The organism is Micromonospora sp. NPDC049114, assembly GCF_040648635.1.
Lineage (GTDB): Bacteria > Actinomycetota > Actinomycetes > Mycobacteriales > Micromonosporaceae > Micromonospora.
The window spans coordinates 1318638-1430957 of record NZ_JBEZEA010000001.1 but is presented as its reverse complement, the minus strand read 5'-3'; the positions used below and the strand labels follow the sequence as shown (position 1 = coordinate 1430957).

111 protein-coding genes, 2 tRNA genes and 1 riboswitch (2 of these 114 running past the window's edge) are annotated in these 112320 nt (G+C 71.0%); of the genes, 56 read left to right on the top strand and 57 right to left on the bottom strand.

Features of this window, described 5'->3' with window-relative positions:
* From AB0B39_RS06855 to AB0B39_RS06845, 3 genes are all read right to left on the bottom strand, one after another.
* A protein-coding gene (locus tag AB0B39_RS06855; RefSeq protein WP_234584501.1) for a WecB/TagA/CpsF family glycosyltransferase crosses the window boundary here: on the bottom strand, positions 1-186 show its start. Its footprint begins 636 nt before the window's first position; the window shows 186 of its 822 coding nt (coding positions 1-186); its start codon is at positions 184-186; its stop codon lies off the left edge, out of view.
* On the bottom strand, positions 168-1283 hold the full coding sequence (locus AB0B39_RS06850) for an NAD-dependent epimerase/dehydratase family protein (RefSeq protein ID WP_357491616.1): 1116 nt from the start codon (positions 1281-1283) through the stop codon (positions 168-170). The genes AB0B39_RS06855 and AB0B39_RS06850 overlap by 19 nt, the downstream gene beginning before the upstream one ends.
* A gap of 65 nt (positions 1284-1348) precedes the next feature.
* Positions 1349-1434 (bottom strand) — tRNA-Leu (locus AB0B39_RS06845).
* Positions 1435-1641: 207 nt separating this feature from the next.
* On the opposite strand from AB0B39_RS06845, the gene AB0B39_RS06840 reads away from it, so the two are divergent.
* The 8 genes from AB0B39_RS06840 (at position 1642) to AB0B39_RS06805 (ending at position 11367) form a co-directional block, all read left to right on the top strand.
* On the top strand, positions 1642-2430 hold the full coding sequence (locus AB0B39_RS06840; RefSeq protein WP_007454122.1) for a DUF3662 and FHA domain-containing protein: 789 nt from the start codon (positions 1642-1644) through the stop codon (positions 2428-2430).
* Between the two features lie 6 nt (positions 2431-2436).
* A complete protein-coding gene (locus AB0B39_RS06835) occupies positions 2437-2922 on the top strand; it encodes an FHA domain-containing protein (RefSeq protein ID WP_007454124.1) in 486 nt (161 codons plus the stop codon).
* Positions 2919-4385, top strand: coding sequence for a protein phosphatase 2C domain-containing protein (locus AB0B39_RS06830; protein WP_357573684.1), 1467 nt, complete (start codon positions 2919-2921; stop codon positions 4383-4385). Before AB0B39_RS06835 ends, AB0B39_RS06830 begins: the two co-directional genes overlap by 4 nt.
* Positions 4386-4415: 30 nt before the next feature.
* Positions 4416-5906 carry an FtsW/RodA/SpoVE family cell cycle protein gene (locus tag AB0B39_RS06825; RefSeq protein WP_234584504.1) on the top strand — a complete coding sequence of 497 codons (1491 nt, stop codon included), beginning with the start codon at positions 4416-4418 and terminating at the stop codon, positions 5904-5906.
* Positions 5903-7408 carry a penicillin-binding transpeptidase domain-containing protein gene (locus AB0B39_RS06820; protein WP_357573683.1) on the top strand — a complete coding sequence of 502 codons (1506 nt, stop codon included), beginning with the start codon at positions 5903-5905 and terminating at the stop codon, positions 7406-7408. The genes AB0B39_RS06825 and AB0B39_RS06820 overlap by 4 nt, the downstream gene beginning before the upstream one ends.
* A 1-nt stretch (position 7409) precedes the next feature.
* Positions 7410-8825: a protein kinase gene (locus AB0B39_RS06815; protein WP_357491609.1), complete on the top strand. Its 1416-nt coding sequence runs from the start codon at positions 7410-7412 to the stop codon at positions 8823-8825.
* The gene (gene pknB, locus AB0B39_RS06810; RefSeq protein WP_357491607.1) at positions 8822-10645 is read left to right on the top strand and encodes a Stk1 family PASTA domain-containing Ser/Thr kinase; all 1824 of its coding nucleotides are present in this window, start codon (positions 8822-8824) and stop codon (positions 10643-10645) included. The genes AB0B39_RS06815 and pknB overlap by 4 nt, the downstream gene beginning before the upstream one ends.
* A 101-nt stretch (positions 10646-10746) precedes the next feature.
* The gene (locus AB0B39_RS06805) at positions 10747-11367 is read left to right on the top strand and encodes an ElyC/SanA/YdcF family protein (RefSeq protein ID WP_357573682.1); all 621 of its coding nucleotides are present in this window, start codon (positions 10747-10749) and stop codon (positions 11365-11367) included.
* A 15-nt stretch (positions 11368-11382) separates the two neighbouring features.
* Here AB0B39_RS06805 and AB0B39_RS06800 read toward each other — a convergent pair whose 3' ends face one another.
* The 4 genes from AB0B39_RS06800 to AB0B39_RS06785 are packed head-to-tail and all read right to left on the bottom strand — an operon-like array spanning position 11383 to position 14750.
* Positions 11383-12033, bottom strand: a complete 651-nt coding sequence (locus tag AB0B39_RS06800) for an aminodeoxychorismate/anthranilate synthase component II (RefSeq protein WP_357573681.1) — start codon at positions 12031-12033, stop codon at positions 11383-11385.
* A gap of 2 nt (positions 12034-12035) precedes the next feature.
* Positions 12036-12329, bottom strand: a complete 294-nt coding sequence (locus tag AB0B39_RS06795; RefSeq protein WP_234591570.1) for a hypothetical protein — start codon at positions 12327-12329, stop codon at positions 12036-12038.
* A gap of 4 nt (positions 12330-12333) precedes the next feature.
* On the bottom strand, positions 12334-13950 hold the full coding sequence (locus AB0B39_RS06790; protein ID WP_357573680.1) for a class E sortase: 1617 nt from the start codon (positions 13948-13950) through the stop codon (positions 12334-12336).
* On the bottom strand, positions 13947-14750 hold the full coding sequence (locus AB0B39_RS06785; protein WP_354854958.1) for a DUF881 domain-containing protein: 804 nt from the start codon (positions 14748-14750) through the stop codon (positions 13947-13949). The genes AB0B39_RS06790 and AB0B39_RS06785 overlap by 4 nt, the downstream gene beginning before the upstream one ends.
* 222 nt (positions 14751-14972) lie before the next feature.
* Here AB0B39_RS06785 and AB0B39_RS06780 point away from each other — a divergent pair, with 222 nt between their 5' ends.
* The 5 genes from AB0B39_RS06780 to AB0B39_RS06760 all read left to right on the top strand — a co-directional run bounded on the left by AB0B39_RS06780 (position 14973) and on the right by AB0B39_RS06760 (position 21351).
* The gene (locus AB0B39_RS06780) at positions 14973-15236 is read left to right on the top strand and encodes a cell division protein CrgA (RefSeq protein WP_007454145.1); all 264 of its coding nucleotides are present in this window, start codon (positions 14973-14975) and stop codon (positions 15234-15236) included.
* A gap of 310 nt (positions 15237-15546) precedes the next feature.
* Complete coding sequence (locus tag AB0B39_RS06775) at positions 15547-17745, top strand: (Fe-S)-binding protein (protein ID WP_357573679.1); 2199 nt, start codon at positions 15547-15549, stop codon at positions 17743-17745.
* Between the two features lie 108 nt (positions 17746-17853).
* A complete protein-coding gene (locus AB0B39_RS06770; protein ID WP_357491597.1) occupies positions 17854-19176 on the top strand; it encodes a hemolysin family protein in 1323 nt (440 codons plus the stop codon).
* Positions 19169-20170 (top strand): hemolysin family protein, encoded by a 1002-nt coding sequence (locus AB0B39_RS06765; RefSeq protein WP_357491595.1) that lies wholly within the window; start codon positions 19169-19171, stop codon positions 20168-20170. The genes AB0B39_RS06770 and AB0B39_RS06765 overlap by 8 nt, the downstream gene beginning before the upstream one ends.
* Positions 20171-20337: 167 nt before the next feature.
* Positions 20338-21351, top strand: a complete 1014-nt coding sequence (locus tag AB0B39_RS06760; protein ID WP_357491593.1) for an NlpC/P60 family protein — start codon at positions 20338-20340, stop codon at positions 21349-21351.
* Between the two features lie 61 nt (positions 21352-21412).
* Here AB0B39_RS06760 and AB0B39_RS06755 read toward each other — a convergent pair whose 3' ends face one another.
* Positions 21413-23389: a peptidoglycan recognition family protein gene (locus AB0B39_RS06755; RefSeq protein ID WP_357573678.1), complete on the bottom strand. Its 1977-nt coding sequence runs from the start codon at positions 23387-23389 to the stop codon at positions 21413-21415.
* A gap of 234 nt (positions 23390-23623) precedes the next feature.
* Positions 23624-23760, top strand: a riboswitch (cyclic di-AMP (ydaO/yuaA leader).
* A gap of 13 nt (positions 23761-23773) precedes the next feature.
* On the opposite strand from AB0B39_RS06755, the gene AB0B39_RS06750 reads away from it, so the two are divergent.
* Positions 23774-24814, top strand: a complete 1041-nt coding sequence (locus AB0B39_RS06750) for an NlpC/P60 family protein (RefSeq protein WP_357491589.1) — start codon at positions 23774-23776, stop codon at positions 24812-24814.
* Positions 24815-24874: 60 nt separating this feature from the next.
* On the opposite strand, the gene dcd is transcribed toward AB0B39_RS06750, so the two are convergent.
* Entirely contained in the window at positions 24875-25453 is a 579-nt protein-coding gene (gene dcd / locus AB0B39_RS06745; RefSeq protein WP_234588933.1) for a dCTP deaminase, read from the bottom strand.
* A 99-nt stretch (positions 25454-25552) separates the two neighbouring features.
* On the opposite strand from dcd, the gene AB0B39_RS06740 reads away from it, so the two are divergent.
* Positions 25553-26110, top strand: a complete 558-nt coding sequence (locus tag AB0B39_RS06740) for a pyridoxamine 5'-phosphate oxidase family protein (RefSeq protein WP_357491587.1) — start codon at positions 25553-25555, stop codon at positions 26108-26110.
* Between the two features lie 78 nt (positions 26111-26188).
* Here AB0B39_RS06740 and AB0B39_RS06735 read toward each other — a convergent pair whose 3' ends face one another.
* Positions 26189-27172: a zinc metalloprotease gene (locus AB0B39_RS06735; protein ID WP_357491585.1), complete on the bottom strand. Its 984-nt coding sequence runs from the start codon at positions 27170-27172 to the stop codon at positions 26189-26191.
* A gap of 553 nt (positions 27173-27725) precedes the next feature.
* Complete coding sequence (locus AB0B39_RS06730) at positions 27726-28718, bottom strand: hypothetical protein (protein WP_357573677.1); 993 nt, start codon at positions 28716-28718, stop codon at positions 27726-27728.
* A 1317-nt stretch (positions 28719-30035) separates the two neighbouring features.
* Between AB0B39_RS06730 and AB0B39_RS06725 the strand changes: the two genes are divergently transcribed.
* Entirely contained in the window at positions 30036-30317 is a 282-nt protein-coding gene (locus AB0B39_RS06725; RefSeq protein WP_357573676.1) for a hypothetical protein, read from the top strand.
* Positions 30314-31282: a helix-turn-helix transcriptional regulator gene (locus AB0B39_RS06720; protein WP_357573675.1), complete on the top strand. Its 969-nt coding sequence runs from the start codon at positions 30314-30316 to the stop codon at positions 31280-31282. The genes AB0B39_RS06725 and AB0B39_RS06720 overlap by 4 nt, the downstream gene beginning before the upstream one ends.
* Positions 31283-31720: 438 nt before the next feature.
* On the opposite strand, the gene AB0B39_RS06715 is transcribed toward AB0B39_RS06720, so the two are convergent.
* Entirely contained in the window at positions 31721-32428 is a 708-nt protein-coding gene (locus tag AB0B39_RS06715; protein WP_357573674.1) for an AbiV family abortive infection protein, read from the bottom strand.
* Positions 32429-32503: 75 nt separating this feature from the next.
* Positions 32504-33151 carry a protein phosphatase 2C domain-containing protein gene (locus AB0B39_RS06710; RefSeq protein WP_357573789.1) on the bottom strand — a complete coding sequence of 216 codons (648 nt, stop codon included), beginning with the start codon at positions 33149-33151 and terminating at the stop codon, positions 32504-32506.
* 33 nt (positions 33152-33184) lie between these two features.
* Here AB0B39_RS06710 and AB0B39_RS06705 point away from each other — a divergent pair.
* Positions 33185-33258 (top strand) — tRNA-Gly (locus AB0B39_RS06705).
* Positions 33259-33347: 89 nt separating this feature from the next.
* Here the strand turns inward: AB0B39_RS06705 and AB0B39_RS06700 are convergent.
* The 10 genes from AB0B39_RS06700 to AB0B39_RS06655 form a co-directional block, all read right to left on the bottom strand.
* Positions 33348-34535, bottom strand: a complete 1188-nt coding sequence (locus AB0B39_RS06700) for a tyrosine-type recombinase/integrase (RefSeq protein ID WP_357573672.1) — start codon at positions 34533-34535, stop codon at positions 33348-33350.
* A gap of 2 nt (positions 34536-34537) precedes the next feature.
* Positions 34538-34795 carry an excisionase family DNA-binding protein gene (locus AB0B39_RS06695; protein WP_124857467.1) on the bottom strand — a complete coding sequence of 86 codons (258 nt, stop codon included), beginning with the start codon at positions 34793-34795 and terminating at the stop codon, positions 34538-34540.
* A gap of 242 nt (positions 34796-35037) precedes the next feature.
* On the bottom strand, positions 35038-36138 hold the full coding sequence (locus AB0B39_RS06690) for an AAA family ATPase (protein ID WP_357573671.1): 1101 nt from the start codon (positions 36136-36138) through the stop codon (positions 35038-35040).
* On the bottom strand, positions 36135-37310 hold the full coding sequence (locus AB0B39_RS06685; RefSeq protein ID WP_357573670.1) for a bifunctional DNA primase/polymerase: 1176 nt from the start codon (positions 37308-37310) through the stop codon (positions 36135-36137). The genes AB0B39_RS06690 and AB0B39_RS06685 overlap by 4 nt, the downstream gene beginning before the upstream one ends.
* A complete protein-coding gene (locus AB0B39_RS06680) occupies positions 37307-37678 on the bottom strand; it encodes an RRQRL motif-containing zinc-binding protein (RefSeq protein ID WP_357491575.1) in 372 nt (123 codons plus the stop codon). The genes AB0B39_RS06685 and AB0B39_RS06680 overlap by 4 nt, the downstream gene beginning before the upstream one ends.
* Complete coding sequence (locus AB0B39_RS06675; RefSeq protein ID WP_357491573.1) at positions 37678-38025, bottom strand: hypothetical protein; 348 nt, start codon at positions 38023-38025, stop codon at positions 37678-37680. Before AB0B39_RS06675 ends, AB0B39_RS06680 begins: the two co-directional genes overlap by 1 nt.
* The gene (locus AB0B39_RS06670; RefSeq protein WP_357491571.1) at positions 38025-38258 is read right to left on the bottom strand and encodes a hypothetical protein; all 234 of its coding nucleotides are present in this window, start codon (positions 38256-38258) and stop codon (positions 38025-38027) included. The genes AB0B39_RS06675 and AB0B39_RS06670 overlap by 1 nt, the downstream gene beginning before the upstream one ends.
* A 174-nt stretch (positions 38259-38432) precedes the next feature.
* Complete coding sequence (locus AB0B39_RS06665; RefSeq protein ID WP_357491569.1) at positions 38433-40565, bottom strand: cell division protein FtsK; 2133 nt, start codon at positions 40563-40565, stop codon at positions 38433-38435.
* A gap of 90 nt (positions 40566-40655) precedes the next feature.
* Complete coding sequence (locus tag AB0B39_RS06660; RefSeq protein WP_357491567.1) at positions 40656-41432, bottom strand: DUF2637 domain-containing protein; 777 nt, start codon at positions 41430-41432, stop codon at positions 40656-40658.
* Positions 41432-41677, bottom strand: a complete 246-nt coding sequence (locus tag AB0B39_RS06655) for a DUF6284 family protein (RefSeq protein ID WP_357491565.1) — start codon at positions 41675-41677, stop codon at positions 41432-41434. Before AB0B39_RS06655 ends, AB0B39_RS06660 begins: the two co-directional genes overlap by 1 nt.
* 131 nt (positions 41678-41808) lie before the next feature.
* Between AB0B39_RS06655 and AB0B39_RS06650 the strand changes: the two genes are divergently transcribed.
* The 3 genes from AB0B39_RS06650 to AB0B39_RS06640 all read left to right on the top strand — a co-directional run bounded on the left by AB0B39_RS06650 (position 41809) and on the right by AB0B39_RS06640 (position 43946).
* Positions 41809-42675 (top strand): GntR family transcriptional regulator, encoded by an 867-nt coding sequence (locus tag AB0B39_RS06650; RefSeq protein ID WP_357491563.1) that lies wholly within the window; start codon positions 41809-41811, stop codon positions 42673-42675.
* Complete coding sequence (locus AB0B39_RS06645; protein WP_357491561.1) at positions 42672-43367, top strand: HAD-IA family hydrolase; 696 nt, start codon at positions 42672-42674, stop codon at positions 43365-43367. Before AB0B39_RS06650 ends, AB0B39_RS06645 begins: the two co-directional genes overlap by 4 nt.
* Positions 43368-43556: 189 nt before the next feature.
* Positions 43557-43946, top strand: coding sequence for a DUF4265 domain-containing protein (locus AB0B39_RS06640; protein WP_357491559.1), 390 nt, complete (start codon positions 43557-43559; stop codon positions 43944-43946).
* A gap of 18 nt (positions 43947-43964) precedes the next feature.
* Here AB0B39_RS06640 and AB0B39_RS06635 read toward each other — a convergent pair whose 3' ends face one another.
* The 3 genes from AB0B39_RS06635 to AB0B39_RS06625 form a co-directional block, all read right to left on the bottom strand.
* Entirely contained in the window at positions 43965-45101 is a 1137-nt protein-coding gene (locus tag AB0B39_RS06635; protein WP_357491557.1) for a pentapeptide repeat-containing protein, read from the bottom strand.
* Between the two features lie 205 nt (positions 45102-45306).
* Positions 45307-45951 carry a hypothetical protein gene (locus AB0B39_RS06630; RefSeq protein ID WP_357491555.1) on the bottom strand — a complete coding sequence of 215 codons (645 nt, stop codon included), beginning with the start codon at positions 45949-45951 and terminating at the stop codon, positions 45307-45309.
* Positions 45951-46334 (bottom strand): hypothetical protein, encoded by a 384-nt coding sequence (locus AB0B39_RS06625; protein WP_357491553.1) that lies wholly within the window; start codon positions 46332-46334, stop codon positions 45951-45953. Before AB0B39_RS06625 ends, AB0B39_RS06630 begins: the two co-directional genes overlap by 1 nt.
* Positions 46335-46913: 579 nt before the next feature.
* Between AB0B39_RS06625 and AB0B39_RS06620 the strand changes: the two genes are divergently transcribed.
* Together AB0B39_RS06620 and AB0B39_RS06615 are read left to right on the top strand one after the other, a co-directional pair.
* Positions 46914-47249, top strand: a complete 336-nt coding sequence (locus AB0B39_RS06620; RefSeq protein ID WP_357573669.1) for a hypothetical protein — start codon at positions 46914-46916, stop codon at positions 47247-47249.
* A 184-nt stretch (positions 47250-47433) separates the two neighbouring features.
* Complete coding sequence (locus tag AB0B39_RS06615; protein WP_234588941.1) at positions 47434-47799, top strand: VOC family protein; 366 nt, start codon at positions 47434-47436, stop codon at positions 47797-47799.
* A 38-nt stretch (positions 47800-47837) separates the two neighbouring features.
* Here AB0B39_RS06615 and AB0B39_RS06610 read toward each other — a convergent pair whose 3' ends face one another.
* The 3 genes from AB0B39_RS06610 to AB0B39_RS06600 all read right to left on the bottom strand — a co-directional run bounded on the left by AB0B39_RS06610 (position 47838) and on the right by AB0B39_RS06600 (position 49813).
* Positions 47838-48482: a dihydrofolate reductase family protein gene (locus AB0B39_RS06610; RefSeq protein WP_234588943.1), complete on the bottom strand. Its 645-nt coding sequence runs from the start codon at positions 48480-48482 to the stop codon at positions 47838-47840.
* Positions 48483-48516: 34 nt separating this feature from the next.
* Positions 48517-49221: a dihydrofolate reductase family protein gene (locus tag AB0B39_RS06605; RefSeq protein ID WP_357573668.1), complete on the bottom strand. Its 705-nt coding sequence runs from the start codon at positions 49219-49221 to the stop codon at positions 48517-48519.
* Between the two features lie 76 nt (positions 49222-49297).
* Positions 49298-49813, bottom strand: coding sequence for a GNAT family N-acetyltransferase (locus tag AB0B39_RS06600; RefSeq protein WP_357491547.1), 516 nt, complete (start codon positions 49811-49813; stop codon positions 49298-49300).
* Between the two features lie 48 nt (positions 49814-49861).
* On the opposite strand from AB0B39_RS06600, the gene AB0B39_RS06595 reads away from it, so the two are divergent.
* Complete coding sequence (locus tag AB0B39_RS06595; protein WP_357491545.1) at positions 49862-50740, top strand: LLM class flavin-dependent oxidoreductase; 879 nt, start codon at positions 49862-49864, stop codon at positions 50738-50740.
* A gap of 7 nt (positions 50741-50747) precedes the next feature.
* Here the strand turns inward: AB0B39_RS06595 and AB0B39_RS06590 are convergent, their stop codons facing one another.
* From AB0B39_RS06590 to AB0B39_RS06580, 3 genes are read right to left on the bottom strand one after another with little or no spacing between them, the layout of a single operon-like run.
* The gene (locus tag AB0B39_RS06590) at positions 50748-51179 is read right to left on the bottom strand and encodes an ASCH domain-containing protein (RefSeq protein WP_357491543.1); all 432 of its coding nucleotides are present in this window, start codon (positions 51177-51179) and stop codon (positions 50748-50750) included.
* 57 nt (positions 51180-51236) lie between these two features.
* A complete protein-coding gene (locus tag AB0B39_RS06585) occupies positions 51237-52298 on the bottom strand; it encodes a hypothetical protein (protein ID WP_357573666.1) in 1062 nt (353 codons plus the stop codon).
* 33 nt (positions 52299-52331) lie between these two features.
* Positions 52332-52883: a phosphoribosyltransferase family protein gene (locus AB0B39_RS06580; protein ID WP_357573665.1), complete on the bottom strand. Its 552-nt coding sequence runs from the start codon at positions 52881-52883 to the stop codon at positions 52332-52334.
* Between the two features lie 187 nt (positions 52884-53070).
* On the opposite strand from AB0B39_RS06580, the gene AB0B39_RS06575 reads away from it, so the two are divergent.
* From AB0B39_RS06575 to AB0B39_RS06560, 4 genes are all read left to right on the top strand, one after another.
* Positions 53071-53709, top strand: a complete 639-nt coding sequence (locus AB0B39_RS06575; protein ID WP_357573664.1) for a septal ring lytic transglycosylase RlpA family protein — start codon at positions 53071-53073, stop codon at positions 53707-53709.
* Positions 53710-53810: 101 nt separating this feature from the next.
* Positions 53811-54938, top strand: a complete 1128-nt coding sequence (locus AB0B39_RS06570; RefSeq protein ID WP_234588960.1) for a PP2C family protein-serine/threonine phosphatase — start codon at positions 53811-53813, stop codon at positions 54936-54938.
* Positions 54939-55066: 128 nt separating this feature from the next.
* Positions 55067-56923 (top strand): acyl-CoA dehydrogenase, encoded by a 1857-nt coding sequence (locus tag AB0B39_RS06565; protein WP_357573663.1) that lies wholly within the window; start codon positions 55067-55069, stop codon positions 56921-56923.
* Between the two features lie 207 nt (positions 56924-57130).
* The gene (locus AB0B39_RS06560) at positions 57131-57400 is read left to right on the top strand and encodes a DUF6458 family protein (protein ID WP_007454197.1); all 270 of its coding nucleotides are present in this window, start codon (positions 57131-57133) and stop codon (positions 57398-57400) included.
* A gap of 55 nt (positions 57401-57455) precedes the next feature.
* Here AB0B39_RS06560 and AB0B39_RS06555 read toward each other — a convergent pair whose 3' ends face one another.
* Positions 57456-57995, bottom strand: coding sequence for a histidine phosphatase family protein (locus AB0B39_RS06555; protein WP_357491532.1), 540 nt, complete (start codon positions 57993-57995; stop codon positions 57456-57458).
* A 112-nt stretch (positions 57996-58107) separates the two neighbouring features.
* Between AB0B39_RS06555 and AB0B39_RS06550 the strand changes: the two genes are divergently transcribed.
* On the top strand, positions 58108-58395 hold the full coding sequence (locus tag AB0B39_RS06550) for a DUF6458 family protein (protein WP_357491530.1): 288 nt from the start codon (positions 58108-58110) through the stop codon (positions 58393-58395).
* 104 nt (positions 58396-58499) lie between these two features.
* Here the strand turns inward: AB0B39_RS06550 and AB0B39_RS06545 are convergent, their stop codons facing one another.
* Positions 58500-59177, bottom strand: coding sequence for a hemolysin III family protein (locus tag AB0B39_RS06545; protein WP_357491528.1), 678 nt, complete (start codon positions 59175-59177; stop codon positions 58500-58502).
* A gap of 107 nt (positions 59178-59284) precedes the next feature.
* Between AB0B39_RS06545 and AB0B39_RS06540 the strand changes: the two genes are divergently transcribed.
* Genes AB0B39_RS06540 through AB0B39_RS06530 form a run of 3 tightly spaced genes read left to right on the top strand, consistent with a single transcriptional unit; the run spans position 59285 to position 61567 of the window.
* A complete protein-coding gene (locus tag AB0B39_RS06540) occupies positions 59285-59971 on the top strand; it encodes an allophanate hydrolase subunit 1 (RefSeq protein ID WP_357573662.1) in 687 nt (228 codons plus the stop codon).
* The gene (locus AB0B39_RS06535) at positions 59968-60831 is read left to right on the top strand and encodes a biotin-dependent carboxyltransferase family protein (RefSeq protein WP_357491524.1); all 864 of its coding nucleotides are present in this window, start codon (positions 59968-59970) and stop codon (positions 60829-60831) included. The genes AB0B39_RS06540 and AB0B39_RS06535 overlap by 4 nt, the downstream gene beginning before the upstream one ends.
* Entirely contained in the window at positions 60815-61567 is a 753-nt protein-coding gene (locus tag AB0B39_RS06530) for a 5-oxoprolinase subunit PxpA (protein WP_234588971.1), read from the top strand. The genes AB0B39_RS06535 and AB0B39_RS06530 overlap by 17 nt, the downstream gene beginning before the upstream one ends.
* On the opposite strand, the gene AB0B39_RS06525 is transcribed toward AB0B39_RS06530, so the two are convergent.
* The 8 genes from AB0B39_RS06525 to AB0B39_RS06490 form a co-directional block, all read right to left on the bottom strand.
* The gene (locus AB0B39_RS06525) at positions 61564-63402 is read right to left on the bottom strand and encodes an NHL domain-containing thioredoxin family protein (RefSeq protein WP_357573661.1); all 1839 of its coding nucleotides are present in this window, start codon (positions 63400-63402) and stop codon (positions 61564-61566) included. The two genes, AB0B39_RS06530 and AB0B39_RS06525, sit on opposite strands and share 4 nt — an antisense overlap.
* A gap of 358 nt (positions 63403-63760) precedes the next feature.
* Positions 63761-66340 (bottom strand): hypothetical protein, encoded by a 2580-nt coding sequence (locus AB0B39_RS06520; protein ID WP_357573660.1) that lies wholly within the window; start codon positions 66338-66340, stop codon positions 63761-63763.
* Between the two features lie 344 nt (positions 66341-66684).
* Positions 66685-66822, bottom strand: coding sequence for a hypothetical protein (locus tag AB0B39_RS06515; protein WP_007454215.1), 138 nt, complete (start codon positions 66820-66822; stop codon positions 66685-66687).
* Positions 66823-67041: 219 nt separating this feature from the next.
* Complete coding sequence (locus AB0B39_RS06510) at positions 67042-68529, bottom strand: dihydrolipoamide acetyltransferase family protein (protein WP_357573788.1); 1488 nt, start codon at positions 68527-68529, stop codon at positions 67042-67044.
* 5 nt (positions 68530-68534) lie between these two features.
* Positions 68535-69524 carry an alpha-ketoacid dehydrogenase subunit beta gene (locus AB0B39_RS06505; protein ID WP_234583103.1) on the bottom strand — a complete coding sequence of 330 codons (990 nt, stop codon included), beginning with the start codon at positions 69522-69524 and terminating at the stop codon, positions 68535-68537.
* On the bottom strand, positions 69524-70699 hold the full coding sequence (gene pdhA, locus AB0B39_RS06500; RefSeq protein ID WP_357573659.1) for a pyruvate dehydrogenase (acetyl-transferring) E1 component subunit alpha: 1176 nt from the start codon (positions 70697-70699) through the stop codon (positions 69524-69526). The genes AB0B39_RS06505 and pdhA overlap by 1 nt, the downstream gene beginning before the upstream one ends.
* A gap of 639 nt (positions 70700-71338) precedes the next feature.
* Positions 71339-71488 (bottom strand): hypothetical protein, encoded by a 150-nt coding sequence (locus AB0B39_RS06495; protein ID WP_357491515.1) that lies wholly within the window; start codon positions 71486-71488, stop codon positions 71339-71341.
* A gap of 18 nt (positions 71489-71506) precedes the next feature.
* Positions 71507-71989, bottom strand: coding sequence for a hypothetical protein (locus AB0B39_RS06490; RefSeq protein WP_357573658.1), 483 nt, complete (start codon positions 71987-71989; stop codon positions 71507-71509).
* 222 nt (positions 71990-72211) lie between these two features.
* On the opposite strand from AB0B39_RS06490, the gene AB0B39_RS06485 reads away from it, so the two are divergent.
* Positions 72212-72835, top strand: coding sequence for a phosphoesterase PA-phosphatase (locus AB0B39_RS06485; protein ID WP_357491511.1), 624 nt, complete (start codon positions 72212-72214; stop codon positions 72833-72835).
* 47 nt (positions 72836-72882) lie between these two features.
* Here the strand turns inward: AB0B39_RS06485 and AB0B39_RS06480 are convergent, their stop codons facing one another.
* Genes AB0B39_RS06480 through AB0B39_RS06470 form a run of 3 tightly spaced genes read right to left on the bottom strand, consistent with a single transcriptional unit; the run spans position 72883 to position 77668 of the window.
* Positions 72883-74106, bottom strand: coding sequence for a hypothetical protein (locus AB0B39_RS06480; RefSeq protein ID WP_234583107.1), 1224 nt, complete (start codon positions 74104-74106; stop codon positions 72883-72885).
* A gap of 38 nt (positions 74107-74144) precedes the next feature.
* Entirely contained in the window at positions 74145-75830 is a 1686-nt protein-coding gene (locus AB0B39_RS06475) for a GTPase (protein ID WP_357573657.1), read from the bottom strand.
* Positions 75827-77668 carry a GTPase domain-containing protein gene (locus tag AB0B39_RS06470; RefSeq protein ID WP_357573656.1) on the bottom strand — a complete coding sequence of 614 codons (1842 nt, stop codon included), beginning with the start codon at positions 77666-77668 and terminating at the stop codon, positions 75827-75829. The genes AB0B39_RS06475 and AB0B39_RS06470 overlap by 4 nt, the downstream gene beginning before the upstream one ends.
* A 220-nt stretch (positions 77669-77888) precedes the next feature.
* On the opposite strand from AB0B39_RS06470, the gene dnaK reads away from it, so the two are divergent.
* The 5 genes from dnaK (at position 77889) to AB0B39_RS06445 (ending at position 82618) form a co-directional block, all read left to right on the top strand.
* Positions 77889-79757, top strand: a complete 1869-nt coding sequence (gene dnaK / locus AB0B39_RS06465) for a molecular chaperone DnaK (protein ID WP_234583110.1) — start codon at positions 77889-77891, stop codon at positions 79755-79757.
* Positions 79758-79804: 47 nt separating this feature from the next.
* Complete coding sequence (grpE, locus tag AB0B39_RS06460; RefSeq protein ID WP_357573655.1) at positions 79805-80563, top strand: nucleotide exchange factor GrpE; 759 nt, start codon at positions 79805-79807, stop codon at positions 80561-80563.
* Between the two features lie 88 nt (positions 80564-80651).
* Positions 80652-81839, top strand: a complete 1188-nt coding sequence (gene dnaJ / locus AB0B39_RS06455) for a molecular chaperone DnaJ (protein ID WP_234583112.1) — start codon at positions 80652-80654, stop codon at positions 81837-81839.
* A gap of 30 nt (positions 81840-81869) precedes the next feature.
* Positions 81870-82310, top strand: a complete 441-nt coding sequence (locus tag AB0B39_RS06450; RefSeq protein WP_234583207.1) for a helix-turn-helix transcriptional regulator — start codon at positions 81870-81872, stop codon at positions 82308-82310.
* 119 nt (positions 82311-82429) lie between these two features.
* Positions 82430-82618 carry a hypothetical protein gene (locus tag AB0B39_RS06445; RefSeq protein WP_357491502.1) on the top strand — a complete coding sequence of 63 codons (189 nt, stop codon included), beginning with the start codon at positions 82430-82432 and terminating at the stop codon, positions 82616-82618.
* 83 nt (positions 82619-82701) lie between these two features.
* Here the strand turns inward: AB0B39_RS06445 and AB0B39_RS06440 are convergent, their stop codons facing one another.
* The 4 genes from AB0B39_RS06440 to AB0B39_RS06425 form a co-directional block, all read right to left on the bottom strand.
* On the bottom strand, positions 82702-83133 hold the full coding sequence (locus AB0B39_RS06440; protein ID WP_234583114.1) for a hypothetical protein: 432 nt from the start codon (positions 83131-83133) through the stop codon (positions 82702-82704).
* Between the two features lie 210 nt (positions 83134-83343).
* Positions 83344-84549, bottom strand: a complete 1206-nt coding sequence (locus AB0B39_RS06435) for a cation:proton antiporter (RefSeq protein ID WP_234583115.1) — start codon at positions 84547-84549, stop codon at positions 83344-83346.
* Positions 84550-84554: 5 nt separating this feature from the next.
* Entirely contained in the window at positions 84555-85055 is a 501-nt protein-coding gene (locus AB0B39_RS06430) for a TrkA C-terminal domain-containing protein (RefSeq protein ID WP_234583116.1), read from the bottom strand.
* A gap of 136 nt (positions 85056-85191) precedes the next feature.
* Entirely contained in the window at positions 85192-85413 is a 222-nt protein-coding gene (locus tag AB0B39_RS06425) for a winged helix-turn-helix domain-containing protein (protein ID WP_357491499.1), read from the bottom strand.
* 277 nt (positions 85414-85690) lie between these two features.
* Here AB0B39_RS06425 and AB0B39_RS06420 point away from each other — a divergent pair, with 277 nt between their 5' ends.
* A complete protein-coding gene (locus tag AB0B39_RS06420) occupies positions 85691-85954 on the top strand; it encodes a hypothetical protein (protein ID WP_357573654.1) in 264 nt (87 codons plus the stop codon).
* A 158-nt stretch (positions 85955-86112) separates the two neighbouring features.
* Here the strand turns inward: AB0B39_RS06420 and AB0B39_RS06415 are convergent, their stop codons facing one another.
* A complete protein-coding gene (locus AB0B39_RS06415; RefSeq protein WP_357573652.1) occupies positions 86113-87249 on the bottom strand; it encodes an epoxide hydrolase in 1137 nt (378 codons plus the stop codon).
* An 84-nt stretch (positions 87250-87333) separates the two neighbouring features.
* Between AB0B39_RS06415 and AB0B39_RS06410 the strand changes: the two genes are divergently transcribed.
* The 9 genes from AB0B39_RS06410 (at position 87334) to AB0B39_RS06370 (ending at position 95584) form a co-directional block, all read left to right on the top strand.
* Positions 87334-87978 carry a helix-turn-helix domain-containing protein gene (locus tag AB0B39_RS06410; RefSeq protein ID WP_357573651.1) on the top strand — a complete coding sequence of 215 codons (645 nt, stop codon included), beginning with the start codon at positions 87334-87336 and terminating at the stop codon, positions 87976-87978.
* A gap of 86 nt (positions 87979-88064) precedes the next feature.
* Positions 88065-90656, top strand: a complete 2592-nt coding sequence (gene clpB, locus AB0B39_RS06405) for an ATP-dependent chaperone ClpB (RefSeq protein WP_357573650.1) — start codon at positions 88065-88067, stop codon at positions 90654-90656.
* A 112-nt stretch (positions 90657-90768) separates the two neighbouring features.
* Positions 90769-91149, top strand: coding sequence for a hypothetical protein (locus AB0B39_RS06400; protein ID WP_357491489.1), 381 nt, complete (start codon positions 90769-90771; stop codon positions 91147-91149).
* Positions 91150-91333: 184 nt separating this feature from the next.
* Positions 91334-91936: a DUF4178 domain-containing protein gene (locus AB0B39_RS06395; protein WP_234583122.1), complete on the top strand. Its 603-nt coding sequence runs from the start codon at positions 91334-91336 to the stop codon at positions 91934-91936.
* Between the two features lie 89 nt (positions 91937-92025).
* Positions 92026-92883, top strand: a complete 858-nt coding sequence (locus AB0B39_RS06390) for a hypothetical protein (protein WP_357573649.1) — start codon at positions 92026-92028, stop codon at positions 92881-92883.
* A gap of 72 nt (positions 92884-92955) precedes the next feature.
* On the top strand, positions 92956-93621 hold the full coding sequence (locus AB0B39_RS06385) for a hypothetical protein (RefSeq protein ID WP_357573648.1): 666 nt from the start codon (positions 92956-92958) through the stop codon (positions 93619-93621).
* Between the two features lie 10 nt (positions 93622-93631).
* On the top strand, positions 93632-94441 hold the full coding sequence (locus AB0B39_RS06380; RefSeq protein WP_357573647.1) for an SDR family oxidoreductase: 810 nt from the start codon (positions 93632-93634) through the stop codon (positions 94439-94441).
* A gap of 168 nt (positions 94442-94609) precedes the next feature.
* Positions 94610-95149: an orotate phosphoribosyltransferase gene (pyrE, locus tag AB0B39_RS06375; RefSeq protein WP_007454251.1), complete on the top strand. Its 540-nt coding sequence runs from the start codon at positions 94610-94612 to the stop codon at positions 95147-95149.
* A 57-nt stretch (positions 95150-95206) separates the two neighbouring features.
* Entirely contained in the window at positions 95207-95584 is a 378-nt protein-coding gene (locus tag AB0B39_RS06370) for a metalloregulator ArsR/SmtB family transcription factor (protein WP_007454255.1), read from the top strand.
* A 169-nt stretch (positions 95585-95753) separates the two neighbouring features.
* Here the strand turns inward: AB0B39_RS06370 and AB0B39_RS06365 are convergent, their stop codons facing one another.
* Entirely contained in the window at positions 95754-96575 is an 822-nt protein-coding gene (locus AB0B39_RS06365) for a VTT domain-containing protein (RefSeq protein WP_234583127.1), read from the bottom strand.
* A gap of 138 nt (positions 96576-96713) precedes the next feature.
* Positions 96714-98270, bottom strand: a complete 1557-nt coding sequence (locus AB0B39_RS06360; protein WP_357491478.1) for an LPXTG cell wall anchor domain-containing protein — start codon at positions 98268-98270, stop codon at positions 96714-96716.
* A gap of 181 nt (positions 98271-98451) precedes the next feature.
* On the opposite strand from AB0B39_RS06360, the gene AB0B39_RS06355 reads away from it, so the two are divergent.
* A complete protein-coding gene (locus AB0B39_RS06355; RefSeq protein WP_357491476.1) occupies positions 98452-98937 on the top strand; it encodes a SigE family RNA polymerase sigma factor in 486 nt (161 codons plus the stop codon).
* Positions 98934-99998 carry an LCP family protein gene (locus tag AB0B39_RS06350; RefSeq protein ID WP_357491474.1) on the top strand — a complete coding sequence of 355 codons (1065 nt, stop codon included), beginning with the start codon at positions 98934-98936 and terminating at the stop codon, positions 99996-99998. Before AB0B39_RS06355 ends, AB0B39_RS06350 begins: the two co-directional genes overlap by 4 nt.
* A 4-nt stretch (positions 99999-100002) precedes the next feature.
* Here AB0B39_RS06350 and AB0B39_RS06345 read toward each other — a convergent pair whose 3' ends face one another.
* Positions 100003-100215, bottom strand: a complete 213-nt coding sequence (locus AB0B39_RS06345) for a hypothetical protein (RefSeq protein WP_234583131.1) — start codon at positions 100213-100215, stop codon at positions 100003-100005.
* Positions 100216-100337: 122 nt separating this feature from the next.
* Between AB0B39_RS06345 and AB0B39_RS06340 the strand changes: the two genes are divergently transcribed.
* Positions 100338-100721: a phage holin family protein gene (locus AB0B39_RS06340; RefSeq protein WP_357491471.1), complete on the top strand. Its 384-nt coding sequence runs from the start codon at positions 100338-100340 to the stop codon at positions 100719-100721.
* 136 nt (positions 100722-100857) lie between these two features.
* The gene (gene fbaA, locus AB0B39_RS06335) at positions 100858-101883 is read left to right on the top strand and encodes a class II fructose-bisphosphate aldolase (protein WP_234583133.1); all 1026 of its coding nucleotides are present in this window, start codon (positions 100858-100860) and stop codon (positions 101881-101883) included.
* Between the two features lie 50 nt (positions 101884-101933).
* Here fbaA and AB0B39_RS06330 read toward each other — a convergent pair whose 3' ends face one another.
* Positions 101934-103127, bottom strand: a complete 1194-nt coding sequence (locus AB0B39_RS06330) for a hypothetical protein (protein WP_357573646.1) — start codon at positions 103125-103127, stop codon at positions 101934-101936.
* Between the two features lie 247 nt (positions 103128-103374).
* Between AB0B39_RS06330 and AB0B39_RS06325 the strand changes: the two genes are divergently transcribed.
* The gene (locus AB0B39_RS06325) at positions 103375-103803 is read left to right on the top strand and encodes a DUF3151 domain-containing protein (RefSeq protein ID WP_234583135.1); all 429 of its coding nucleotides are present in this window, start codon (positions 103375-103377) and stop codon (positions 103801-103803) included.
* Between the two features lie 46 nt (positions 103804-103849).
* Here AB0B39_RS06325 and AB0B39_RS06320 read toward each other — a convergent pair whose 3' ends face one another.
* Positions 103850-106225, bottom strand: a complete 2376-nt coding sequence (locus tag AB0B39_RS06320) for a chromosome partitioning protein (RefSeq protein ID WP_357573645.1) — start codon at positions 106223-106225, stop codon at positions 103850-103852.
* 71 nt (positions 106226-106296) lie between these two features.
* Positions 106297-107367 carry a hypothetical protein gene (locus tag AB0B39_RS06315; RefSeq protein WP_357573643.1) on the bottom strand — a complete coding sequence of 357 codons (1071 nt, stop codon included), beginning with the start codon at positions 107365-107367 and terminating at the stop codon, positions 106297-106299.
* A 124-nt stretch (positions 107368-107491) separates the two neighbouring features.
* Between AB0B39_RS06315 and AB0B39_RS06310 the strand changes: the two genes are divergently transcribed.
* The 3 genes from AB0B39_RS06310 (at position 107492) to purD (ending at position 111269) form a co-directional block, all read left to right on the top strand.
* Positions 107492-108781 (top strand): adenylosuccinate synthase, encoded by a 1290-nt coding sequence (locus tag AB0B39_RS06310; protein ID WP_234583138.1) that lies wholly within the window; start codon positions 107492-107494, stop codon positions 108779-108781.
* A gap of 206 nt (positions 108782-108987) precedes the next feature.
* A complete protein-coding gene (locus AB0B39_RS06305) occupies positions 108988-109917 on the top strand; it encodes a type IV toxin-antitoxin system AbiEi family antitoxin domain-containing protein (protein ID WP_357573642.1) in 930 nt (309 codons plus the stop codon).
* Between the two features lie 101 nt (positions 109918-110018).
* Positions 110019-111269, top strand: coding sequence for a phosphoribosylamine--glycine ligase (gene purD / locus AB0B39_RS06300; RefSeq protein WP_357573641.1), 1251 nt, complete (start codon positions 110019-110021; stop codon positions 111267-111269).
* Between the two features lie 10 nt (positions 111270-111279).
* Here the strand turns inward: purD and AB0B39_RS06295 are convergent, their stop codons facing one another.
* A protein-coding gene (locus AB0B39_RS06295; RefSeq protein ID WP_357573787.1) for an AMP-binding protein crosses the window boundary here: on the bottom strand, positions 111280-112320 show its 3' portion. Its footprint extends 522 nt past the window's final position; only the last 1041 of its 1563 coding nucleotides appear in the window; its start codon lies off the right edge, out of view; the stop codon is at positions 111280-111282.

Genomic DNA, 112320 nt, shown 5'->3' with positions numbered 1-112320 from the left:
GGCATTGTGCGCGGGGTCCAGCACACCTGTCATCACGCCGTGCACGGCCAGCGCGGTGAGCGCGAGTGGCCGACGCTCGTGCGCCGCGGTCACCACCGCGTCGGTGGCCGTGGCGTAGTCGGTGGCGTCGACGAGGACGCCGAGCACGTTGCGCTTGGTCCTGGCCGTCACGACTGTGGCACCCACTTGTCCACGTTGGCCTCGTAGATCTCCCGCAGGATCATCGGCACGTCGTACGTGATCTTCCACTCCGGGTACTGCTCCTCGAACCGGGCCATGCTGCTCACGTACCACTGGTGGTCGCCGGTGCGGTTCTGCTCGACGTAGTTGATCTGCGCCTCGCGGCCGGTGATCTCCTGGGCGATCGCGAACGCCTCGATGTGCGAGGTGTTCGAGTGCCGGCCGCCGCCGAGGTTGTAGACCTCGGCGGAGCGGGGCGACCGGAAGAACGCCTCGAACGCGGTCAGCACGTCGTGCGAGTGGATCGCGTCGCGGACCATCTTGCCCTTGTAGCCGAACAGGTTGTACGTCCGGCCCTCCATGACGCAGCGCATCAGGTAGGCCAGGAACCCGTGCAGCTCGGCGGCCGAGTGGGCGGGGCCGGTCAGGGTGCCGCCCCGGAAACAGGCGGTCTTCATGTCGAAGTAGCGGCCGTACTCCTGCACCATCACGTCCGCGGCGACCTTGGAGGCGCCGAAGACCGAGTGCAGCGAGTGGTCGATCGACATCTCCTCGGTGATGCCCTGGTACCAGCGGTGGTCCTCGGGCAGCTCGTACCGGGTCTCCAGCTCGATCAGCGGCAGGCTGTTGGGCCGGTCGCCGTAGACCTTGTTGGTCGAGCAGTGGATGAACGGCGCGTCGATCGCGTGACGGCGGGTGTTCTCCAGGATGTTGAGCGTGCCACCGGCGTTCACGTCGAAGTCCGTGTACGGCTCCTTGGCCGCCCAGTCGTGGCTCGGCTGGGCCGCGCTGTGGATCACCACGGCGATGTCCGACCCGTACTTCTTGAACACCTGCTCCAGGCCGTCCCGGTCCCGGATGTCCACCGCGAAGTGGGTGTAGGAGTTACCCAGGTCACGGGCGAGCCGTTCCAGGCTCCACGAGGTGGAGCCGTCCTCGCCGAAGAAGTACCGACGCATGTCGTTGTCGATGCCGACGACGTCCAGACCGAGGCCGGCGAAGTGCCGGACCGCCTCGGAGCCGATCAGACCACCCGACCCGGTCACCAACGCGACACTCACACGCCACTCCTGGTCCATCGGAGGCAGAAACCATCGGAGCATAGCGTGACGTCCGGCCCGCCCCGATATGACGGAAGGGCCCCGCATTTCGCGGAGCCCTCGTCTTTTGGTGGGGATGGGGGGAGTTGAACCCCCACGCCCTTTCGGGCACACGGACCTGAACCGTGCGCGTCTGCCATTCCGCCACATCCCCGTGGCACGACCCGGGACACTGTAACCGCCCCGGACCCGCTGTCTCCAACAGGCCCCGGGAATACTACGCTGTCCCAGACGCTCGCCACGAGCGGTTACCGTTCGTGGCGGACGAAAGATTAGCACGGCGGTCCCGGTCCTTCCGAACGGGCCGGGAGCAGCCGGCCGAGCGGCGTGTGAGCTGCGCGCGCGCCGGCCGGATACCATCATGTCCTCGGGACCCGAGGAGGAGCCGGTGAGCGTGCTGCAACGCTTCGAGAAGCGTCTGGAAGGCCTGGTCGAGGGGGCCTTCGCCAAGGTCTTCAAAGGGGTGGTCCACCCCGTGGAGATCCTCAACGCCATGCAGCGGGAGGCCGAGGCGCACAAGGCGATCCTGGCCGGTGGGCGCACGTTGGTGCCCAACCGCTACGTGATCGATCTCTCGCCGTTCGACCACAGTCGTCTGGCGCCGTACGCCGCCGCGCTGGCCCAGGAGCTGGCCCAGTCGCAGGCGGAGTTCATCGGCGAGCAGGCCTGGACGGTCTACGGCGACGTGATCGTCGAGATCGAGCGGGGCGAGGGCCTGGACACGGGGATGTTCCGGGTCACCGCCGAGGTCTACACCGGCGGCGAGGTCGCCCCCGTGTCGGCGCCCGGCTACGACGCCGGCCCGCCCGCCTACCCCGCGTACGACCAGGGTGGCGGCTACGGCCCGCCGCCCGGCCACGGTGGCGGCCGCAACGTGCGGCTGGTCTCCGGTGACGGCCGCACCTACCCGCTCCAGATGGGGTCGACGGTGATCGGTCGCGGTGACCAGGCGAACCTGCGCCTGCCCGACGTCGGCATCTCCCGGCGACACGCCCGGCTGGATTTCGATGGCGGCCAGGTTGTGCTGACCGATCTGGGGTCCACCAACGGCACCATGGTCAACGGGCAGCGGGTCTCCGCCGTCGCCCTCAACCCGGGTGACATGGTCCAGCTCGGCACCACGACGCTGACCTTCCGCGTGGACGGCTGAGCCGCCTTGCCGGCACTGGTCATCACCGTTGCCCGGTTCGGGTTCCTGATCCTGCTGTGGATCTTCGTGTTCACGGTGGTCGGCGTGATCCGTCGGGATCTCTTCGCGGGGGCCCGGTCCGGTCGCCTGGTGGCGGCACCACGCGCGGTTGGCGCCTCGACGGGGCAGGCGGCCAAACCGGCGAAGGTGAAGCGGGGCAGGGCGGCCCACCAGTTGGTGGTCACCGCAGGTCAACTGGCCGGCACCCGCATCACCCTCGGTGAAGCGCAGATCACCATCGGTCGGGCCGAGGACTCCACCCTGGTCATCACCGACGACTACGCCTCGGCGCGGCACGCGAGACTCGTGCCGCGCGAGGGCCAGTGGTTCGTCGAGGACCTCGGCTCGACTAACGGCACGTACCTAGATCGCGCTAAGGTCACCGGACCAACCCCCGTACCCCTCGGCGTGCCGATCCGGATCGGCCGCACTTCCCTCGAATTACGGCCATGACTCTGACCCTGCGCTATGCGGCCCACAGCGACCGCGGTCTGATCCGTGACGGCAATCAAGACTCCGTCTACGCCGGGCCGCGGCTACTCGCCGTTGCCGACGGCATGGGCGGCATGGCCGCCGGTGACGTCGCCAGCAACATCGTCATCGGTGCCATGGCGCCGCTCGACGAGGACGTCCCAGGGGACGCTCTCGTCGACGCGTTGCGTTCGGCCGTGGGCACCGCCAACCAACAGCTCCGCGACACGGTGGACGCCAACCCGCAGTTGGAGGGGATGGGCACCACGCTGACGGCGACCCTCTTCTCCGGCAGCAAGCTGGGGATGGTCCACATCGGCGACTCGCGGGCCTATCTGCTGCGCAATGGTGAGTTCGCCCAGATCACCAAGGACGACACGTACGTCCAGATGCTCGTCGACGAGGGCCGGATCAGCGCCGAGGAGGCCAGCAGCCACCCGCAGCGGTCGCTGCTGACCCGGGCCCTGGACGGCCGGGACATCGACCCGGAGTACTCGGTGCGCCAGGTGCTGCCCGGCGACCGTTACCTGATCTGCAGCGACGGCCTCTCCGGCGTGGTGAGCGCCGAGACCATCGGCGAGACCCTGCGGGAGTACACCGATCCGCAGCAGTGCGTCGAGCGGCTGGTGCAGCTCGCGCTGCGCGGCGGCGGTCCGGACAACATCACCGTGATCATCGCCGACGCCACCGACCACGACATCGTCGAGGCCACCCCGATCGTCGGCGGTGCCGCCGCCCGGGACCGGGGCATGGCCACCTCCGCCGACGACTCGACCCCGGCCGCCCGGGCCTCGGCGCTCTCCGCGCCGCGTCCCGCCGCTCCGGAGGAGCCCAACGCGTCGGACGACGAGCCGGAGCGGCCGAAGCGCCGGCCGGTGCGGACCGCCGCGATGGCGCTGGCCCTGTTGGTCATCGTCGGTGGCGCGGCCTTCGGCGGCTGGACGTACACCCAACGCCAGTACTACGTGGGCGCCACCGACGAGGGGCAGGTCGCCGTCTTCCGTGGCATCCAGGGGCAGATCGCCGGGATGGACCTCTCGACGGTGCACCGCACCAGCGGCACCCGGTTGGACGACCTCACCGTCGCCGCTCAGGACACGGTCAAGGTGGGCATCCGGGCCAAGAACGAGCCGGACGCCGAGCGTCAGCTCGCCGAGCTGACCAGCGACACCCCGACCAATCCCAACCTGAAGCCGATCTGCCCGTCCGACACGGCCGCGGTGACCGGCACGCCGACGCCCACTCCGCCCCCGACCCCTCCCGCGACGTCGCCGACGCCGAACACCAGCCCCAGCCCCGGCGCGTCGGTGAACGGGGTCGTCAGCGCGAGCCCGACCAACGCGGCCACCGCCGGCGGCACCGATCCGACCACCGCACCCGACGCCACGCCCTCGGACTCGGCCACGCCGGCGCTCGACCCGGCCGGCTGCCGGTCTCCCGAGTGAGCGTCGGCTGAGATCCCAAGGACTCCACCCGTGACCGTAGCGGCCACACCGGCACCCTCGCCCGCCACCACGGGCGGGGATTCCGGCGTACGCCTGGCCCGGTCCCGACGCAACGCCGAGCTGTCCCTGCTGCTGCTGGCCATGGTGCTGGTGGCCGCGTACATGGCGACCGTCGAGGCGAACCTTCTGGACACGGTCACCCCGGACTTCTGGATGCCCGCCGCCGCCCTCGGCGCGGTCTTCCTCGGCCTGCACCTGGTCATCCGGTTCCTCGCCCCGTTCGCCGACCCGGCTCTGCTGCCGGCGGTGGCCCTGCTCAACGGTCTCGGGGTGGGCTTCCTGCGCCGGATCGACCTGGGCGAGGCCGCCCCGGTCGACCGGGAGGACCTGGCCACGTTCGCCGGCATCGGCGGCCGGCAGCTCGCGTGGACGCTCGCCTCGGTGATCCTCGCCGCGGGGCTGCTCGCCATCATGCGCGACCACCGTTCGGTCTCGCGGTACGCGTACACCCTGGGGCTTGCTGGCATCGTGCTGGTGATGCTCCCGGCGGTGCTGCCGAGCAGCATCTCCGAGATCAACGGCGCAAAGTTGTGGATCCGGGTCGGCGGCTTCTCGCTCCAGCCGGGTGAGTTCGCCAAGCTGGCGCTGCTGGTCTTCTTCGCCTACTACCTGGTGCGCAAGCGTGAGGTGCTCTCGCTGGCCAGCCGGCGGTTCCTCGGCATCGACTTCCCGCGTGGTCGGGATCTCGGGCCGGTGGTCGTGGTCTGGCTGATCAGCCTCCTGGTGCTGGTCTTCGAGAAGGACCTGGGCACCTCGCTGCTCTACTTCGGCATGTTCGTGGTGACGCTCTACATCGCCACCGAGCGGGTCAGTTGGCTGCTGATCGGCCTCATTCTCTTCTTCGGCGGCGCCTACCTCGCGTACGTCCTCGGGTCGACGGTCGGCGGGCCGTTCGCCAACTTCTACCTGCGGGCCGAGATCTGGCTGGACCCGTTCGCCGATCCGCACGTCAAGGGCTACCAGCTCGTCCAGGGTCTGCTGGCCCTCGGTACGGGCGGGCTCTTCGGCGCCGGGCCGGGCGGCGGTCAGCCGGACATCCTGCCCGAGGTGCAGAACGACTTCATCTTCGCCGGCATCGGTGAGGAGATCGGCCTGTTCGGCCTCTCCGCGCTGCTGGTGGTCTACCTGCTGATCGTGGAGCGGGGCCTGCGCGCCGCGCTCGCCGTGCGTGACTCGTTCGGCAAGCTGCTCGCCGGTGGCCTCGCCTTCACCCTGGGCCTGCAGGTCTTCGTGATCGTCGGCGGCATCAGCAAGCTCATCCCGCTGACCGGCCAGACCACCCCGTTCCTGTCCGCCGGTGGGTCGTCGCTGATGGCGAACTGGCTGCTCATCGCGGTTCTGTTGCGGGTCTCCGACGGGGCCCGGCGACCGGTGACGGGCGGCGCCGGCAAGGCGAGCCGGCCCGCGGGCGGCCCGCCCGAGCAGTTGCACGGTGCTCCCACGGAGGTGATCAAGCCGTGAACGCACCCCTGCGCCGTGTCGGCATCGTCGTCATGGTCCTGTTCGGTCTGCTCTTCGCGAACCTCAACTGGATCCAGGCGTACAAGGCCGACGAGTACCGCACCAGTGACTACAACGGCCGGGTCCAGGTCGCCGACTACAAGCGCAAGCGCGGCAACATCGAGGCCGGCGGAACGGCGGTGGCCACCAGCAAGGAGACCACCGGCAAGCTGAAGTTCCAGCGCACCTACCCGGGTGGGGCCAAGTACGCGCACGTGCTCGGCTACAAGCCGGTCAACCTGGCCGACACCGGCATCGAGCAGGTGGAGAACGACTTCCTGGCCGGCACCAGCGACCAGTTGATCGGCGACCGGTTCAAGGACATGTTCACCGGCGACGAGACCGGTGGCGGCAACGTGCTCCTCACGCTGTCGAAGCGGGCGCAGGACGTGGCGTACGACCAGATGCGCAACAACCAGGTGGACGCCAAGCGCGGCGCGGCGATCGCCATCGACCCGCGGACCGGTGCGGTGCAGGCCCTGGTATCCATGCCCAGCTTCGACCCGAACCCGCTGGTCAGCCACAACACGAACGAAGCCGCAGCGGAGATCAACAAGCTGGAGCAGAACCCGGACGGCCCGCTGAAGAACCGGGCCCTCTCCGAGACGCTCCCCCCGGGCTCCACCTTCAAGATCGTGGTCGCCGCGGCGGCGCTGGAGAACGGGGTCACCAAGTCGACCCCGATCCCGGCCGGCTCCAGCTACACCCCGCCCACCTCCGGCAGCCCGATCCGCAACGCCGCCGCGTCGATCTGCCCCAAGCCGCAGGTCACCCTGCTGGAGGCGGTCACCAAGTCGTGCAACACCGGCTTCGCGCAGCTCGGTGTGCGGCTCGGCGCCGACAAGGTCAAGGAGAAGGCCCGGCAGTTCGGCTTCGAGCAGGAGGACCTCACGGTCGGGCAGCTCGGCGAGGGCGGTCTGCGGACGGCGGCCAGCCGAACCGGCGACATGCTGAACCCGGACGGCAGCACCGACCCGGCCGCGCTGGCTCAATCGTCGATCGGCCAGAACAACGTCCGGATGACGCCGCTGCAGGGCGCGATGATCGCCGGGTCGGTCGCCAACGGTGGCAGCCAGATGCGGCCGTACCTGGTCCGGCAGCTCCTCGCCCCGGACCGGACCACCAGCTACTACACCGCGAAGCCGCGGGAGCTGCGTCAGCCGGTCAGTGGCCCGGTCGCCAGCGACCTGCGCGAGATGATGGTCAGCGTGGTGCAGAAGGGCACCGGCCAGAAGGCGGCGATCAGCGGCTACACCGTCGGTGGCAAGACGGGCACGGCGCAGTCCGCCCCGGACCGCCCCGACCACGGTTGGTTCATCGGCTTCGCGCTGGACAAGAACGGCAACCCGGTCTCCGCGGTGTGTGTCGTGCTGGAGCAGGCCGGCAGCGGCGGCAGCGCCGAGGCGGCCCGGATCGGCGGCCAGATCATGAAGGCCGCCATCAACGACCCCGGGGGCCGCTGACATGCTCAGCCCCGGCGTCCAGCTCGGCAACCGCTACCGCCTCGACGAGCGGATCGCCAGCGGCGGCATGGGTGACGTCTGGCGCGGCACCGACCAGGTGCTCGGCCGGACGGTAGCGGTCAAGAGCCTGCTCCCCGCGCTGCTCGACGACCCCGACTTCGCCGAGCGGTTCCGGGGCGAGGCCCGGACCATGGCGACCATCAACCACCCCGGCGTGGTGGACGTCTACGACTTCGGCAACGACCAGCAGATCGCCTTCCTGGTCATGGAGTACGTCGAGGGCGACGCCCTGTCGTCCACGCTGAGCCGGGTCGGTCGACTCACCCCGGCCCGGACGATGGCGCTTGTCGCGCAGGCCGCCGACGCGCTGCACGCCGCGCACGAGAAGGGCATCGTGCACCGCGACGTGAAGCCGGGCAACCTGCTGGTCCGGCCGAACGGCACGCTGGTGCTGACCGACTTCGGCATCGCCCGCTCCGACATCGTCGGCCAGCTCACCGCCGCCGGCTCGGTGCTCGGCACCGCCTCGTACATCTCACCGGAGCAGGCCACCGGTCAGGTGGCCACTCCGGCGTCCGACGTGTACGCGCTCGGCGTGGTCGCCTACCAGTGCCTCGCCGGGCGGCGACCGTTCGAGGGCGACAACCCGCTCGACATCGCCATGCGGCACGTGCGGGAAACACCCCGGCCGCTGCCGTCCGACATCCCACCGCAGGTCCGGGCCGTCGTCGAGCGGGCGTTGGCCAAGGACCCGGCCGCCCGCTGGCCGAGCGCCGCCGCTCTCGCCGGGGTGGCCCGTCAGCTCAAGGCCGCGCTGTCCCAGCAGGCCCGGGCCGGCGGTCACACCGGCCCGGTCTCCGGTGCGCCGTCCTCACCCGCGGCTCCCGGTCGGGCCCAGGTGCCGCAGGCGCAGCAGCTCCGCCCGCCGAACGCCCCGCACCGGCAGCCTCCCGTCGGGCAGCGGCCCACCACTGTCGCGCCGGCCCAGCAGCCCCGTCCCACAGCTGTCGCACCGGCCGTACCGCACGCGCGCCCGCCGGTCGCCGCTGCCGGCTACCCGCGCGGCGCCGCGGCGGTGCCGCCGACACCGACCCGGCAGGAACACCCACCGGCGTACGCCCGGCAGGCCGGCTCGGGGCTGCCGGCGTCCGAGCCCCGCCGGTCCCGACCCGGGATGGTGCTCCTCGCCGTCCTGCTGGCCTTACTGGTCCTGCTCTGCTCCGGCGTGATTTCCTACAACCTGCGGAAGCAGTCGCAGAACGGTGCCACCGGGACGCCAGCTTCACAGACCGTGACGTCCGGCGCGCTGCGGCTCGACGAACGCGACGATGCGACCCGGACGTCGTACCGTCGTGAGGTACGACTCCGGCCGGGTGACGGCGGGACGACGACGAGCGAAGGACGACAGACGCGATGACAGCGCAGGCCCGCCTGCTCGGTGGCAGGTACCAGGTCGGCGAGCTGCTCGGCTATGGCGGCATGGCCGAGGTGCACCGCGGTCGCGACCTCCGGCTCGGTCGGGACGTCGCGATCAAGATGCTCCGCACCGACCTCGCCCGGGACGCGACGTTCCAGATGCGCTTCCGCCGGGAGGCGCAGAACGCCGCATCGCTCAACCACCCGGCGATCGTGGCGGTCTACGACACCGGCGAGGAGACCGCGCCGACCGGCGAGACGCTGCCCTTCATCGTCATGGAGTTCGTCAACGGACGGACGTTGAAGGAGGTCCTCGGGGCCGAGGGTCGCCTGCAGCCGCGCCGTGCGTTGGAGATCTGCGCCGACATGTGCGCGGCGCTGGAGTTCAGTCACCGGCACGGCATCATCCACCGGGACATCAAGCCGGGCAACGTCATGCTCACCCAGACCGGCCAGGTCAAGGTGATGGACTTCGGCATCGCCCGGGCGCTGGCCAGCGGCGCGACCACCATGACGCAGACCAGCGCGGTGATCGGCACTGCCCAGTACCTGTCGCCCGAGCAGGCGCGCGGCGAGGCCGTGGACGCCCGCTCCGATGTGTACGCGGCCGGCTGCGTCCTCTTCGAGCTGGTCTGCGGGCACCCGCCGTTCGTCGGGGACAGCCCGGTCAGCGTCGCGTACCAGCACGTGCGGGAGACTCCGCCGACCCCGAGCGACATCAACCCGGACGTCACCCCGGCGGTCGACGCGATCGTGCTCAAGGCGCTGTCGAAGAACCCGCTCAACCGCTACCAGAGTGCCGGCGAGATGCGTGCCGACCTGTTGCGCGCCGCCGCCGGCCGGCCGGTGCTGGCCACTCCGGTGCTGCGCGAGGCCGAGACGGTGGCGATGGCCCCGGCCGGCGGCGGTGCCGGCTACGCGCCCGCCGCCGCCGGGCAGCAGACCCGGCAGATCCCCGCCCGGGTCGGCGATCCGCGCCAGCGCAAGGCGTCCTCCTGGCTGATCGCCCTGTTCAGCGCGGTCGGCGTGCTGGCGGTGATCGCCCTGGTCGCCGCCCTGCTGTGGAGTCAGCAGCAGGACAAGGACCTGAAGGCGGTGCCCACCCTCGCCGGCAAGGCCCAGGCCGCCGCGTTCACCGAGATCCAGAATGCGGGCTTCCAGCCCGTGGCGGGCGATCCGATTCTGGCCAACGACTGCACGAAGGGCACCGTCGCCAAGCAGGATCCGGCACCGGGTGCCCGGCTGAAGGAGGGCAGCCGGGTGACCGTCCAGATCTGCGATGGCAAACCGGATGTCAAGATCCCTCCGGGTCTGGTCAACTCGCAGTTCGAGAACGTCAAGGACCAGCTCGAAGCTCAAGGGCTGGTGGTCGAGGAGAAGCAGGTCGACAACCCGGCGCAGAAGGGCATCGTCGTCAAGGTCACCCCTCCGTCGGGGACCACTGTCGCCCAGGACAGCAAGGTCACCGTCGAGGTCTCCCGGGGCAACGTCGACAAGGTCCCCAACGTCGTCAACTCGACCAAGGACGATGCCGCCGCCGAGCTTCGCTCGGCGGGTTACGAGGTCAAGTTCCGCGACGGCGATGAGGTTCCGGCCGATCAGGCCGGACGCGTCCAGTCGCAGAGCCCGAAGGGCGGCACCGAGCTGGCCCAGGGCAGGACGGTGACCCTGGAGATCAGCATCCCGGAGAAGGTCGAGGAGACGCCCAGCCCGCCGGTGACGCCGACGCCGACGCCGAGCGGCACGCCGACGACGCCGGGCACCGGTGGTGGCTCCGGTCAGCCGATCTTCCCGCCGCCGGTCCGGCTTCCCGAGGAGTAGCAGTCCGCGCCTGGGTGCGGAGCCTCCGGCGGGGCTCCGCCGCCGATCGTCCGAGGACGGGCCGGTGGCGCCGGAATCTGCTGCGCGGGGTCGTCCTGGGCGTGGTCCTGCTCGTCCTGAGCAGCGTCCCCTGGCTGTGGACGACGTTCGGAGCGCACGGGCACACGTACGGCGAAGCTGACGCTCCCGCTGCCGACGTCGTGATCGTCCTGGGTACGGCGGTGACGGCGGACGGGCGGCAGCCGGGCGAACGGCTCGCCGGCCGCCTGGAGACCGCCGCCGAGCTGGTGCGTACCGGGCGGGCCCGGGTGGTACTGGTCTCCGGCGACGGGGGTGGCACGTCCGGCGACGAGCCGACGGTGATGACCGCGTATCTGACCGAGACGCTCGGCGTGGACCCGCGGCGGGTGGTGGCGGACCCGTTCGGCCTGGACACGTACGACAGCTGCATCCGCGCGAAAGACGTGTACGGCGTCCAGCGGGCTCTGGTCGTGACGCAGTCCTACCACCTGTCCCGGGCGGTGACGCTCTGCCGGCACCTCGGCCTCGACGTCGACGGGGTCACCGCACGGTGCGACGGCTGCGGACCCGGCCTGCTCGCACGCAAGGCCGTCCGCGACTACTTCGCCAGTGGCAAGGCCGCCTGGGACGCGGTGCGCGGCCGACCCCCCGCGGTCCGTTCGTCGGTGAGCCCCGCCGTCCGGGACGCACTGAGCAGCTGACCGGCCGCTGTCGGTCTACGCAGTGGCGAAGGCGGCGAGTCGCCGGGCGTCGACCTCGGCGGCCAGCGCGGGGGCATGCTCCAGCGCCTCCGGGTGGCCGCAACCGGCCAGCCAGTTGGCGAGCATCAGGTGGCCGCCCTCGGTGAGCACCGACTCCGGGTGGAACTGCACGCCCTCGATGGGCAGCGTCCGGTGCCGCATCGCCATCACCACACCGGAGCCGGTCCAGCCGGTGACCTCCAGCTCGTCGGGCAGTGTCTCGGGGAGCACGGCGAGCGAGTGGTAGCGGGTGGCGGTGAAGGGGTCGGGTAGGCCGGCGAGCACGCCTACCGAGTGGTGCCGCACCTCGGAGGTCTTGCCGTGCAGCAGCTCCGGGGCCCGCGTCACGGTCGCCCCGAAGGCCTCGCCGATGGCCTGGTGGCCGAGGCAGACGCCGAAGATCGGCAGCTCGCCCGCGTACTTCCGGATGACGTCCAGGCAGATGCCGGCCCGGTCGGGGCTGCCCGGTCCGGGTGAGAGCAGAATGCCGGCCGCGCCGACCCGGCCGACCTCGGCGACGTCGATCTCGTCGTTGCGGCGGACGTCGCACTCCACGCCGAGCTGGCCCAGGTACTGGACCAGGTTGAAGACGAACGAGTCGTAGTTGTCGATCACCAGGACGCGCATGGTCACCTGCTCGGAGTGGACGGCGCGGGATTGTTCCGGTCGGTGTCGTACGGCAGCTCGTGCTCGTCACCAGCCGGAGCGTCTCCGGTCACCGCGTCTCCGCCGCCCGGCTCGCCCGGCTCCCCGGGAACGCCGGAGTCCTGGGTGACCTGCACGTCGTCGAAGGGCAGCAGCGGCTCGGCCCACGGGAAGGCCACGTACCAGAGCAGGGCCACCGTGGCGGCCGCGAGCAGCACCGAACCGATCAGCTTGCCGGCCAGGCCGAACGGGAGCTTGCGCCAGATGAAGGCGTACATCCGGTCAGCCTCCCAGCTCCGCCGGGCGGCCCGCCGACTTGGACACGATGTAGTCCAGCTCGGCGTGGATGATCAGGCGCTGGTAGTTGTCCCACTTGGGGTTGCAGGTGGTCAGCGTGAGCATCCGTTTGGTCGGCCGCTTGTTCGGCTCGCCGGGCACCGGGGCCACGACCTCGACCTGGGTCGGCTTGACGATGCGGGTCTGCGACACCCGGTAGACGTACCAGTCGGTCTTGCTCTCGACCACGATCGGGTCGCCGTCGTTCAGCTCGTCCAGCCGCCAGAACGTGGCCCGGTTACGGTGGCCGGCGACGGAGAAGTTGCCGACCTGACCGGGCAGCGCGCTGGTCGGGTAGTGGCCCGGGGCGTACCGGATGTCGGCCTGGGTGACGCCCTCGACCACCACCCAGTTCTTGTCGAGCTTGGGGATGTAGAGGCCCGCGATCGGCTTGCCGTGCACGGGCGGGGACGGCTTGACGCTCGGAGTGGCCGACGGGGCGACCGTGGGGTCGTCATTGGGACCCCACACCTGGGCAAGCTGGTTGCTGAGGTCGTGCTGGTGGGCGTCGACGGCGGCGGACTTGCCCCACACCTCGTAGCCGGCGAAGAGCAGCACCACCAGGCCGAAGGTGATCAGGACCTCGCCGGTGGCCCGGATGCCGCTGCGCACGCGGGAGGCGAGCGTCGGGCGGGTGAGCTCCGAGTAGACGCTCTTGTAGCCCTCGCCGGTCTGGTGCGGCCGGAGTTGGACCACCCGCTCGCCCCGACGGGGTCGGGGAGGCTCGCCGGCGCTGTCGTCCGAGCCGGCCGGCTCATCCGGCGTCGCCGTACGGGGGACGGCGCCCATCAGCGCCGTGGAGTCCATGGCCGGCGGTCGGGGTGCCGGCCCGGACGGGACGGCGGGGATGACAGCTGTGGCGTTCGGGTCGGCGGGGCGGCCCGGCCCGGCGGGAGAAACCGGGGCGCCCGCCGCGCTGCTCGGGCGTGCGGGGCCCGACCCGACCTTCGGGATGAACGCGGTCGGCGCGTCGCCGCCGGACGGGGTGGTGCCGCCGGGGGGCGTCGGGGCGCCGGCCGGGCCGCTGGCGGTCGCCGGGCGGGTCGGCACGGCGCCGGGGGCCGGGACGCGCGTGGGGTCGGTGCCCGGGGCGGCCGGCCGGACCGGCCCCTGCGTGGGGGGCGCGGTCGGTCGGCCGGGAGCGGCGGCGGAGGGCTGGCTGGATCCGCCGTGCGGAGCTGAGCCGGTCGCAGCGGCGCCGGGCCAGGGCGGCGGTGCCGCCGGGCTCGGGTGCTGCGCAGCGCGCTGCGGGTCGGGCCGGCCGGCGCTGGGCGCGACCGGGTGGTCGGCGCGCGGACCGGGGCCGGGACGGACCGGCGCTACGAGGCCGTCGGCCGGGGGTGGACCGGCGGCGCTCGGCGGCTCGGGAGTTGCCGCCGGACGCGGTGCCCGTGGCCGGCTGGGCAGCACGGGCTCGGGCCAGTTGCCGGTCCGGGACCGGCCCGACGTCGGCTCGGGCTGCTCCGGCGTCGGCTCAGGTCGGTCGACCTTGGGCAGGAAGGCGGTCGGGTCGTCCGCCTGGTCCCGGTGTCGCCCGTCGCGGCGGTCTTCCGGGCTGCTCACCTGGGCACCGTCGCCGAGCGCAGCGCGGTCGAGTCCTCGAAGGCCTTGATGGTCACCGTGGAGACGGACTCCTTGTAGCCGAGTTGATAGTCGTCGACTGCGTCCTTGAACAACCGGACTCCCTCAGAGCTGGCGAGGGCCTGCTGGAGGGCAGCGGGATCGCCGATTGCTACGATCTTGAACGGTGGGGAGTACACCCGCCCGTGGAGCAGCAGGGTGTTACCGACGCAGCGTACCGCGCTGGTTGCGAGCACGCGGACGTTCATGATTGACATGGCCTCCGCTCCACCCGCCCAGAGCGCGTTGACCACTGCCTGTACGTCGCCCTGGTGCACGACCAGGTCGTCGTTGGTGGCGTCGGTGTGTGCCTCGTCGTCGTGCTGGGGCGCGTCGTTCAGCTCGACTGTCACGGCCGTGCCGGTGACGGCGGTGAACCCGGCCGCCTTGAGGCTGCCCTGGGCGCGAGCCTGCTGGGCCTTGATCGGGGCGTCCGAGCCGGCAAGCGTGTCGGTGCGTTGCTGGACCTCGTCGCGCAGGGTGGCAGCGCGGCGTTCGCTCGCCTCGACCTGCTGCTCGCGCTCCTCGATGAGCTGGTTGAGCTGGGGCCGCCGGTCCTCGCGGAGAGCGGTGCCGCCCGCCGTGGTCGCGGTGGTGGTGAAGAGCAGCCCCGCCGCGGCGGCGATCAGGGGCACCCCGATCGACCAGCCTGGTCGCCGTTGGCGTGGCCGCCGGGGCAGCAGCCCGGCGACGGCCCGTCGGAGGGCCTTCTGCCAGGAGGCGGCGCCGGATGTGTACTCCACCGAGCGTTCCTTCCGCGTGTCGGGGATCGGTTCGTGCCGGCCGGGCCGGTGATGCGAACAGTCCCGCCCTTTTCGGTCACTCCATGTACCTGCCTGACCCCATTCGTGGTCCAGGCGGCCGTTCCGGACTACGCTAGCTGTCGAACATTATTGGCCATGAACCGTCGCCTCCGCGTCCGGTTGTCAGGCCGGACGAGGTCGTCACCCCCTCTGGAGAGCGCCGTGCCCAAGTCTCAGGTCCGCAAGAAGAAGGTGTACACCCCGCCGACGGACGTCCGTCCGACGACGACGGCGGCGTCGCGCAAGCCTAGCCCGGTGTGGCTGCCGATCACCGCTGTCGCCCTGATCGTCGCGGGCATCGGCTGGCTGGTCGTCTACTACCTCTCCGAGCAGGAGTACCCGGTCGCCTCGTGGCAGTACTGGAACCTCGCGGTCGGCTTCGGTGCGATGGTCGCGTCGCTGGTGCTGCTCTCGCGCTGGCGCTGAGCCTCTCCGGCTGTCGCTGGGCCTGGCCCGGGGCGTCGCCGCGACGAAGGATCCAGGTCACCCGCCACGCCCCTGCCCGGCGGGACCGGGCCGGGCACCCTATGGTGTCCGCAGGCAGCGTGGCCTACTGCGAGATGACTCACGTTACCGCTGGGTAACCTTGCGCGTAGGCTGCACTGCATGACCGAGCGGAGCGAGGTCATCGACCGGTCCGGTCGCAGGTGTGCAAGCGGCGCGACGCCGGCTTCGTCCTGCTCCGGTCCCGGTTGCTGAACCGCTCGACAGGCAGCAGACCGGGGAGGCCAACTCGATGGGCAGCGTCCAGATCGTCACCACGATCCTCGCGGCCGGCATCACCGCCGTGGCGGTGTGGCTGGCGGTGCGCGCGGTCATGAAGATGACGGCCGTCATCCGGCTGGGGCAACCCGCTCCGGAGCGGTTCGCCGACAAGGGCGCCCGCACGAAGACGATGCTGGTGGAGACCGCTGGTCACACCCGCATGCTCAAGTGGGGCGTGGTGGGTGCCGCGCACTGGTTCGTGATGGTCGGCTTCATCGTGCTGTCGCTGCTGGTGCTCGAGGCGTACTTCGAGGTGGTCACCCCGACCGGCGGCCTGCCGATCATCGGGCACTGGACGATCTTCGGGTTGGCCACCGAGATCATCACCGTGCTGGGCCTGGTCGGCATCCTGGTGCTGATGGCGATCCGGCTGCGCAACCGGCCGAACCGGCTGGGCGGGCGGTCCCGGTTCACCGGCTCGACCATGTGGCAGGGCTACTTCGTCGAGTGGATCGTGCTGCTGGTCCTGATCTTCGGCCTGCTGATCCGCGGCTTCAAGGTCGCCACCGACCACTTCGAGTACCCGTTCTGGGCCACCCCGGTCAGTCACGCGGTCGGCGCGGTGCTGCCCGACTGGTCGGACGGGGCGAGCGTCGCCGCGCTCATCAAGATCGCCATTTCGATGACCTGGCTGATCGTCATCTCCCTGAACGTCACAATGGGTGTCGCCTGGCACCGGTTCCTGGCGTTCCCCAACATCTTCTTCAAGCGCGAGCCGACCAAGCCGGCCGGTTCCGGCCTCGGCGCGCTGCGCCCGATGACGAGCCAGGGCAAGCCGCTCGACTTCGAGGAGGCGGACCCGGAGAAGGACCAGTTCGGCGTCGCCCACGTCGAGCAGTTCACCTGGAAGGGCCTGCTGGACTTCAGCACCTGCACCGAGTGCGGTCGCTGCCAGTCGCAGTGCCCGGCCTGGAACACCGGCAAGCCGCTGTCGCCCAAGCTGCTCGTGCTGAGCCTGCGCGACCACGCGTACGCCAAGGCGCCCTACCTGCTCGCCGGTGGCGGCAAGGACCTGACCGGCGAGGAGAAGGCCACCCAGGCGCAGCTCGCGCACCTGGACGTGCTGTCGCTGGCCGAGGCCGACAAGCCGTTGATCGGCACCGCCGAGGAGGGCGGTGTCATCGACCCGGACGTGCTCTGGTCGTGCACCACCTGCGGTGCCTGCGTCGAGCAGTGCCCGGTGGACATCGAGCACGTCGACCACATCGTCGACATGCGCCGCTACCAGGTGCTGATCGAGTCGAGCTTCCCCTCCGAGGCCGGCGTGATGCTGCGCAACCTGGAGAACAAGGGCAACCCGTGGGGCGCCCCGCAGAACACGCGCGAGGACTGGACCAAGGGCCTGGACTTCGAGGTGCCCCGGGTCGGCGAGGTGGACGACTTCGAGTACCTGTTCTGGGTCGGCTGCGCCGGCGCGTTCGAGGACCGGGCCAAGAAGACCACCCGCGCCGTGGCCACGCTGCTCAACGAGGCCGGCGTGAAGTTCGCGATCCTCGGTGAGGGCGAGACCTGCTCCGGCGACCCGGCGCGACGGATCGGCAACGAGTTCGTCTTCCAGATGCTCGCCCAGCAGAACGTGGAGACGCTCAACGAGGCGTTCGAGGGCCGGGAGAAGGCCAAGCGCAAGATCGTCGCGACCTGTCCGCACTGCTTCAACACCCTGGGCAACGAGTACGGCCAGCTCGGCGGCGAGTTCGAGGTGGTCCACCACACCCAGCTGCTGGCCCACCTGGTGTCCACCGGCAAGCTGACGCCGGTGCAGCCCGTCGACGGCGGCGTGACCTACCACGACCCCTGCTACCTGGGCCGGCACAACCGGATCTTCGCGGCCCCTCGCGAGGTCCTCGGCGACGCCATCGAGGGCGAGATCACCGAGATGCCGCGCAACAGCGAGCGCTCCTTCTGCTGCGGCGCCGGCGGCGCCCGCATGTGGATGGAGGAGAAGATCGGCAAGCGGATCAACGTGGACCGGGTCGAGGAGGCCATGGCCACCGGGGCGAAGACCGTCGCCGTCGGCTGCCCGTTCTGCTCGACGATGCTCAACGACGGGGTCAACGGCAAGGGTGCCGGCGAACAGGTCGAGGTGATCGACGTGGCGAGCGTGCTGCTGCGCTCGGTCAAGCCGGAGCAGCCGCGGGGCGACAAGGAGTCCGCGCCGGTCGCCGGCTGAGACGCGTACAACCGGGATCTGAACATCGACGGCGGTGGCCCCTCCGGGGGCCGCCGCCGTCGTGCAAGAATCTCGCCGAGGTGAGGCGACATCGACGGCCTGCTCTTGATGACGCTGTTGCCCCTGGTCGGCTTCATAGCCCTGACCGCGGGCAACGCGTTCTTCGTCGCGGCCGAGTTCGCCCTGGTCACGGTCGACCGGGCGGAGATCGACCGCCGGGCCGCCGCTGGCGACCAGGCCGCCCTGACGGTCCGCACCGCGCTGCGTGAGCTGTCCTTCCAGCTCTCCGGGGCGCAGCTCGGCATCACCATCACCGCGCTGCTCACCGGCTACCTGGCCGAGCCCGCCCTGGCCCGGATCTTCACCCCGCTGCTACGACCGGTCGCCGGGGACAGCACCGAGCGTTTCACCCCGTTCCTGGCGCTGGCCCTGGCCACGCTCATCTCCATGCTCTTCGGCGAGCTGGTGCCCAAGAACGCGGCGCTCGCCCAACCGATGCCCGCCGCGCTGGCCACCGCCGGGCCGATGCACACCTTCTCCCGGACGTTCGGCTGGGTGATCCGGGGCCTGAACGGTTCGGCGAACCGCCTCGTCCGGGCGCTCGGCGTGGAGCCGCAGGAGGAGCTGGCCAGCGCCCGCTCGCCGGAGGAGCTGGGCCTGCTGGCCGCCATCTCGGCCCGCGCGGGCGCGCTGCCCCCGGACACGGCGATGCTGCTGCGCCGCACCATCCGGTTCGGCGACAAACGGGCGGCCGAGGCGATGACCCCGCGGGTCGACGTGGTGGCGCTGCGTGCCACCGCCACCGTGGCCGAGCTGCTCGAGGAGTCCCGGCGGACCGGACGGACCCGCTTTCCGGTGTACGAGGAGACCCTGGACCTGGTCACCGGTGTGGCCGGCGTGCCGGACGCGCTGGGCGTGCCGCTGGCCGCGCGGGCGTCGACGATCGTCGGATCGGTGGCCCGGGAGCCGGTGTACGTGCCGGAGAGCCTGGACCTGGACGGCGTGCTGGCGGCGTTGAAGGCGGCCGGGGCCGACCTGGCCATCGTGGTCGACGAGTACGGCGGCACGGACGGCGTGGTCACGATCGAGGACCTGGTCGAGGAGCTAGTCGGGGAGATCGCCGACGAGTTCGACCCGGCAAGTGTGGACGACACCGGGCCGGTCGAGCTGACCGTGCCGGGTGGGGAGCGCACGGTGCTGGTGGACGGGGTGCTGCGCTCCGACGAGCTGGCCGAGCAGACAGGCTTCCGACTGCCCGAGGGGCCGTACGAGACGTTGGCCGGCTTCCTCATGGCGCAACTGGGGCACATCCCGCTGGCGGGCGAGACAGTCGACGCGGACGGCTGGGAGTTCACAGTGGTGGAGGTGGAGCGGCACCGGATCGAGCAGGTCCGGGTGCTGCGCCCGGCGGAGCCGGACGCCGATGACTGAGCTGCTGGTGACAGTGCTGCTGCTGCTCGGCAACGGGTTCTTCGTGGGCAGCGAGTTCGCGCTGATCGCGTCGCGGCGGACGGTGATCGAGCCGCTGGCCGCCAGCTCGAAGCGGGCCCGCTGGGCGCTGTCGGCGATGAACCAGATCCCGCTGATGATCGCTGGCGCGCAGCTCGGCATCACGGTCTGCTCGCTGGGCCTGGGGGCGATCGCCGAGCCGGCGCTGGCTCATCTGCTGGAGTCACCGTTCCACGCCGTCGGCCTGCCCGAGCGCGCGGTGCATCCGGTGGCGTTCGTGCTGGCGCTCGGCGTCGTCGTCTTCCTGCACACGGTGGTCGGCGAGATGGTGCCGAAGAACATCACGCTGGCTGGTCCGGAGGTCTCCGCGCTCTGGCTGGGCCCGGCCATGCTGGCCTTCTGCGTGGCCACCAAGCCGTTGCTGCTGGCGATGAAGTGGGCGGCCCGCCGGGTGCTGGCGTTCTGGCGGATCGAGGCGACCGAGGCCGTGAAGACGGTGTTCACCGCCGAGGAGTTGGCCGGGCTGGTGTCGCAGGCGCGTACCGAAGGGCTGCTCGACGCCGAGGAGCACGCCCGCATCACCGGGGCCCTGGCCCTGCACACCCGGACGGCGGCGGACGCGTTGCAGCCGTGGTCGACGGTGGTCACGGTGGCCGAGGACGTCTCCCCGGCGTCGCTGGAGGTGCTGGCGACCCGGACCGGCCGGTCCCGGTTCCCGGTGGTGCAGCGGTCCACCCGACGTGTCCTGGGTTTCGTGCACGTCAAGGACGTGCTCGGGTACGCCGGGCAGGGCCGTCGGGCGCCGGTGCCGGCCCAGGTGTACCGACCGCTGGCGGTGGTGCCACCGGAACGTACGCTGGCGGATCTGCTGCTGGCCATGCGCCGCGAACGGCGGCACATGGTGCTGGTCAGCGACGGTAGGCGTCCGCTCGGAGTGGTCACGCTCGACGACGTATTGACCGCAATCGTTGGGTAATTGACGAACACCCTTGGTGTGCAAGCGGTTGCGTGACAGTGACGGTGACTCGGCTCGCCTTGATTCCGGCCCACCGCTTCCCTAATGTGGGGCACCGACCGCTGTGGGTCGTCTGCCTCGGCCCTTCCCTCACGCGAGGCGCCCGGCGGTCGGTTGCAAAGGAGTCGGTGCCGGTGGCAACCATGCCCCCTCATCGTCACGCCCCGGGACTGCCCGTTCGGCCGGGCGGTCTGCGTCGGGTCGCCCACCGTCTGCTCGTGCTGGTCGCCGCTGCCGCGGTCGGCGCCGGAATGCTCGCCGTGCCGGCTCAGGCCGAGCCCACGGTCGACGAGATCGAGGCGCAGATCGACAAGAAGTGGGAGCAGTTGGAGCCCACCATCGAGCAGTACAACAAGGTCCGGGCGCAGCTGAAGGTCAACCGGAAGAAGTCGTCCGACCTGCAGAAGAAGATCGAGCCGCTGGCCCTGCAGAGCGAGTTGGCGCTCAACCGGGTCGGTGACCTCGCGTCCCGCTACTACATGTCGGGCCCGTCGCAGGAGATCGGCGCGCTGCTCGTCAGCGCCAAGCCGGACACCCTCACCGAGCAGCTCACCCTCCTCGACCGGCTGGCCGCGCAGGAGCGCAAGCAGGTCGAGGGCGTGCTGGCCGTGCGGGCCAAGTACGACGGCGAGAAGCAGAAGCTCGACGCTCTGATCGCCACCCAGACCCGGCAGCAGAACGAGCTGGCGGCCAAGAAGAAGCAGATCGACGCCGAGATCAAGAAGCTCGAGGCGTCGATGCCCAAGACCACTGTCAAGACCGTCGGCTGCCCGACCATCAACGGTGTGCTCGCCGTCGCCGCCCAGAAGGCGATCAAGACGGCCTGCCAGCAGGTCGGTGACCCGTACGTCTGGGGCGCCACCGGCCCGAACTCGTTCGACTGCTCGGGGCTGACCCAGTACGCCTACAAGTCGGCCGGGATCTACCTCACCCACCACACGGGTGACCAGTGGAACGAGGGCAAGGCCGTGTCGCGCGCCGACGCCCGTCCCGGTGACCTGGTCTTCTTCTTCTCCGGCCTGAGCCATGTCGGGCTGTATCTGGGTAACAACCAGATGGTGCACGCGCCTCGTGCCGGCAAACCGGTGCAGGTGTCCAGCATCAACACCATGCCCATCGCCGGGTTCCGCCGACCCGGCTGATCCAGCTGACGTCACGAGGGCCCCCGGTCGGATGACCGGGGGCCCTCGTCGTTTGTCGTCGTCAGCGGGGTGCGCCCACCGGGGACGGCAGGAGCTGCACGTCGGCGAGATCGACGTACATGATGCGGTGGCCGAACTGGATCTGCACGTACCGGTTCTTGCCGCGGATCACCGTCCAGTCGCCGGGCGAGGAGCCGTCGAACGTGCTGGCCCGGTAGTACTCACCGGCCAGCACCGCGCCGACGGCGTACCGCTGACCGGCGGCGAGCGTGTACTGCAGTGGTGAGATCGCCTGGTACGGCACACCCTCGGGGTAGGCGGCCTGCTCCGGGTACGCCCGACCGTAGACCGGGATGGTGGCCCGGCCGGGCTTCGGGACGGCCACCACGCCGACGGTCCAGCTGGCGGTCGGCGCGGACGCCGGGTTGTGGAACCAGGCGCGTTGCCCGAGGTACCAGATGGCCGTCCAGTCGCCCTGCCGTCCGGCCAGGGCGTACGTCTGGCCGGCGGAGGCCCGGGCCCCGTGGTCCGACACGTCCATCGTGTTCGGGGTGCCGTCCGGGCGCAGCGCGATGTCGTTGACCAGCGGCGCGTCCTCGGACGGCGCGGTGTGCAGCACCACCGACGAGGAGCCGCGCGGCGCGCACGGCGTCCCAGGGGTGACGCAACCGGTGAACGCCGGTTGGTTGGTCGCGTAGTCGGGGTCGATCCGGACGAGCCCGGTGGCCGGGGTGCCGGTGTCCAGGCGCGGTGCGTGCAGCAGGTCGAAGTAGTGCGTCCAGTCCCAGTACGGCCCCGGGTCCCAGTGCATGCCGCGCACTGTCGACGCGATGGTGCCGGGCACGTTGTCGTGGCCGATGATGTGCTGGCGGTCCAGCGGGATCCCGTACCGCAGCGCGAGGTGCCGGACGAGTTTCGCCGAGGTCCGGTACATCGCCTCGGTGTACCAGGTGCCCTGCGCGGCGAAGCCCTCGTGTTCCAGCCCGATCGACTTCGCGTTGACGTACCAGTTGCCGGCGTGCCAGGCGACGTCCTTGGTCTTGACGTGCTGGGCGATGTTCCCGTCCACCGAGCGCAGCGAGTAGTGCCAGCTCACGTAGGTCGGGTCCTGGACGAGTTTCAGCGTGGTCGCCCAACTCGCCTCGGTGTCGTGGATGACGATGTACTCGATCTTCTGCCGGGCGGGCCGGTCGGAGAGATCGTGGTTGCCGTAGTCGCCGTCGCCGAACGCCTCGTAGGGTGCCGGGATCCACTCACAGGAGACGGTCCGTGGGCACTCCAGCCCGTCCGGGCGGGCGAGTCGTCGCAGGCCCAGCCGGTCCAACCAGGAGCGCTGGGGCTGGACCGTGCGGGCCGGCAACGTCACCCGCTGGCCGTCGTCGGTCACGCGGGACTCGCCGGCGCCGATGGTGGTGAAGACCTCGTCGGCGAAGGCCGCCGCGGCGTCGGCGCTGTCCGCGCCGGCGTACCGGGCCACCGCGCCGTACCAGGTCGCGGGGTCGGTGCCGGCACCCACCGGGGCGCCCACCTCCCGTTGGTACGCGGCCAGCAGCGCCGCCCCGCCCCGAATGTTTGTCGTCGGGTCGCTGCGCAGCGCCTCGGGGGCGGCCCCGGTCAGCGCGGCGGCGGCGTCGACGGTCTGCAACGCGGCGGTGGGCGGCGCGGGATCCGTGGCTGTTGCGGGTGCCATGGGGGCACGGGAGTTGTCGCCGCGCGGATCCTCGGCGCCGGCGTCGTGGTGGCCGCGCGCGGGTAGGGCGGCCACGTGGCGGGCATCGGTCAGGTGCATCGGTCCGTAGCCGCCGCTGGTGCTCGGGGTGCCGGCGTTGCTGTCCCAGCGGGACTCCAGGTAGGAGACCCCGAGCAGCACGGCGGTCGGCACGCCGTACTCGGTCGACGCGGCGGCGTACTGCTGCTGACGGTCGGCGGAGGGTGCTGCGGAGGCGGTGCCGGCGCTCAGCGGTACGGCGGCCGTGGCGATGACCACCGCGACCGCGAGCGATGCGCGCCGGCCGGCGGACAGGGTTGGACGTTCCATCGAACCCCCTAGATTTGACTGGTAACTGTGTGGTCACCTTCGCGCCGGTCGGGAGTCCGCGTCAATACCTTTCCATATATCAAACTGCATCGAAAGAAACCTTCACACACGCTCGGTGATCTCCTCCAATCGGTACGGAGTGTCACGGCCGCACGGGTTGCGGATCGGTAACGGCCGTCTCTACTCTGGTCATTTGTCGGCCCGGTAGCAGGTCCGCCCATCCCGGGCGGTAACGGACCGACACCGCCGAGTCGCTTTCGAGCGAGCCGGGGACCCAGGTTCCCCCGGGGTGAATCCGCAGCCAATGCGGTAGGGCGCCAACTTCCCGCCCGAACCCGTCAGCTAACCCGGTAGGCGGTCGGGAAGAAGGAGTACGGAACCCCGGTGGCCCTCCATGCCCCGCGGCCGTCGTCCGAACGGTCGGCCCCGGCCGACCCGACGTCGACAGTGCCGCGTCCACGCTGGTCCCGCTTCACCACCGCCCTCGCCGCACTGGTCGGCGTTGCCGTCGTCCTGACCGGCAGCGCCACGGCGGCCCACGCGGACCCGTCCGTCGCCGAGATCGAGCGCCAGATCGACGCCGACTGGAACAAGCTCGAACCGGTAATCGAACGGCACAACGCCACCCGCGCGGACCTGGCCGCCAAGCGCAAGCAGGCCGACGCGCTCGCCGCCCGCATCGCGCCCCTGGAGCGCCAGGTCGACGCCGCGATGAACAAGGTCAGCGCGCTTGCCGTGCGCGCGTACATGGGCGAGAACCTGTCGACGGTCAACACGATGCTCGGCAGCCGGTCGCCCGGTGAGGTGGTCGGGCAGCTCGAAATGCTCGACCGGTTCGCCCACAACCAGCAGCAGGACGTCCGGCAGGTCGCCGATCTCCGCGACGAGCTGGCCCGGCAGAAGGCGCCGCTCGACGAGATGGTGGCCCAGCTGACCCGGACCGAAGCGCAGCTGGCGGCGAAGAAGAAGCAGATCAACGACGAGATCGACAGGCTGCAGAAGCTGCGCCTCAAGGTGTACGGCAACGGCGGCGGCGGTCCCCTGCGTCCGGCGCCCTGCCCGGCCAGCTACCCCGGCGGCGGCGCGGGCATTGCGGTCAAGTTCGCCTGCGCTCAGATCGGCAAGCCGTACGTGTGGGGCGCCGAGGGTCCGAACTCGTACGACTGCTCCGGGCTGATGCTCGCCGCGTGGGCGAAGGCCGGTGTGTCTCTGCCGCACAACGCCGCCGCGCAGAGCCGGGTGACCAAGAACGTCAGCAGGGCCGATCTGCGCCCCGGTGACCTGGTCTTCTACTACAGCGACATCCACCACGTCGGCATGTACGTCGGCAATGGCTGGGTGGTGCACGCCTCCCAGGCCGGTGTGCCCATCAAGATGAAGAAGGTCGACGACGGGCCGATCCACAGCTACGGCCGTCCCGGCTGACCGACGCCGGACACAGCGAGGGCCCGTCGCGATCTCGTCGCGGCGGGCCCTCGTCGTGCGTCAGCGCGTCGGCCAGGCACGCCAGTTCTGCCAGGAGCGGCTCGGCGTTGGCCCCCGCTGGCCCTGGTAACGCGAGCCGTAGACCACCGAGCCGTACGGGTGCTCGGCCGGCGAGGAGAGCCGGAAGATGCAGAGCTGGCCGATCTTCATGCCCGGCCAGAGGGTGATCGGGAGGTTCGCCACGTTGGACAGCTCCAGCGTCACGTGACCGGAGAAGCCCGGGTCGATGAACCCGGCGGTGGAGTGGGTGAGCAGGCCGAGGCGGCCCAGTGAGCTCTTGCCCTCCAGCCGGCCGGCGAGTTGGTCGCCGAGCGAGATCACTTCCAGCGTCGAGGCGAGCACGAACTCCCCCGGGTGCAGCACGAACGGCTCGCCCTCGGGCACCTCGACCACCGAGGTCAGGTCGTCCTGCTGCATGGCCGGATCGATGTGGGTGTAGAGATGGTTGTTGAAGACCCGGAACAGCCGGTCGAGTCGTACGTCGATGCTGGACGGTTGGACCAGGGTGGGCTCGAACGGTTCCAGGCCCAGCGTGCCGGCCTTGATCTCGGAGACCAGGTCGCGGTCGGAGAGCAGCATCGGACCACCATAGCGGCGTCGGCCGGATCGGCCGGATTCGGTGCCGGTGACCAGCGCGTCGAGGTCGCTGCTCGTACATTTGTTCGATAGAATGCTCGCATGGCTTCCTGGTCCGAATTCGCCGCCGACGAGCCCCGCCTCGCCGACGGGATCCGCGTTCTCCTGCAGCAGTACGGGCCGGGCTTCGGCTACCTGGCCACGGTCCGCGCCGACGGCGGGCCCCGGGTCCATCCGGTCTCCCCGGTCATCACCGACGAGGGTCTCTTCTGCTTCATCATCGACTCGCCGAAGCGCCGCGACCTCGAACGGGACGGCCGCTACGCGCTGCACTCGTTCCCCCCGGAGGAGAGCGACGACGAGGCGTACGTGGCGGGCCACGCCTGGCCGGTCACCGACCCGGTCCAGGTGGCCCGACTGGCGCAGAGCGCCCGGGCCGAGCCCCAGGTCGACTGGCGGCTGTTCGAGTTCACCGTCGACGTGGCGATGTTGACCCGTCGCGAGCAGCACGCCGCAGGCGTCCCGGGTGTCGCCCCGAGCCGTCCGGCCGTGCGGGTCTGGCTGGACCCGCAAGCCCCGCCCGCGCCGGCCGCGCCGGTCCCCGTACCGCAGACGCGCCCGGCCCGGCGCAGCCGTGACGTCCAGTGCACGGCCGCCTGACCACGGCCCTGTTGTCCCACAGAACGCCGGTGCCGGCTCCGTCGTGACGGAGCCGGCACCAGGTGTACGCGAGGAGAGTTACGCCGCGCGGTACGCGTTCCACGCGGTGAGCATGCGGCTCGCCTGACCCGGGGTGAACTGGTACATGCACGAGTCGTAGGTGTAGTCCATGAAGTTGGTGATCGGGTCCAGGCCGGTCGCCGAGCAGGTGTCCCGCCCGGTCGGGCACTGGTACGCCGGCGACGCCTCGGCCGGGGTGTCGCTGACGCCGTCACCGGAGCCGCCGCAGCCACCCTGGAAGGTGTGGTAGAGGTTCAGCCAGTGACCGATCTCGTGGGTGCCGGTGTCGCCCTGGTTGTAGTTGGTGGAGGTGCCACCCGGCAGGGACTCGTTCAGCACGACCACGCCGTCCATGCTGCTCAGCTTCCGCTGCGGGAAGGTCGCCCAGCCGAGCAGGTCGTCGCTCAGCTCACCGAGGTAGATGTTGAGCGTGTTCTTGCCGCCCACCCGCAGCGACGACTTCATCGACCGCTCCGCCGACGAGCCGTCGACGATCGGGTACCAGGACGGGTTCGTCACCCGGTTGATCTTGTCGAGCCGGAAGGCGAAGGCGGTGGCAGCGCCGCCGGTCCCGCCCGCGTAGGCCTGGTTGAGCACGCTGATCTGCGAAGTGATCATCGAGTCCGGGATGTTGCCGCCGGCCCGGGTGCTGTCCTCCTGGATCACGTGCACCACCACCGGAATGGTGACGGTGGCCAGCGTCGTGGCGCCGGCGCCGGCCCGGAAGTTGGCGCGCTCACGCAGCGCCGCCGCGAGGTCGGCGTCGCGTTCCCGGACCTGCTTCGCGGTCAGCTCGTTCGGGTCGTGCGTGGCCGCCGCGCCGGGCTTCACCCGAGCGTTGGCCTGGCTGTCGGCCGGCTCCGCACAGGCGCCGCCCGGCGCCGCGGAGAAGGCCGAAGCGGCCGGAACGACGCCCACCGCAGCGGTGCTGAGCAGCAGCGCGAGGGTCGTCGACGCGACACCGGCGGCACGCCGGGTCAGCAGGTTGGGACGGAGTCCCATGGGCCCACCTCTTTCTGGTGGCGCGGCAGGGGGTGTGTCACGCCATGGCTGGAACGTGTGGCAGACGTTACAACCCATCAATGCATTTGAGAATGGCCATATGTTGCCGTCCGGAAACTTCTTCGAGGTGAGGGCGTCCACTGCCGGCGGGGGCACTGGTACCAGCCGGCGGCGAGGGCGCGGATGCTCGCGGTGTCACAACTGTCCGGCAGGCAGCCGATGATCAGCTCAGTGATGTCCCAGCTCGGACCGCGCCGGTAGCGACTATTGAGGTGCTCCGACAGCTTCTGCCGATTCAGCCCGGGGAACGACAACCGGCGGATCTTGGCAGTACGGAGGATCTTCGGGTTGGCCGGTGACTGACGACCTTGCGAGAAGGCTGGCGCTGAATGGTCGGCGTTCGAAGTCCTTGGTGGTGGTCCTGATGGACCGCCGGGGCAAAGCCTGCTGGTCCGTCCCCGAGCGACCACTGGGTGACGGCGTTTGCCCCGGCTAGGCTATCCGGCCAGGATTTCCGTGTCCTATGCAAGGACCGGTGCTACCGGAGGACGTTTCACGCTTCCGCATCGAGCGAAGCGGCCTCCTCGTCCAGGCGATACAGCAGGCTGCAGGCGAGCATGAGGCCCTGGACCGCGTTGCGCCGGTTGAACTGGCGCGGGCTGACCGTGTGCGCGGTGGCATTGCGGCTGAACGTCGCAGGCACCTTGTCGCCGTTGGCGACGAAGAACTGCTGGTATGCCTGCCACATGGGGGCGAACGCAATGAACTGCCGGATGTTGAACTCGTCGTAGGCTTCCTTGGTGCGCCTGCCGTTCCGGTCGGGCGTGTACTTGTAGCGATCCTTCCCAAAGTACGCGGTGACGATGGCGTCGACGAGGGAGCCGGCAAGCGCCTGTGCCGCTGCCGTATGGCCGGCGTCCAAGGCGTCGAGCGCGGCCACGGCAAAGGGGACGTACGGGGCGACCGCTTTCGACGTGCAGCCCACGACGACCGTGCGGCAGTCGGCCGAGATGGTCCCCCACCGGGCGCCGAGGATCCGCCGGCGCTCGCTCGCCCCGCTGGCCCGGATCAGCGCGTCGGCGGTGGCCCTGGGCGGCAGGCCGTACAACGGGATGCCCTCCACCATGACGACCGTCTCCACGTTCGCGAACTTCAGACCTTCGATCGCGCGCAGGTTCGGCGGGTAGAAGCTGGACCGCATGGCCGCGATCGCCGGTCCAAGGTTCTTGAACAGGGCGGACTGCTGTTCGGCGAACGTCGAGGTGATCCTGGATACGGTCGCCAGCGACTCCGCGATGCCGCCCAGGTCGAGGTTCTTGGTGAGCTGCTCGGCGATCCTGCCGACGTTCGACAGGGCCGGGAGGGTGTTCTTCTTGAAGGCGTCGCTGGCGAAGATGCCGGAGATCTGCTTTTTCCACGCCGCCTGCGCGTCGAGCATGCTCGCCATGGAACTGCGGAGGGCTTTCGTCTGCTCCGGAGTGAGCTCGATGCGCTTCTCGCCCTCGTCATTATCGCCAGCAGGCTTTTCCATGGTCTCGTCGGTCACCGCATCTCCTTCGGCAGTCCGTGCGTCGGTAGTCGCGCTGGACGTGCATGATCTGGCCCGGTCGATCATCCTGCCGCATATGGGAACGGGGCCGTTGAGGGCTTCCGTCGGAGCTCGGACGCGGGTGGGTCGGGAGGCGGTGCTCGGCGAAGACACCGCAGCCTGTACTACAGGCGGCCCTTCGGGCAGCAACCACCGACTGACGCCCCGGCATACAGCTCCGCCAACGCGAGCTCGCCGGGACGTCACCGTGACCGGAGACGGACGGCGACCACGGCGCTCAGGAGCGGGAGGGCCGTGGGCCGTGTCGGTACGGGTCACCGTTCGGGTACGTGAGCGTGGTCGTGGTGGGCGACCCGCTGGGTGGTGGCGGGAGTGGGCGAGACGGGCGCTGGCGCCCCAGCCCGCGAGGGCTCCACCGGCGATGACCAGGCCCAGCACACCCATTACTCTGTGTCATTTCACGGGCACGAACCGTACAGCAGTACTGGGACGCTGTAGGCCTGGCGGATCGTTGCGGGGCAAGCGGTCACGGTGCCGGTCGAAGCGACGGGTCGGCCGGACTCATGCACGTACGCGTGTTCGAGTTCGTTTCCCGCTGACTTTGATCAGAAATGCGCTGCTGGCTCGTCGGGAGTGCAGCGGGTGGCCCCGGTCACACACGAATGTAGGGGCAGAACCGTTGACAAATGCGGTTGTTACGGCTGGCGGGCCGCTTCGGGCGACAGGCGACACAATGCCCAATGGGTACGCTGCGATAATCCTCTATGGGCCGATCGAGTGAGCGCTCCTCGCCCGAGTGGCGAACGGTGTGACCCGTTCGCCGTGTTACTGATCAGTCACATAGGGGAAGCGGCTAAGTTTTTCCTGGTGAACGTAGTGGGGGCCGATCCGCGGCTACGGTCGACCCCCCCAGCCCGGTGACGACCCACGTCCTGAGAGAGCGTCTTCGGGTAAGCAGCGAACGTGAATCCGAGCCGTACCCGGACGTCCGCCGCAGTTGCAACTATAGAACGTTGTTTACATGCTGTCCGGCAACTCCCCGTGGCGCATAAGTAAACAACTCCAACGCCGTTGTTCAGCGCAAAACTAGTAAACAACTCGCCTTCGCCGCGCGTCGAAGAGATTTCACGCCTGTAGCGACGGAGATCTGTCCTGTCGGTCTGAGAGACTTTGATGGCGGTCAGCGAGGACCCCGTCGGGCGGCTACCTGGCGGGCTCTACCCGGACTGACCGCATCTTCACGACCCACGTCCGGGTAGGTGACCCGCAGAGGGGGCTGCGGGTCCTCTACTCACAGTAGAGAGGATCCACCTCGTGCGCGCACAGCGTTCACGGGCCGGCGGGCTGCGGACGTCTCCCACCACGGGTGACGTCCCGGCCCCGAGTGCCATCGTCGCGGTCACCGTGACCGTGCTGATGCTGATGGTGTTCAGCATCGTCTTCTGGAAGTTGGGCAACAACACCCTGTCCGCGGTCGCCGGTACGGGTGCCTGCACCCTCGCTGGCGAGGCGATCCGCCGCTACCTCGGTGACCACGGTCGGCGCCGGGAGCGCGAGCTTGAGACGCCTGACGACCATCAGCGAGTCGACCGGTGACCGGCCGGCCCGAGAAGCCGCTGGACCCGTCGGCCGGACCGGTGGCGCATTTCGCCTTCCAGCTGCGTCGGCTCCGCCAGGAGGCCGGAGGCCCGTCCTACCGCACCATGGCCAGCCGCACGTTCTACTCCATCTCGGCGCTGTCCATCGCCGCCGGCGGCCTCCGGTTCCCGAGCTGGAAGTGCGTCGAGGCGTACATCCGCGCCTGTGGGGTGGCAGACGAGGGCATCGCGCAGTGGAAGCGGCGCTGGACGGCCGTCCGCCAGCAGTTGCAGCACGACAAGCGCGCGGCGCGGGAGGAGGCCAAGGCCAGGGCGAAGGCCAAGTCGCGCCACCTCTCCCTGGAGGCGGTGCAGATGCACACGACCATGGACAGCCGCGCCTCCCTGCCGGTCCTCGACGTCCGGTACGTCGACGCCGACCCCGCCGAGGTGACCAGCATCGAGGAGTTCCTGATCGCCCTGGATCAGATGCGGGTCGAGAAAGGCCTGAGCCTGCGCAAGATCGCTGACCGATCACGGCTCATCACCCTCCCGGGCACCGAGGTGTCCGGGGGTCTCACCCGCTCGCAACTGCACGAGATGCTCAACGGTCGCGCTCCGCTGCGGCCACGCCACGTCCTCGCCTACCTGCTGGCCTGCGGCGTCCCCCAGGAGCGCGCCGCGCTCTGGCTGTCTCGCCTGCATCGCCTACGCGACCAGGAACGTCGCGCCCGTGCCGCCCTTACCGCCCTTAAGGGCCAGCCGAACGTGGCCAGACCGGTCACCCCCACCCACAACACCCGAGTCTTTACCTCGGGGAGGCCGGTCACGTCGTCTGGGGTAATCCAGATTCCCCCGCCCGGGCAGCCGCCCGCAGCGGCCCTCCGACCCGCGACAGACCGGGGGAAGCACCGCCAGCGCAAGCCCTGGACCAGCCTGCTGAACTGGCTGAACGGCCCGAAGGACAACGAGGTCATCGCGTAGAACGCTTGCCGGCGGGTGAGGCGGATAGCCGTCCTCACCCGCCGGCTCGACTCATCACCGGTTTCTTCTGGCCCGCCCGTAGCTTCCAGCGAGAAACGGCTGGGCCTGGGAGTTGTCGGCCGGCACCGGGCCGTCGTGGTCGGTCTCTCCAATGTCGGCGCCTCCGGCGGGGCCTCTCTCGGAGATGCGGCGGGGACCACAGGTGCCAGGTGGGTAAGTGGTCACCCCGGGTTGGGACCTCTCCGCGCCGGTCGCCCAGAGGGCTACCAGCCCGTCTCTGGGGCGGCCCGGTCGATCGGAGATCGGCCGACACGAGGAGATCCCGCCCCACCCCCGGCGCCGCGCGCGGACAAGCCCGCAACCCCCGCCCAGAGACCTACGACAACCCCTGTGCCGCGTCGTGCCGATTGAGCAGGCCATCCGATCCGGCGCGTCGGCCTACTCGCCTCCGCCCGGCGGGTGCTTGGCGACGACGTCCGCGAACAGCTCGGGGTCCGAGTACGGCATGACCGCCCAGTGCAGGTCTTCGGCGGAGTCGATCAATGAAGCGTCGGGCGCATCCTGTTGACGGGTGTGGTCCTCGATCAGGTGCATCTGCACCACCTTGGCGGTGCGCTGGATGGCGTTCGCGATGTCGCCGGCGGTGATGGCGAGAGGGCTGGTGATGCTCTCGCCGTCCCGATCGACGTAGAAGCCCGCCTGCTTGTCGAGGTTGCGCTGCTTGGCCGTGGCCGTGAACGTCTCCAAGTCGGGACGCTCGTAGTACTCCATCCGCCGGTCCAGGCTCCAGAACCCGGCGAGCCCCGAGGCGAACTGCTCAGCCACCTGCAGCTCCTCCGTATGCGGCCGTCGGGTCGAGCTCAGCCCCTCCGGCACGATCACGTCGCCCGCGGGCCTCGGTTCGAGGCCGTAGAGGCCGAGCGGAACCGTCCACTGGTGCTCGGCCGCCTCGTACAGCCAGCGCGCCTTGGCGAGTTCCTCCATGGCGAGCACGATCAGCGCCTGCGCCCGGCCGGGGCTGTCATGGGAGGCGAGGAGCGCCGCGTCCTCGACTAGCGCGACTGTGTTCGCCATCAGGGACTTCCACCACCGCCGCGCGAAGTCCGCCGTGATGGTCCCGGGTTCCTTCTCGCTCGTCTTCGCCATGATCCAAGTATCGGCGGAGGACTCGTGCGCTGATACGTGAAACGAAGTCGTGTCGGCGGTGATCCAAGCCTCCATCTAGGACGCAGATGGTCGATCATCACCCGTACGCAGTGCTATCGCGGACTGGCCGCGCTCACCCTTGCCGCGAAGTGATCGAGCCGTCTGTGCACTGGATGTCGATACGGCCACCGTGATGTTGTCCGGGCCGCCATGATCGAATGCTGTCGTGATCAGGCGGTCTACCGCCTCCGCTGGACTCGGGGTGGCAGCCAGTGCGACATGTATCAACCCCAAAGGGACATAGGAGCTAAGTCCGTCGGAGCACAACAGAAATCGATCACCGGACTGCAAGGTCAACAAGGTGATGTCGGGCGAACGGCCGTCCAGTCGTCCGTCCAGGAAACGCGCCAGTCGCTCAGGAAGATTGGGTACGTCGGCCGCGTCTGCCACCAGGCGGCCGCCGTAGACGTGATCTTCAGTGATTTGAGTGGTCTGGCCCCGCTGTGGGCCCTGGCCATGCAGCAGGTGGGCCCGCGAGTCACCTACGTTGGCCAGCGCGGCGGTTGTCCCGCTGATGAGCATCGCAACCAGGGTTGTGCCCATGCCCGCCAACTCGGGCTCAGTCTTGATCCGGCGTCCAAGGGCGTCATTGGCGGCGTTCACCGCCCGCCCGAGGACATCAGCCGGGGAACCGCGCAGGCGCGCGGGGGTGGCTGGGTGCACCGGTTCGACGACTCGGGTACAGTGGTGCCGCCTGCGGGTGTAGTTCAATGGCAGAACATCAGCTTCCCAAGCTGACAGTGCGGGTTCGATTCCCGTCACCCGCTCCACGCACGGAAGCCCTGGTCAGGACAGACGTCCCGCCAGGGCTTCCGTGGTTCCAGGTCATGCTGAAACAGGATGGGCCATTAGTGGGCCATTAGCTCGCCTCGGCGGCCGGTCCGTCGCCGTCGGCAACCCGCTTGACCTTGCGCTTGCTCGGCTTGCGCCGGGCCGCCTTGACCGCCTTGTCGATCGCGTCGGCGATGCCCTGGTCGGCCTCCCGGTTGGCGTGTTGGTAGATCAGCGCGGCACGCGGGCTGTCGTGCCCCATCCGCGCCATGATGTCGCGCAGGCTCGCCCCTGGTGCCCGCGACGCGAGGGTGTTGCCGGTGTGCCGCAGGTCGTGGAAGTGCAGCCCGGCCGCGCCGATCGCCGCTACCGCCTCGGGCCACTTGACCAGCTTGTTGAAGTTGCCGCGCCAGAGGTTCCGGCCGCTCTCGCCGGTGAACACGAACGCCTCGGGTGCCTCGCCGACGTAGCTGCCCATGTGCTGTTTCAGCACAGGCAGGGCCGCCTTGGGCAGAGCTACGGTGCGCGCGCCCGCTCGCGACTTCGGCGGGCCGAGGATCAGACCGGTTCCCCGGTGCTCGACGAACGCCTGTCGCACCCGCACCGTGCCGGCCGACAGGTCGACGTCGCACCGTTGCAGGGCGACCGCCTCGCCCCACCGCAGGCATCCGAACGTCGTAACCAGGATCAGCGCCCGGAAGCGCTCCGGCATCCGCTCGGCCAGCTCGAAAATCTGCGGGACGGTGAGGACCGGCCGCTCTGCCGCCTTCTCCTGGTCGGCACCGACGATCCGGCACGGGTTGACCCTGATCAGTTCATCTTCCTTGACAGCGGTCATCAGGACCGCGCGCAGCAGCCGGTACGCCTTGGCGGCCATGGTCACCGACACGCCCTCGGTCAGCAGCAGTGCCCGCCACTCGCGGACTATGGGCGTGTCGATCCGGTTGAGCGGCATGTCGCCAAGGTGCGGCGTGATGTGCTTGCCGAGCGTCCAGCGGTACAGGTGCACGGTTCGGGGCCGCAGGTTCGGCCGCTCGGCGATCCACCGCTCGGCGTAGTCGCGTAGCCGGATCTTCCCGCGCTCAGGGTCGATCCACTCGCCCCGCATCATCTGAGCCTCGACCAGCGACAGGTACTTCTCGGCCTCGGACTTGCGAGCGAACGTCTGCGGAGCAGAGCGCATCCGTCCGTCCGGGCCGGGATAGCGAGCCTGGTAGCGGCCGGACTCCCGCTTGCGGACGTTGCCGAATCGACGGTGTCCCTCTTGGTTTGCCATGATCAGGCGACACTCCTCAATCCGCGCCAAACGGTCTCTGCGGTCATAGGCTCGACTCGTCCGGCGTGGACGAACGCGGCCAGGTCGGCGGGGTCGATCCGGATCGACCGGCCGAGACGGTGGAATGCGATCTGTCGCTCGGCGACGGCGCGGCGTACGTAGCGCACGCTCATGCCGATGCGGCTTGCGGCTTCTTCGATGGTCAGCAACTCGGCGGGCAGTTCCAGAACCGGCGCGTTCTGGGTGATCCGCTTAGCCATCGGGTGTCCTTTCCGGGCAGTGCGGCCTATCAGGGGCGGTGCGGCAAGGCGTTGAGGGGCCAGTAGCGGCCTCTTTGGTGGCGAGAGTGGTTCGGCGAGGGGCGGCGGGCCGCGTCGACAGAGAGCCATATGGCGGCCCGCTGAGAGCCACGCTGAGCCAAGATCCCGGGCTTCCCGGTGTCCTTGTATGGGTCTGTGCTGAAACAGCCTTATAACCCCCTGTTTCAGCATGTTCGGCAGGGTCACGGCCAGAGTCCGGCTGTCCCCGGGGTGTCCCCCTCGTTTTCGCTGCTCAAGGCGGGTTGGGGGACAGCGGGGACAGGGGGGACACCGGGGACTCGGTACCGGCCGCCGGTGTCGGCGGCGAGTTGCCCGTCGGCGAGCATCCGCTGACAGGTGCGCTTGACGTTGTCGTAGGCGAGTCCGACCCCCTCGGCGATGACCTTGGGCGTGCTGCCCGGGGTGGTCCGCAGGAAGCGCAGGATCGTCGCGCGGGTCTCGCCGACCTGGTGATCCTCGGCCGGGCCGTCGAGCATTTGCCATGCCCCGGCGGCGGGGTCGAACGTGAGGGCGTACTCGTTCTCGTCGACGTCGCGGCCAGTCACGTGCAGCACGCCGTCACCCTGGTTACGCGCCCGCTTGAGTACGAGGGTGGCGTCGGCGGCCCCGGCGAGTCCGTTGGTCCCCGAGACCTCGGTGAGGAAATCGTCGGATCCGGCCTTGCGAACGTGGTGGACCAGGACGAACGCAACGCCGTAGTCGTCGGCGACCTTCTTTGCCCGGCCGACGGCGGCGTAGTCGGCGTCGTAGGCGGATGCGCCGGGGGCGGAGTGGCCGCGCAGCTTGGCGAACACGTCGATGATGACCATGCGGGCGTTCGGGTTGCGGTCGAGCCATGCGGCGATGGCCTGGTCGCCGCCCTGCGGCAGCGGCGGGCACTCGGTGGCGAGGGTGAGTCCGGCCGGGGCCTTGCGCTGGCCGAGAACCTTGCCGAGCCGGTTTTGCAGGCGGCGGGCGGTGTCTTCCAGGGCGAGGTACAGCACGGGGCCGGGCTCGACCGGGATCGCGCCGAACGCCTTGCCGCCGAGGGCGACGTCGAGGCCGAGGCCGAGCGACATCCACGACTTGCCGACCTTGGGCGGGCCGCAGAGCAGGTTCACGCCCTCGGACAGCACACCGGGCACGGCCCACTTGGGCGGGGCGAACTCCATTGCCATGATGTCGGCGGCAGTCCACGACGTGCGGATCCGAGCGGGCCGCTTCGCCTCGGGCGACAGAACGTCGGCGGCGTCGTCCGGTCCGGCGACGTGCAGGTGCGGGCGGTCGGCGGGCATGGCGCTCATGCGGCCACCGTCCGGGGGCGACGGGCACCGGCGGCGAGGCCAGAGCGGATCGTGCGTAGCGTCTCGAACCGGCTGAGGCCGATCGACAGTGCGGTCTGCTCTAGCAGCGCGGCGGCCTGGTCGACGGACAGCGCTCCCCCGGCGGCAAGCTGGCCGAGGGCGACCGCGGACACGTAGAGCGTGTGGTTGCGTTCGCCCTCGGCCGCGTGGCGCAGGTGGTCGAGCTGGCGGCCGATCGCGGCGTCCAGGTAGGCGCCGGTCCGGCCGGACGGCAGGTCGACAGCGACCGGGCGTTGCGGCGGCAGCGGCGCGGGGGCGAGGCGTTCGGCGAGCCAGTCAGGAAGGTCAGCGACCGGCAGGTTACGAGCGACCGCGTAGGGGTTGCCCGCGACGGTGCTTCCGGCAGCGACGACGTAGCCACCGTGGGCGCGGGTGTCGACCAGCCAGCCGAGACCGTTGCCGCGCTCCCCGGCTGTGTTGCGCAGAGCCGGGCCGCCGGTGGGGTGTCGGAAGTACAGGTGCGCGCCGCCCCGCCCGGTGGTCACGGTGTAGGTGCCGTCGGGCACCGGCTGTCCAGCGGCCTCGCACAGCGCGGCGAGCACGTCGATGCCGTTCGTCGCGGCCGGGTACGGGCAACCGGTCGGCGGGACCTGGTCGGGCTTGCGCACGTCCAGGTCGACGACGACTAGTCCGGCCGGGCCGCAGGCGACGCCGACGCCGTACGGGGTCTCGGCCCAGCCGCGCCGGATCCGGTCGGGGTCGACGGTGGCGCGAGCCTCCCAGCCGGTGTGCCCGTTGCGGCAGCGCGGGTCCCGGCCGGTGCAGGCGTCGGCGGGGTGGTCGGGAAACGCGGGCCGCTTGTCGTTTGGACGCAGGGGGAAGACGTGCCAGCCACGCGCGGCGGCGGCGAGAGCCACGTCGCGTAGGGATTCGTTGTCGGGCATCGGTTTCGGCCTCCTGATGTCGGGTGCGGACGGGTGTTCGCGCTGGTAGTTCTCGTCGGCGCAGGCGGCGCAGTAGCGGGTCTTCTCCCACCGGGCGACCTGCAACGGCTGACCGGACACGGTGTCTTCGGCGGCGACGGTGCGGTCGCAGATGTGCGGGTAGGGCAGATCGGCGGGCACGAGGCGATCGAGGGCCTTGCTCGCGCCGATCCAGTGCCCGCCGGTCATCGGCCCGGCCGCTCGTCGTGGCAGTCCAGGCATTCGCCGAGAGAGCGCGGGATGTAGTAGTCGCGCAGCTCGCCGCAGGCCGGGCAGATGCGGCGGGCGCGCAGCGCGGCCGAGATCCCGCGCCGCTGTGCCGGGGTGGCGGTGCGCTTGGGCCGGGCGAGGTCGAGCCGGTACAGGTACGCGGTCCGGGTGCCGCCGACGCCCCGCCAGAGGATCTGCGCGGCGACCGGCTGACCGCCCGGCCGCAGGCCGCGCGCCCGGAGCTGCCTGCGGGTGGCGTAGCCGTCCGGCGCACCCTGCCACCAGAATGTCGGGACGTCGTGCCGCTCGGCGTCGGGATCCCAGTAGGCGGCCCGGATCCGCGACATCAGCCGGCCCTCCGGTCAAGCGCCGGCCGGTCGGTGGCCCGGCCTCGCAAGGCGGCGGGCCGGATCGCGGCGACAGCGGCCAGCAACTCGCGGCACAGGTGCAGCACAAGGCCGAGTTGCCGCCGGGCGGTGTCCTCGGTTCGGCTGAGCGGGACGCGGATGCGGATCTCGGCGTAGTCGACGTCGGCAGCGCGGACGCGGGTGATGACGGCCCGGCCGCCGAGCGGCCCGTCGGCGATGATGTCCGGGGCCTGGTGCAGGGCCACCCCGCACCGGTGATCGCGGGTGCACCAGTTGGTGTGTGGCGTCTCGGTCCGGGTGAACCGGGCCATGGTCCGGGCGGCCATCAGCGCGTGCCCTTGCCGTGCAACTCGCGCAGGCTGTTGATGATCCGGCGGCCGACGCGCAGGCGGCGTCCGTCGCCGTGGCAGCGGCGGCAGAGGCCGAACGCGCGGCCGAACGGGGAGCGTCGCGTGCCGGTGCCGGAGCACTTGCGGCAGGCTCCGAACGGCCAGAGCCAGCAGCCGAGGGCGTAACAGAGCGTGGCGATCGCGGCGGCGAGGATCAGTACTCCGATCACGGTGGTTCCGGGGGTCGCGGTCGCGGCGAGGGCAGACACAGTGAGCCTCCAGAGGGCGTTCTTGGGCGTGAAGGGCTGGCGACGCAACCCGCGACCGGTCAATGTCTGCGCTGACCAGGCCGGTCGCGGGTTAAGTCGCGGTGACGCGACCGGTCGCGGGCGGGCCGCGACCGGCTATGCGGCCTTGCGGCGGGTGATCGCGGCGTCGATGTCGTCGGCCTTGGCTCCCTTGAGGGCCTTGCCGGAACGCTTGACGTCTACGCTGCGTACACCGAACGAGCGGACCTGAGCCGAGATCGATTCGGCGGTCACGTCCGCGTACGCCTCGGGGAGCCGGTCGGCGAGGCGGGCCGCGATCTCTTCCCACTGCGCGCCGGTCTCGCCGCGCTCGATCACGCTGCGAACGTCGGCGAGCACATCGCGGATCTCGCGGGCGACGTCCTCCCCAGCCGCCATGCCAGAGAGCGTGCCGGCTGCCTCGCGCAGCTTCCGGGCGGCGATCAGGATCTTCTCCGCGTCGTCCGCGTCGGCGAGGTACGTGCGAACCGTCGGGGTGGCGTCCGACGCGCCGCGCAGGATGCCGACGCCCTTGTAGCTGGGCAGCAGCGTCGACGAGTCGTAGCCCTCGGAGTTCGCCCCCGCGCCGAGGACCAGGTCGGAGACGTTCCACGAGCCGGTACGCAGGGAGAACCTGACCTGGTGGTTGTCCCGGAAGCTGATGAACTGCGTGGCAACCTGCCCGCCGCCCACACCCGAGGGGCGCTGGGTCGCGTCGACGAACCCGACACCGGCCGCCGGGGCAACCTTGACCAGGTAGACGAGCAGGGACGCGATCTCCTTGCTGATGTCGCCGAGGTCGAAGTACTCCTGAAACTCATCCAGGACCACCAGCCGCACCGGCATCCGGTACTTCGGGTCACGGGCGATCTCGCGGGTCAGCTTGCCCTCGGGGCAGATGTCGACCGGCAGCTTGGACAACCGCTCGTACCGGTCCTGCACGTCGGCTTTGATCTCGCGCAGCGCTTCGAGCGCGATCTCGGCGGGGTCGCCGTCGCGGGTCATCGCCATACCGAACGCGTACCGGTCGGCGACCAGCGCGAACTTGCGCCAGTCCGGCTTGCCGCCGCCGTCCAGGACCGTCAGCTTCACGTACGGGTCCAGCGCGGCGTACAGGGCCAGCGAGCGAGCAGCGAACGTCTTGCCCTGCCTCGGTTGCGCGCCGATCAGGATGCTGTTCCACATCAGGTCAACGGCGACCTTGTTGCCGCGCTCGTCCAGCCCGAACGGGGCAGGCTGCCAGATGTCGGTGGGCTTGCAGCGCAGCAGCGGCGTCCGGCCCGCACCCTGGGCGAGCGGGTCGCGGTCGGCGACCCACAGCGTGTGCCGTCGGTGCGAGCTGGGATCGCGGGTGATGAACACCTGCGAAACCGCGACGTCCAGGCCCGAGGCGATCGCGCCGCGTGCCTTGACCGCGTCGTCGAACGTCTTGCCGTACGGCAGGTCGATCGACACCTGAGAACCGGTGCCCGAGGCGTCACGGGCCATGGTCGAGCCGAACCCGATCTGCTGGTGCGCCTTGTCCGGGTGCCCGAGACCAGCGGCATAGTAGGCCCGCAGGATGATGTCCGGGTTCACCCGGCGGAAGCGGCCCGAGACGGTGGCCGGGGTGATGATGCGCCGGTCCTCGGGACGGCCGATGTGCGCCAGGAACGCGACCAGGAGGCAAGCGGCGAGCACCAGCGCCCACACCGGGGCGACGGCGTAGAGCACCGGGCCGCCGACGCACACCGCGACGGCCTCGGCGGCGAGCACGATGCCGCGCCACATGCGGGTGGCCTTGACCTCGCGGTGCAGCTTGAGCCACATGGCCGGGTCGTTGGCGTCGGCGGCGGCCTGCCGCAGCCCGTACTGCTCCGACACCCACCACCACTTGAGCTGCCGGCCGATCAGCCGGAACGTGCCTACCCCGGCCCAGAACGTGGCGAGGGTGGCGTACCAGGGTGCGCGGACGGCGTGGAACCCGGCGCGGTAGCCGGTCAGGGCGGCGGCCTGCGCGAGGCTGTGTCGGATGTTCGGCCACGTCGACCAGTTGGCCGGCACGATCGGCCGCTTGCCGGACGCGTCCACCGGAGGCAACTCGACGGGCATCCCACCGCGCTGCGGGGTCTCGTCCAGGTTCACCTCGAAGTGCGTGCCCGCGTCGGCGGTCCGGCGGGTGCGCTCGGCGTTCAGGTCGACCACCTCGGCGACGTCGTTCTCGGCGGCCGTCCAGTCGAACTTGTCGGGGTTGGGGTTGGGAGCAGTCATGATGGGGGTCTCTCCTGAGGTCTAGTGACTGATGGCGGGCCGGTGACGCGGCGCTTGCTTGGCGGCGGGTGGCCGCGTCACCGGGCGAAGCTATGCGGCGATGAGGGCGGGCGTTTCCGCAGGAAGCGGGGCAGATGGTGACGCATCGGTGGTGCGCAGAGCGGCGAGATGACGTCGCGCGGTCGAGACCGAGACACCGGCCTTGGCGGCGATCTGCGAGACCGGCGCGTCGGGCATCTTGGCGGCGGCCTTGGCGACCTTCTCGGCCGACACCGGGCGCGGTGTGACCCGCTTGACCGGCGTCTTCTTGACCGCCGAACCCGAAGCGACTTCGACCGTGGGCACCGGCGCGGCAGGCGTCTCCGGTTCCCCGATGTCCTTGTTGGTGTAGGCCGACTTTGACTCGGTCAGGTAGGCGGGGACCGGGGCGGGCTCGCTGACCGATGCGGCCTCGGTCGCGGTCTCGGTTAGGGTGCGGATCCGGCCGCCGATCTCGACCAGGCTGATCGACGCGACCACGATTAGGCCGTCCACGCTGAACGGCAGCAGGTAGGCCGAGGAGTCGGCCTCGCCGTACCGGGTGGCCACGCCCACCATGTGCCAGTACGACACCCACGCCGCGATGCCAGCGATGACGGCCGTAGCTCCCAGCCGGACGGCTGACAGTGCACCGCGCCGCGCCGGGATCCGAGAGATCAGCTCGACCGCCAGCAGCAGCGCCACGGGCGACCACGCGGCGATTGCCTGACTGATCACGTTGTCGCTGGCGTGCAGCACGTTGCCAGCCAGCGAGGCCGCGATGCCGAGAGCGAACACCGAACGAACGCCCCAGCCGATGCGCTTGAGGCGCTTGAGGTCCTGGGCCATCAGGCGACCGCCTTCCGGTCGGCGGGCCGCACGGCCAGCGCGACAGCGACGCGGGTCACGCGGGCCTCGGCCCGACGCAGCCGCCGCCAGTCCAGCGGCGACGGGCCGCCGTGGGCGGCAGCGTTAATCAAGCTGATCTCGGCGTCCAGAACGGACAGCTCTGCCTCGATCAGCGGCCACTCGGCCTCGATCGCGGCCAACTCGGCCGGCGTCGGTTCGTCGACCTGGAGCGGGTACTTACGCACAACCAACCTCCGAAGTTGACGAGCCTGGCTAGTCAGGCTCGATGCGTTCGACAGTAGGCTGGCTTGGCTAGTCAGGTCAAGCTCCGCGTGGGAACTTTCCTGGCTTGGCTAGTCAGAGGTAGTGTCGATTCGTGGCCGAGAACCTTGAATTCCTGGGTGACCTTGATCCCGACGACCCTCGACAGGCGTCGCAGCAGATCGCGAACATGCTCCGGGCCGCGATCTTGACCCGGAAGCTCGCGCCCGGTGACAAGTTGCCGTCGCAACCCGAACTCGCGAACCGGTATGGCGTCGCGCGCGAGACGATCAAGCGCGCGCTTGAGGTGCTGCGCAACGAGCGCCTGATCGTGACTAGGCAGGGGAGCGGAGCATTCGTCCGTGCGCAGACACAGCGGCCGGTCGAGCTTCGGCCCCTGATCGAGGCAGCGTTCGAACACGAGCACGTGGCGATCGACTTTGCCGGGTTCTCGGGTGAGACGCTGCGGGACGCAATCGCCGAGGCACTCGACATGGTGCGTGCCGGTCGATCTGCTCCCGAGACCATCAGCGTCCGCCTGCTGATCTCTGACATGTCGGTGCCAATGGCGCTACCGGCCCTCGCTGCGACCGGGTCGGACGATCCTGCTGTCCGGAAGCGGGCAGAACGCATCACCCGGCGGGCCGCCGACGGGATCATCGATCAGGTGCAGGAACTCGCCGACCTCGGCCTCGTAAAGTCCGCGACGGTGGACGTGCGGACGCACAGCATCGCGCCGACCTTCAAGCTCTACATGCTGAACGGGCGAGAGGCGTTCTTCGGCTTCTACCCGGCAGTCAAGCGTGAGGTGACGATCGGCCGAGAGCCGGTCGAGATCTTCGACCTTATGGGCAGGGATGCGACCTTGTTCCACTACGCCGTCGACGAAGACGAGGCGTCGCACGGCACGCAGTTTGTCGAGTCTGCGCGCCTCTGGTTCAACTCAGTGTGGGACAGCGTCGCGCGCGAGTACCGGTCGTGAGCGCGCCGACGCTGTCCGACCTGGTGGGCGGCGGGCCGTTGCTCCTGGACTTCGACGGGCCGGTCTGTTCGATCTTCGCGGGATACCCCGCGCCGCGTGTCGCGGCCGAGCTGGTCGCGCTACTCGACGTTGAAGGCGTCTCCATGCCGCCGGAGGTACGCAGCGAGGGCGACCCTCTTGCCGTACTGCGGTGGGTTGGCGAGACCTGCCCACATGATCTGACGATGGCGGTTGAGGAAGCCCTATGTGCAGCCGAGGTGCACGCCGCTGGCATCGCTGCGCCAACACCGTTCGGGCGTGAGGTGATCCTCGGTGCGAACGCCCGAGGCTTGCCGGTTGCCGTGGTGAGCAACAACTCGGCGACGGCGATTGAGGCCTACCTGATGGCCCATGGTCTAGCCGCATACGTCAGGCCGATCATCGGCCGGGCGTACGCGGATCCGAGGCGGATGAAGCCGAACCCCGGCCCGGTGCTCGATGCTGTGCGCACCCTCGGGGCTGAGCCGGGCTCCTGTGTGTTGGTCGGGGACTCGCTCTCCGATATCGAGGCAGCCCACGCCGCCGGGGTCGTCGCAATCGGCTACGCCAACAGAGCGTGGAAGGCCAGCGCCTTCACAGCAGCCGATATCGTGGTCACGTCGATGGGGGACATCGCCGAGGCATTGTCCCCCGTGTCACCCGACTGCCCTTGAATTGCGGGCATTCGTAGGGCATAGCCCCGAAATTGTCCCGACCGTTGCACACCCCGTGAGAGAACAATGAAACTAATCAACCAGATCAGGTGGAAATCTTGGCTATGGAGCTCAACAGCCAAGTACTATCTATGGGATCGGTGGCGCTATGGCGATCTTCTTAGTGCTCCGTTAGGAGAGTCTGAGAAGGTGCGCTTCGAACTGTCGGGCGAAGACGGGCCGACCGGCGAAAATATGTGGGCAAAGAAAGTTGGCCGCGACACCTACGAGTTGGGCAATAACGGCTTCTATGCCCACGTGGCGGCTGGTGACATAGTCAGGGTAAAGGTGCGTTGGCCGTATCTGGAAGTTGTAGAGGTCGTCGAACGGAACCGCAAGACGACGCGCATATTCTTCGAACTCCCATGGCCCGACAGGGAGGAGCGCTCAAAGCTTATCGAGGCACTGCGAACAATGAATTATGAAGTCGAGTGGGGGTATCCTAATCTTTTGAGCGTAAGCGTCCCCGTCGACCATGATCCGTACGAAACTATCGCCCCGTTACTCGGTGAAAATGCCAGAATCTTTGAGGTAGACTGACGAGAAGTAAGTCGACATTTAGGATTCCGATTCCCTGGGCTTCCACAAATCCTTGGGTAGCCCCTGAGGTTTATCGCCTTTCACGTCCTCCATAATCAAGCGCGCATCACCATAAGAGGCATACCCGAACTCGACCACTCCGATTTTGAAGTCGGCATGGCTGAAATCGACGCGCCCAGCCGCAAAATCAGCTTTCGTGAAATCCGCAGTACCTTTTGCAAATTCAGCGCCGGAGAAAAACACATCAGCTCCCTCGAAGGACGTCGCTTCAAACCGCAGTGTCCCGCCTTCGAGTCGAAGGTTGCTGAAGTTGAACTTGCCGCTTTGGAGGCGCGCGCGGTTGAAGTTCAGGTCACCGCATGGGTAGATACCCCTTATTTCTACTCGCGCCTCCTTGAAAATTGACTCCCTGAAATCGACAACATTTAGATCATGTTTATGGTCATTCTGTATCCAAACGCGGCATTTAGAAAATGTCGACTCGGAGAGATCAATGAAACCCTCACCGGGGCCGTCAGGCATAAAAAAGTCGGAGTCGAAAAAAGAACCCTTGAGGCTATAGTCATAATTGCGCCAAGAATTTGAAGCGGTAGGATCGAGCCGGTCAAGGAGCGCATCTAGAATGGTAACCCTTACCTCCTTCTCTCCAGCCGGCAAATCGTCACCTTCCTTGTACATCCTAAAGTAAGCGCACAGGACGTTGATGCAGGTTTGCCGTTGTTCCGGCCAATCATCTGCAAGCCTCGAAAGCGCATACACACCCGCCAGCCTAACCGCCGCTTTGTCGCTGCCGAGCTGGTCTGCGGCGTCTTGATATCTTGAAGAAAAGTGCTCCTCATCGCTTCGCCGACTTGCAGCTTCTTCTACCCTCTGCTTGCGGTAGGCGTAGACAGCTGCGAAAACACCAGCGGCTAAACCTGCAACGGCTACAGCACTTCGGGTTAGATCGTATATATCCGATGACGTCAGCGGCTTCGGATTCTTCTGAACCGGGAGCAGTGGGACGTTTGCGCCGCGTGTCCACGCAAGAGCAATAAATACAGCATAAGCCGCAAGTGCGGCACCCGAGATGGCGAGTGCGAGGGTTACCGAGAATCGCATCATCTTCGGCGAATACCGACCAAGCTGCCTCGGTCGCTCGTCGGCGTAGAACACCGATCGGACGATGCGCCGGAGTTGGGCGCGGATTGATCGGAGGAAGGAAGACAGCACCCGATCAGGCTACCGGTCGCGGCAGTCGTGTCCCCACTGTCCCCCGTGTCCCTGCTGTCCCCCGAGAGGGATTGAACTGGGAGGACGAGGGGGACAGCACCGACGACCTAATCTCTTGTGTCCCCGGCAATGCCCTCGATTCCATCGACTAGCGGTTAGTCCGATAGGCGATATAGCCAACGAGGACAAGGGCTAGCCCGGTCGCAATCCCAACGAGATAAGCTCGCCAAGTAACTCTCCAATTAACGACAATCTGCGCAGGTGGAGGGGTAACTACTCCCTCAATCCTGTCAGCCTCGTATCGGAAATTGGTTAGAACATTGTCGAGGTTGCCCGGCAAGTTCTCAAGGTCTCGGTTGTCCAGTGAGCTTGAAACCGTTTCAAATCGCTGAACGAGCGACTCTACTCGTTGAGCGACACCGTTCAGGCCATCACCATAGTCATGGGATGCGAGTTGTTCCAGCTTGTTTGCGGCGGCCATAAAAGTTGTGGCGTTATCCTCGTTGATGTTGTGGCTTGCGCGGTTAAGCATGACAGCAACATCCTCATTAATGCTGCGGGCCGCGAATTCCAGGGCGTACACCACGTCCGGCGACACGAGACCCTCCTTAATTGCCCTCCTCAGGATCTCGTGCAGCGCTGGAGCTTCGTCCGCAAGCTTCTTTAGAACCTCACGGGTAGCATCGTCGATATTGTGAATTGGGCCGTAGTTGTCTCGGCCGATGAAAACACCGTTCTTCTCGTTACGTTGCACTCCAGGGCCCGGCCAGTTATCCGCAGATGTTGCCGACATCAGATTCCCCCAGGGCGCGAAATATCGCCGTGGTTATCGCGTCCGATAAATACACCACCCGACTCATTCCGCTGAGTCCCTACGTACATGCCGTCCGTCTTGGCGGGTGCGCTGGACGCTAAGGCCTCAATTTCCGGCCGAACCTCCGGGTGTTCGGAGAGATAGGTTTCAAGGATGGCTTTCCATCGGATTCTCGTTTCCGTCTCCGACAACGCGCCCTCAGTAAGCGCGGCACAGTCGCGTACGATTGAGCCGACCTGAGTTGCTTCGCTGCTTCCGCTCGCAGGTCGGAAGATGCGTTTCGCCCATGTTCGCAGTGTGTCCACCTCACCGTTTAACATGTACGCAACGACGTTGCCTGCCGCGCCTGTGACGATGGCCATGGCTTCAGGGTCAAGCATCTATTCGGCCTTCCTGCCGGTTGAGCGCGATGACTCTGCGCTTCCTCGCACTGACTTTAGGTGGCGGGTGGGGCGGTGCCCGGCGCGTCGCGGGTCGGATCAAGGACAGGCGAGGGCGCGATGCGGCGCAGTACACGGAACTCCGTCAGCAGAGCCGCCAGCGCGCTGTCGGTCTAAGCTGGGCAAGGGCTGGGCCATTGGCGGGCCATTAGGCCGGGACACCTGGTGTCACTCCAGGCCAATTGCAGTCGAACCCGTAGATAGGCTGTCCTGCGCACCTTCGCGCAGTCGAGGGATCTTGTACGGTTCCCAAGCTGACAGTGCGGGTTCGATTCCCGTCACCCGCTCCACGATCAAGGCCCTGACCAGGACGCGAGTCCCGGTCAGGGCCTTCGACGTTGCTGCGGCCGGCCGCGCCGAGGAGCGTGCTGCCCGGCCGCCTGCGCTGAGTCGAAGGCTCATCGACGCGGAGCCCCGGCCCCGTCGGCCGATTCTCCCGGCAGAGCTGCGCGGTTAGCGTCCGGGAATGCTCTTCCGTCGCAGACACCCCGCTGGCCCGCTGTGCCACCCGATGGTTCCGGCCCTGTCTCCTACCGGGCGGTGTACGTGCTCGCCGGGCTGGCCGCGCCGTGTTGGGTGGGCGCCGCCTGGGGCGGCGTCCAGATGGCTGAGGGCCGCGACCTCCCCGAGGGGATGCTGAGCCTCTTCGGCTTCCTCTGGCTCGCCTTTTTCGAGATGTTCGCGTTGCTGTTCCAGCTGACCGCGGCGTGGGAACTGCGCCGACGCAACTCGCCTCGCGCGGCCCTGGTCACCGTCCTCATCGCGGTCGCCGGCGTTGTCGCGTCGATCGTGTTGCTGTTCTGGGTCGCGACCTCCGCCAAGCCCTACGGAACGTAGCGGGAGTCGAGGACGCGCACCCGCTAGTGAGCGATCTCAGGAAGCGCGCGGCAGTGCGAGCCCGCGGATCTTGGACAGTTTCCGTTCAGACAGAACGGAAACTGTCCAAGATCTGTGGTGCGCAGCTGTCGGCGGGGATTCGCCGGCTTGTGCACCCGTTAGGGTCCGAGCAGGAGGTGGTCGCGTGTTCACCGAGGCTTTCCCCATCGTGACGACGCCCGACCTGCCGCGGTTGATCGGGTTCTACCGGGACGTGCTCGGGTTCGAGCTGACCTACCGGTTTCCCGAGGACGGTGAGCCGGAGTTCGTGGCCCTGCGGTTGGGCAACAGCGAGCTGGGCCTGGCCGCCGACCCGCATGCCGGCGATCCCGCCCTCTCGCGTCGGTGGGAGTTGTGCGTGTACGCCGACGACTGCGACGCGGCCGTGCACGTTCTGCGCGCGGGCGGCGCGACGGTCACCGAGGAGCCGGTCGACCAGCCCTGGGGCGAGCGGTCCGCCCGGGTCACCGACCCGGACGGCAACCGGCTGCTGGTGCTGTCCCGCCTGTAGATCGGCTGGGGGGTCATTGCCCCCCGAAACAACGCGGGTCATCGTCTCCAGAACAGGAGGTGGGTGACTCCGCTGGGGCTGGGCACCGACTCCAGGTGGAAGCGGTCGAGCAGCTCGTCGGGGCTTTCCCACAGGCGCTCGCCGCGCTCGAGGTCGACGGGCGCGACGGCGATGTGCATCGTGTCGACCAGGTCGGCCTCGAGGAACTCGCGGATGGTGGCCACCCCGCCGCCGAGGCGTACGTCCCGACCGTCCGCTGCCTGCTTGGCCTGGGCCAGCGCCTCGGCGGGGCTGGCGTCGAGGAAGTGGAACGTGGTGTCGGACAGGCTGAACGACGGCCGTACGTGATGGGTGAGCACGAAGACCGGCGTGTGGAACGGTGGGTTGTCGCCCCACCAGCCCTGCCACTCGTGATTCTCCCAGGGGCCACGCTGGGGGCCGAACTTGTTGCGGCCCATGATCTCCGCGCCGATGTTGCACTCGGCGTCGCGGGTCAGGTAGTCGTCCAGCCCGCGTGTGCCGCCCGGCTCGGTGCGGTACACGAAGCTGGCGGTGGCGGAACGCCAGGAGAACAGCGGGGTGGGGTCCGCGTGACCGAAGGGCCGTTCCAGGCTCTGACCCTCCCCGGTGCCGAACCCGTCCCGTGAGACGTTGAAGCACTGCACCCGCAACAGTTGTGGCATGAAAAGCTCCTCGTGAGGCTGATGAAGGCGCGGGTCAGTTCGCGGTCGCCGTCGGGCCGCCGCCGCGGCCCCGGTCGTCGAGTACGAGCGGGGCGCGACCGCTCACCTCGTACCGGATGTGGGTGACCTGCGGGGTGGGGATGACCCGGGTGGGCGTCAGTTCGATGGCCTCCTTGTCGGCGAGGTCGAGGTCCGCGTCGAACAGCCGCAGGCCGGTGCCGAGCACCACCGGTACGACGTGCAGTTCCAACTCGTCGAGCAGGCCGGCCTTGAGTACCTGCCGCACCAGGCTGCCGCCTCCGGCCACTGCGACGTTCTTGCCGCCGGCCACTGCGCGGGCCTGTTCGACGGCGCTGGCCACGCCGTCGGTGACGTAGGTGAAGCTGGTGCCGCCACCGCGCAGCAGGGTCTCGCGGGGTCGGTGCGTGACGACGAAGACCGGCGCGCGGAACGGCGGCTCCTCGCCCCAGGGCACCTCACCGCCGTCGGCCATCCGCCGGCCCATGACGTACGCGCCGGCCGCGTCGAACGTCTCGGCCATCACGTCGGAGTTGGCGTCCTGCTCGCCGCCGGCGAAGCCCAGCCGCTCGCGCCACGCCATCGCCTCGGTCGCCCAGCGGGTGACCCGGAAGAAGGCTGCGCTCTCGGCCGAGTCGATCCAGTCGCCGTCGCCGTCGAACAGCGGGCCGGCGTAGAAGCCGTCCACCGACACCGACAGTTGTGCGGTCACCTTCGTCATGTCGCTTCGTCCCTCTCCTCGGGCGGCGCCCGTCGGGTGCCTGCTCGCAACGAGGTCGGAGCCGATCAGGACGCCCCTACCGTGCAGGACTGTGACCTGGGACACACAAGGGCTTGTTGAGTAGGGTGCCTGAGGGCGCGTAGCCGTGGCGACTGTAGAAGCGCACCGCGCCGTCGTTGCGGTGGTGGATGCCTGCCGACAGGCTCGTGATTCCGTTCTCGGTCGCCCACCGGGCCGCCGCGTCGAGCAGCGCCGAGCCGATCCCGAGTCCCCGGGCGGCGCTCGACACCACCGTGTGGATCTGCGCCGACGGTTGCGGGCGCAGGATCTGGTGTGCGGGCGGCTCGGGAAGGCGCAGCACCTCGACCATCCCGACGATCTGTCCGTCGTGTTCCGCGACGAGGATGGCGTCCCCGCCGGCCCGGTCGCCCAGCACTGTGGTGAAGTGGCTGACGACCGCCTCGCGCTGCGGCAGCCGGTAGACGTCGGGGTCCAGCGCGAGGTGCGCCTCGGCGTTGGCTCGGCGCAACTCCACCAGCGCGGGCACGTCGGACCGGGTCGCCTGTCGCACCACCGTCGGCGTCCTTCGCATCACCGGGATGCTAAGGCAGGTGTATCGGACGCGGCTAGGCTGGCGATCATGCGGATTGGCATCGTGATCCTCCCGGACCAGCGTTGGGTCCAGTCGCAGCGTCGCTGGCGGCAGGCCGACGAGTGGGGCTTCGACCACGCCTGGACGTACGACCACCTGGGCTGGCGGGACCTGGTCGACGGTCCGTGGTTCGACTCGATGACGACGCTGACCGCCGCCGCCACGGTGACGTCCCGGATCCGGCTGGGCACGCTCGTGGCGTCGCCGAACTTCCGGCACCCGGCCGCCTTCGCCCGGCAGATCACCACTGTGGACGACGTCTCGGGTGGCCGGCTGCTGCTCGGCCTGGGCGCGGGTGGCATCGGCTTCGACTCGGCGGTGCTGGGCGGCGAGACGCTGCCGCCGCGCCAGCGCGTCGACAGGTTCGCCGAGTTCACTGAACTGCTCGACCTGATCCTGCGGGAGGACGGCACCACCTGGCGTGGGGACTGGTTCTCCGCGGTGGACGCCCGCAACAACCCCGGCTGCGTGCAGCAGCCCCGCGTGCCGTTCGTGGTGGCCGCTAACGGTCCACGGTCGATGCGGCTGGTGGCCCGGTTCGGTCAGGGTTGGGTGACCACCGGCACCGAGGCCGACGATGTGGAGGGCTGGTGGGGCACGGTGTCGGCGCTGTCGGCCCGGATGGACCGGACGCTGGACGAGGCCGGCCGCGACCCCGCGACGCTGGACCGCTACCTGTCGATGGACGCGGCCCCGGTGTTCTCGCTCAGCAGTGCGCAGTTCTTCGCCGATCAGGTCGGCCGGGCCGCCGAGTTGGGCTTCACCGACGTGGTGACGCACTGGCCACGCGAGAGCAGTTGGTACGCGGGCGACGAGGCCGTCCTGGCCGACGTGGCGACCCGACTCCTGCCCGAGCTGCGCGGATAGCGCCGGCTCAGGTGCCGAGGTCTCCGGTGGCCACGCCGCCCTCGCCGCCGGAGACCAGGCGCAGGCGTAGGCAGACGATCGGGGTGTCGTCGTCGACGGGGGTGCCGAGCCGCGCCCAGTAGGCCGAGTGCCCGGCCCGCCACTCCTCGATCGAGCGGTCACCCTCGCCCTCGGCGCGGGCGAACTCCCAGGGCACGTCGCCGAAGCGCACCACCTCGACCCCGGTGATCTCGACGACGCCGGCCAGCGCGTCGTTGTCGTCGACGAGCGCGAGCCGTTCGCCGACCTGCTCCAACTCCTCGCCCTCCTCGGCGTACTCGGCGAGCCGGCCGGCCGTCGCGGTCTTCACGCCGGCCAGCACCAGGGTGTTCAGGGTCGCCCGCAGCTCGCCGGGGGTGCCGAGGGCGAGCGTGCGCAGATCACCGATCCGAGGCCACATCCTGCCGAGGCTAGGCCAGCGCGGCCGGCGCCGTCGCCGCAATTCGTCCGGCGCCGCTCAGATCAGCTGCCCGGCGTAGCCCGCTGCGTCGAGCAGCCGCTGGTCACCGCTGGCCGCGTGTGCGTCGAGGACCGCGTCGGCGAGCTTGACCACATGCGCGTCGCCGTGTCGGGCCGCACGGGCGAAGACCTCCGCCGGGGTCGCGGCGGTCACCGACGGCGGGGCGATCCCGGCGGTCGGGGCGTACACCGATGTCACGGCCGCCGTCGCGGCCCAGGCCGCGGCGAGGCTCGGCGCCCACAGCGCGCGGTCCAGTGCCGGCAGGGTGCGCAGCACGGCGGTCGGCGCGGTGACCGCGTGCACCAGCATGACCGGCTCCGCGTGAGCGAAGCGCAGGTAGTCGAGGCCGGCGCGGTGCACGAGCGAGACGAGCCCGCGCTCCGCCTCGGCCGGCGTCCGCGCGGGGCGCAGCGCCGCGAGCGCCGGTTCCCATCGGGGTACGCCCACCAGCCGACCCAGCCGATCCCGGATGCCCCCGGTCTGGTCGTCGATCCGGGGCACCCCGGCCAGCGCGGCGGCCACGTCCGGTCCCGCGGTGTCCGGGTGGGCCTCGGGGGTGGTCGACGGGACCGAGGCGAGCAGCCGGTCGGCGCCGGGCACCGGCTGCCAGCGGGCCGCCCAGTAGCCGAGGGCCTGACCCAGTTCGGTGAGCCGCTGCGGGTTCGCGTCGTGCAGGTGCAGGGCGCGTACGGCGTGCCCGACCCGGATCACCCCGTGCGTGGCGCCGGCGGCGATGCCCGGCAGCAGTCGGGGCCACCAGGTGCCGAGCACGTCCCGCCACGGCTGCTCGCGCAGGTGCCGGTCGAAGTACGCCAGCCAGTCACCGGCCCGCTTCGCGTCGCCCAGCGCCGCCCGCCAGTCGTCGATCGGACGCAGGCCGCGGGGCAGCTCGTCGAGCCGGGTGAGGTAGTCGTCCAGCCAGCGGTGCACCCGTTGCCCGTGCCCGTGCCGGGCCAGCGCCTCGACGGCCATCGGGCCGTGGTTGGAGAGCCAGCCCTCGTATTCGGGTCCGGTGCGGTGCAGCCGCTCGTACGCCTCGTCGAGAATTCCGTCGCTCATGCGTCGATCGTCGAAGGTGAAGTGGACTTCAGGTCAACCCGGCAGATCCGTGGCGGCGATCAGGCCGGTGATCCGCAGTGCGGTGGCGGTCTCGGGCGGGCAGTCGACGGCCACCACCGCGGTGCCGAGCACCTGCGCGCCGCGCTTGGCGCAGATGTCGTAGAGGGCGTGGAGCTGGGCGCCCGTGCGTACCCAGTCGTCTACCACCAGAACGCGGTCGCCGGCGCCGAGGTGCCGGTCCCGGACGGCCAGGTCGACCTGCCGGCCCCGGTAGTCCGGCGGGCTCTGCGCCCAGGTGAGCGGGCCGGCCGGCAACCTCCCGTCGCCGGGCTTGTACGCGGCCACGAAGCCGACCCCGAGGGCGGTGGCGGCCAGTGGCCCGAGCAGCAGGCCGGTGACCGCCGGGGCGAGCACCACGGTCGGCCGGGCGGCCCGGTACGGCGCCACCAGTGCCGGTCCCAGCTCGGCCAGCACGGTGGGGTCGCGCCACCAGCCGGAGATGTCGCTGACCAGGTGGCTGGCGCCCGGGCCGGGGTCGATCCAGCGGAACAGGGCGGCCAGGCGTTCGGTCAGCTCAGCGGGCATCCGTCCATCGTGCGGCACGGTCGGGCGGTGCGTCCGCACCTGGGCCGGTCGACCCACCCCGGCTCGGATGATCGGCTATACGTACCAGGGCAAATACCGGCATACCACCATGATCACGTTGACTTCGGAAGTGCTTCTCTCGTTACGGTCCGACCCGGTTTGTTCAGTCGACGAAAGGACCGGGCCGGTGGCAGGCAGGCACTCCCGTACCCGCATCTTCTCCTCTCCGGCGGGCATCGCGGCCACCGCGGCGGTCGGCGTCGCCCTCGCCGTCGGTGGCACCGTCGGTGCCGTCCAGCTGACCTCGGGTTCCGGGCAGTCGGGTCAGACGACTCTCGACCTCACCCCGACCACCGCCCCCGCCAGCCTCGCCCCCAGCTCCCCGACCGCGTCGCCGAGCGCCAGCGCCAGCGCCTCGCCGAGCGTGACGGCGAGCCCGTCCGCCAGCCGGTCGCCGCAGGCCGCCTCCCGGGGTAAGGCCCGCACCGAGTCGCCGAAGCCGCGCCCGACGGCGAAGAAGACCACGGCGGCGGCGAAGGTGCTGGAGAGCGGCTCGTGTGGCGCCTCCTTCTACTCCGACGGGCAGCTGACCGCCAACGGCGAGTCGTTCAACCCGAACGAGTTGACCGCGGCGCACAAGACGCTGCCGTTCAACACCAAGGTCCGGGTGACCAACCCGAGCAGCGGCAAGTCGGTGGTCGTGCGGATCAACGACCGTGGCCCGTTCATCGACGGTCGCTGCCTGGACCTGTCCCGCGCCGCGTTCGCGACAATCGCCTCGACCGACGTGGGCGCGCTCACCGTCCGCTACGAGGTCCTGGGCTGATCGCAGCCGGGAGTACCGATCCGGCTGCGAGCCTGGGCCGGCCGGACAGAACATCCTCAGACGACGGGCCAGGTTCATTCACCGGTTCACGTCCATCAGGCATGCTGTCCCTCGTACCCACGCGACTCCTCCAGTCGGGCCGTAGCCCGCTGAGCCCCGGATCCCGCGCCGGCCTCGGCGCGGCCCTCGCCCTGCTCGCGATCGTCTCGGGGCTCGAGCTGGCCGACGGGCGTCGGGTGCACTACGTCGCCCTTCTGGCGGCGGCTCCGATCCTGGCCGCCGCCCTGGCGGCCTGGCGGGTGGTGCTGGGCGTGGGTGCCGCGGCGACTCTGATCGGGGTGGGCTTCGCCCTGGTGGACCCGAGGATGATGCTGGTGACCTCGGTCAACGTGCTCGGCGTCGCGGTCGCGAGCGCGCTGGCCGTGGCGGTGGCCTCGATCCGCCAGCGGCAGGCGGAGCAGATCGCCGAGCTGACCAAGCTGGCCTCGGTGGCCCAGCAGGCGGTGCTGCGCCCGCTCGGACCGCAGGTCGGCATGCTCTCGGTGGCCGGTCGCTACATCTCCTCCACCGCCACGGCCGAGATCGGCGGCGACCTGTACGAGGCGATCGACACCCCGTACGGCGTCCGCATGATCATTGGTGACGTCCGCGGCAAGGGCCTGGATGCGGTTCGGCTGGCCAGCATCGTCCTCGGCTCGTACCGGCACGTGGCCTACGAGCGGGCCGACCTGCGGGCCGTCGTGGCGGACCTGGACCGCGCGGTGGCCCGCAACGTCGGCGACGAGGACTTCGTGACCGCCGCGCTGGTCGAGGAGCGGGGCGGGACGCTCACGATCGTCAACTGCGGGCACCCGTCGCCGTTGCTGCTGCGCCGGGGCGCGGTCATCCCGCTGGAGCCGCCGGCGCCGGCGCCGCCCCTCGGGTTCATGCCGGTGGTGCGCCCCCGCGTGGAACGCCTGGAGCCCGGCGACCGCCTGCTCCTGTTCACCGACGGTCTCGGCGAGGCCCGGCGGGACGGTGAGTTCTTCCCCACCGCCGACCGGGCGTGGCGGTTGCTGGGGCACGGCACGGTCGCCGACGGGCTCGCGTCGCTGGAGACGGCCCTCGTCGAGTGGGTGCACGGGCACCTGGACGACGACATCGCCCTGGTCCTGATGGAGTACGTCGGTGCCCGTACGGGCGCGACGTCGGCGGTTCCGAGCTGGGAAGTCGGCGCCGCCGAGAGCTGAGCGGGGCTTCCGGCGCGCAACTGTGTAATCGCCGTCACTTACGTGATCGGCTTGTCGCTGCCTACCCGCGAGTAATACAGTTGGGGTTACTGATCGGTAACACCTGTCCGGAAGCGGGGCCAGCGAGCATGACCCACTACAAGAGCAACCTGCGGGACCTCGAGTTCAACCTGTTCGAGGTCTTCGGGGCGGACCGGGCGTTCGGCCAGGAGCCCTATTCGGAACTCGACGCCGACACCGCCCGCAGTTTCCTCGCCGAGCTTGACCGCCTCGCCCGCGAGGACCTGGCCGCCAGCTACACGGACAGCGACCGCAACCCGCCGGTCTTCGACCCGGCCACGCACACCGCGCCGCTGCCGGCGTCGTTCAAGAAGTCGTACCAGGCGTTCATGGACTCCGAGTTCTGGCGCCTGGACCTGCCGCCCGCGCTGGGTGGCACCAACGCGCCCCGCGCGCTCTGGTGGGCACTCGCCGAGCTGGTGCTGGGCTCCAACGCTCCGATCTGGATGTACGCCTCCGGTCCGTCCTTCGCGCACGTGCTGCACGTCGAGGGCACCGAGCGGCAGAAGAAGTGGGCCAAGCTCTTCATCGACAAGCAGTGGGGCTCCACCATGGTGCTCACCGAGCCGGACGCCGGCTCGGACGTCGGCGCCGGCCGGGCCCGTGCGACGCAGCAGCCCGACGGTTCCTGGCACATCGAGGGCGTGAAGCGCTTCATCACCTCGGGCGAGCACGACCTGACCGACAACATCGTGCACTACGTGCTGGCCCGCCCGGTCGGCGTGGAGGGCGTCGGTGGCCCCGGCACCAAGGGCCTGTCCCTCTTCGTGGTGCCCAAGTTCCACTTCGACGAGACCACCGGCGAGCTGGGTGAGCGCAACGGCGTCTACACCACGAACGTCGAGCACAAGATGGGCTTGAAGGTCTCCAACACCTGCGAGCTGACCTTCGGTGAGCACGGCGTACCGGCCAAGGGCTGGCTGCTCGGCGACAAGCACGACGGCATCCGGCAGATGTTCATGATCATCGAGTACGCCCGGATGCTTGTCGGCACCAAGGCCATCGCCACCCTCTCCACCGGCTACCTCAACGCCCTGGAGTACGCGAAGAGCCGGGTGCAGGGCGCCGACCTGGTCCAGCAGGCGGACAAGACCGCCCCGCGGGTCACCATCACCCACCACCCGGACGTCCGCCGATCGCTGCTGCTGCAGAAGTCGTACGCCGAGGGTCTTCGTGCCCTGGTCCTCTACACCGCCACCTGGCAGGACAAGGTCGCCATCGCCGAGGCGGCGGGCGACGAGAAGGCCACCAAGCTGGCCAAGCGGGTCAACGACCTGCTGCTGCCGCTGGTCAAGGGCGTCGGGTCGGAGCGGGCCTACGAGATGCTCGGCCACGAGGCCCTGCAGACCTTCGGCGGCTCCGGCTTCCTGCAGGACTACCCGCTGGAGCAGTACGTCCGGGACGCCAAGATCGACACGCTGTACGAGGGCACCACTGCCATCCAGAGCCTGGACCTGATCTTCCGCAAGATCGTCCGGGACAACGGCAAGGCGCTGATGGCGGTCGCCGCCGAGATCCAGGAGTTCATCTCCTCCGAGGCGGGCAACGGCCAGCTCAAGGAGGAGCGGCAGGCGCTCGGCAAGGCGCTCGCCGAGATCCAGAACATCCTCGGCACGATGACCGGCTGGCTGGGCGAGGCACAGGGTGGCGACACCCGCGCGCTCTACAAGGTCGGCCTGAGCAGCCGGCGGTTCCTGCTGGCCATCGGCGACCTGGTCGTCGGCTGGCTGCTGCAGAAGCAGGCCGACGTCGCGCTCAAGGCGCTGGCCGGCGAGGTCTCCGCCACCGACAAGGCGTTCTACACCGGCAAGGTGGCCGCCGCCCGATTCTTCGCCCGTGAGGTGCTGCCGCGCATCGGCGCCGACCGGCGGATCATCGAGGGCACCGACCTCGACATCATGGACCTCCCGGAAGAGGCCTTCTGACCGTGCCGCGGCACGCGTGAGCGGTTCCGGGTCGCACCACCCGGCGCCGACACCGACGGCCGGTGGGGCAATCGCCCCGCCGGCCGTCGCGCTTCACGTCCGAGACATTGGCTGAGCCCGGTCGGGTATGCCGGTGCCGTGGCGGGTAACCCGCCGTGACCACGAAAGGGAACGCCCAGAGCCACCGCACGGGGGAGTGCAGCGCACATGGGTGTAGGAAGCGGCATCTTTCTCATCGCGCTCGGCGCGATCATGACCTTCGCGATCAGGGCCAACGTCTGGTGGATAGACCTGCGCGCGGTCGGCTGGGTGTTCATCCTGGCCGGGCTGGCCGTGCTGCTGACCACGCTCTGGTTCTGGCAGGACCGGCGCAAGCGGGCCCGGACCCTCATCGTGGAGGAGAACCGGCTGTCCCATCCGACGGCGATGATGCCACCGCCGCCGGACCCCCCGCCGCCGACCGCGCCGCCGTCCTGACCCACGCACGCCTGAGCACGTACGCCTGAGCCACCCGTCACGCGCGGCGGGTGGCTCAGCCGCGTGCGGTGTACCGCTGCGCGACCGGCGCCCCGCCTCTGCCCCACTCAGTCCACGCGGACACGCTGCGGTGCACCGCCAGCTCGGCGGTCCGTAGCCCCTCCTCGTCCGCAGTCTCCGGGTCGAGAAACGCGGACAGCAGAGAGACACCCGGATTGTGGGCGATCAGCAGCACGACCCGAGCCGCCGAATCGGCGGTACGGACCAGCGACAACAGCTCCTCGGGGTGGGCGTCGTACGCGCCGGGCTCGTAGCGGACGGTCGGGCGGGGACCGGTCGGCCCACCCTCCGGCGGCGAACCGGCCATCCCCATCGCCACCCCGTGCCAGGTCTGGCGGGTGCGCCGGGCCGTCGAGCAGATCACCACGTCGGGCAGCAGATCGTGGTGGGCCAGCCACGCGCCGGCCGCCGCCGCGTCGGCCTCCCCGCGGGCGCTGAGCGGGCGCTCGGCGTCGTCAGTGCCCTCGCTGCCCTGCTCGGCCTTGGCGTGCCGGAGCAACACCAGTGTCCGCGTGTCGGCATGGCTGTCCGTCATACCACCAGCTTGCCCGATTGGCGATCTTCCTGCCGGGGTAAGTCCAGGGATGCCGCACCCCTATCAACGGCCGCGGCGGACCGTACGCCTGGTAAGAGCCGAGGAGCGAGACATGGGCATTGGTGGCAGCATCTTCCTGATCGCGCTGGGCGCGATCTTCGCGTTCGCCGTGGAGGCCGACCTGGGTTGGCTGAACCTGGCCGTCGTCGGCTGGGTGTTGATGCTCGCCGGTGTCGCCGGCCTGCTCGCCACCCTCTACTTCTGGAACAGCCGCCGTCGCACGGTGGTCGCCGCCCCGGTCCGCGAAGAGCGCGTGGTGGCCGACCGGGTCGTTCCCGTCCAGAACGACCAGGTCGTGCAGGAGTACCGCGAGGTGCGTCGGCCGGGTCGCCCCGTCTGATCCCTCGCCCGCACACTCCGGGGTCCCGCAGCGTGGCGGGGCCCCGGCTCGCGTCTGTGGGCGTCGGCCTGAGGCGAACAGCGGTGCTCTGTGGGGGGTCTGCCTCAGGCGAACAGCGCGAAGTAGATCGCGATGTGGTGGCACAGCGCCGCCAGCAGGGTGCAGGCGTGGAAGAACTCGTGGTGGCCGAAGACGGTGGGCCACGGGTTGGGGCGGCGCAGCGCGTAGAAGACCGCGCCGACGCTGTAGATGGCCCCACCGACGATCAGCAGCACCAGCGCCGCGACTCCGCCGCCGTGCAGGATCTGCGGCAGCATGGCCACCGCCACCCAGCCCAGCGCCAGGTAGAGCGGCGCGGAGACCCAGCGCGGCGCGTGTGGCCAGATCACCTTGAGCGCCACACCGGCCAGTGCGCCACCCCAGACCAGGGCCAGCATCAAAGTGGCCTGCCCGGTCGAGAGGAGCATGACGCAGAGCGGGGTGTACGTGCCGGCGATGAACACGAAGATCATGCAGTGGTCCATCCGGCGCATCACCTGGTAGCCGCGCTCGGACCACACACGACGGTGGTACAGGGCGCTCGTGCCGAACAGCCCGCAGACCGTCAGGCTGTAGATGACGCAGCTCACCAGGGGTGCCCAGCCCGGTCGGGTGGCGGCGATCGAGCAGAGCACGATGCCGCCGACCACGGCGACGAAGAAGGCGTACGTATGCAGCCAGCCGCGCATCCGGGGCTTGCCGATGTCGACCGGCTTCAGACGAAGCGGGGCGGAGGTGGTCACGACATCAGGTTACGGCACCGTAGGTTACTTTCAAGTAGTCAGGCCGGTGACTCCGAGCACCGTCACCGTGGACACCGTGCCGGCACGGCGTCGGCGAGGATGAGCGGATGCGGATCCGACCCGCCGGTGCCCACGCTCTGCTGCTCGACTGCACCGCCCCGGCCGACATTCCCGAGGCGGCAGTGGTCGAAGCGTGGCGGGCCGAGCTGTGGCGCCGCCGCGAGCAGGGTGACCTGAGCGCGGTCGAGATCGTGCCGGGGGCCCGCACCGTCCTGCTCGACGGCCTGCCCGACCCCACCGCCACCGCCGACCTGCTGTCCCGCTGGACGCCAGCGGTCGCCGCCGCCGCCACTGAGCGTCACGGTATCGCGGCCGGCGCCGGCGGCGGTGACACGACCAGCGGCGGCGGCTCCGGCGCGGAGGTCGTCGTGCCTGTCGAGTTCGACGGGCCGGACCTGCCGGTCGTCGCCGACCACTGGGGCGTCGACGTGCCGGCCGTCCTGCGCCGCCTGACCGGCACCCGGTTCCGGGTCGCGTTCTGCGGGTTCGCTCCCGGATTCCCCTACCTGACCGGGCTCCCCACCGACCTGGCGCTGCCCCGGTTGCCCACTCCCCGCCCCCGGGTGCCGGCCGGCTCGGTCGCGCTGGCCGGCCCGTACGCCGGCATCTACCCCAGCGCATCCCCCGGCGGCTGGCTGCTGGTCGGCCGGACCGACCTGCCCCTCTTCGACGTCGACGTCGACCCGCCCGCCCGGCTCGGCCCCGGCACCCGCGTCCGGATGGTGGCGATGTGACCCGGCCCGCAGCGATCGAGGTGCTCCGCGCGGGCGCGCTCACCACCGTCCAGGATCTGGGTCGGCCCGGCTGGGCGCACCTCGGCGTACCCCACTCCGGCGCTCTCGACCCGACCGCCCTGCGGCTCGCCAACCGGCTGGTCGGCAACGCCGAACAGGCCGCCGGCCTGGAGATCACCCTGACCGGCTGCACACTGCGGCTGACCCACGCCACGACCGTGGCGATCACCGGCGCCGAGGTGGCGGTCCGCGCCGGGGACCGCCCGGGCGACATCGGCCGCCCGCTCACCGTCCCGGCCGGGACCGTGCTGCGCGTCGGCCCCGCCCGTCGGGGCGTACGGAGCTGGCTCGCCGTGGCCGGCGGGATCGACGTACCGCAGGTGCTCGGCAGCCGCGCCACCGACACCCTCGCCGGGCTCGGCCCGCCCGTGCTGCGCGACGGCGACCGGCTGCCGCTGGGCGTGCCGCTGGCCGAACCCGCGCCGGTGGACGTGACCGTCGGCCCGGCACCCGCGACCGAACTGCGCCTGAGCGTGCGCCTCGGCCCCCGCGACGACTGGTTCACCCCGAGCGCGCTCGACCTGCTCTTCGGCACCGCGTACACCGTCAGCCCAGTCAGCAACCGGGTCGGCGCGCGGCTCGCCGGCGCGGCCCTGCCCCGCGCGGTCGCCGGCGAACTGCCCAGCGAGGGCATCGTGCTCGGGGCGGTACAGGTGCCGGCGGACGGCCAACCCCTGATCTTCCTCGCCGACCATCCGACCACCGGCGGTTACCCGGTCATCGGGGTGGTCACCGACGTGACCCCGCTCGCGCAGGCCCGGCCAGGTACTACCGTCAGATTCCATGGACCTCAACGCTGACCTGGGCGAAGGATTCGGTATCTGGCGGCTCGGTGACGACGACGCGCTGCTGGACCTGGTGACCTCCGCCAACGTGGCCTGTGGCTTCCACGGCGGTGACCCGTCCACCATGCGGCGGGTCTGCGAGGGCGCGGCGAAGCGCGGCGTCGCGGTGGGCGCGCAGGTCGGCTACCGGGACCTGGCCGGCTTCGGCCGGCGACGCATCGCGTACGACTTCGCCGAACTGCGCGACGAGATCACCTACCAGTTGGGCGCGCTGGACGCCTTCTGCCGGCTCTTTCGCACCCGGGTCCGCTACCTCAAGCCCCACGGCGCGCTCTACCACGCGGCCGCCACCGACGAGTCCCAGGCGGCGGCGGTGGTCGCCGCCGTCAGCGGCCACGACCCCGAGATGCCCGTGCTCTGCCTGCCCGGCTCGGTGCTCGCCCAGCTCGCCGTCGGCGCGGGCCTGCCGGTGGTCGCCGAGGCGTTCGCCGACCGCGGCTACCTGCCCAACGGGTCGCTGGTGCCGCGCGGCGCACCGGGCGCGCTGATCACCGATCCGGAGGAGGTGGCCACCCGGGCGGTACGGATGGCCACCGAACGGACCGTCGTGGCGGTGGACGGCACAGTGGTCCCCTGCCCGGTGGAGTCGATCTGCGTACACGGGGACACACCGGGGGCGGTCTCCGCCACCGAACTGGTCCGCGCCTCCCTGATCGACGCCGACGTCCCGCTCGCCCCGTTCGCCGCCTAGGCGTCCAGGCCGCGCAGGACCAGCGGGAGCCGGGACGCCGCCCCGTCGACCACCCGCACCGGGACGCCCCAGTCCTGCCGGGTCAGGTGGCAGGCCGCGTGCTCGACGTCCGCGTCGCAGGTCGCCGCCTGGGCGGTCACCTGAAGCACCCCGCCGGTCGCCTCGCTGTTGAGCACCAGCCGGCGGGACAGCTCGGTGCCGGTGCCGGCGCCGTCCAGCAGCAGCTCCGGCGGGGACGCGGACACCACCAGACGGGTCGACGGCCCGTACGTCTCGTCCAGCTTCTGCCCCGGCGCGGGCGTGAAGACGATGTCCAGGGTGACCTCGCCCGCCGCCACGTCGGTCGGCCTCCGCTCGGTGCGGTGCCGGGGGCCGTCGACGGTGCTCGCACCGGCCGCCGACAGCGCTCCGGGCGCCAGCCGGGTCAGGCGGTGCGCGGCGGACTCCACCACCAGCACCTCACCGGCCGGGGTGAGCACCAGGTCGCTCGGCTCGGCCAGCCCGTCCGCGACCGTGGACACCTGGTTGCTAGCCGGGTCGAAGCGGCGCACCGCGCCGTTGTAGGTGTCCGCGATCAGCACCGAGCCGTCCGGCAGCGCGCACACCCCCAGCGGGTGCTGGAGCAGCGCCGACTCGGCCGGCCCGTCCACATGCCCGAAGTCGAAGAGCCCCTGCCCGACGGCGGTGCCCAGCACCCCGTTCTCGACGTACCGGACGGCACTGGTCTCGCTGTCGGCGATCCAGAGCCGGGCACCGTCGGGGGAGACGGACAGCCCCGACGGCTGCGCCATCCACGCCTCGGCCAGCGGGCCGTCGCGCAGCGCCTCCACGGTGGTGCCCGCGTACATGCCGGCGGTCCGCTTGATCGGGTCGAACCACCAGAGCTGGTGGATGCCCGCCATCGCGATGATCAGCTTGTCGTCGTACCAGGCCAGGTCCCAGGGGGACGACAGGTCCACGGAGAGCGCGTCGTGCGCGTGGTCGTCGACCGAGGCACGCCACTGTCGGCCGCTGCCGGCCACGGTGACCACCTCGCCGGACTCCAGCCGCACGCCGCGCAGCAGGTGGTTGACGGTGTCGGCGACCACCAGGTCGTAGCCGGCCACCTCGGCGACGTGGGTGGGCAGCAGGCAGAGGCCCTGCGGCTCCGAGAAGGTCGCCGCCTCGGCCGGCCCGTCGGCCCGACCCCGCTCGCCCGAGCCGATGCGGCGAACCGGCGTCTCGCCGTCCGGGGCCACCTCGACCAGGGAGTGCCGGGCCGAGTCCGAGACCAGCAGGTTGCCGTCCGGCAGCAGCACCGCCTTACCCGGGAAGCGCAGCGCGGTCTCCGGGGCGGGCGGCGGGACGTACGGGCCGGTGCCCCGGTGCAGCGTGCCCTTCGCCTCGTGGGTGGCGATCAGCTCGTCGATCAGCCGGGCCAGCCCTTCGGCGTGGCCCTCGCCGGCCATGGTGGCCACCACGTAACCCTCCGGGTCGATCACCGACAGGGTCGGCCAGGCCCGGGCCGCGTACTGCTGCCACATGTCCAGCTCGGGGTCATCGAGTACGGGGTGGTGCACGCCGTACCGCTCGACGGCGGCGATCAGCGCGTCGGCGTCCTTCTCGTGCTCGAACTTCGGCGAGTGCACGCCGATCACGACGAGCACGTCGCCGTACTTCTCCTCCAGCGGCCGCAGCTCGTCGAGCACGTGCAGGCAGTTGATGCAGCAGAAGGTCCAGAAATCAGCGAGGACGATCTTGCCGCGCAGATCCTGCAGGGTCAGGTCCTTGCCGCCGGTGTTGAGCCACTGCCGGCCCCGTAGTTCGGGTGCCCGTACGCGCGCTGTCGTTCCCATGCCTGTCAGCCTGCCACGCCTCGCGGGCCCGCCCGCCGTGACCCGGACGACAGGCCGTCGCGGGGCCACGCTGGCTGTGTGGTGCTGGGCGGTCGAGGCGGGTGCGGCGGATGGCCCTGGTGGGTCGGCCCGCGGGACGGGCGCCACTCTGCCACCCGTCACCTGTCGAGCTGCCCCATGTCTGGGGCGGGGTTACCGGTCTTGATCCGCCCCATATTCGGGGCAGCTCGACAGGCACCAACGAAGGTGCGGCCGGGGGGCGGCTCGTCGATGCAGCATCGACGCCCCGACCGTCCCTGCGCGTTCACGCACAGAACGGCGGGGCCACGGTTGCCCGTGGCCCCGCCGTCGATGCGTCCTACTTGGTGGCCGGCTTGAGGCAGAGCACCCGGTTGGTGCCCTCGCCGGGCAGCACCACGTGGGGCTGCGCGGGGTCGGCGCACTTGTCCTTGGCGTCCACCTTGGAAACGATCGTGAACGCGCCGGCCTCGCCGCAGTCCACCGCCGAAGCGCCCTGGCCGGCCTGCTTCACGCAGGTGCCGACCGCCGGGTCGAAGGCCGGTGAGTCGTCCCCACCGCTGAACTTGCCGAGCAGCATCAGCAGGCCGAGCGGCACCGCCAGGATCAGCACGGCGGCGACCAACACCGCGGCCAGGACCCGACCGTTGCGCACCTTCGGCACCGGAGGCTCCGCCTTGGGCTCGTCCGCCTCCGGCTTGAAGGAGTCGAAGCGGCCCTGGTCCGATTCGGTGGCCTCCTGGCCCCAGGACGGCACCGGCTGCTGAGGCGGCGGGAAGGCCCCGAACTGACCACCCGGCGCCTGCTCGATGGCCGGGGCACCGAAGCCCGGCGCTCCGTTCACCGCGGCCGCGCCGGCGGCCGGTGCGCCGAAGCGGTCGGCTGGGCGATCACCGCCGGACTGCGGTCGAGTGCCGTTCACCGGCCGGTTGTTGCCGGGCGCGTCGACGAAGGACGGCACACCGGGTGGGAACGCTGGCGGCGCGGCAGCGGCCGAGGGGGGCTCGCCGAACCCGTTGGGCGCCGACGACCGTTCCCGGTCGTCGAACTGCGGCTCGGACGGCGAATCGTCGCCCCAACCGGGGAAGCCCTGCCGATCCGGCCCGTTCTGCCAGTCCGGCGGGCCCTGACGCTCCGGTGCCTGCTGCCAGTCGGGCGCGGCCGGGCGACCGGCGTCCTGCTGCCAGTCCGGCGTGGCCGGGCGGCCGGCGTCCTGCTGCCAGTCCGGCGTGCCCTGGCGGCCGGCGTCCTGCTGCCAGTCGGGCATGCCCGAACGCTCGGGCGCCGGGTCGGCCTGGAACGCCTCCGGGGCCGCCTGCTCCGGCTCGTTGTCCGACTCGGGTCGGGCCGGGCGGCCGTACACCCGGGGTTGTGGCGTGGCGGCGCTGGTCGGCCGCATGGCCTGGTCGGCCGGGGGCATCACGCGGCTGGCCAGCGGCACCGAGGCGCTCGCCGAGGCGCGGCTCGCCGCGCTGGCGGCCGACTCGGCGTCCGATGCCGGTACGACCGCGCGGCCGGCCCCCGACTCCGGGGAGGTACGCGGAGCAGGCACCGCGGCGGCGCTCGCCGACGCCTCGTCGGCCCGGCCCCAGCCGGCCGGCTCGGCCTCGTACGGTGCGGGGGCCTCCGGGGTGTCCCGCTCGGAGTACGCCGGCTGCTCGGGGATCGGGGGGTACTGCGTCGACGGCGCGTAGTCGGCCGGCGGGGCGGCCGCGAGGCTGGCACCCGGCACGCGCTGCTCCTGCGGCGGCAGCGGCACGGCGTTGGCGGGTGAGATGCCGGGCGCGGGTGCGGGCTGGTAGACCGGCGGCTCGTCGGCCCGGTCGGCGTCCCAGCCGCCTCGCGACTGGGCCTCCGCCTCGGCGCGGCCCCACACCTCGCCCGGCGCCCACGGCTGAACCTCACCGGGGTTGGCCTGCACCGGGTTGTCCGGCCCAGCCGCGGCCCAGCCGGGCGTCGCGTCGCTGCCGGGCACGCTGGCGCGGGCGGCCGCGGGGCCAGCCTGCTCGGCCTGCGGCCAGGCGGCCGGTTCCGGACGCTCGGCCGGCTGGTCCTGGGGTGCGAGCACCCAGTCCGGCTGCTGCGGGCGGCCCTCGGCGCCACCCCAGGCGGCGGGCTGCTGGGCCTCTTCCTGCGCCTGCCAGTTGGCGGCCGGGACCTGGGCCGCGCCACGGGAACCGGCCGACTCGGCCTGCCCCCAGCCGGGGGACGGCTGCTCGGTCTGCCCGGCGGGCTGGCCCCAGGTCTGCGGGGCCTGCTCGGCCGGCGTCCAGACGGGCTGGTCATCCCGGGCGGCGGCAGCGCCGACGGCCCAGCCACCGGACCCGGACGGGTCGTCCTGCGGGCCGGGTACGCCGGCTCGGCCGGCGGGCTGCGCCGGCTCGGCGTGCCACTCACCGGCGGGCGGGTTGGCCTGCCCCCCGCCAGCCCATCCGCCGGAGCGGGACGGGTCGTCCGGGGCGGCGGGCCAGGCGGCGGTGGCCGGGGGCACCTGTGCGGCGCCCCGGGCGGCCGGCTGGGCCTGTGCCCAGTCGGGCTGCTCCGCGGCACCGCCGGACCAGGCGGGTGCGGCCTGCTCGGGCGGCGTCCAGCCCTGCTGCGGGGGAGTCCATGCGGCGGGCTGCCCCTGCTCCGGCGAAGAGCCGCCGGTGGCCCACGCGGGCTGTGCCGGGTCGCTGGGCTGCGGTGCGGCGGCGGCACCCCAGGCGGGGTTCGGCTGCTGCTCGGACTGGGTCGCCCAGGCCGGGGCGGACGGGTTCGGCCGCGCGGGTGGCGGGGGTGCCCAGCCCAGGTCGGGGCCGGCGGCGTTGTAGCCGTTGTCCGGCTGCGCCGGGCGGTCGCCGTACGGCGCCGGTCCGCCGGCGCCCGGTGACACCTCGTCCGGCTCCTGGCCGGGGCGGTGCGGGCCCTCGGACGTCATGGGTGCGCCTCCTCCATCACATGTCGGCCGCCGGTGCCGATCGGTCTCCTCGGCGTGGCTGCCGGCGTCACCGGCGTACCGCCGTGCCGGCTCCCCGCACCGTATCTGGTGGCCGCACGAGGCGTCCAAAGGAGCACCGGTCGTCACTGCCCGTCGCCGGGTGGTGTCGAGCAGCTTCTATCGGCTCGGCGTCGGCCGGGCCGGCGGGCGGCGACCGAAGCCCACCGTACCGGGCGCTGCGGCAGGGCGGAATCCCGGTGTCAGGTGCTGGCGGAACGCCGATGGCCCACCCGGTGGGCCGGGTGGGCCATCGATCTGGAGGAGGTGAGGAATGTCGTGGAGCGTCAGCTCATGTGACGCTGGGCGATGACGAGGAGTTCCTCGCGAACGGCCGGCGAGTTGGCCGAGCGCAGCGCGTGCTCGATGGCACGGGCGCGGCGGTTGGCGTCGCGGTGGTTGCGGATTCGCTCGATCATGCTCATTGGTGGGTCCCCCTGGCTATTCGGTTGTCGGCCCCTGATGCATCTATTCAACCGCAGAACCCGGCCAACTTCCATCGATTATTAGGTGAGCTGGGACACCCACCTAACAATCAAAGGTCAACAGGGGTTGTGGCCGACGGTTTCGTCGCCCAACGGACACGGCCGGTGTGCCGGGCGTTAACCCGTGGCACACCGGCCGTGGCTGGCGTTGCGGACCGGTCAGGTCCAGGCGAGCAGCGCCGCCTCGGGGTCGGCGAGGAAGTCGCCGATGTCGCGCAGGAACTTCGAACCCAGCTCACCGTCGATGATCCGGTGGTCGAAACTCAGACCCAACGTGGTGACCTGCCGGGCCTTGACCTTGCCCTTGTGCACCCACGGCATCTCCCGCACCGCGCCGAAGGCGAGGATCGCCGACTCGCCCGGCGGCAGGATCGGCGTGCCGGTGTCCACCCCGAACACCCCGACGTTGGTGATGGTCAGGGTGCCGCCGGACATGTCCGCGGGCGAGGTGCGGCCGGACTTCGCCGTCTGCACCAGGCCGTTCAGCGCGTCGGCCAACTCCCGCAGCGAGAGCCGACCGGCGTCCTTCACGTTCGGCACGATCAGGCCACGCTCGGTGGCCGCCGCGATGCCGAGGTTGACGTACTCCTTGACGACGATCTCGTCGCCGGCCCAGGTCGAGTTGACCATCGGGTGACGCTTGACAGCCAGGAGCACCGCCTTCGCCACCAGCAGCAGCGGCGAGACCCGGACGTCACGCCACTCCCGCCGGCCTCGCAGGCGCTCCAGCGCCTTCATCGCCCGGGTCACGTCGACGGTCAGGAACTCCGTCACGTGAGGAGCGGTGAACGCCGAGCGGGACATGTTCTCGGCGGTGAGCTTACGGACGCCCTTGACCGGGATGCGCTGCTCACGGTCGGCGCCGAAGCTCGCGGCGCTCGTCGCGGTCGAGGTGACCGCGACCGGCTCGGCCGCCGCCACGGAACCGCTCGCCGCCTGCTGTACGTCCTCCCGGGTGATCGAGCCCAGCGGTCCCGACCCGGTCAGCGTGCTCAGGTCGACGCCGAGGTCCTTGGCGAGCTTGCGCACCGGCGGCTTGGCCAGAACAAGTCCGCCCGCCGCACCACCCCGTCGATCATGGACCTGTGGTGCCGGAGTTGTGGAGCTAGCGGCTGGTATGTCACCCACCACAACTTCATGATCGACCCCAGCGGGGGTGGGGGTGGGGGCCTGCGCCGGGACGGCACCCTTGCGGGGCCGGCGCTTCGCGGCGGTGGTACGCGGCCCGTAGCCGACGAGCACCGCCGTCCGCCCGCCCGGGGCGGCGCCGCCGATCAGGCCCGGCTCGATCATGCCCTCGGCCGGGGCCACCTCCACCGCCGCCAGCGAGGCCGCCGACGGGGTGGGCAGGTCGCCGCTGGGCGTGGCCGTGGTGGACGGCGCCTCCAGCGGGCCCGCGCCCGGGTCGGTGTCGATCGCGATGATCGGCGTGCCGACCTCGACCGTCGCGCCCTCCGGGTGGTGGATCGCCTGCACCTGCCCGGCCCACTTCGCCGGGATCTCCACCGCCGCCTTGGCCGTCTCGACCTCGACGATCGGCTGGTTCAGCTCGATGGTGTCGCCGACCTTGACCAGCCAGGCCAGGATCTCGCCCTCGGTCAGCCCCTCGCCCAGGTCGGGCAGGTTGAACGTCTTGATCCGGGACATGTCGCTCACCAGCCGAAGGTGCGGTCGACGGCGTCGAGCACCCGGTCGAGGTCGGGCAGGTACTCCTCCTCCACCCGGGCGGCCGGGTAGGGGGTGTCGAAGCCCGTGACCCGCAGCACCGGCGACTCCAGGGAGTAGAAGCACTCCTCGGTGATCCGGGCGGCCAGCTCGGCGCCCAGGCCGATGTTGGACGGCGCCTCGTGCACCACCACCGCGCGGCCGGTGCGCTTCACCGACTCGTACGCGGCGGCGAGGTCCAGCGGGGACAGCGAGCGCAGGTCGATGACCTCCAGCTCCCGGCCGTCCTCGGCGGCGGCCGTCGCGGCCTCCAGGCAGGTCCGCACCATCGGCCCGTACGCCAGCACCGTCACGTCGGTGCCGGGCCGCACCACCCGGGCCGAGTGCAGGGGGTACGCGTCGGAGAGCGGCGCGTCCAGGTCGACGGGCCCCTTCTCCCAGTACCGCCGCTTGGGCTCCAGGAAGACGATCGGGTCGTCCGAGGCGATGGCCTGCTGGATCATCACGTACGCGTCCTGCGGGTTGGCGCAGGTCACCACCTTCAGGCCGGCGGTGTGGGCGAAGTACGCCTCCGGCGACTCGGAGTGGTGTTCGACGGCGCCGATGCCACCGCCGAACGGAATCCGGATGACCATGGGGATGCTGAGCCGGCCGCCCGAGCGGTAGTGCATCTTCGCGACCTGCGACACGATCTGGTCGTACGCGGGGTAGACGAAGCCGTCGAACTGGATCTCGCAGACCGGCCGGTAGCCACGGATGGCCAGGCCGACGGCGGTGCCGATGATGCCGGACTCGGCAAGCGGGGTGTCGATCACCCGCTGGTCGCCGAAGTCCTTCTGGAGCCCGTCGGTGATCCGGAAGACGCCGCCGAGCTTGCCGACGTCCTCGCCCATGATGACGACCTTGGGGTCGGTCTCCAGGGCGCGGCGCAGGCCGGTGTTGAGTGCCTTGCCGAGGGTGAGCGTCTCCGTGGCCATCAGTGGGCGCTCCCCTCGAACGACTCCATGTACCTGTTGAACTGCGCACGCTGCTCGTCGAGCAGCGGAGACCCGTTGGGGTAGACGTTGTCGAACATCGTCACCGGCTCCGGGTCGGGCATGGTGAGCACCCGTTCGCGCAGGTGCACCGCCTCCCGGCGGGCCTGCTCGTCGACCTCGGCGAAGAAGGCCGCGTCGGCGATCTGCTGCTTCTCCAGGAACGCCTTGACCCGCAGGATCGGGTCCTTGGCCTGCCAGGACTCCACCTCGCTGGCGATCCGGTAACGGGTCGGATCGTCGGAGGTGGTGTGCGCGCCCATCCGGTAGGTGTACGCCTCGATCAGGCTCGGGCCCTGCCCGTGCCGGGCGTTGTCCAGCGCCGTGCGGGTGACCGCGTACGACGCCAGCACGTCGTTGCCGTCCACCCGTACGCCGGGGAAACCGAAGCCGGCGGCCCGCTGGTAGAGCGGGACGCGGGTCTGCCGCTCCAGCGGCTCGGAGATCGCGTACTGGTTGTTCTGGCAGAAGAAGACCAGCGGCGCGTTGAACACGCTGGCCCAGACGAACGCCTCGTTCACGTCGCCCTGGCTGGTGGCCCCGTCGCCGAAGTAGGCGATCGCTGCCTCGCCGTCGTCGGTGCCGACCTTGCCGTCCATGGTGATGCCCATGGCGTATCCGGTCGCGTGCAGGGTCTGCGCGCCGATGACGATCGTGTACATGTTGAACTTGAACTCGTTCGGGTCCCAGCCGCCCTGGTCGACGCCGCGGAACAGACCGAGCGGCATGATCGGGTCGATGCCCCGGCAGTAGAGGACGCCGTGCTCCCGGTAGGTCGGGAAGGCCATGTCCTGCGTCCGCAGCGCGCGCCCGGAGCCGACCTGCGCGGCCTCCTGGCCGAGGAGGCTGGCCCAGAGGCCCAGCTCGCCCTGCCGCTGGAGCGCGGTCGCCTCGGCGTCGAGCTTGCGGACCAGCACCAGGTCGCGGTAGAGCCCGCGGTACTCCTCGTCGGTGAAGTCGACTCGGTACTCGGTGCCGTCCGGCCCGGTGGCGCTGTCGATCCGCTCGCCTTCGGGGGTGAGCAGCTGCACCAGCTCGGGGTCGCCGGTCGCGCCCTTCTTGGAGCGGGGAGCTGCCCGCCTGCTGCGGGTGGTGCCCCCGGGGTCGCCCTTTGCCATCGGTCTCTCCCTGTCGTGTCTGCGTCGGCACCGGGGGATCACCCGGCCACGCAACTCGTGCGCCTGCCCGGCTGCTGCCGGACCGGTTCCTGGCGGCCGCGCCTAGCCCCGGTGGGGGTTGCCGCGCGGCGTGAGCCGGGTTCTGGCCGAACCCGGATCGGGAGCGCCGGCGCCGGGCCGCGCCTGCCGCGAGGGTGCGCGGAGGTCACGGCTGCGTTGCCGTCGTGCTCCATATTCGCAGAGCAGGTGAGCGCGCCCACAGTACGCCCGCCTCGCATTCCGACCGCCTACGGTTTGATGTTCTTTGTCGCTATCGTGCCGGCCTGCGTCCACCGGGCGTTCCGGTGCTGATTCGTCACCGTTCGGTCAGTGCCGCGTGTCGACACGCGGTGGATGTTGGCTGACGGAGGGTGACTGGGCGAGGCTGATTACCGCAGGAACGTGCCGATCGGGTGATTAGCCGGATTCCGCCGGTGAGCGCCCGGCGAGTCCTTCAGGCGGCGACGACAAGGGGTGTGCGGTGGACGAGCCAGGTGACGGTCCCGGCACACCCATGCTCGGCCGCCACCGGTCGCCGGGCGGCTACCGCCGGGTGATCGGGTCGCACCGGGCACCCGGCGCGGGCGGGCCCTCCCGGGGTTACCTGCTCACCGTCGCCCTGTTGGCAGGCACCGCGTCGATGCCCGTCCTCGCCGCGGTCAGCGCGGGCTCGGCCACCCCGGGCAGCAGCGCGTTACCGGACACCAGCACTCCGTTCATCCCGACCCCGTCGGTCGGGCCGGTGGTCATTCCGATGCCGGTGACCAGTCAGCCGCCGCCGATCGCGTTGCCGTCACCGGGCACACCCAGCGCCGGTCCGACCGCGACCGCCGACTGGGTGCCCGCCGCTCCCTGGCGTCTCCCGGACGAGTCGTGGTCCGGCCCGAGGGCCGACGACCGGGTGCCCGCCCCCCGCGAGGTGCCCGCGCCGCCAGCGCCGCGACCCACCCGGAGCGCCCCGCCGGCCGCACCGCCGCCCCCGCACCCGGCCAGCCCGTCGCCGTCGCCGGCACCGACCGCGTCACCGGACCCGGACCCGACCGGAACGTCCAACCCGAGCCCGTCGCCGACCGATCCGTTGACACCGACCACGAACGACCCGTCGACACCTACAGCGACCGACCCGGCAACACCCTCATCGACCGACCTGCCGACGGCTACGGCCGTCCCCACCAGCACCCTCTCCGCGCCGGCAAGCCCCGCCGCACCACGGGCGACGCCGAGCCCGCCCGAGCCCACCACCGCGCCCACGCCGTCACCACCGCACAGCGCCCCGGCCGCCCCGGTTCTGGCCGCCGGGCCTCGGTGATCAAGAGGTTCGGGTCAGGAATCGGGGTCGCGGTGACGCAAACTTCTTGATCATCACGGTGAGCGGCGACCGGTCGTGGTGGTCCCGCGCCTCCCTGGCTCACCCCGGCGGTACGGTGACGAGCAGGCGGTGGTCGGCGGTAGGCGCGTACCGGAGGGGGTGGCGTGGGCGGCGGTGTGGAACCCCGCCCGGTCGCCGTCCGGCCCGGTCCGGGGCTGCGGGTCGCCCGACTGGTCACCGAGCTGACCGCCCCGGCAGTGCTGGTGTCGCTGCTGATGATCGCCGTGAGCTGGCACAGCAGCCGGGGCAGTGCCCGCGGTCTGCTCTGGGGTCTGCTCGCGACGTTCTTCGTCACCGGCATCCCGTTCGCCTACATCGTCGGCGGGGTCCGCCGCGGTCGGCTCACGGACCACCACATCGGCCGTCGGGAGCAGCGCCGGGTGCCGCTGCTGGTCGGCCTCGGCTCGGTCGCCGCCGGGCTCGCCCTGCTCGTCGTCCTCGGTGCGCCCCGGCCGTTGCTGGCGCTGGCGGTGGCCGGGCTGGTCGGCCTGGTGGTCGCCGTGTCGGTGAGCCACTGGTGGAAGATGTCGATCCACTCGGCGGTCTCCGCCGGCACCCTGGTCATCCTGGCGCTGACCTTCGGGCGCGGGTTCCTCGTCGCCGCGCCGCTGTTGGGCGTGGTCGGCTGGTCCCGCGTACGCCTGCGGGACCACACCGTCGCGCAGGTGCTCGCCGGCGGCGCGCTCGGCGCGCTCATCGCCGCCGTCGTCTTCGGTCTGCTGCGCTGAGCCGCCGTCGCCGGGCGGGCGGCGCGGTGCCGCCCGCCCGACGGTCGTCAGGCGCCGTCGTCGGCCAGGCGGTGGCGGTTCGCCTCGATCCACGCGTCCAGCGCGGCCGGGTCGTCCGGGTCCACGCCGTCGGCCATCAGTTGCGCGACCGCGGCGGTGGCCGGGCTGCGCCGCTCGCCGGTCGAGTAGAGCCGGGCGAACTCCGGCACCATCTCCTCGATCGCCTCGTCGGTGCGCGTCGCGGCCGCCTCGGGCAGCCCGCGCTGCCGCGACGCGTACCGGGCCCAGGCGCGCAGCACCCGGGGCAGCATCGCCGCGTCGTCCATGTCCAGCACGGCACGGCGGTGCACCCAGTCGAGCAGGAAGAGCCCGGACACGGCCGGGCTCCACCGCATCGGGTCGGCGTCCGGGAAGCTCGCCGAATGGTCCAGCAGCAGGCTCAGGCAGAAGTGCAGCGAGGCGAGTTCCGGGCCGTCGACGCTGTCGAGCCCGAACCGGGCGGCCTCCGGCGCCGCCAGGAACCGCCGGACCAGGTCGGTGCGCTCGGCGGCGGACAGCGGCTCTACCTCCGCCGGGCCGGTCGGGTCGGCGGCCGTGGGGAGCAGCGCCAGCCGGGCGCCGACCAGCGCGCGGTCGGTGGCGAGCGAACCCTCGCCGGGCAGCTCGGTCAGGTCGTCGGTGACCGAGAGGTGCCGGGCCACCTCGCCCCGCAGCCGGGACGGGTCCTCGGTGCGGAACCAGGTCAGCTCGTCGTCGGCGCACATCTGCCGGACCTGGTCCAGGATCCGCTCCGCCGGCCCGCCGACGAAGATGTCCTTGGTGATCCCGATGTTGTGGTCGATCAGGGCCACCAGGGCGTGCTCCGGGCCACCGGCCGCGTCGTCGTACGCGAACGTGGCGAGGTACGAGGTCTGGTCGCCGTACACGTCGCCGTACGCCCAGCTGCCGGTGAGGTGCACCCGGCCGAGCTGCCCGGACCAGGCGGGCGCCTGGCTGCCCGGACGCACCCGCTCGGAGCCCTCGGCGGTCGGGACGAGCGTGGCGAAGACCTGCCGGATGGTGGTCGCCGCCGCGATCCGGCGGCGGGCGGTGGCGGCGAGGAACCCGGTGACGAACTCCCGCACGGCGGTGTCGCGGTCGGTCTCCGCGATCGAGTAGACACTGCCCAGCAGCGCGCTGCCGAGCATCTCGGCATCCAGGGCGGACTCCAGCTTGGTCACGTCGCGTGCGGCGTGCAGCACCGCGTCGTAAGGGGTCTGAGGCGTGGCCATGCTTCGACCCTACGCCGGTCGGGGCGTACGCAGAGGCGTCAGCGGCGGGCGGCGTCCCGCAGCGCGTCGCGTGCCTGCGCGTAGGAGGCCAGCACGATCCGCACCGGGGCGAGCACGTACTCCTCGCCGACCTCGGCGACCCGGACCGTCAGCCGTTGCCGGGCGCGGGCCCGCGCCCGCTGAGCGGCCCAACGCACCACCGGCCGGGTCAGCGCCGCCACCAGCAGCCCGGCCAGCAGGCCACCGAGCAGCAGCACGGTCGGCATGGGCACCTGCCCGACAGTCGGGTTGTCCAGCGCGGGCAGGCCGAGCGCCCGCAGCGCGTAGCCGAGCGCCAGCCAGCCCAGGCCGACGAGGGCGGCCAGGGTGACCAGCCACTGCACACCCCCGACGACACGCCACCACACCGGCTGACGGTCCAGGCCGAGGTCCGTGCCGGCGATCGCGCCGTCCAACGCGTCCGGTAGGTCGTCGAGACGGGACCGGGCCGCGGAGGTGACCGCCGTCGGCCAGGCCGCGGGCAGACCGCTGGCGGCCCGGTCAGCCACCGCGCGGATCGCCAGGCCGAGCGCCGAGCGCTGGGCGGCCGTCGGATCGGGCACCGAGGTCGCCGCGACAAGGCTCTCCGCCGGGTCGGCTCCGCCGCCGGTCGGGCCGGGCAGGTGCAGCCGGCGCAGCGGGTCGGGTCGGAGCCGGCGCCAGCCCCGCACCACAGGCCAGCCGGTCGCCGCGCCGGCCCGATGCCGGTACGCCCGCTCCACCGCCTCACTCACCGCCGGCACACCTGCCGTGCCGGCCAGCGCCCGGTTCAGCGCGGCGACGCTCGCGTCGTCCGGGCCACCCGCCGGTCGGGCCGAGCCGACCAGCTCGTCCAGCCCGGCGACCACGGTGTCGACGTCGCCGGCCAGTCGACGCAGGGCGGCCTGCCGCTCGGCGACCGTACGCTCCAGCGCGGTGCGCAGCCCGACCATCCCGGCCGGGTCGATGGCGGTGGTGGCGAGCAGTGGCACGCCGGTCAGCCCGTCGGTGTCGAGCAGCCGGCGGAGGTCGTCCAGGACGCGGGGCAGCTCGGCCGGGGGCAACCGGTCGGCCTGGTTGAGCACGACGAGTGTGACGTCGCGGTGCCGGTGGAACTCGCGCAGGTAGCTGTCGTGGATGACCCGGTCGGCGTACTTCTGCGGGTCGACCACCCAGACCACCTGGTCGACCAGGCCGAGCAGCCGGTCCACCTCCAGCCGGTGGGACCGCTGCACCGAGTCGAAGTCGGGCAGGTCGAGCAGGATCAGCCCGTGCAGCGCCGTCTCGTCGTCCCCGTCGAGCGCGCTCTCCCGGACGAAGCGATGCCGGGGCAGCACCCCGGTCCAGTCGAGCAGCCGGTTGGCGCCCTCCAGCGGCCCCCACACGCACGCGTGCGTGACGCCGGTGGTCGGTCGGCGGACCCCGACCGGGGAGAGTTCCAGCTGGGCCAGCGCATTGAACAGGCTGGACTTGCCACTGCCGGTGGCGCCGGCGAGGGCCACCACGGTGTGGTCGCGGGACAACGCGAGCCGGGTGCCGGCCCGCTCGACGAGGGTGTGCGCGGGCACCAGCTCGGCGTCCGGCAGCAGGCCGTCGACGGCGGTCAGGAACCGGCGTACGGCGTCCAGGCGGGCGATCAGCGCGTCGGGGTCGACCCGCTGGTCACCGCGGAACGCCTCGCGTACCCGGCCGGCGATGTTGGTCACCGCGAACCCTCCTCGTCGCCGACCGGCAGGGCGCCGTCGCCGGTGGCCAGGCCGCTGCGGTGCCGGGCCAGCTCGACCCGTCCGGCGGCCCGGCGCAGCGCGTCACCGGCCGCCTCGGCGGGCCGGGCTTCGGCGGTGCGGGCCAGGAACCGCTCGGCCTCCGCGTCCAGCAGCGTCCGGACCCGCGCCACCAGGTCGACCCGGGCCTTGGCGGCGAGGGTACGCACCGCCTGGTCGCCGAAGATCGCCTGGAGGACGGCCTGCGCGGCGACAGTCGTGCCGGCCCCAGTGGCCAACTCCAGCCCGGTGGGGATGAAGGCGGTCGAGGCGAACACGGCGATCATCACGGCCAGCCCGGTGGCGTTCACTGCGTAAGCGGCGGTGCGGGCCACGAACCGCTTGTCGCCGCCCTCGACCCGGACCAGCTCCAGCACGCCGCGTTGCCAGTCGCGGACCATCCGTTCGGCGCGTTCGGGCAGGTCGTCGCTCGGGTGGGCGAGCCCCGGCTCCAGCAGGTCCGCTCCCGCCGGGTGTGCCTTCCACCCGGTGTACGCGGATTCGGCGGCCTCGGACGCGACGCCCCGCAGCAGGGTGACGAGCTGCGACTCGATGGCGTTGCGCAGCTCGGCGGCCGGCGCGGGCCGACCGGTGACGGCGGCCACCACCCGGTCGCGGAGTCGCCCGATGCGGGCCTCCAGCGTGCGGAAGAACTCGCCGGTGCCGACGAACTCCTGCCAGCGGGCCAGGACCTCACCGCGGAGCAGTCGACCGTCCTGCAGGCCCTGCTCGACGGTCCGCTCGGCTCCCCGGTACGCGGCCCGGACCCGTTCGTCCAGCCCGTCGGCGGCGGTGACCTGCTCGTCGGCCGCGTCGGCCAGCTCCTCGACGGCGGGGTGCAGGGCGGCCAGCGCGCCGTCCAGGGTCTGGCGGACCACCGCCGCGCGGGCGTCGGCGTCGGCGGCCAGCCGGGCGAACCAGTCGGCCAGCGGCGCGGTGGCCCCCTCGGGCAGCAGCCCCTGACCGTCGACCCAGGTCTCCGGGAGGACGAACAGCGGCGCCCGGCCCAGATCCTGCGCGGCGAGCATCTCGGCCAGGTGGGCGGCGATCTCGTCGCTGGCCTCGGCGGGCACCCGGTCGAGCACCATCGCGATCACGGCGCCCCGGGCCCGCGCGCTGCGCAGCAGCTCCCACGGCACCGCGTCGGCGTACCGGGCGGCGGTGGTGACGAAGAGCCAGAGGTCGGCGGCGGCGAGCAGTTGGCTCGCGAGCGCCCGGTTGGCGTCGACGACGGAGTCGATGTCCGGTGCGTCGAGGAAGGCCAGACCCGGCGGCAGGGCGGGGGCGGTGACCAGGTGCAGGGAGCGTGGATCGTCGCTCGGCTCGGTGGTGCGGGTCAGCCCGGGCAGCAGGTCGCCCTGCCGGAACCAGGACGCGTCGGCCGGGTTGCAGACGAGCACCGGGGAGCGGGTGGTGGGCCGCAGCACACCTGCGGCGCTGACCCGGGCCTTGACCAGGCTGTTGACCAGGGTCGACTTGCCCGCGCCGGTGGAGCCGCCGACCACCACGAGCAGCGGGGCGTCCAGTCGGGCGAGCCGGGGCAGCAGGTAGTCGTCGAGCTGGTCGGTGAGGGCGCTCGCGGCGTGCCGGGCGGCCTTGGCGGAGGGCAGGGCTAGCGGATAGCGGGTCGCGCCGATCGCGGCCCTCAGGCCCGACAGCGCGCCGGGGAGGCTGTCGTCCCCGGTGGTGGCGGGCGGCTCCTCCGCGGCGTCCGGCGGGCCGGTGCGGGCTGCGACGGCGGGCACGCCGGAACGGGTGGCGGAATCGCCGTGCGTCGTCACCGCTAAAGCGTGCCCGACCGATGCAAGGGAAGACAACCGGACGGTAATAACGGCTGGGTTGCGTCGGGTCGGCTCAACTCGACTTGACGATTCGCCAACGCGTGGCACTATTGAGTCAAGTTCACTCAACTTGTGGTGGGGTCCGCTGCGGGCGGCGCCCGCCGAGCAGTCGCGGGCGGTGCCCGCCACCTGCACAACCTTACGAAGCGAGGAAGCGAAGATGGCACGTGCGGTCGGTATCGACCTCGGCACGACGAACTCCTGCGTCAGCGTTCTCGAGGGCGGTGAGCCCACCGTCATCGCCAACGCTGAGGGCTCGCGGACGACCCCGTCGATCGTCGCGTTCGCCCGCAACGGCGAGGTGCTCGTCGGTGAGGTCGCCAAGCGCCAGGCGGTGACCAACCCGGACCGGACGATCCGTTCGGTCAAGCGCGAGGTCGGCACGAACTGGTCCGTCGACATCGACGGCAAGAAGTACACCCCGCAGGAGATCTCGGCCCGGACGCTGATGAAGCTCAAGCGGGACGCCGAGGCGTACCTGGGCGAGCAGATCACCGACGCGGTGATCACCGTCCCGGCCTACTTCAACGACAGCCAGCGCCAGGCCACCAAGGAGGCCGGTGAGATCGCCGGCTTCAACGTGCTGCGGATCGTCAACGAGCCGACCGCGGCCGCCCTGGCGTACGGGCTGGACAAGGGTTCCAAGGAGCAGACCGTCCTGGTCTTCGACCTCGGCGGCGGCACCTTCGACGTGTCGCTGCTGGAGCTCGCCGAGGGCGTCATCGAGGTCAAGTCGACAAGCGGTGACAACCACCTCGGTGGCGACGACTGGGACCAGCGGATCATCGACCACCTGGTCAAGACGTTCCGCGGCGAGCACGGCATCGACCTGGGCCAGGACAAGATGGCCCTCCAGCGCCTCCGTGAGGCCGCCGAGAAGGCCAAGATCGAGCTGTCCGCGGCCACCACGACCAACATCAACCTGCCGTACATCACCGCCGGCGCGGCCGGCCCGCTGCACCTCGACGTGACGCTGAGCCGCGCCGAGTTCCAGCGGATGACGCAGGACCTGCTGGACCGCTGCAAGGGCCCGTTCGAGCAGGCCGTGAAGGACGCCGGGATCAAGATCTCGGACGTCGAGCACGTCATCCTCGTCGGTGGTTCCACCCGGATGCCCGCCGTGACCGACCTGGTCAAGCAGCTCACCGGCCGCGACCCCAACAAGGGCGTCAACCCGGACGAGGTCGTCGCCGTCGGCGCCGCCCTCCAGGCCGGTGTGCTCAAGGGTGAGGTCAAGGACGTCCTGCTGCTCGACGTGACCCCGCTGAGCCTGGGCATCGAGACCAAGGGCGGCATCTTCACCAAGCTCATCGAGCGCAACACCACCATCCCGACCAAGCGCTCCGAGGTCTTCACCACGGCGGACGACAACCAGCCGTCGGTGCTGATCCAGGTGTTCCAGGGTGAGCGGGAGATCGCGGCGTACAACAAGAAGCTCGGCACCTTCGAGCTGACCGGCCTCCCGCCGGCGCCGCGCGGCGTGCCGCAGATCGAGGTCGCCTTCGACATCGACGCCAACGGCATCGTCAACGTGCACGCCAAGGACCTCGGCACCGGCAAGGAACAGAAGATGACGATCACCGGCGGCTCGTCGCTGCCGAAGGACGACATCGAGCGGATGCGCCGGGACGCCGAGGAGCACGCGGAGGAGGACAAGCGCCGCCGCGACGACGCCGAGACCCGCAACGTGGCCGAGGCGCTCCAGTGGCAGACCGAGAAGTTCCTCGCCGAGAGCGGCGACAAGCTGCCCAGCGAGAACCGGGAGCAGCTCAACGAGGCGCTCGGTGAGCTGCGGGGCGCCCTCGGCGGTCAGGACATCGAGAAGATCAAGACCGCCCACGAGAAGCTGGCGCAGGTCTCCCAGCAGGCTGGTTCGCTGCTCTACTCCCAGCAGGCCGAGCAGGGCCAGCAGCCGGGTGGCGAGGCCGGCCCGGGTGCGGCAGGTGCGACCGGTCCGCAGGCCGGCGCCACCGGTGGCGCCGACGACGTGGTCGACGCGGAGATCGTGGACGAGGACGGCAAGAAGTGACCAACGGCCTCCGACACGTATCCACGGCGAAGGGATGAGGTAGCCGCATGACGCAGAAGCCACGAGCCGCCGACCCGGGCGACACCGGGTCGACGCCGGGTGGCTCCGCGCCCACGGAGCCGACCACCGGCGACGGGGAGCGGGTCGTCATCCGCAACAACCGCAAGCTCACCGACACGTCGGAGCCGGAGGGCACCGCCGCGGACGCGGGCAGCGACGTACCGGCCGAGGGCCTGGTCGAGGACGCCGAGATCGTGGTCGACGAGATCGAGGTCGAGGTCAACGCCACCGACGGGCCGGAGCCGTCCGGCCCGCCGGTGGTGGACGCCCCGGCGCAGCCGGTCGACGGCGGCGGGGTCGGCACGTCGCTCGGCGCCGAACTGGAGGCGCTCCGGGCCGAGCTGGACGAGCGGACCAGGGACCTCCAGCGGGTGTCGGCGGAGTACGCCAACTACCGCAAGCGGGTCGACCGGGACCGTGCCCTGGTGCAGGAGCAGGCGACCGGCTCGGTGCTGGCCGCGCTGCTGCCGATCCTCGACGACCTGGACCGGGCTCGGGAACACGGCGACCTGGTCGGGCCGTTCGGAACGGTGGCGGAACAGCTCACCACCGCGCTGGGCAAGTTCGGCCTGAACGCCTTCGGCGAGCAGGGCGACCCGTTCGACCCGACCCGGCACGAGGCGGTCGCGCACCAGACCTCGGCCGAGGTCAGCGAGCCGACCTGCGTGCAGGTCATGCGGCGCGGCTACCAGCTCGGTGAGCGGCTGCTGCGCCCCGCGCTGGTCGCGGTCGCGGATCCGGAATAGTGCGAGACAGTGACCGGGCCGTCCCGTCCCCCGCACCGCGGTGGACGGGACGGCCGGGCCACGACTGTCGGAAGGGGGTGGTGGACCGGTGAGTTCGAAGGACTGGCTCGAGAAGGACTTCTACGCCGTGCTCGGCGTGGACAAGGCCGCCTCCGCGGATGACATCAAGAAGGCGTACCGCAAGCTGGCCCGGGAATCGCACCCGGACCACAATCCGGGCGACCCGAAGGCCGAGGAGCGGTTCAAGGCCGTGTCCGAGGCGTACAACGTGCTGTCGGACGCCGGCCGTCGCCGGGAGTACGACGAGATGCGGTCGCTGTTCAGTTCCGGCGCGTTCCGGCGTAACGCCCGGGCGGGCGGCCAGCCGGGCGGGGTGCCGTTCGACGTTTCCGACCTGTTCGGTGGTGGTGCCGGCGGTGGTGGTGACCGCCGCTTCGGCGGGGCCGGCTTCCAGGACCTGTTCAGCTCGATCTTCTCGGGCGGGCAGGCCGGTGGGCAGGCCGCTCCGCGTGGGCCCGCGCGCGGCCGGGACGTGGAGACCGAGGTGGCTCTGGACTTCGGCGACGCGGTGCGCGGGGTGACCCTGCCGCTGACGTTGCGCGCCCCCGGTGTCTGCGACACCTGCCACGGCAACGGCGCCAAGCCCGGCACCCAGCCGCGTACCTGCCCGGTCTGTCACGGGGCCGGGGTCACGACCCGCAACCAGGGGTCGTTCAGCTTCTCCGAGCCGTGCGGTAACTGCCAGGGCGTCGGCACCGTGGTGGAGGAGAAGTGCCCGGAGTGCCACGGCAGCGGCGGGGTCACCAAGACCCGCACGATGAACGTGCGCTTCCCGGCCGGTGTGGCCGACGGGCAGCGCATCAGGCTGGCCGGGCGCGGTGAGCCCGGTGAGCGTGGTGGCCCGGCCGGCGACCTCTTCGTACACGTCAAGGTCCGGCCGGACGAGCTGTTCGGGCGTACCGGAGATGATCTGACGTTGACCGTGCCGGTGACCTTCGCGGAGGCCGTGCTCGGCACGGACCTGCGGGTGCCCACGCTCGACGGCGCGGTGACGCTGCGGGTTCCGCCCGGCACGCCCAGCGGGCGGGTGCTGCGGGCCCGGGGCAAGGGTGTGGTCCGCCGCGACGGGCAGGCGGGTGATCTGCTGGTCACCCTGGACGTGGTGGTGCCGGCCCGGCTGTCGGACGAGGCGCGGGCGGCGCTGGAGGCGTTCGCCGAGCAGAGCCCGCCGGCGGCGCGGGAACATCTCGACGCCCGGGTGCGTCGGGTCGGTTAGTCCGGTGGGATGGACGCGGAGGTGAGCGGGATGTCGGGCGAGTTCCTCGGTTCGGGTGACCCTGCCTACGAGGCCAAGGTGCTCATGATCTCGGTGGCGGCACGGATGGCGGGGATGCACCCGCAGACGCTGCGCCAGTACGACCGGTTGGGGCTGGTGCAGCCCGGCCGGGCTGCCGGCGGTGGCCGTCGGTACAGCGTCCGGGACGTGGTGCTGCTGCGCGAGGTGCAGCGGCTCAGCCAGGACGACGGGATCAACCTGGCCGGCGTCAAGCGGATCATCGGGCTGGAGCGGTTGCTGGAGCAGGCGCAGCAGCGGGTCGCACGGCTGGAGGCGGAGCTGGACGCCGCGTACCGCCGGGTGGCCGAGCTGGAGTCGCTGGCCCGCTTCCCGGGCCAGGATCTGGTACCGACCAACCGCACGTCCACCGCGCTGGTGGTCTGGCGTCCCCGCCGTACACCCGACCGCTGAACCTGCTTCTCGGCCTGGTCCGTGCCGGAATTTCCGGCGCGGGCCAGGCCGTTTCCGTTAGCCTGTCGATACGGGTCCTATCGCCTTAATTCGGGCCTATCGGCGCGGTTGGGGGAGCGATGACGGAACCGGCGAAGAAAGTGGCCCAGCAGACGGAGGACCGGCTGGAAGACCTGGCCGACACCGTCCGGGAGAAGTTCGACAAGGTGACCGAGGGCAGTTTCCGGGACCGCATCAGCGAGGGGCGGTTCGCCGAGCAGTCCGACGGCGACCACCGCCGAGCCGAGACCGAGCGCAAGCAGGACTGATCCGGTAACCGACGTGCGGGCCGGGACCCACGGGGGGTCCCGGCCCGTTCGCCTCTGCTTGCTTGCTTAGCCGGGACGCGGCCTCAGCCGAGGCGGCGGTTCTCGCGGACCAGGCCGCCCTCGCACCAGTCCCGGTAGACGAAGAGATCCGGCCGGGCCAGCAGGACGCGGCCGTTGTGCGCCCAGATCCTCATCAGCTCGTCGCCGTCGCGCTCGGCCTGCTCGACCAGCTTGCGGAAGCGGCGCTTGGGATGGGCCCGGAAGTTCGTCCGGATGCCGTCCGCGGCGTAGATGTAGAGGCAGTGCAGCGCGAAGCGCCGCGCGGGGCAGGTCGGGTCCATCGCCAGCTCGAAGAGCGTCAGCACCAGGCGGTCGCCGGAGACCAGGAGGTCCCAGTCGGGTGGCATGGAGGACAACGGCACCGAATCGGGCTGGTACGCCCAGGCTCGCAACTCCGCCGGCGTCGGATCGACGGGGTTGGCAAAGCCGTGGAACGTCGACTCCTGCACGCTCACCGGCCAACCTTCCGCTCTCGCCCGCGTCTGGCAACGCTGCCTGCGGACCGTGGCTGCTGGGGCGAAACGGTAACCCGCCGCCGGGTGCTGCGGTAGTACCCGCAGGGAGCAATTCGGCATCCGCCGGCCGGCCCGGCCCCGAACGGCCGTTCGGGTGTCCTGGCCAGCGCCGCCACCGCGCCCACCGGGGCGCGGCGGCGGCGCTGAGCGTCAGTCGTGGACCGGCACCGGCTCCCGCCGCTGGGCCGCCGCGCGGTTGCGCAACCACCGCTTGAACCACGGGAAGTCGGGCAGTCGAGCCAGGATCGGCCCGGTCACCACGGTGATCAGGACGTACGTCGCGGCGAGCGCGGCCAACCGCGGCTCGACGCTACCGGCCGCCACCGCGAGCCCGGCGATGACGATCGAGAACTCTCCTCGGGGTACGAGGGCCAGTCCGGCTCGCCAGCGACCGGGTTCGGCGATGCCGACGCGGCGGGCCGCGAGGTAGCCGGTAAGCGTCTTCGTCGCCATGGTGACCACGGCCAGCGCGAGCGCCGGCAGCAGCACCGGCGGGATCTCCCGTGGGTCGGTGACCAGACCGAAGAAGACGAAGAACACCGCGGCGAACAGATCCCGCAGTGGCGAGAGCAGTTCGGTGGCGTGGTGGGCCACCGGACCGGAGAGCGCGATGCCGACCAGGAACGCGCCGACCGCCGCCGACACCTGCAGCTTCGCAGCGATGCCAGCGATCAGCAGGGTCAGGCCGAGTACGCCGAGCAGCAGCGCCTCCGGGTCCTTCGCCGACAGGGCGGACGAGATGAGGTGGCCGTACCGGATGGCGACCACCAGCACGATCAGCACCGTGGCCACCGCGACGGTGAGCGCGATGCCGCCGCCGAGCAGGCCGGTGCCGGCCAGTACGGCGGTGACCAGCGGCAGGTAGAGCGCCATCGCCAGGTCTTCGATCACTAGGACCGAGAGGATCACCGGGGTCTCCCGGTTACCGAGGCGGCCGAGGTCGGCGAGGACCTTGGCGATCACCCCCGAGGAGGAGACCCAGGTGATGCCGCCGAGCACCAGGGCGGCCACCCAGTCCCAGCCGAGCAGCAGGGCGAAGATGGCGCCGGGTAACGCGTTGAGGACCCCGTCGATCAGACCGGCCGGTGCCGCCGAGCGGAGGTTGCCGACGAGCTCGTTGGCCGAGTACTCCAGGCCGAGCATCACCAGCAGCAGGATGACGCCGATCTCGGCGCCGACCGCGAAGAACTCCTCGCTGGCGGCGAGCGGAAGCAGCCCGCCGTGCCCGAAGGCGAGCCCGGCGAGCAGGTAGAGGGGGATGGGCGAGAGGCCGACCCGGCGGCTGAGTCGGCCGAGGAGCCCGAGCAGCAGCAGCAGCGCGCCGACTTCGACGAGCAGTGTGGTGGATTCGTGCATCCGCCTCAGCCGTCCGGGTCACTGTCGGCGAGGATGGCGGACACGCCGTCGAGACCCTGACGGGTCCCCACGACGACCACCACGTCACCGGCCGCGAAGCGGAAGGATGGCTCGGGCGACACGTTCACATTGCCGTCGCGCAGCACCGCCACGATCGAGGCGCTGGTGCGGGTGCGAGCCTTGGTGTCACCGAGCATCCGGTTGACGTACCGCGAACCGGCCGGGATGGCGATCTGCTCGGTGAGCAGACCGGCAGCCTGCTCGCGCAGCCCGGACAGCTGACCGAGCATCAGCGACGCGCCGAGGATGTCGGCCAGCGCCTCCGCCTCGTCGTCGGTCAGCGGGATGTCCGCCTGGCAGGAGTCGGGATCATCCGGGTCGTAGAAGACAAGATCACGGCGGCCATTGCGGTGGGAGACCACGCCCAGGCGGCGTCCGGACTCCGTCACCAGATCGTGGCGTACCCCGATCCCCGGTAAGGCGGTCTGCTCGACACGTACTCGCACCCGCCCAGGCTACCGCGAGGTGAACGGCACACAGATCTTGGAAGGTTCCGCCCGGCGCCCTTGATCAACACGAGATCGCCGATATCGCGGTATCCCCGGCGGCGGGACACCCCGGGATCAGCGATCCCGTGTCGATCTACTTGGGGTCGGTGACGTAGGTGCCCTTGCCCTGGTGTCCCTCGATCAGGCCTTCGGCCTGCAGGATCAGCAGGGCCGACCGGACGGGCTCGGCGGACACGCCGTAGTGCGCGGTCATCTCGCGCAGCGAGGGCAACTTGTCACCGGGCGAGTATTCGCCCGAGCTGATCTTGTCGCGGATGTCCTGTGCGATGCGCTGACGGTCGGAAATTCGGGGCATCGGGCAACTCCTGGTAGGCCCCAAGATCCTCCCATGCGCTCGACCGGTAGGCCAACACTTTGCGTGCTAAGCATGGTCACTGCTTGTCCTACAATGCTTTGCATTGTATGTTGACCTCACGGACGCTCGGGAGCGGAAAGCCTGGTAGGCAACCGGCCTCCTCGGCCGGGTCGTCCGTGTCACCGCTGGCACGGCCGTGCGCTCCCCTCGGGTGACCGGCCGTGCCAGCGATCCCTGCGAGGAGGACGACGCTCATGCCTGACCTGGTACGACGCTGATGACCGGGCGGTTCGTCATCCACCTGCCGATCTCGGCGCCCGATCTGGCGCGGGCCAAGATGCTGGGTCGGACGGCCGGACGCTCGCTGGCCTTCCTCGCTCGGATCGACCTCGGCGGGATCACGGTCTCCACCGAGGACGATCAAGGGGTTCGGCACTGGGTCTTCTGCGACCGGCGGCTGGATGGTGGTCGTCGCTGCGTGCTCCGGGCTGACCACGAGACGCCCTGCACCGCCCGCCTCCCCCGCCGGGCCGGCGGCTGACGGCGGCCACTGCCGGAGTTGATCGACTCGGTTTCGGCGATATCGGGGTGTCCGGGGGCCCGGATGCCCCGGTTTCCAGGAAGACGTGTCGATCTACCGGCCGTGCACGCGCCAGCGCCCGCCCCGGAGACGGGCGGGCACTGGCGGCACGGGCCTGGTCAGCGGAGGCTGGCGAAGAACTCGCGGATGTCACCGACCAGCACGCCGGTGGCCTGGTGAGCGGCGTAGTGACCGCCGACGTCGCCGCGTCCATCGACGTCACTCTCGTACGCCGTCCAGCGGACGATGTTCGCGTGGTCCCGTTCGGCGAAGCGGCGGATGGACTGGAAGTCGCCGGGGAACATGGCCAGCGCCGTCGGTGTCGTGGTCGGCTCGGACGGCTGCTGACCGGCGTGCGCGTCCTCCCAGTAGAAGCGGATGGCCGAGGCGGCAGTGCCGGTGAACCAGTAGAGCGCCACGTTGGCTAGGACGAAGTCGTCGTCCAGGCTCTCGTCGAAGAGTTGCGCGTTCCAGGCGAGCAGCCCGACGGGCGAGTCGGCCAGTCCGTACGCCAGGGTCTGCGGCTGCTGGCTGTGCACCTGGTTGAAGGAGAACTTGTTCTCGTAGAACCACTGGAGGTGTCCGAGCGCCGCCTGGTCCGCCTCGGACAGCCCGGCGAACTCGGCCGGGTCGCCGGACGGGAACGAGAAGAGTTGGGTGACGTGCACGCCGAGGACGTGCTCGGTGTCGATGCGGCCCAGCTCCGGCGCGATCATCGAGCCGGCGTCGTTGCCGACCGCGCCGTAGCTGTCGTACCCCAGGCGGTTCATCAGCTCGGCCCACGCGCGGGCCGTGCGGAAGCGGTTCCAGCCGGCGCTGCGGGTGGGGCCGGAGAAGCCGTAGCCGGGCAGCGACGGGATGACCAGGTGGAAGGCCGGCGCGGCCGGGTCGGTCGGCTCGGTGAGCGGGCCGATCACGTCCAGGTATTCCAGCACCGAGCCCGGCCAGCCGTGGGTGAGCACCAGGGCGGTGGCGTCCGGCCGGGACGACCGGACGTGCAGGAAGTGGATCTGCTCACCGTCGATCTCCGTGACGAACTGCGGGTGGGCGTTCAGCCGGGCCTCGACGGCCCGCCAGTCGAACCCGTCCCGCCACCTGTCGGCGAGCGCGCGCACCCGGCCGGCGCTCATCCCGTACGCGTCGCCGGCGCCGGGCAGCTCGGCCGGCCAGTTCGTGCGACCCAGGCGGGCGGCCAGGTCGTCGAGGGCGCTCTGCGGGATCTCGACGCGGAACGGACGGATCGCGGTGCCGGTCATCTCGAACTCCTTCGGAACGGAATGTTTCGTTCTGCAACGACAGTAGCAGACCGGAACGATCCGTTCCACTGCTATCCTCTGGTCATGTCGACGACGCCCCCCAAGGCCCTGGCCGGTCGCCGTGCCCAGGCCGCCCGCAACGACGAGGTGATCCTCGAAGCCGCCCGCGCGGTCTTCCTCGACGACCCGAAGGCGCCGATCGCCGCCGTCGCGGACCGCGCGGGCGTCGGCATCAGCGCGCTCTATCGGCGGTACGCGGGCAAGGAGGCCCTGCTGCGCCAGCTCTGTCACGACGGGTTGCGCCGCTACATCGCCGTGGCCGAGGAGGCGCTCGCCGAGCCGGACGACTGGACCGCGTTCGCCGGGTTCCTCGCCGCTGTGGTCGACGCCGACGTGCACTCGCTCACCGTCCACCTGGCCGGCACCTTCACGCCGACCGAGGAGATGGGTCGGGACGCGCTGCGCGCCGGCGAGCTGGCAACCGCCCTCGTCGAGCGGGCGCACGCCAGTGGGCGACTGCGGCCCGACGTGGTCGTACAGGACCTGGGGCTGGTGCTGGAGGCGTGCGCGGCGGTGCGCGTACCCGATGCGGAGCGGACCGCCCAGCTGCGCCGCCGGCAGCTCGCGGTGCTGATCGGCGGCCTTTCGACGACGCCGGACTCCGACCCGCTGCCCGGCCCGCCCCCGGCGGCCGGGGAGTTCGACTGGCGGTGGCGGCTCCGGGAGTGACGGCCGTCACAGCGGTAAGGTTGAGCGGAATACGCTCAACTCTGGTTGTGTCCAACCCAGTGGACAACGCCGATCCGGGGGAGCCCATGAACACCGAGAAACTGACCACCAAGAGCCGCGAAGCCATCACCGGCGCCGTCGCGCTGGCCAACCAGCGTGGCCACGCCACAGTCGAGCCCTGGCACCTCCTGCTGTCCCTGCTGGACACCGACGGCTCGACCGCCGCCGGCCTGCTGCGCGCCGTCGGGGCCGACCCGGCCGAGCTGCGCCGGGCCGCCCAGCGGGCGGTCGACGCCCTGCCGGCCGCGCGGGGCTCCAGCCTCGCCGAGCCCACCCTGGCCCGGGAATTCGTCAACGCCATCGGCGCCGCCGAGCAGATCGCCCGGCCGCTGGGCGACGAGTACACCTCCACCGAGCACCTGCTCGCCGGCCTGGCCCGGGTGGGCGGCGCGGTGTCCGACTCGCTGAAGTCGGCCGGCGCCACCGAGGAAGCCCTGGTCGCCGCCTTCCCGACCGTCCGGGGCGGAGACCGGCGGGTCACCACCGCCGACCCGGAGCAGACCTACCAGGCGCTCACGAAGTACGGCGTCGACCTGACCGCCAGCGCTCGCGACGGCAAGATCGATCCGGTGATCGGCCGGGACTCCGAGATCCGCCGCGTCATCCAGGTGCTCTCCCGGCGTACGAAGAACAACCCGGTGCTGATCGGCGAGCCCGGTGTCGGCAAGACCGCCATCGTCGAGGGCCTCGCCCAGCGGATCGTGGCCGGCGACGTCCCCGAGTCGCTGCGCGACAAGAAGCTGGTCTCGCTGGACCTCGGCGCGATGGTCGCCGGCGCGCAGTACCGCGGCCAGTTCGAGGAGCGGCTGAAGTCCGTCCTGGAGGAGATCAAGAACTCCAACGGGCAGGTCATCACGTTCCTCGACGAGTTGCACACGGTCGTCGGCGCCGGCAAGGGCGAAGGTTCGATGGACGCCGGCAACATGCTCAAGCCGATGCTGGCCCGCGGTGAGCTGCGGATGGTCGGCGCCACCACGCTGGACGAGTACCGCGAGCACATCGAGAAGGACCCGGCGCTGGAGCGGCGCTTCCAGCCGGTGCTGGTCGGCGAGCCGACGATCGAGGACACCATCGGCATCCTGCGTGGGCTCAAGGAGCGCTACGAGGTGCACCACGGCGTCCGGATCACCGACGCCGCGCTGGTCGCCGCCGCGACGCTCTCCGACCGGTACATCACCGACCGGTTCCTGCCGGACAAGGCGATCGACCTGGTCGACGAGTCCGCGTCCCGGCTGCGGATGGAGATCGACTCCCGCCCGGTCGAGGTGGACGAGATCGAGCGGGCGGTCCGCCGGCTGGAGATCGAGGAGATGGCGCTGGCCAAGGAGCCGGACGCCGCGTCCGCCGAGCGCCTGGCGCGGCTGCGCCAGGAGTTGGCCGACAAGCGCGAGCAGCTCACCGTGCTCTCCGAGCGCTGGCAGACCGAGAAGAGCCACATCACCAAGCTCTCCACAGCCAAGGAGGAGTTGGAGCGCCTGGGCGGCGAGGCCGAGCGGGCCGAGCGGGACGGGGAGCTGGAGCGTGCCGCCGAGCTGCGCTACGGCCGGATCCCCGCCCTGAAGGTCGAGCTGAAGCAGGCCGAGGAGGAGCTGGCCCAGCTCCAGGCCGACGGCGCGATGCTCAAGGAGGAGGTCGGCGCGGACGACATCGCCGCGGTGGTCGCCTCGTGGACCGGCATTCCGGCCGGTCGCCTGCTCGAAGGCGAAACGGCGAAGCTGCTGCGGATGGAGGAGTCGCTGGGCGGCCGGGTGGTCGGCCAGGCCGAGGCCGTGGGCGCGGTGTCCGACGCCGTACGCCGGGCACGGGCCGGTGTCGCCGACCCGGACCGCCCGACGGGCAGCTTCCTCTTCCTCGGCCCGACAGGTGTCGGCAAGACGGAGCTGGCCAAGGCGCTCGCCGAGTTCCTCTTCGACGACGAGCGGGCGATGGTCCGCATCGACATGAGCGAGTACGGCGAGAAGCACTCGGTGGCCCGCCTGGTCGGTGCCCCGCCCGGTTACGTGGGCTACGAGGAGGGCGGGCAGCTTACCGAGGCGGTGCGCCGCCGGCCGTACTCGGTGATCCTGCTGGACGAGGTGGAGAAGGCCCACCCCGACGTCTTCGACGTGCTGCTCCAGGTGCTCGACGACGGTCGGCTCACCGATGGTCAGGGCCGCACGGTGGACTTCCGCAACGCGATCCTGATCCTCACCTCCAACCTCGGGTCGTCGGTGATCAGCGATCTGACGCTGGCCGAGGAGCAGCGCCGGGAGGGCGTCCTGGCAGTGGTCCGGTCGCACTTCAAGCCGGAGTTCCTCAACCGGCTGGACGACATCGTGGTCTTCGCCGCGCTGCGCGGGGACGATCTGCGCTCCATCGTGGACATCCAGCTCGACCGGATGCGGCGGCGGTTGGCCGACCGGCGGCTCGGCCTGGAGATCACCGATTCCGCGCGTCAGTGGCTGGCGGAGCACGGCTACGACCCGATCTACGGTGCCCGCCCGCTGCGCCGCCTGGTCCAGACCGCCATCGGCGACCAGTTGGCCAAGGCCCTGCTGAGCGGATCGATCCGAGACGGCAACACGGTAAAGGTGGACCTCACCCCCGCCGCCAACACGCTCACGGTAACCCCAGCCTGACCCCGCCCTGATCACGGTGATCAAGAGGTTTGCGTCATCGGAACGTCTTCTCATGACGCAAACCTCTTGATCAACAGGGTGAGAGGTGGGCGGGGAGGGAAAGGGTTGGGGCATGTTCGGGATGCGTAAGGCTTGGGAGCGCGAACTCGGTGCGGCGGTGGACGAGCTGGTCGCCGCCGACACGCTTGCCTTCGGTGGGGTGGGGATCGCCGGCGCGACCCTGCCGGTGACCGAGGCGTACCAGCGCGTCGAGGCCGCGCTCGACGACCACCCCGAGGAGGTACGCCGGCAGCTCGACCGGCTGCTCGCCAAGGGGTCACCCGCCGGTCGGGCGTACGCGGCGACGCTGCTGGAGCGCGTCGACCCGGCGGCGGCCCGAGCGGCGTGGACGTCGCTGCGGGACGACCCCACCGAGTTCACCACCTTCGTCGGGTGCGTCATGGGGCGCTCCACCCTCGGCGACTACGCCACCCAGCGACTCGCGGCGGCGTGACCCGCCCGGGTCGTGCAACCCGGCCCATCCGGCACGGCGGAGTGGCGCGAACCCAGGCATCCACAATGACCACGGCCGGCGACACCCCGGCTGCCGTCGGTAGCTGAGCTTTCGGTCACGACGCGACTCATTTCGGTGCGCGAGGTTGTTACCGTCTGCGCCGACGTACCTGGGGAGGTGGTCGGTGGACGGGTCGCAGGCGTACCTGGTGGCGGCGGTGGTCGTACTCATCGTGGTCGTGCTCGTGATCGTCGTGCGAGCCCGGCGGCGGGCCGCGGCCCGGCCCACCGGGGTGCCACCGGCCGCCCGACCCACCCTCGACGGCGCCAACCGACTGGCGCCGGGTGATCGCGTGCGGATCGGCCAGCGGGAGTACGTCGTGAGCGGCACCATCCGCCTGGTCGAGGGGGACTGGAGCTGGGTGCAGCACCTCCTCGACGACGCCTCCGGCACGCCACACCGGCTCTCCGTCGAAGGCGACGGCGACCCCGAGCTGGAACTTGTGCTCTGGACCGCCCAACCCGGCGCGACCGTCACCCCCGGCGCCCCGACCATCGACCTCGGCGGGCTGCGCTACACCTGGGCCGAGACCGGGCAGGCCCGCTACACCGCCACCGGCGAGACCGGCCTGCCCTCGGCCGGGACCATGCGCTACCACGACTACCAGTCGGGCCCGAACGCCCGGCTCTCCTTCGAGGCGTACGGCGAAGAGGGCTGGCGGGTCGCCCGCGGCGACCTGCTCGACCCCGCCGATCTGGCGATCCGACCCACCGGCGACGGGCGCTGAGCGACCCGACGCGCCCGCCGCCTTCGGCACGGCATGCCGGACTGGCCGGTTGCCGATACGGTGTGGGCCCGATCTAGGGAAGGAGAATCGTGGTCGATTCCCAGAGCACGCCGGCCCGCCAGCGGCCATCCACCGTGACGATTTCCAGCTATCTGCTCTACCTGTTCCTGGCGTGCCAGGTGATCAGTCTCATTGTCACCCTCTCCACCATCGGCAAGACCCGGGACGTGCTCCGCGACGTCTACTCGACCAGTACGGCCGAGGGCGCGGACCAGGTGGCGAACTTCGTCTTCGCGTTCGCCCTCGGCGCCGGCATCCTCGTGCTCCTGCTCGCGGTCGTGCTGGCCGTGCTGGCCATCTTCAACAACCGTGGTAGCAACGGTTCGCGCATCACCACCTGGATCGTCGGCGGCATCATGGTCTGCTGCACGGGTGGCACCGTGCTCAACGGCGCGGGCGGCGGCAGCTTCACCACCGGTGGGAACACCAGCGGCGACATGCCGAGCAGCGAAGAGGTCCAGCGCCGCCTCGAGGAGGCGCTGCCGTCCTGGATCGCCCCGGTCAGCATCACGCTCGGCGTGATCAGCCTGCTCGCGCTGCTCGCGGCGCTCATCCTGCTGGCACTGCCGAAGTCGAACGAGTTCTTCCGCAAGCCCGCCGCGGCCTGGGAGCCCCCGACCCCCGGCACCAGCTACCCGGGCTACCCGCAGGCATCCGGCCAGCCCGGCTACCCGCAGGCTCCCGGCCAGCCCGGTTACCCGGCGGCGCCCGGCCAGCCGGCCCATCCGTCCAGTGGCGAGCCGGGTTACCCGCCCAGTGGCGAGCCGGGCTACCCGTCGACGCCGGGCCAGGCACCCGGGTCGGAGCAGCCGCCGTCCGGCACCGACCGGCCGGACGACACGCCGCCGGCGGACCGCCCCGGCCCGACCCCGCCGTCGACCAGTTGACCGCTGGATAAGCACGACGCCGACGATCCCTCCGAGTAGGTTGCAACCCGACGCCTACCGGAGGGATCCGTCGTGTCGTACCCCGAACCGGCACCGCCCCGCCGGCCCGCCGTGGTCCTGCTGGCCTCGGCCGTGCTGCTGGTGATGGCGGTGGCCGCGCTCGCGTACACCGTCGTGGACCTGGCGGTGCTGGGCCGGACCGTGGACGCGTTCCGGGCTGCCGCTCGGGACACGTCGGCGACCCCGCAGCAGATCGACGACGTGGTGACCCTGCTGCGCGCGTCGGCGGCGCTGACCGCGGTGGTGGCGGCCCTCTCCGCGCCCGTGCTCGCCGGCCTGGCCCTCGGGCTGCTGACGGGCCGGCGGGGCGTACGGGTGGCCACCTGGGTGGTCTGCGGGCTCGGGCTGCTCGCGGGATGCTGCAGCGTGGCGGTGCTCGTCGGCGAGCGGGCCGCGCCGCTGCGGCTGGGCGCCGACGAGCGGGCCACCGCCGAGCTGCTCGGCCTCATCTCGGACGCGTACCCGTCCTGGTGGATCCCGCTCAACGCCGGGCTTTCGGTCGGGCAGGCCCTCGGTTACCTTGTGGTAGCAACGCTGCTGACCCTGCCGGCGGCGAACGCCTGGTTCGGTCGACACCGCCCCACGTCACCCACCATGCCGTCCGCCCCACAGGCGTTTCCACCCGCACCGCACCAGCCCCCGCCGGCGTCCGCCGCGCCCCCGTACCCGCCCAGGTGAGGACCTGCCCGTGACGCTCGATCCCACGACCGCTGAGCGACGGGCCCTGATCACCGGCGCCACGGCCGGCATCGGCGCTGCCTTCGCCCGACGTCTGGCGGCCGACGGTTGGCAGCTGGTGCTGGTCGCCCGGGACGCCGGCCGGCTGGGCGAGATGGCCACGGAGTTGGGCTCCCGGCACGGTCGTGCCGTGGAGACGTTGTCGGCGGACCTGTCCACCGACGACGGCTGCGCGACAGTCGAGCAGCGGCTGACCTCCGACAGCCCCGTCCACCTGCTCGTCAACAACGCCGGCATCAGCCTGAACAAGCCGTTCCTGCGCTCCACAGCGGAGGACGAGGCGCGGCTGCTCCGGCTCAACGTGCACGCCGTCATGCGACTGACCCTGGCGGCGCTTCGGCCGATGACCGAACGGCGCGACGGGGCAGTGATAAATGTCTCTTCGGTTGCGGGTTTTGGCGCGGTGATGCCCGGGTCGACCTACTCGGCCAGCAAGGCGTGGGTCACCAATTTCAGCGAGTCCGTCGGCCAGTCGGCACGCCCATTCGGTGTCCGGGTGATGGCTCTGTGCCCCGGCTACACCCGCACCGAATTCCACGAACGGGCCGGCATCAACATGTCGAAAACGCCTGAGTGGCTGTGGCTGCGAGCCGAGGATGTCGTCGACGACGCCCTACGTGACCTGCGGAAAGGCAAGTTGGTAAGCATCCCGGCATGGAAGTACAAGGTGGCGGTCGCCGGTCTGCGACACGCGCCGATCCGGCTGCTCCAGGCGGTCGCCCGCGACACCCGCAGCCGGATCGGCCGCGACGAGCACTGAACCGTCGGAGCCCGCCAGCGCCGAGAACGCCGTGGTCGGGCGTTGGCGCACCGCCTCCAGATCGGTCGCTGAGCGTAGTCGAACATCGCCAACCGTCGGTTCCTCGCGGGGCTGATCAGGGAGGGCCGTGCACACGCCGTTCAGACTTGCGCAGTAACCTCTATCGCCATGGGGGACCACGACGACCTGCGTAAATTCATTACCGACCTGGCTGTGGTCCACGGACGGGTCGTGCTCTCCTCGGGGCGCGAGGCAGACTGGTACGTCGATTTGCGGCGTGTCACGCTCCATCACCAGGCCGCTCCGTTGGTCGGTCGGGCGCTGCTCGATCTCACCGCCGACTGGGAGTACGAGGCCGTCGGTGGGCTCACCCTGGGCGCGGACCCTGTCGCGCTCTCGATGCTGCACGCCGCCGCTCCGACCGGCCGCGCCCTCGACGCCTTCGTGGTGCGAAAGGCGGGCAAGGCGCACGGTCTGCAGCGACGGATCGAGGGACCGGAGGTGGCCGGCCGCCGAGTGTTGGCGGTGGAGGACACGTCCACAACGGGCGGAAGTGTGTTGACCGCTGTCGAGGCGCTTCGTGAGGCCGGAGCCGAAGTCGTGGGCGTGGCGGTTATTGTTGATCGAGGCGCCGGCGACGCGGTGCGAGCCGCCGGATTGCCGTACAGGGCGGCCTATACGTTGGCTGACCTCGGCCTTGTGGCGTAAAAGTTTGCCGATTCGGATCTGCTGATATGCAGGCGGATCGATGCTGCTGGTGGAAGGATGGAATACGTGGGAACTGCGTTGGCCGAAATGACAATGCCTCAGATCTCGCCGCTTGCCGGTGAGCCGATCGAACGTGCCGATGCCGAGCGTCTCGCGGGGGTCCTCAAGGCCCTCGCGGATCCCGCCCGGTTGCGGCTGCTCAGCCTGATCCAGTCGGCCCCCGAGGGCGAGGCGTGCGTCTGTGACTTGACCGCACCGCTCGGCCTCTCCCAGCCGACGGTCAGTCACCACCTGCGTATCCTCACCGAGGCCGGCTTGCTGGAGCGGGAGAAGCGCGGTGTCTGGGCGTACTACCGGCTGGTCCCGAGTGCGATCGCGACGATCGCCGACCTGCTGACCCCGCCGCGTAAGCGGGCCACCAAGAAGGCCCGCTGACATAGGCGCTGCGCACCGTCCCACGCCGGGGCGGTGTCCGGTGGCGAACCAGGGGTGGCGCCACCGGTAGGTGATACCTGCTCGTCCTCGGCCGCACCGCCGGAGGGCGGGCCTGACATGCCGACGGCCGACCCCCTCACCAGGGGGCCGGCCGTCGTCGTACCTGCGATCAGCGCTCCTGGCCGTGCCCCCGACGGTCGTGGTCGTGCGGGTGCTCGTCGTGGTCGAACTTCTCGCGTACCGCGTCGACCGCGCCCGCGGCGCTGGCCGCCGCGACCACCGCTACCGCCTCACCGCGCTTGCGCGCCCGCCGGTCACGCAGGAACTCGAAGAAGATCGGCAGCACCGAGATCAGGATGATCAGGGCGACCACCGGCAGGATGTAGTGGTCGATCTTGTCGCCGATGGCCTTGTAGATCCGGTCGGCCAGCAGGTAGCCGATCAGCAGGATGCCGTCCACCCAGAGCACCGCGCCGACGATGTTCCACATCAGGAACTGCCGGGCCGGCATGCCCAGCGCCCCGGCGACCGGGTTGAGGAACGTCCGCACGATCGGGATGAAGCGCGCCAGCACCACTGCCTTCGCCGGGCCGAACTTCTGGAAGTAGTACTCGGCCTTCTCGACGTACTCCTTCTTGAAGAGCCGCGAGTTGGGCCGCTCGAACATCCGACGGCCATACCGCGCGCCGAGCCAGTGCCCCAACTGGGCGCCGAGGATCGCGCAGATCGGCCCGCCGATGAGCAGGCCGGCCAGCGAGAGCCGGGTGCCGTCACCGAAGATGGCGTCCGCCACCGGCGAGGCGGCCACGCCGGCGAGGAACAGCAGCGAGTCGCCGGGGAAGAAGAAACCCACCAGCAGGCCGGTCTCGGCGAAGAGGATCACCCAGACGCCCACCAGCCCGAAGGTCTGCAACAGGTCCTTGGGATCGAGCGGGTTCAGGGCGACGCTCTCCGTGAGAGCGCGGGTCTTCTCAGCTGTGTCCACGGCCACAAAGGGTACCGAAGCCCGGTGCCCGTACCGCGCCGGACCGGCCCCCACCACCCGCTGGCCGTAAACGGCGGTGCCCCGCCGACAAGCGTTGTCGGCGGGGCACCCGTGGTACGGGATGGAGCAGATTGTTCGGCTGGATCAGGCGACGAAGCGGGTCCGGCGGCGCTTGGCCACCAGGTAACCGCCCACGCCCGCGACGAGCAGCAGCGCGCCGATGCCGGCGATCAGGCCGGTCGACTGACCGGTGATCGGCAGCGCGCCACCGTCACCGCCACCCTCGCCGCCGCCGTTACCGCCGGCCGCACCCTTGATGGTGAAGGCCGCGGTGTCGTTCTTCGGGTTGAGGTCGGCGATGGTGGACCCCTCGCCTTCCAGGTTGAAGTGCAGCAGGTGAACTGAGCCCGGTGCGCCGGCCAGATTGTCGATGCGCAGCCCGAACTCGAAGACGGCCGCGTCGCCCTTGTGCAGGGTGTCGTACCAGAGGCAGAGGTAGGCGCGCGCGCCCGGATCGCCGTACCAGCCGACCATCTCGCCGTCCTTGAACGGCGAGCACTCGTCCGGCGCGGTCACGACGGTCGCGCCGGCCGGAATGGTGATTTCGGCGGCGGTCGTCAGCTCGCGGGGCGAGTACGTGTTGATGGCAGCCGGGCCGTTGTTGACGAAGCCGACCTTGGTGTTGACGGTCTTGCCTACAGCACCGGCAACCTCGGCCCCGGTGGCGGCAACGTCGGCCCGCTGGTTGCCGGTCACGGTCGCCGTGATCATCGTGACGTTGTTGCTCGGATCCTTGTCGGTCTGCTTGAGCTGACGGGCCTGCGTGGTCGGCGCCGGGACCAGGGTCAGCGCCGCGCCGGTGCCCTTTCGCCATTCGCCGGCCGGGAAGGGGAACTCCGCGAGGAACGCAGCCCAGTCGCCATCGGCGAACCACTCAGCCGAGCCGTACTGCTCGCCCGGTGCCCAGGCGTCCGGTGCGATCTTGAGCACGGACGACGAGTCCAACTGGACGACGGCTTCCGGCTCGATCTTCTGGTCCATCGCGCACTGGGCGAAGTTGGTGCCGAATGCGTAGAGGTAGGAGCAGTTCGAGTGCTGGGCCGCGGTGAGACCGGTGCCCGTCAGCAACAGGACAGCGCCGTTCGTCGTCTTGTCACCGACGTTCGCGACGCGCAGGGGCGCCTTCACGGACGCTCCTGGCGCACCCGAGACCTCAAGGACGTCGTCCGCCTTGAGATCCACGCCCTCGCCCACCTCGATCGTGGACGTGGCAGTGACATTCGCCCTGCCCTTGGAGGCCATGGTCAGGGTGAGGTCAGCCTTCTTGCCCACCGGCGCGGTGTCCTTGGCCTTGACGGTGAGGTCGAGGACATAGTCGATGGTCTCGGCACCCTTGAGATTGCAGGTGATGGTCGTTCCGGTCTGCGAGCAGCCGGCCACCGAGTCGGTCAGGGTGACCGTGGCGAAGTCGGCGACCGCAGAGCGGTCAACAGTGATGGTGAAGTTCTCCGGCAGGGCCTCGGCGAACGCCTGGAGCATGACGGACTTGGCCTCACCGCCGGGGGCGAGGAGGGCGTTGTTCGCGTACAGGAAGACCTCGTTCGAGGGCTCCTCGGCGAGGGCCGGGCTGGCGGAGGCGGCGACGAACGCGCCTGCGACGCCCAGGCCGGCGAGCCAGCGCCGAGTGGAGTGGGTGAGCATCAGGGGGATTCCTCCAGTAGGGGGATTCAGGTGCAGCCTGCGGATCTTAAGGAATCGCTAAGGTTCGCTGTCGCCCCTGATCACCGCTCGGTCGCCAACATGAACCGAAAGGTTGATCAGCGTCGCCGCAACGTTCAGGCCGTCCGCTCCCGTCATCTGAGGCAGGACCCCGGGAGGTGCAGTGACGTACGAGGAGTTCGCGGACACGCGGCTTGCCCCGCTGCTGCGGTACGCGGTGATGCTCACCGGCGATCCGCACCAGGCGCAGGATCTGGTGCAGGAGACGATGGTCCGGGTCCAGCTCAACTGGCGGCGGGTCGTCCGCGCGGACTCGCCCGAGCGGTACGTGCGCCGGATGCTCACCAACCAGTACGTCGACTGGAAACGCGGCTCGTGGATGCGCCGGGTGCTGCTGCGCGGGGAGCCCGACGAGTCCCTGCCGGCGTCGGTCGACCACGCCCAGTCCGCCGTGGACCGGGACCAGATCTGGTCGTGGCTGTCCCGGCTGCCGCGCCGGCAGCGCGCCACTCTCGTGCTGCGCTACTACGAGGACCTACCCGACGCCGAGATCGCCGAAATTCTTGGCTGCGCCGTCGGGACCGTACGTTCGTCCATCTCCCGGGCCCTGGCCACGCTCCGGGCCGAGTATGTGGAGGTTCGCTCATGATCGAGGATGACCTGCGGGCCGCCTTCGCCCGGCACGAGCCGCTGACCCCGCCGACCGGTCCGTTGCGGGCCGCCATCGACCGCCTGGCGATCGGCCGGCGTCGACGCCGTCGCCGCTGGCAGGCAGGTGGCACCGCGCTGGCCCTGCTCGGGGTGCTGGGGCTCGGGGTGCCGCTGTTGACTCCGGAGCGCGCGGGGCCGCCGCCGACCGCCGAGCTGCTCGGTGAGTCGGCTCGGCCGGCACCGTCCGGAGCGCTGAACATCCTGCTGCTCGGCATCGACGGCGACGGGCGGACGGCGGCACGCGCGGACGCGGTCCTGTTGGTGCACATCCCCGCCGACCGCAGCCGCCCCTACCTGGTGTCGCTGCCGCGTGACCTGGGGGTGCCGATTCCGGGCCAGGGAACCGACAAGCTGAACGCCGCGTTCCCGTTCGGCGCCGGTTTCACCCGTCCCGAGCTGACCAAGGGGTACGAGCTGACGCGTCGTACGGTGGCCGAGCTGACCGGGGTCCGGGTGGACGCCGGCGTGGTGCTGACGTACCGCGCGGTGCGCTCGCTTACCGACGCGGTCGGCGGGGTGCCGGTCTGCCTGCCTGAACGGGTTCGCTCCGTCCACACGAAGCGGGTCTTCCCGGCCGGCTGCCAACGTCTCGACGGCGCCGCGTCGGTCGACCTGCTCCGCCAGCGCTACGGTCTGCGAGAGGGAAGTCAGGACCGGGACCGCAACGCCCGGCTCTTCGCCGCCGGGCTGGTCCGCCAGAGCACCGACCAGGGCGTGCTCACCGATCCGGTACGCCTCGCCAAGCTGCTGACCACCGTCGGCCCGGACCTCGTCGTGTCACCCGACCGGGGGGCCCTGCTGGACCTGCTGCGGCTCGCCCCCACGCTGCGATCGGTGGAGCCGGTCGGGTTCGGCCTCCCGGTCGCCTGGCCGACCGGGACGGAGCGCTACCTGCGGACCGACCCGAAGCTCGCGCCGGAGTTCCTGACCGCGCTGCGGGACGACCGGCTCGGCGACTGGACGGCCCGGCACCCGAAGCTGGTCGACGAAGCCCGCTGAGCGGTCAGCGGTAGTCGTCCTCGTCCCCGGTGACCACCCGGGCCTGCTCCATGGCGTCCCAGTCGTCGACCTCCATGCCGCGCTGCGGCTCGACGTCGACGTGGGCCGGGTCGACCACGGTGGCCTGCTCGACCGCGTCGGCCGGCTCCGCCTCGGGGTCGCGTTCGTCGGCGGCGAGGTGGTCGCCGGGGGTGAAGTCCTCATCGGGCTGACCCATGGTCCCTCCCGGGTTCTCGGGGCACGATTCCCACCACCGTACGGGCTGCGTCGACGCGGCGCGCGGAAGCCGAGTCGGCGGAATCAACCCATGACGGCGCGCGCCGATGCCAGGATGGTGCCGTGGGCTTCCTCATCCGACTGGCGATCACCGCTGTCGCGTTGTGGGTGACCACCCTGATCGTGCCCGGCGTCGACGTGCACGGCCGTTCGGGTGGCAACACCGTGCTCACGCTGATCGTGGTGGCGCTCATCTTCGGCGTGATCAACGCGGTGCTCAAGCCGATCATCCGGGTGGTCGGCTGCGTGTTCTACCTGCTGACGCTGGGCCTGTTCGCGCTTGTCGTCAACGCGCTGCTCTTCCTGCTCACCGACCGGATCGCCCGCGGGCTCGACCTGCCGTTCCAGGTGGACGGCTTCTGGCCGGCGTTCTGGGGAGCCATCGTGATGACAGTGGTCACCTGGCTGATCACCGTCATCGTGCCGGACCGTCTGGACACCCGGTGAGCGGCTGACACCCCCCTCGGTTGGTCCTGCCCACCACACCTGCGGGATACTGCCGGGCGGAGGACAGCGCGGTCCGGCGCACAAGTGAACAACAGCGGCCAGCACGGCCGAGAGTGGTAAGTAAGGAGCGCATCACATGCCCATCGCTTCCCCCGAGGCCTACGCGGAGATGCTGGACCGCGCCAAGGCTGGCCGGTACGCGTACCCCGCGATCAACGTGACCTCCTCCCAGACGCTGAACGCGGCGCTCAAGGGCTTCGCCGACGCGGAGAGCGACGGCATCATCCAGGTCTCCACCGGTGGTGCCGAGTACCTGTCCGGTCCCTCGATCAAGGACATGGTCACCGGCGCGGTGGCGTTCGCCGCGTACGCGCACGAGGTGGCCAAGAAGTACCCGGTCAACATCGCGCTGCACACCGACCACTGCCCGAAGGACAAGCTGGACAAGTTCGTCCGGCCGCTGATGGGCATCTCGCAGGAGCGGGTGAAGCGCGGCGAGCAGCCGCTGTACCAGTCGCACATGTGGGACGGGTCGGCCGTGCCGGTCGCCGAGAACCTGCAGATCGCCTCCCAACTCCTCGACGAGGCCGCCAAGGGCAAGATCGTCCTCGAGATCGAGGTTGGCGTCGTCGGTGGCGAGGAGGACGGCGTCGAGAACGCCATCAACGACAAGCTCTACACCACGGTCGAGGACGGCCTGGCCATGGTCGAGGCGCTCGGCCTGGGCGAGAAGGGCCGCTACATGGCGGCGCTGACCTTCGGCAACGTGCACGGCGTCTACAAGCCGGGCAACGTCAAGCTCCGCCCCGAGATCCTCAACCAGATCCAGGAGGCGGTCGGCGCCAAGTACGGCAAGGACAAGCCGCTCAGCCTGGTCTTCCACGGCGGCTCGGGCTCCCTGCTGAGCGAGATCCGCGAGGCTCTCGACTACGGCGTGGTGAAGATGAACATCGACACCGACACGCAGTACGCCTTCACCCGGCCCGTCGCGGACCACATGCTCCGCAACTACGACGGCGTGCTGAAGATCGACGGCGAGGTCGGCAACAAGAAGCAGTACGACCCTCGTACCTGGGGCAAGGCCGCCGAGGCCGGCCTGGCCGCCCGGGTCGTCGAGGCGTGCGAGCACCTGCGCTCCACCGGCACCACGATGTCCAAGTAACGACGTACGCCCGACGGCCGGCTCTCCCCTCGGGGAGCCGGCCGTCGTCGTCAGGTGGTCAACAGGCGGACGGCCTCGTGGACGTCGTCGGTGAGGTGGATCGTCGACGACAGGTCGCCGAACGGCGAGGCGGCCAGCAGCGGACGCAGCAGCGCTTCCACCGGCAACTCCCGCGTCCAGTAGTCACGGTCCAGGAAGATGTACGCGCCGCTGGCCCCATCGGTGCCGTAGTAGGTCTTGGTGGCCGCCTGGAACACCTCCTGCACCGTGCCCGCCCGACCCGGCGCGAAGACGATGCCGCCCCGGGCGAGCCGCAGGATGGTGTCCTCCCGGATCGCGTTCGAGAAGTACTTGGCGATCCGCCCCGCGAACAGGTTCGCCGGCTCGTGCCCGTACAGCCAGGTCGGGATGGCCAGCCCGCCGGCCCGCGCCCACCCGGCGTCCCCGGCGCGCTGGCGGGGCACGCCCGCGTACCGCTGCCGGACCGTCAACGCCGCGGCCGTGTACCGGTGGTGGTCGGTGAAATCGGGCGCGGTGGCCAGCAGGTCGATCGCCGCGGTCAGGTCCGCCGCCGCGTGGTCCGCCAGGTACGCGCCGAGGTTCGCCGCCTCCATCACCCCGGGGCCCCCGCCGGTCACCACCAGCCGGTCGGCCCGCGCCAGCTCCCACCCCAGCACGGCCGCCATCCGGTACGCCGCACTGCCGCGCCGCACGGCGTGACCGCCCATGATGCCGACCACCGACTGCGGCCCGTACCCGCCCAGCCAGGCGCGGGTGGCGTCGGCGAGCGCGTTGTCCACGCCATGGTCGTGCAGCCGCTGACCGAGCGCCTCCTTCACGTCCGGCAGCGCCCCGCCGTGCGCCCGGTAGTGCTCGTACACCCGGGTGTCGTACATCCCGGTGAACCCGCCCTCGGCGAACCCGTCGGCGAGGTCGTCCGGCGTGTAGAGGTGCGACGGCTGGGTCGGGTACGGCAGCCCGGAGAACGGCGGCACCACGTTCGCGCCGCGCCGGACCAGGTCGGCGCCGACCTCCCGGGAGGCGAACCGGCAGCCGACGAAGAGCGTGCCGGTGACCTCGACGCCGGTCAGGTCGGGCACCGGGGTGAGGTCGAGGCGCAGGCCCTGCACGGTCAGCCCGGTCAGGCGGCCGGTGACCAGCTGCCGGTCGAACTCGTCCCGGGTCTGGATCTCGTCGGCGTGCAGGTGGGGCTCGATGACGTCGGTGGGAGGTGGGGTCGGCACCCGGCCATCCTGCCCCTTGGACGAGGCCCGCCAAACCCCGGGCGGGGTGGACGCGACAGGAGCCCGGTGGTCGTGGCCACCGGGCTCCTGCCTAACCGGTTCCTGGGGAGGCTCCGGACCATTAGTTGTAATGGAAAACACCTGGCCGCGGCATAGGCCGCAGGCGTGATGAACTCCTCAGCCGTTCAGCCGAACGCGTCGGCCGACCCGCTCGCGTGTCGCCCTGTCCAGCGGGTTGAATGGGGCGATGCAGAACCTTTTGCCGGAGCCACCGGCCACCCTCCTGCCCGCGAACGACGAGGCCGACGCCGCCCTGGCCGCCGCCCAGGAGGCCGGCACCGACGAGGCGTTCGCCGCGGTGGCGGCCCGCTTCCCGACCTTCAGCGCGGCCTGGGGTGCGCTCGCGGCCCGGGCGTTCGCGGCCGGCGCGGTGGTGACGGGGTACGCGTACGCCCGCACCGGCTACCACCGTGGCCTCGACCAGCTCCGCCGCAACGGCTGGAAGGGCCACGGGCCCGTGCCGTGGTCGCACGAGCCCAACCGGGGCTTCCTCCGCTGCCTGTACGTGCTCTCCCGGGCCGCCGACGAGATCGGCGAGGCCGACGAGGCGGCCCGCTGCGCCCAGTTCCTGCGGGACTGCGACCCGGCTGCGGCGGACGCGCTGGCCAGCAACTGACACCGCCGTCGAAGGCCGGCCCGGAGCCGGGCCGGCCTTCGACGGGCTACAACCCTTCGGCGACAGCGGCGGCGATCTTCAACCAGGCGTCCCGGGTGGCCGAGGAGAGCCCGCCGTACCGGATCGGCTCGCCGCTGTCGATGAGCCGCTCGTACGGCGCCAGCAGCACCGCCCTGGTCCGCGCCGCGAAGTGCTCCTGGATGGCCGGAAGGTCGATCTCCTTGCGCGACGGCGGCATCGACACCACGGTCACCGCCTGCCGGACCAGCCGCTGCCGGCCGCTCTGCTCCAGGTGGTCGAGCATCCGGGCGGCCGTCTCCGCCGAGTCGTTACGGGCCGACATGGTGACCACGAGCTGGTCGGTGGCGTCCATCGACGCCTGCCAGTTCTGCGCCCGCACGTTGTTCCCGGTGTCCACGAAGATCAGCTTGTAGAACCGGCTGACCACCTCGCGGATCTCGGCGAACGCGGCCGCGGTCAGCATCTCGCCACCGGTAGCCGACTCGTCCGAGGCCAGGACGTCGAACATCCCCTCACCCTGCGAGCGCACGTACTGCGACAGGTCACCGACCCGCCCGTGCGCGCCCTGGAACTGCCCGAGGTCGCGCAGCATGTCCCGCACGGTGCGGGAGTGGAAGTCCTGCTGGGCGCGCATGCCGAGCGTGCCCTGGGTCTCGTTGTTGTCCCAGGCCAGCACGTAGCCGCCGCGCTTCTGCCCGAACGTCATCGCCAGCAGCAGGATGGCCACCGTCTTGCCCGCGCCGCCCTTCGGGTTGACCACTGTCACCTGCCGCAGCCCACCGAAGTTGCGGCGCACCATCTCGATGTCCCGCTTGAGCTCCTGCTCGTGCCGCCCCGGCGAGAGCCGGACCAGACCGATCTTGTTGACCACCGCGCGTACGCCCATGGTGGCCACCGGGTCGGCGGGCCGTACCTGCCGGCGGCGCGCGAAGTCCTCGGCCGTCGGCGCGGCAGTGGTCTCCGGAGTCCAGGTGGCGTCCGGGTAGCCGGTGGCCGGCACCCGCGCCACCGGGTCGGTCTCCTGGTACTGCTGAGGCGGCGCCGGTGGAACCGCAGCCGCAGCCTGCTGCCAGGGCGGCGGATACCAGCCCGGCGACGGCGGGAACGGCCCCGGCGGCGGGGTCGGCACCGCGCCCTGCTGCGGGGGCTCGACCGGCGCCGGGCCGGCCTGGCCGGGAATCGCCGCCGAGTACGTCTGACCGGCGTACGTCTGGCCGGCGTACGTCTGCCCCGCTCCGGTGCCCTGGTCGACGGCGGGCGGCGGCGGTGGAGGTGGAACGGGCGGCGCGGGAATCGGCGGCGGCGCGACGGTCGCCTGGTCCTCGGTCGACGGGGGTGGGCTGGCCGGCCGCTGCGGCGGGTACGCCCAGGGCGACTCGGCCGCCGGCCGTGCCGCCCCGACGGCTGGGCCCTCCTCCCCGGTGCCGGTCGGTCCGCCAGACTGCGCTGCCGGCCCCGCCGCTGCCGAACCTGCGGTGGTCGGGTCGGTGGTGGCCGGCCCTGCGGTGCTTGGGCCGGCGGTGCTTGGGCCTGCGGCCGGCGGGCCTGCTGTGCCGGGGTCTGTCGTCACCGGCCCTGAGATGGGCGGGCCTGCCGGGGTCGGTCGGTCGGCGGGCGTGGCTGTTGCCGCCGGGCGGTCCAGGGAGAACGGCAGGTCCAGGTCCACGCCGCCCGACGCGGCGGGCGGATCGTTGACCGGACCGGGGACAGGCTCGTCGGCGGACGCCGCTCCGGCTGCGGTGTCTACCGCTCCGGTCGCGGTGCCTGCGGCTCCGGTCGCGGTGTCTGCGGCTGCCGCTGGGGTGCCTGCGGCTCCGGTTGGGGTGGCCGTCGCCTCGGTTGGGGTGGCTCCCGGGCGCGTGCCGGTGGCCGGAGTGCCGGAGGTCGGCGGGAACGTGTCCCTACCTGGCCCGACGAGGGCACCCACCCCCGGCGGTACCGGTGCTGTCGACGCAACGGGAGGCACGGGCGGAGTGGCCGGCGCGGGTGAAGCGGTCGGCGCGGGTGGAGTTGCCGGCGCGTCGGCGGGTGGCCAGCTCGGCTGCGCCGGTGCCCAGCCCGTACGCGCGCCGTTCGGGCCGGTGGCTCCCCAGCCGCTCGGCGGCGGCACCGCCCCGGTCAGGGACGGGTAATCCGACGGAGACGGCGGCGGCAGAGCCGCCGCCCCCGGCTGCCCGGGGACCGGCGGACGGCCGGTCGGCGGCGCGGCCACCGGTGGCGAGACGGCCGACGACGGCGCGGACGGCGGTGGGCCGCCCCGCTGCTCGGCGACCGCCGCCCACGGCGGCACCACGTCACCCGCGCCCTGCTCGGCCGGATCCGGTGGCCAGAGTGGTTCGATGTCCCGCTCCGGCACCGGCTGCTGGCCGGGCACCTGCGCCCGGTCGGCGTTCTTGTCCATTACGGTTCCTCCCCAGTCCTCCTGCGAGGATAGGCCCACCGGACGACCGGGGCCGGTCGACGCAGTCGGGGTCAGACCACCCAGACCGCCCAGGCACCCGGTTCGATCCACCAGGAGCGCTTGCGGGTCAGCTCACCCTCGACGCCATCGTCGAGGTAGGGCACCTTTCCCTCCCGGGGCAGCACCGACACGGCCCGTCCCCGGGCCCGCCGCACCTCCAGGCGTACCCGCTTGCGTCCCAACGCCGAGCGGACGACCACCGGGACGGCCACCGCGACCTCGACCTGGCCGTCGGCCGGGTCCGGCGCGGCCAGCAGCGCCACGTCGTCGAGCGACGCGTACCCGCCGGCGTTGCCGATCGCGCAGGCCAGCAGCGGTTCGTCGCCGTCGGTGAGGATGGCGTCGTCCACCTCCACCCGGGCCCGCCAGTGCAACGGGCGACCCGCATCATCGGCGGCGCCGAGCAGAGCGCCGTCCAGAGTCACCGAGCCGCCGTCGTTGCGCAGCAGATCCAGCCGGCGTGGCGTGCCGTCCAACACGGCGGCCGCCACGGCCACCGGATCGCGGGGCAGCCCGAGCTGCGCGGCCAGGTCCCGGTGGGTGCCGCCGCGTGCCGGATCGAGAGGGAGTACGGCGACCGGCGGCAGGTCGGGCAGGGTCCGGTCACCGCGCAGGTCAGCCGGACGGCGACTCGGCGGTGGGGCGTACCGCCGGACGAGCCGGCGCAGCACGGCGCGCAACTGCCCGTCGCTCGCCGTGGCGACGACCAGCCGGGTCTTGCCGTCCGAATCCGGCCAGGTGAGACCGTCCGGGCGGGCCGGACCGTCGAGCTGGGCCAACACCGCGTCGATCTCCGCGTCCGAGCGGGCGGTGACCGTCTGCACCCGGGCGCCCCGGGCGGTCAGGGCATCGGCGCAGGCCAGCACCGGCACCCGGGGTCGATCGGTGGCGCACCGGTCGCCGTCGCCCGACGTCCCGCCGGGGTCGGTGCCGGCGTCGGTCGCCGTGCCACCGGCAGCCCCGTCCGACCCGTTGACGCCGGTGTCGGTCCCGGTCGCGCCGCCGCAGCAGGCCCCGCCGCTGCCACAGCCCCCGGGAGCGTCGCGCTCCGAGGAGAGAGTGAGCAGCACCACGTCGTACACGGAAGGAGCCTCCTGCCTCTCGACGCGACCCCTGCCGGTCGCGCCGTCACTACTTGTTAACCTGACACCCCGGGCTCGCCAACCGGTCGCCACCTGGCACCCGAGCCTTCTGGAGGCGGAAAAGATGCCAGCGATCGTGCTCATCGGCGCTCAGTGGGGCGACGAGGGCAAGGGCAAGGTTACCGACCTGCTGGGTGAGCGGGTCGACTACGTCGTGCGCTACTCCGGCGGCAACAACGCCGGGCACACGGTCATCACCCCGGACGGCCAGAAGTACGCGCTGCACCTGATGCCCTCCGGGGCGCTCTCGCCGAGCGCGATGATCGTCATCGGCAACGGCGTGGTCGTCGACCCGAAGGTGCTGCTCGCCGAGATCGACGGTCTCGCCGAGCGCGGGGTGGACGTGTCCCGGCTGCGGATCTCCGGCGACGCGCACCTCATCATGCCGCACCACCGGGCACTGGACCGGGTGGTCGAGCGGTACCTCGGCTCGTCCCGGATCGGCACCACCGGCCGGGGCATCGGCCCGGCGTACGGCGACAAGGTCGCCCGGATGGGCATTCGACTCCAGGACCTGCTCGACCCGGGCATCCTGCGCAAGAAGCTGGAACTCGCGCTGCGCGAGAAGAACCAGATGCTGTTCAAGGTCTACAACCGCAAGGCGATCGACCTCGAGGCCACCGTCGAGGAGTACCTGGAGTACGCGGAGCGGCTCAAGCCGTACATCGCCGAGACCCGGGCCATGCTCTGGGACGCGCTGGACCGGGGCGAGACGGTGCTGCTGGAGGGCGCCCAGGCGACCATGCTCGACATGGACCACGGCACGTACCCCTTCGTGACGTCGTCCAACCCGACGGCCGGCGGCGCCTGCGTGGGCGCCGGCATCCCGCCGACCGCGATCAACCAGGTGATCGCGGTGAGCAAGGCGTACACCACCCGGGTCGGCTCGGGACCGTTCCCGACCGAGCTGTTCGACGCCAACGGCGCGCACCTGCGCAAGATCGGCGCGGAGTACGGCACCACCACCGGCCGGGAGCGCCGGTGCGGGTGGTTCGACGCGGTCGTGGCCCGGTACGCCTGCCGCCTCAACGGCGTCACCGACCTGGTCATCACCAAGCTGGACGTGCTCACCGGGCTGCCCAAGGTGCCGATCTGCGTTGGCTACGAGATCAACGGCAAGCGTGTCGACGACATGCCGATGAGCCAGACGGACTTCCACCACGCCACCCCGGTGTACGAGGAGCTCGACGGGTGGTGGGAGGACATCACCAAGGCCCGCACCGTCGACGAGCTGCCGGAGAACGCCCGCCGCTACATCGCCCGCGTAGAGGAACTCTGCAACACGAGGGTGAGCGTCATCGGCGTGGGCCCAGGCCGAGAAGAAAACGTAGTCCAACACCCCCTCCTCCCCTAACCCCAACCCACCCCGGGCCCCCCGCCCCCCCCGGCCCCCCGGCCCCCGCCCCGCCCCGGTGATCATGAAGTTATTGCCACCCGTTCCGGCGTGTCGTGGCAATAACTTCATGATCAACCCAGGCGGGGGCGCCTGGTTATCCACAGGGAAGCGCTGGTTGTCCACAGGGGTGTGTCTGGGGTTCCCCGGTGGGTCAGGGTGGCCGGGTGGATGCCTTGGACGCGGTACGGCGGGTTGCCTCCGCGCGGGACGGGATTGTGACGCTCAGGCAGGCGCGAGCCGCTGGTTTCACCACCCACGAAGTGCAACGGCTCTGTCGCGCGGGCCGTTGGCGCGTCGTGGCGCGTGGCAGCTACCTGGTGGACGCCGACCTGTATGACGGGGTGCCCCGACGGGCGCGGATCAGGGCGGCGTTGGAATCCTTTGGGCCGTCGGCCGGTGCAGTGCTCGCAACAGCCGCCGAACTGCACGGGATTGCTGGTCTGCAGGCCACCGATGTGATCCACCTGTCGGTGCCTGGCCCGGTCGCCAGACCAGCCCGGATCGCTCATCCGGAGGTGGTGGTTCATCAGCTGGTCGTTCCGCCCGGGCAGTTTGTCCGGGTGGACGGGCTCTCCGTGACCGAACCGCTCCGGACCCTTGCCGACGTGAGTCTGCGAGTTGATCGTTTCTCGGCGGTGAGTGTGCTGGACTCGGCATTGAACCGTCGGTTGGTGACCGCCGAAGATCTGCTCTCCTTCCCGCGCCTGGTCCATGGGCGGCGTGGCGCGGTCGCGGCACGCGGCTTCCTCAGCGAGGTGGACGGGCGGGCGCAGTCGCCACTCGAGACGCGTGCCCGACTGCGATGCATCGACGGCGGAGTGCCGCCCGATGCGCTGCAACTTGAGGTGCGTGACGACGACGGCTATCTGCTGGGCATCGGTGATCTCGCGTGGCGTCGCCACCGGATCATCGCCGAGGCCGATGGCCGAGGCCCGCACGGTCTGCCGGAAGCCGTGTTCGTCGACCGACGACGCCAGAACCGCCTGGTGAACGCCGGCTGGACGGTCCTCCGATTCACCTGGCAGGACACCCTGCGCCCCGATTACATCCCGTGGACGGTCCGCCAGGCAATGGCCGCGGCCCGAGTTTGTTGATCATGAAGTTGTTGCCACGACACGCCGCGACAGCGGGCAATAACTTCATGATCACCGGCGCGATGCGCGGCGGTGGGTGGGGCGGCCAGTAGGATGCCGTCGTGCGGGTTCTCTTGGTGGGTGGTGGTGGGCGGGAGCATGCTCTCGCGCTCGGGTTGGAACGCGATCCGGCTGTTTCGGCGCTGATTGCCGCGCCTGGTAATCCGGGCATCGCCTCGGTCGCCGAGTTGCGGGCCGTCACCGCGACCGACCCGGCCGCTGTCGCCGCGCTGGCCGTGGAGACCGCGGCTGACCTGGTGGTGATCGGGCCGGAGGCGCCGCTGGTCGCCGGTGTCGCCGACGCGGTACGCGCCAAGGGCATCGCCGTGTTCGGCCCGTCGGCCGAGGCCGCCCAGTTGGAGGGCTCCAAGGCGTTCGCCAAGGACGTGATGACCGCCGCCGGTGTGCCGACCGCCCGGGCGTACGTCTGCACGGACGAGGAGACCACCGCGCGGGCGCTTGACGAGTTCGGCGCCCCGTACGTGGTGAAGGACGACGGTCTGGCCGCCGGCAAGGGCGTGGTGGTGACCGACGACCGGTCCGCCGCGTTGGCGCACGCCGCCGAGTGTGGCCGGGTGGTGATCGAGGAGTTCCTCGACGGTCCGGAGGTCAGCCTGTTCGTGGTCACCGACGGTGAGGCGGCGCTGCCGCTGCTGCCCGCACAGGACTTCAAGCGGATCGGCGACGGCGACACCGGCCCGAACACCGGCGGCATGGGCGCGTACGCGCCGCTGCCCTGGGCCCCGCCCGGTCTGGTCGACGACGTCATGCGCGACGTGGTCCACCCCACCCTGGCGGAGTTGCGCCGTCGGGGCACGCCATTCGCGGGCCTGCTCTACGTGGGCCTCGCGATGACCGCCGCCGGTCCTCGGGTGATCGAGTTCAACGCGCGGTTCGGCGACCCGGAGACCCAGGTCGTGCTCGCCCTGCTGGAGACCCCGCTGGGTGGGCTGTTGCACGCGGCGGCCACCGGCACGCTTGCCGAGCACCCGCCGCTGCGCTGGCGCGACGGCGCGGCGGTGACCGTGGTGGTCGCCGCGCAGGGCTACCCGGCCGCGCCGCGCACCGGCGACGTGATCACCGGCGCGGACCGGCCGGGCATCATCCACGCGGGCACCGCCCGCCGGGCGAGCGACGGCGCGTTGCTGTCCGCCGGCGGTCGGGTCCTCTGCGGTACGGCCACCGGCCCCGACCTGGCTGCCGCCCGGGATGCGGCGTACGCGCTGGTGGACGGGGTGGAGTTGGCCGGCTCGCAGCACCGCACCGACATCGCCACCGCCGCGGTCGAGGGTCGGATCACGATCCCGGGCTGAGGCTGGCGCCTCAGCCGTAGTAGCGGCGTAGTTCCCGGGCGAGCACCTTGCCGGTGGCGTTGCGGGGCAGGTACTTCACGAAGACCACGTCGCGGGGTACGGAGAAGCGGGCCAGGTAGCGCCGGACGTACTCGCGGACCGCCTCAGGGTCGAGGGTCTCGCCGGGGTGCAGGGCGAGGAACGCGGCCAGTCGCTGGCCGTAATCGGGATCGGGTACGCCGATCACGGCGGCCTCGCGGACCTGCGGTAGCTGGGCGAGCAGGTCCTCCACCTCGGATGGGAACACGTTCTCGCCGCCGGAGACGATCATGTCGTCGGCCCGACCGTCGACGAAGAGCAACCCGTCGGCGTTGAGCCGGCCGAGGTCACCGGTGTCGAGCAGGCCGTCGCGGCTCTCCCGGCTGGCGCCGGAGGTGTAGCCCTCGAAGAGCATCTCGTTGCCGACGAAGATGCGGCCGACCTGACCTTTCGGTATCGGCTGGCCGTCGGCGTCGAGGATTTCCAGGCGGGTGCCGTGCGGTGGCCGGCCGGCAGTGGTGGGTGCCTGGCGCAGGTCCGGGGGACCGGCGATGGACGCCCAGGAGACCTCGGTGGAGCCGTAGAGGTTGTAGAGGACGTCTCCGTACACGTCCATGAACTTGGGGGCGAGCCCGCCGGGCAGTGCCGATCCGCTGACCGCGACGACCTTGAGTGCGGGGCGCGGGTCCGGTGGGGGCACTTCCAGCAGCCGTTGGAGCATCACGGGTACGGCGAAGAGGGCGTCGCAGCGGTGTGCCACCAGGGCGGCGAGCGTGGCGGCCGGGTCGAAGCGGCGGTGCAGCACGATGGTGGCCCGCAACGCGAAGCACACCTGCAGGGCGGCGAATCCCCAGGTGTGGAAGATCGGGGCGGCGATCAGCACGCGGTTTTTGGCGTGCAGCGGGATGCGGTCGATGATGGACACGAGTGGCCCGAAACCGCTGGGTGTGGGCCGGCGGGCGCCCTTGGGGGCGCCGGTGGTGCCCGAGGTGAGCACGATGATCCGGCCGTCGCGCTCCGGCGGGCGCAGCTC

Coding starts and splice junctions, on each gene's coding strand:
- grpE (WP_357573655.1), top strand. CDS start 79,805: ATGACGCAGAAGCCACGAGCCGCCGACCCGGGCGACACCGGGTCGACG.
- AB0B39_RS06520 (WP_357573660.1), bottom strand. CDS start 66,340: ATGACGTCCGAGGGCCCGCACCGCCCCGGCCAGGAGCCGGACGAGGTG.
- AB0B39_RS06610 (WP_234588943.1), bottom strand. CDS start 48,482: ATGCCACAACTGTTGCGGGTGCAGTGCTTCAACGTCTCACGGGACGGG.
- pdhA (WP_357573659.1), bottom strand. CDS start 70,699: ATGGCAAAGGGCGACCCCGGGGGCACCACCCGCAGCAGGCGGGCAGCT.
- AB0B39_RS06505 (WP_234583103.1), bottom strand. CDS start 69,524: ATGGCCACGGAGACGCTCACCCTCGGCAAGGCACTCAACACCGGCCTG.
- AB0B39_RS06850 (WP_357491616.1), bottom strand. CDS start 1,283: ATGCTCCGATGGTTTCTGCCTCCGATGGACCAGGAGTGGCGTGTGAGT.
- AB0B39_RS06320 (WP_357573645.1), bottom strand. CDS start 106,225: ATGGACAAGAACGCCGACCGGGCGCAGGTGCCCGGCCAGCAGCCGGTG.
- AB0B39_RS06410 (WP_357573651.1), top strand. CDS start 87,334: ATGTCGACGACGCCCCCCAAGGCCCTGGCCGGTCGCCGTGCCCAGGCC.
- AB0B39_RS06695 (WP_124857467.1), bottom strand. CDS start 34,795: ATGGCTAAGCGGATCACCCAGAACGCGCCGGTTCTGGAACTGCCCGCC.
- AB0B39_RS06800 (WP_357573681.1), bottom strand. CDS start 12,033: ATGCGCGTCCTGGTGATCGACAACTACGACTCGTTCGTCTTCAACCTG.
- AB0B39_RS06555 (WP_357491532.1), bottom strand. CDS start 57,995: ATGACGGACAGCCATGCCGACACGCGGACACTGGTGTTGCTCCGGCAC.
- dcd (WP_234588933.1), bottom strand. CDS start 25,453: ATGCTGCTCTCCGACCGCGACCTGGTCTCCGAGATCAAGGCCGGCACG.
- AB0B39_RS06480 (WP_234583107.1), bottom strand. CDS start 74,106: ATGGCCACGCCTCAGACCCCTTACGACGCGGTGCTGCACGCCGCACGC.
- fbaA (WP_234583133.1), top strand. CDS start 100,858: ATGCCCATCGCTTCCCCCGAGGCCTACGCGGAGATGCTGGACCGCGCC.
- pknB (WP_357491607.1), top strand. CDS start 8,822: ATGACAGCGCAGGCCCGCCTGCTCGGTGGCAGGTACCAGGTCGGCGAG.
- clpB (WP_357573650.1), top strand. CDS start 88,065: ATGAACACCGAGAAACTGACCACCAAGAGCCGCGAAGCCATCACCGGC.
- AB0B39_RS06425 (WP_357491499.1), bottom strand. CDS start 85,413: ATGCCCCGAATTTCCGACCGTCAGCGCATCGCACAGGACATCCGCGAC.
- AB0B39_RS06815 (WP_357491609.1), top strand. CDS start 7,410: ATGCTCAGCCCCGGCGTCCAGCTCGGCAACCGCTACCGCCTCGACGAG.
- AB0B39_RS06580 (WP_357573665.1), bottom strand. CDS start 52,883: ATGCCCGCTGAGCTGACCGAACGCCTGGCCGCCCTGTTCCGCTGGATC.
- AB0B39_RS06590 (WP_357491543.1), bottom strand. CDS start 51,179: ATGTGGCCTCGGATCGGTGATCTGCGCACGCTCGCCCTCGGCACCCCC.
- AB0B39_RS06565 (WP_357573663.1), top strand. CDS start 55,067: ATGACCCACTACAAGAGCAACCTGCGGGACCTCGAGTTCAACCTGTTC.
- AB0B39_RS06540 (WP_357573662.1), top strand. CDS start 59,285: ATGCGGATCCGACCCGCCGGTGCCCACGCTCTGCTGCTCGACTGCACC.
- AB0B39_RS06435 (WP_234583115.1), bottom strand. CDS start 84,549: ATGCACGAATCCACCACACTGCTCGTCGAAGTCGGCGCGCTGCTGCTG.
- AB0B39_RS06595 (WP_357491545.1), top strand. CDS start 49,862: ATGCGGATTGGCATCGTGATCCTCCCGGACCAGCGTTGGGTCCAGTCG.
- AB0B39_RS06360 (WP_357491478.1), bottom strand. CDS start 98,270: ATGCTCACCCACTCCACTCGGCGCTGGCTCGCCGGCCTGGGCGTCGCA.
- AB0B39_RS06525 (WP_357573661.1), bottom strand. CDS start 63,402: ATGGGAACGACAGCGCGCGTACGGGCACCCGAACTACGGGGCCGGCAG.
- dnaK (WP_234583110.1), top strand. CDS start 77,889: ATGGCACGTGCGGTCGGTATCGACCTCGGCACGACGAACTCCTGCGTC.
- AB0B39_RS06665 (WP_357491569.1), bottom strand. CDS start 40,565: ATGACTGCTCCCAACCCCAACCCCGACAAGTTCGACTGGACGGCCGCC.
- AB0B39_RS06770 (WP_357491597.1), top strand. CDS start 17,854: ATGACGCTGTTGCCCCTGGTCGGCTTCATAGCCCTGACCGCGGGCAAC.
- AB0B39_RS06445 (WP_357491502.1), top strand. CDS start 82,430: ATGACGGAACCGGCGAAGAAAGTGGCCCAGCAGACGGAGGACCGGCTG.
- AB0B39_RS06415 (WP_357573652.1), bottom strand. CDS start 87,249: ATGACCGGCACCGCGATCCGTCCGTTCCGCGTCGAGATCCCGCAGAGC.
- AB0B39_RS06775 (WP_357573679.1), top strand. CDS start 15,547: ATGGGCAGCGTCCAGATCGTCACCACGATCCTCGCGGCCGGCATCACC.
- AB0B39_RS06680 (WP_357491575.1), bottom strand. CDS start 37,678: ATGTCGCGGATCCGGGCCGCCTACTGGGATCCCGACGCCGAGCGGCAC.
- AB0B39_RS06310 (WP_234583138.1), top strand. CDS start 107,492: ATGCCAGCGATCGTGCTCATCGGCGCTCAGTGGGGCGACGAGGGCAAG.
- AB0B39_RS06755 (WP_357573678.1), bottom strand. CDS start 23,389: ATGGAACGTCCAACCCTGTCCGCCGGCCGGCGCGCATCGCTCGCGGTC.
- AB0B39_RS06550 (WP_357491530.1), top strand. CDS start 58,108: ATGGGCATTGGTGGCAGCATCTTCCTGATCGCGCTGGGCGCGATCTTC.
- AB0B39_RS06585 (WP_357573666.1), bottom strand. CDS start 52,298: ATGAGCGACGGAATTCTCGACGAGGCGTACGAGCGGCTGCACCGCACC.
- AB0B39_RS06630 (WP_357491555.1), bottom strand. CDS start 45,951: ATGTCGGCAACATCTGCGGATAACTGGCCGGGCCCTGGAGTGCAACGT.
- AB0B39_RS06765 (WP_357491595.1), top strand. CDS start 19,169: ATGACTGAGCTGCTGGTGACAGTGCTGCTGCTGCTCGGCAACGGGTTC.
- AB0B39_RS06345 (WP_234583131.1), bottom strand. CDS start 100,215: ATGGGTCAGCCCGATGAGGACTTCACCCCCGGCGACCACCTCGCCGCC.
- AB0B39_RS06325 (WP_234583135.1), top strand. CDS start 103,375: ATGCAGAACCTTTTGCCGGAGCCACCGGCCACCCTCCTGCCCGCGAAC.
- AB0B39_RS06400 (WP_357491489.1), top strand. CDS start 90,769: ATGTTCGGGATGCGTAAGGCTTGGGAGCGCGAACTCGGTGCGGCGGTG.
- AB0B39_RS06605 (WP_357573668.1), bottom strand. CDS start 49,221: ATGACGAAGGTGACCGCACAACTGTCGGTGTCGGTGGACGGCTTCTAC.
- AB0B39_RS06690 (WP_357573671.1), bottom strand. CDS start 36,138: ATGAGCGCCATGCCCGCCGACCGCCCGCACCTGCACGTCGCCGGACCG.
- AB0B39_RS06450 (WP_234583207.1), top strand. CDS start 81,870: ATGTCGGGCGAGTTCCTCGGTTCGGGTGACCCTGCCTACGAGGCCAAG.
- AB0B39_RS06560 (WP_007454197.1), top strand. CDS start 57,131: ATGGGTGTAGGAAGCGGCATCTTTCTCATCGCGCTCGGCGCGATCATG.
- AB0B39_RS06570 (WP_234588960.1), top strand. CDS start 53,811: ATGCTGTCCCTCGTACCCACGCGACTCCTCCAGTCGGGCCGTAGCCCG.
- AB0B39_RS06350 (WP_357491474.1), top strand. CDS start 98,934: ATGATCGAGGATGACCTGCGGGCCGCCTTCGCCCGGCACGAGCCGCTG.
- AB0B39_RS06530 (WP_234588971.1), top strand. CDS start 60,815: ATGGACCTCAACGCTGACCTGGGCGAAGGATTCGGTATCTGGCGGCTC.
- AB0B39_RS06510 (WP_357573788.1), bottom strand. CDS start 68,529: ATGTCCCGGATCAAGACGTTCAACCTGCCCGACCTGGGCGAGGGGCTG.
- AB0B39_RS06495 (WP_357491515.1), bottom strand. CDS start 71,488: ATGACCACCGGCCCGACCGACGGGGTCGGGATGAACGGAGTGCTGGTG.
- AB0B39_RS06830 (WP_357573684.1), top strand. CDS start 2,919: ATGACTCTGACCCTGCGCTATGCGGCCCACAGCGACCGCGGTCTGATC.
- AB0B39_RS06700 (WP_357573672.1), bottom strand. CDS start 34,535: ATGGCAAACCAAGAGGGACACCGTCGATTCGGCAACGTCCGCAAGCGG.
- AB0B39_RS06660 (WP_357491567.1), bottom strand. CDS start 41,432: ATGGCCCAGGACCTCAAGCGCCTCAAGCGCATCGGCTGGGGCGTTCGT.
- AB0B39_RS06420 (WP_357573654.1), top strand. CDS start 85,691: ATGACCGGGCGGTTCGTCATCCACCTGCCGATCTCGGCGCCCGATCTG.
- AB0B39_RS06840 (WP_007454122.1), top strand. CDS start 1,642: ATGTCCTCGGGACCCGAGGAGGAGCCGGTGAGCGTGCTGCAACGCTTC.
- AB0B39_RS06370 (WP_007454255.1), top strand. CDS start 95,207: ATGGAATACGTGGGAACTGCGTTGGCCGAAATGACAATGCCTCAGATC.
- AB0B39_RS06625 (WP_357491553.1), bottom strand. CDS start 46,334: ATGGCCATCGTCACAGGCGCGGCAGGCAACGTCGTTGCGTACATGTTA.
- AB0B39_RS06795 (WP_234591570.1), bottom strand. CDS start 12,329: ATGTACGCCTTCATCTGGCGCAAGCTCCCGTTCGGCCTGGCCGGCAAG.
- AB0B39_RS06715 (WP_357573674.1), bottom strand. CDS start 32,428: ATGGCGAAGACGAGCGAGAAGGAACCCGGGACCATCACGGCGGACTTC.
- AB0B39_RS06685 (WP_357573670.1), bottom strand. CDS start 37,310: ATGACCGGCGGGCACTGGATCGGCGCGAGCAAGGCCCTCGATCGCCTC.
- AB0B39_RS06735 (WP_357491585.1), bottom strand. CDS start 27,172: ATGGGACTCCGTCCCAACCTGCTGACCCGGCGTGCCGCCGGTGTCGCG.
- AB0B39_RS06600 (WP_357491547.1), bottom strand. CDS start 49,813: ATGCGAAGGACGCCGACGGTGGTGCGACAGGCGACCCGGTCCGACGTG.
- AB0B39_RS06675 (WP_357491573.1), bottom strand. CDS start 38,025: ATGGCCGCCCGGACCATGGCCCGGTTCACCCGGACCGAGACGCCACAC.
- pyrE (WP_007454251.1), top strand. CDS start 94,610: ATGGGGGACCACGACGACCTGCGTAAATTCATTACCGACCTGGCTGTG.
- AB0B39_RS06515 (WP_007454215.1), bottom strand. CDS start 66,822: ATGAGCATGATCGAGCGAATCCGCAACCACCGCGACGCCAACCGCCGC.
- AB0B39_RS06740 (WP_357491587.1), top strand. CDS start 25,553: ATGGCTTCCTGGTCCGAATTCGCCGCCGACGAGCCCCGCCTCGCCGAC.